Raw genomic sequence first — 115343 nt, 5'->3', positions numbered from 1 at the left:
TGCGATCGTTCGGGATGCCAAAGGCCGCAATCACGGCCTGGTCGGTTTGCATGGCGCTCTGTATGCCAGCGGCGTGGAAGATAATTCGCGCCTGGAAGTGCGCTGGGGCTCACATACCAATGAACACTGCTTTATTCAAATGCCGGATAACCATCACCAGCCGGTGAAGAAAATCGGATATACACAAATTACTGCCCAGTGCGTCGGTTCGTAAGGTGCAATCAATGAATCCGTTAAAAATAGTTAAACTCGTGGTGCTGTTTTGTTTGCCGATCTTCAGTAGTACAAGCTATGCGGTTACCTGTACAGCAAACAGCGTCTCTGTACACGTTGATCCGATTAAAATTAGCCACAGCACCGCCGCCGGAGACACCGTCTGGGTGTCCAATTCACAGACCGTTAGCGTCACCTGCAGCGACACGGACCATATGCCCCAGGGCGAAGCGGCCAGAATCTACATCGATCCCGACCATGAGTTTGCGCATTTTTTGCAGGGAACCAATATGAAACTGGTGGTGAGCATCGATGGTCGTTCTTACGATCAGAGCGCGCAGGCCGTCACCACGCAATATCAGGCAACGCTGCCCCGCACAGGTTCAAATAACCACTGTAACAACGGAAATACCCGTTCCTGCCCGGCACTTTCGCAAACTTTCTCTTTTACCTTTAATCTCAGTCTGGTTGCTACCGGAAAACTACCTGATCCTTTACCCGCGCTGGCCGGTCGTACCATCAACAAAGTTTTCGTCGTCGATGGTATCGGCGGAATTAACGCTTGCGGTACAAACTGTTCCACCAGTCGACCAGCAAAAAATTTTGGTCCCGCGTTGACTGGCCTGAATAACATCAGTTATATCAACTGCGAACCGATCGTCTCTATTGCCTCAGACAAAGGAACGGATACCGTCGAGTTTGGCAGGATCAGCATTACCGAAGCCAAAGCGGGCAAGGATAACAGCCACAGCAAACAGTTTGCCGTTATCGCTGCAGAAGCTGCCGGGAAGCATGAATGTCGCGGCATCAATTACGCGATAAGCTTTACCGGCACCACGCACAACAGCGGCACGGTTTTTACCGGTCAGGGTACGCCGGATATCGGCGTTACGCTTCAGGATGCTGCACGGCCCGGCGCCGGGGATATTATCAGCGGCAACCGCATCGATTTTACCAGCGGCGCGTTTAACAACCAGAGCGACAGTCGGCGCAAAGAGTTCATGGCGACCCTGTTCTGGCTGAAGAACCCTCCTCAACCAGGCGCATTTAGTATCCCGGTCAATGCGACAGTGACCTTTAAATAACGGGCGCAGGACGACACCGATCGTCCTGCCCTTCTCGCTCCAGACATAAAAACCGCATCCGTACGCTTAACCCGCCTAATGCTTCACTCCGGGATAGCTGTGGGTGCGTACGATGCAGGCGAGCAATGTCGTTGACCAGCGCCAGACCGATTCCTGCCCCAGGAATATTGCCGACGTTATCAAGACGATGAAACGGGAGCAGCGCCTGATGCACCATTTGTTCATCAATGCCAGGCCCGCTATCTTCGACTACCAGCACCACGGCCTCTCCTTCTCTTTGCAGCCGGGCGGTCACCATCCCCTGCGTCGGCGTGTATTTCAGTGCGTTATCCAGCAGATTCCCACACAGTTCGCCGAGCAGCACTTCATCTCCCTCAACCCACACAGCGTCCTGATCCCCTTCATAGCCCAGATCGATCCCTTTACTACGCGCTTGCGCCAGTCGGGTAAAACAGCTGGTTTGCACCACCTCATACAGATTAACCGGCGAGAAATGCCTTTCCCCTTGCTCTTTGCGCTTCACCGCAGACAACTGCAACAGCCTTTCAGTCAGTTGAATGGTGTTATCCAGCGTGGTACTCATGGCTTGCAGACTCTCGTACCACTGCTGCGGCTGCTGACTGGCGAGAGCCACCGCCGCCTGAGTTTTCAGCACTGCCAACGGCGTTTTAAGCTGATGGGAAGCATCCGCGCTGAAGCGCTCCTGGCGAGAAATCAGGCCGCGAAGTCGGTCCAGATAGCGGTTAAACGCCACAATCAGTAGACGGGTTTCCGACCACGGCAGCAGCTCCGGCAGCGGCGTCAGTAGCCCTGGCTCACGACGCACCATCAGCGATGACAGCTGGCGCATCGGGCGCAGCACCCGGCGCAGCAGCCAGCCAACCAGCACCAGAGTCAGTAGTACCAACAGCCCTTGCGAAACCCACGAGGAAAACAACAGCTGTCGTGCCAGATAACGTCGCGATTGCAGCGTTTCGGCAACATAAATCTCCGCCATGCCAACAATGCCACCTTCGTTGACAGGCTGCAGCAGACGCGCCACACGGATTGCCTCACCGCGATATTCAGTGTGATAAAACCATGCCAGCGCCGGATAAAGCCGCGTGCGCGAGGTAGCAGGCGGCATCGCCGGTAAATCGTCATAACCAGAGATAACCTTCCCCGCCGGATCAACCACTTTGTAATACAGTCGGTCGTTCATATTCAATTCAAAGCTGTCCAGCACCACCCATGGCACATTCACTTCTAACTGTTTATTGCGCACCACCAGCCGCTCGGAGACGGTCCTGGCGGATGAAAGCAGCGTGCGGTCATACGCCTGGGTCGCCGCCTGTAGCGCACTGACATAGCTGTTAAATGCTGACAGGCCCCACAGCAACATTAGCGGCAGGCCCAAAAACATCAGCAGTTGCAGGTATAACGATTGGGGTTTAACCCACTTCATCGCTACGCTCCAGCACATAGCCCAGACCACGCAACGTGGCGATGCGCACATCACTTCCCTGTAGCTTTTTGCGCAAACGATGGATATACAGCTCAATGCTTTCAGGACTGACCTCATCACTCAGGCTGAAGACCTGCTCAAACAACTGCTGGCGTGAAACCGGTCGCAACCGACGGTACATCAGCACCGTCAACAGCGCCTGTTCGCGCGGCGTGAGCGCCAACGGCTGCCCCTGCAAGAGAAAATAGCCTTCATCGTGAAACGCCAGTTCCCCCAGTTGCTGGATGCCTTGTACCTGCCCCGCGCTGCGCCGTAGCAAGGCCCGCAGCCGGGCATCCAGCTCCTCGATTTCAAACGGCTTTGCCAGATAATCATCGGCCCCGACGTTCAGTCCCTTCACCCGATCGGCCACCGCGCTGCGCGCCGTAAGCAGCAGAACGGGAAGCGTCTGTCCGCGTTTACGCAGGCGCTGAACGACTTCGAGGCCGTCCAGCCCCGGCATATTGATATCCAGCACCGCCAGCGCGTACGTTTCACTATGTAAAAGGTGATCGGCCGCCAGGCCATCAAAAACGCAGTCAACGGCAAAACCGTTTTGCACCAGCGCTTTCTCCAGCCAGTGAGCTAACTCACGGTTATCTTCCGCTAATAAGAGACGCATATCACATCCTGTAAAGTTTCTGCCGCATTGAAAGGGAATTGAAAGGTTAATGTTTTAACAATCACGCAACCGAACTGCTACACATCGGCTCACATAATCACAAAAATCTTCTTCCGTACCCGAAAATCCGGTTTTCCGGCGTGAGGATAAACAATGAAAAAACAGTTACTTCGTACCCTTACTGCAAGCATTTTACTGATGAGCACCTCTGTACTGGCCGAACAAGCGCCATCGCGCACTGAATGTATCGCCCCTGCTAAACCCGGCGGTGGTTTCGATCTCACCTGTAAGTTGATTCAGGTGAGCATGATGGAAACCGGTGCTATCGAAAAACCGATGCGCGTGACCTACATGCCTGGCGGCGTTGGTGCCGTGGCCTATAACGCGATCGTCGCTCAACGCCCGGCTGAAGCGGGAACCGTGGTGGCCTTCTCCGGCGGCTCCCTGCTGAACCTGTCACAGGGCAAGTTTGGTCGCTACGGTGTGGATGATGTCCGCTGGCTGGCAAGTGTCGGCACCGACTACGGCATGATTGCCGTACGTCAGGATGCGCCATGGAAAACGCTGAAAGATCTGCTTACGGCAATGGAGAAAGACCCTAACAGCGTGGTCATTGGCGCAGGTGCTTCTATCGGTAGCCAGGACTGGATGAAGTCGGCGCTGCTGGCGCAAAAAGCCAATGTCGATCCGCACAAGATGCGCTATGTGGCTTTTGAAGGCGGTGGCGAACCGGTTACCGCATTGATGGGAAATCACGTACAGGTGGTTTCCGGCGATCTCAGTGAGATGGTGCCCTACCTCAGCGGCGACAAAATCCGCGTGCTCGCGGTATTCTCTGATGAACGCCTACCGGGCCAGTTAGCCAACGTGCCAACCGCCAAAGAGCAGGGTTATGACCTCGTGTGGCCTATCATTCGTGGCTTCTACGTTGGGCCAAAAGTCAGCGACGCTGAGTATCAGTGGTGGGTTGATGCCTTTAACAAACTCCAGCAGACCGATGAGTTTAAAAAACAACGCGATCTGCGCGGTCTGTTTGAGTTCAACATGAGCGGCAAACAGCTCGACGACTACGTGAAAAAACAGGTTACGGATTATCGTGAGCAGGCGAAAGCCTTCGGTCTGGCGAAGTAAACGCAGAGGCAAAGATGATGAGCGATCGTATTTTTGCAGGTATCTGGCTGTTGCTCTGCATAGCCGGGCTGTTCGTGGCCTGGCAAATCAGCAGCGAATACAGCTATGAACCCGTAGGGCCGCGTCCCTTCCCGCTGGGCATTATCAGTCTGATGTTGGTATGCGCCGTGGCGCTGCTGTTGCGCCATCCGGATACCATCAGTTGGCCCCGTCGCCACGTGCTGCAAAAGCTGCTGACGATGGTAATTGTTCTGTTGATGTACGCCTGGGGTTTTGAGTGGCTCGGTTTTCCCATCGCCACTGCCATTCTCACCGTGGTGATTGGCATGCTGTTCGGCGCAACCATCCCGGCTGCGGGTATTTCCGGCGCGGTGCTCGGCATTCTGCTGTGGTATGCCTTTGACCGACTGCTTGACGTCACCTTACCACTCGGCGCCTGGCTGGGTTAACGGAGAAACGATGGATACCTGGATTTATCTTTCTCAGGGTTTCGCGGTGGCAATGACGCCGGAAAACCTGGTCATCGCCTTGATAGGCTGTTTTGTAGGCACCATTGTGGGTTTGCTGCCTGGCCTTGGGCCAATCAACGGCGTGGCGATCCTGCTGCCGCTGGCCTTTGCTTTGCATCTGCCCGCAGAATCCGCGCTGATCCTGCTGGCTACGGTCTACATTGGCTGTGAATATGGCGGGCGCATCTCCTCCATCCTGCTGAATGTTCCCGGCGATGCGGCGGCGATTATGACCGCGCTGGATGGTTACCCGATGGCGCAGCAAGGACGCGGCGGCGTGGCGCTCTCTATCTCGGCGGTCAGCTCTTTCTTTGGTTCGCTTATCGCCATCGGCGGCATCATTCTGTTTGCCCCGGCGTTAGCCCAATGGTCGCTGGCCTTCGGTCCGGCAGAATACTTTGCCTTAATGGTTTTCGCCATTGCCTGTCTCGGCAGCATGATGGCGCAAAATCCGCTGAAATCATTTCTGGCAGCGCTTATCGGTCTCGGACTTGCGACCGTCGGCGTAGACGCCAACACCGGGGTTTATCGCTTTACTTTTGACAGTGTCCATCTCTCCGACGGTGTGCAGTTTATCGTAGTGGTGATTGGGCTGTTCTCTGTCTCTGAAATACTGTTAATGCTGGAACATACCAGCAGTGGCCAGACGCTGGTGCGTAAAACGGGCCGCATGTTGTTCAACGCCAAAGAAGGCGCACAGTGCGTAGGAGCCACCCTGCGTTCATCAGTGATTGGCTTTTTCGTCGGCGTTCTGCCTGGCGCTGGCGCCACCATTGCCAGTGCCATCACCTACATGACCGAGAAAAAGCTCAGCGGCAACAGCGACAGCTTTGGCAAGGGGGATATTCGTGGCGTAGCGGCACCAGAAGCCGCCAACAACGCCTCGGCCTGCGGCTCTTTCATCCCAATGCTGACGCTCGGCGTGCCGGGCTCCGGTACCACGGCGGTTATGATGGGTGCGCTGACGCTGTACAACATCACCCCGGGGCCGGCGATGTTCACTGAACAGCCGGATATCGTCTGGGGGCTGATTGCGGCGCTGCTGATCGCTAACGTAATGCTGCTGGTGATGAACATTCCACTGATCGGTCTGTTTACCCGCATGCTGACCATTCCGCTGTGGTTTTTGGTACCCGCTATTGCGGCAGTCTCCGCGGTAGGTGTGTACGCTGTCCACAGCACTACCTTCGATTTGGTGTTGATGGTCGCCCTCGGCGTGCTGGGCTACATTTTGCGTAAAATGCACTTCCCAATGTCGCCATTGATTCTGGGCTTCGTTCTCGGGGAAATGCTGGAGCAGAACCTGCGCCGGGCGTTGTCTATCAGTAACGGGAGTATGGATATTCTGTGGGCCAGCGGCGTGGCGAAAGTGCTGCTGGTGATGGCGGTACTGGTTATCGTGGTCCCGCCAGTGCTGCGCATGATCCGTAAACGCAACAGCAAACCGCAGGTGGATATCGGTTAGTAACGCGCCTTGTCCGGCCTACGATTAATCGCCACTGTAGGCCGGATAAGCGCAGCGCCATCCGGCATTTTCATCTTAATTCCTGAACTGCACTAAGAACGTGTTCAACAAACCGTGTCAGCTTGGGCAATGGACGCAAATCCTGTCGCCACAGCAAATGAATCGGTCGCGGCTGTGGCGTAAATCCTTCCAGAATACGAACCAACTTGCCAGTAGCCAGCTCTTCTGCCAACAGCACCTCCGGTTGCAATAACAGCCCAGCCCCCGCTACCGCCGCCATACGCAGTCCATGACCATCGTTACAGCGCAGGATCGCATCGCGTTTCCATCTGACTTCCCCCGTCACGCCAGGCAGTATCCACTCGTTGCGGGCCGTCCACACGGTATGGGACAGACACAGATGATCCACCAGATCCGCGGGCGTCCGGGGGGTGCCATGGCGGGCAAGATATTCTGGCGAAGCACAAATTGCCATACGGTAGGGACACAGGTATTTCGCCACCACGTCAGTCTGATGGATATCGCCAATGCGGATCGCCAGATCAACACCTTCATTAACCAGATCAACCATCCGGTTGGTTAGATCCAGTTCAATGCGCACCTCTGGCCAGGTCTGTAAAAACGCAGCGGCCAGTGGCGAGATCACGCAAGCGCCAAAAGACGTGGGCGCGCTTATGCGCAGCGTCCCTGCTGGTGCCAGCCGCAGACGCTCTACCGAACGTTCGGCTATCGATACCTGCTCCAGCACGCGACGAGCTTCTTCAAAATAGACGCGTCCGGCATCGGTCAGACTCTGGCGACGCGTATTGCGCTCCAGCAAACGCGTGCCGAGCTGCGCTTCCAGTTGGGCGATATATTTTCCCACCATCACCGCAGACATCTCGAGCCTCGTCGCCGCAGAAGTAAAGCTCCCGCTCTCCACCACGGCGACAAACGTTTCCATGCCGCGTAACTTATCCATATTGCAAACCCCTGGTTAGTAATCATCTAACTTTTAGCCAGTTTATCCGATTTCATTTTCATTAAAGAATAGCGGCTCACACTATTGCGGAGGTGGTTATGAAAATCGTCATTATTGGTGCCAGTGGTACAGTGGGTCGCGCAGTCACTGAAACGTTAAGCCGTAAACATGAGGTGATCCGCGTAGGTCGCACGCAGGGGGATTACCAGGTCGATATCACCTCGCAGGAGAGTGTCGAGGCATTGTTCGAAAAAGTCGGTCGGGTAGATGCGATCGTTTCCGCCACCGGCAATCTGTTCTTTGGACCGCTGTCGACAATGACCGACCAGGACTTTAATCAGGGGCTTCAGGATAAACTGTTAGGCCAGATACGTCTGGCCTTAACCGGGCAGCATTTCCTCAATGATGGCGGTTCGATAACGTTAATTAGCGGCATTATCGCCCACGAGCCCATAGCACAAGGCGCAAATGCGGCAACGATCAATGCCGGTCTGGAAGGATTTGTGCGCGCCGCTGCCTGTGAGCTAAAGCGTGGTCAGCGTATTAACCTGATAAGTCCGACCGTACTGAGTGAATCCGCCGAAGCCTTTGACGGGTTCTTCCCCGGCTTTGAAAGCGTCCCCGCCGTCACGGTCGCCAACGCCTATCGCCGCAGCGTCGAAGGCATCCAGAGCGGGCGCATTTATAAAGTGGGTTACTGTTAACCGCTTTTTCTCGCCTCTTACGTCATCAGTAAGAGGCGAGGAGTCGCATATTTCAGGCACCCGTTTCGTTTCTGATCCGCGCATTGATGTATTCCACGGCCTGCGTGACGTCCATAATGCCGTTAATCGCATTCGTCACGCCTTGCCCGATAATAATCTCTGCCTGTCGCAGGTTAAAAGACTCACCTTTACTTCCCTGAGACTCCCGTATTCCCGTCATGCCTTTTTCATTCAGTAAATTAAACCACGGGTAGAGATTGAGAACATTTTGATCGTGACATATTCCAGACCAGGCGCTGTTGCCCCCCAATAGAACCAGATGGCGCGAAATTTCATCGGAATAAAGCCAATGAAAAAACTGCTCAACCTGTTTTTTCTTCTTACTGTAGCGAGACATTCCAATAGAGCCACCGCCCAATTGTGGAAGCTGCCCCGGAACGGGAGCATAGCCGATCGTGGGGGCGATGGTCGTATGCGCAACATCGTTAAACAAATTGAGATACATAATCAGCATGGCGAGATTTCCACGCTCAAACTGTTTAACCGCATCACTCCACCACTCACCAGGGAGATTCACGGCGATAGAAAGCTGGTGCAGATATTCTTCGAGTGCAGCGGCAGCAAGCGAAGCATCAAGTTGTACCGGCTCGCCCTCACGCACCAATCGTCCCCCTAACGCGTAGTAACGCAGCAAGTACTCAGTGGCGATAAGTCCTGAGCTGCCCAACGTCACCGCCGTTCCCATCGGGCGCTGTCTGTTTTCTGGCTGATGCAATTGACTAAAGAAAGCGGCAATCTCATCAAATTGTGCGAAATTCTCTGGTAGCGTTAACTCTTTGCCTGTTGATTCATAAAACATCCGTTTAATCGTCGCATCTTCAAACAGATCTCGTCGATAAAACAGAAGCTGCATACTGGCATCAAAGGGAATTGCCCATGCAGTCCCATTCACCTGGCTGAAGTGCTGCTGAATTTGCTCAGAGAAGTTATCCAGCAATAACGGGAGTTCGGGGGAGACCGACTCCAGCGGCAATAATGCTTTTTCTGCAAACCAGGGAAAACATGCCATATCGATTCGCAGTAAATCGTAATAAGGGTGCAGGTGAAGATGAGAGAGAATTTCAAAAACCTCATCATACGGATAAACCGCAAGATTAACCTTAATACCGGTCTGGCGATAAAAGTGAGGTAACAGTTTCTTCAGCGCATCGGTCGAAGGGCTGGGCAAAATTAACATATTCAGCGTCGCCTCCGTCTCATGAGGCGGAGCGTATTGCCCATTCCAGGAAAAACCGCAATTCGTCAGAATACGGTGCTTCTCTTTACTTTTGGGTTGGCGAATACATGAAGCAATAGTTGTCCCCAGGCGGGCATAATCCATCTGATAGCTGGTGATTCCATCAAAAGATGCAGGAAGATTATCACTCAGTTGTACTATCGGCGGGCAGGACTGAGAACTCCCAAACCAGGACGCTTGCGTCAACGCACGCGTCTTCTCACTGTCCTGAACAATAAACAGATCGGGTATCGCCCCCCGGAAAAAGTCAAACGCGACGGTGTTAACTTCACTGGCATGCGCAGGTATAACCGTAAGCTTTGTGTGCGGACTTAACTCCCGGCATACCTTCTGTATCGCTTGAGTAAAGCGTGCGCAGTGGGCAAATTCCAGCGGCTCGCAGAAAACACCAATATGACCCGGCAACTGCGCCAGTGCCCTTCTTGCGGTTTCTTCCCCTGCGGTCACATAGTCAAGGCTAAAATAACAAACTGCACCGGCTGGCTGGCGATACGCAAAAAGCACATTCTCCGGGGAGAGCCTGAGCATATCGTAATAGGGCTGGCTGTTGTCCAGGCAACTCACGGTGACAACAGCCTGGTAAGACTTTGCCGCCAGTGTTTGCAAAATATCCAGTTCCAGATTGGGCAAATCATTAGTCAGGTAAAGATCAACCGGTTCGCTGAGTGAAGGTTGCCAGGCCTGGTGTAATCCCCGATAAAGTTGATAGTAACGTTCCACATTGATGTCCGGCAGAATCAAGGCCACTCCCTGACTTTTGCTGGCTCTCAATGATTGCGCCTGCGCATTCAACTGATAGCCAACTTCTCGGGCCGCACGTTGAACCGCTTCAATCTTCTCAACGCTTACATTTCCTCTGCCATTGAGCACATTCGAGACAGTCCCATGCGACACACCGGCAATTCTTGCTATGTCTTTGATAGTTGGCATTTTTACATCCTTCCCCTGATGTTTTGATGCTAGCACGGCGCTCATCAGGAAACTATCTCCAGCAAGATAATTTGAACGTTACAATATTAAAAAGTGCATTTTATCAACACACTCATATAACTACCTCTCAACCCCACATAGCACGAAGAAATGAACTAAAAATTTCAAAGCCATGAAATATAAAAATAAATTATTAAATTCTTGAAGAGGATCACTTATGCAACAAAAGATCGTTGTTGCCTTGAAGCTGCAGGATAATAATTGACACGTTCCAATTACGTTTCATTACATTTTCGTTCAAAAAACAACACTCTGTTTTGATCAAGAGGGAAACATGAATATTCATTTTCTGGGAACCGCAGCATCCGAAGGGATACCCAATCCTTTTTGCCGTTGTGAGCACTGTCAGCAAGCCCGTATTCGTAAAGGCAAAGACATACGCACGCACTCCTCAGCGATCATCGACGATGAACTGTTGATCGATGTCGCGCCTGAATTCAGCCAGCAACTGCTGCGAGATGGCCTGGACGCAACAGAGATCAAATCGCTGCTGTTCACGCATACACATCCCGATCATTTCAACGTCGGCGATCTTTTTAGCCGAATGGAAGGGTACGGATTTGAGATTACTCATCCGTTGCACATTTTTGGTAATGACCGTGCGATTAACGGCGCGGCACAAGTGTTACCAGGCTACAGCGCAGAAAGATTTGCTTTTCATTGCCTGGTTCCCTTCGTAACCGTTGAAACCCGCGGATACCGAATCACTCCACTGCTGGCGAACCATGCCAAATGGGAGCTTTGTTATACCTGGTTTATCGAAAAAGATGGTCAGTCAATTTTCTATGGACATGATTCGGGCTGGTTCCCTGAACTCACCTGGCAATGGTTGAAAGGGAAAAAGATCGATTTAACGGTGCTGGAATGTACCTACGGTTTTAATGGTGATAACCGTACAAATAACCACATGAGTCTGGAAACCGTTTTCGCCGCCAGAGACAGGCTTGCAGAACTGGGCTGCCTTGAGAAAAATAGCCAACTCATCGTCTCGCATGTCTCACACAGCGGCGGTCTACTGCACGACGATCTCGTGGCGGCGTGCGACAAAGAGAACATTCTTGTCGCCTGGGATGGGCTTAACCTGAGCATCAACCAATAAGGATATGCAATATGGACCTTAATAAAACACCACGCCTGCTGGTTATGATGTTCATACAATATTTCATGCAGGGCGCCTGGAATATGACCATGGGACTGGTATTAAGTACCTATGGTATGGCGACCATTATTGGCTCATCTTATGCTTTGCTTGGTCTGGCGACCATTCTTTCGCCACTCTTTATTGGCATGGTAGCCGACCGTTTCTTTTCGTCACAAAAAGTCATGGCGATCCTGCATTTAATTAATGCTGGCGTACTGTTGTTTGTTCCACAATTTATTGAGGCGCAAAACACGGGCATGACGTTGACCATGATCTTCCTGGTCGGTCTGCTGTTTTATCCAACAACTGCGCTGGCTAACAGCATCAGTTTCAGCCACATTAACGGGGTGAAATACTTCCCCTTTATTCGTGTGTTCGGCACATTTGGCTTTATGGTCATCGGTTTTATTATTGGTGAAATGGGCTATTCTGGAAATACCATCACCTGGTATATTGCGTCAGCCTCCGGTGTCGTGCTCGGCCTTTACTGCTTTACGTTGCCAAACACCCCACCGAAAGCAAAAGGAAGCGTATTTACACTCCGCGATCTGTTATGTCTGGACGCTCTGGCACTCTTCAAGGACCGCAGTTTCTCGGTTTTGATGCTCAGTATTTTTGTCCTGATGATCCCCAAAACAGCTTATTCCGCCTATATCCCGGTCTTTTTAAAAGCGCTTGGATTCGATAACGCCGCGTCAATGATGCAGGTCGGCATCGCCTGTGAAGTCATTTTTATGTTCCTGCTCTCGTTTTTCTTACTGAAAGCCGGCTTCAAAATTACTCTCATGTTGGGCGCCGTTTGCTGGATCATCCGCACACTGTTGTTTGCTCATGCATCACTGGATGCCAACATGATGTTTGTGCTGATCGGCCTGATGTTGCAGGGATTCTGCTGGGACTTTTTCTTTACCGTGGGCGACATTTATGTTGACCGTAAAGCCGCGCCAGAGATCAAAGCACAAGCCCAAAGCTTGCGATTTATCGTCTCCAACGGCGTCGGTTTGCTGTTTGCCTCTACCGTATGCGGTCAAATCTTCAACAGCACCGTGACGGAACAAGGCCCACAGGCGTTACCGCAATGGGAAACATTCTGGCTAGTTTCAGCAGGCGTTGCCGCAGTGGTCAGCGTATTCTTCCTGATATTCTTCCGGGACGATATTTCAAAACGCAAAGCAGACCTCCCATTGAAAAAAGCAAACTCCTGATCGTTAAAGACTCTTTCATTAAGGTAATTGCATGAATAATCTGGCCGCCATCATCAATGAGCAAGGATTGTTGCCTTTAACTACGATCATCAAAATCAGCATTGCATTTATTCTGGGTGGCATTATAGGCCTGGAAAGAGAATCGAAAGGGAAACCGGTTGGCTTCAAAACTTGCGTTATTTTATCCGTAGCCAGCTGTGTGTTAACTGTCGTATCAATACAATCTGCAGAATACTATGCTGAAATTTCGATGAACATCCGTAGCGATCCTATGCGTCTGGCGGCTCAGATTATTAGTGGCGTTGGTTTTCTCGGTGCGGGAGTCATTCTGCACCGACACGACGATGCTATTTCTGGTCTCACTACTGCGGCAATTGTCTGGGCATCTGCTGGGGTGGGAATCACCTGTGGGGCCGGTTTTTATTTTCATGCTTTTTTTGCCACGGCTTTATTTTTATTGGCAATTAAATTAAGCCCGTTCATTATTTTCTTACAGACTAAAAACCAGTTCCCCGGAAAAGTAAAAGTCAGGGTTATTCTTGATGAACGCGATGCGCTCGAAAATCTGATAACCCGCATCCATCAACAGAAAAACATTATTGAAAACATAACGATCAGGGATATTAAGAAGGGTAAAATCGAGGTTAATCTCAAAATCGTAATTCGTAAGAAGATGACCTTGCCTGACTTGTACCACGATCTCACTCATGTTGAACACGTCTGCGCTATTGCTCTTGAACATTAAGATGCTTTATTTCCCTCTTTAAAATCAGGTGGTTACCACCTGATATAACCGCTCTATCCCTGTCTTCGCTTTAAATCCCTATTGTTTGCAATGTTAAATATTTGTTGCTTTTGATCACAAATAATAAACAAACAAGCTCATTATGTGCGCGTTTTTCAAAAATGTAGATATTTTTAATTTATGGCTACGAAACGAGCTGCGCCATATCTCCCTGACAATCTACTGAGAGGAACGATTTGATGAACGCACTGACTGCCGTAAAACCGAACGCTGAAGATCCAGCCCAGCACTACAGCGGTTTCACGCTGAAACCGTCAGCCCAATCCCCACGCCTGCTGGAGCTGACTTTTTCTGCTGAGACCACTGAGCAATTTCTGCAGGCCGTCGCGCAGTGGCCGGTGCAGGCTCTGGAATACAAATCCTTCTTGCGCTTCAAAGTGGGCAAGATCCTCGACGACCTGTGCGGCAATCAGTTGCAGCCTCTGCTGCTGAAAACGTTGCTCGATCGTGCCGAAGGCGCACTGCTGATCAATGCCGTTGGTGTGGATGATGTGGCGCAGGCAGAAGAGATGGTCAAGCTGGCGACGGCGGTAGCACATCTAATCGGACGCTCGAATTTTGATGCGATGAGCGGTCAATATTACGCACGTTTTGTGGTGAAAAACGTCGATAACTCAGACAGCTATCTGCGCCAGCCTCACCGAGTGATGGAATTGCACAACGACGGAACCTATCTCGAAGAAATCACCGATTACGTGCTGATGATGAAGATTGACGAGCAGAACATGACTGGCGGCAACTCGCTGCTGCTACATCTCGACGACTGGGAGCATCTGGATCAGTACTTTACCCATCCGCTGGCGCGTCGCCCCATGCGCTTTGCCGCGCCGCCAAGCAAAAACGTGAGCCAGGAAGTGTTCCATCCGGTATTTGACGTTGACCAGCAGGGCCGTCCCGTGATGCGCTACATCGACCAGTTCGTCCAGCCAAAAGACTATGAAGAAGGCATCTGGCTGAGTGACCTGTCCGACGCGCTGGAAACCAGCAAAAGTATTATTTCCGTACCGGTTTCAGTGGGTAAATTCCTGCTGATCAACAACCTGTTCTGGCTACACGGTCGCGATCGTTTCACCTCGCATCCTGACCTGCGCCGCGAACTGATGCGCCAACGTGGTTATTTCGCTTACGCGACAAACCACTACCAGACTCATCAGTAAGCGCGAAGGAAAAAAGCGGATGTATGATTTTGTGATTATTGGCGGCGGCATTATCGGCATGTCGACCGCCATGCAGCTGATTGATGTCTATCCGGACGCCAGAATCGCGCTGTTGGAAAAAGAGTCCGGCCCGGCCTGTCACCAGACGGGCCACAACAGCGGCGTCATTCATGCCGGGGTCTATTACACTCCCGGCAGCCTGAAGGCGCAGTTTTGCCTGGCCGGAAATCGCGCCACAAAAGCCTTTTGCGACCAAAACGGCATCCGCTACGACGTCTGCGGAAAAATGCTGGTTGCCACCTCCCCTCTGGAAATGGAGCGCATGCGCGCGCTATGGGATCGCACCGCCGCTAACGGTTTGGAGCGCGAATGGCTGAATGCGCAGGAGCTTCGCGAGCGTGAACCGAATATCACCGGTCTGGGCGGCATTTTTGTTCCGTCGAGCGGGATCGTCAGCTACCGTGAAGTCACCGCCGCGATGGCGAATATTTTCCAGGCCAAAGGCGGTGAGATTATTTACAACGCCGAGGTCAGCGCGCTGAAAGAGCACGCTACGGGCGTGATTGTCCATACCCGTCAGGGCCAGGAATATGAAGGCGCGACGCTGATTAGTTGTTCTGGCCTGATGGCGGACCGACTGGTGAAAATGCTCGGCGTTGAACCTGGCTTTATCATCTGCCCGTTCCGTGGCGAATATTTCCGCCTGGCGCCAGAACATAATCAGATAGTTAACCATCTGATCTACCCCATCCCCGACCCGGCAATGCCGTTTCTCGGTGTTCATCTGACCCGGATGATTGACGGCAGCGTCACGGTCGGCCCCAACGCGGTGCTGGCATTTAAACGTGAAGGCTACCGTAAGCGTGACTTCTCGCTCAGCGATACGCTGGAGATCCTCGGCTCTTCTGGTATTCGCCGCGTGCTGCAAAACAACCTGCGCTCAGGGCTTGGCGAAATGAAGAATTCTCTGTGCAAAAGCGGTTATCTGCGGCTGGTACAAAAGTACTGTCCGAGCCTGACGCTTAAGGATCTGCAACCGTGGCCTGCGGGCGTGCGGGCACAGGCGGTATCACCTGATGGCAAGCTTATCGACGATTTTCTGTTTGTCACCACGCCACGCTCAATTCACACCTGTAACGCACCTTCTCCGGCGGCAACATCGGCAATCCCTATCGGTGCACATATTGTCAGCAAAGTTCATGCGCTGCTGGAGAACCAGAGTAATCCCGGACGCACGCTGCGTGCGGCACGTAGCGTGGAGACATTACACGCCGCATTTACCCGTTAAACCGATTAAGACAGGAAGCAATCATGCAACTTAACGATCCAACCTTATTTCGCCAGCAGGCACTGATCGACGGCAACTGGCGTGACGCTAACAGCGGCGAGACCATCGCGGTGACCAATCCCGCCAACGGTCAGCAATTGGGTAGCGTACCTAAAATGGGGGCAGATGAAACCCGCGAAGCGATTAACGCCGCAAACCGCGCTCTGCCGGCCTGGCGTGCGCTGACTGCCAAAGAGCGGGCCAACATTCTGCGCCGCTGGTTCAACCTGATGATTGAGCATCAAGACGATCTCGCCCGTCTGATGACCCTGGAACAGGGAAAACCACTGGCGGAAGCCAAAGGCGAAATTACCTACGCCGCCTCCTTTATTGAGTGGTTTGCCGAAGAGGGCAAACGCATCTATGGCGATACAATCCCTGGTCATCAGGCCGATAAGCGTCTGATCGTCATCAAGCAGCCGATCGGCGTTACCGCCGCGATTACGCCGTGGAACTTTCCCTCAGCGATGATCACCCGTAAAGCCGGTCCGGCGCTGGCAGCAGGCTGTACGATGGTGCTTAAACCCGCCAGCCAGACCCCCTACTCCGCTCTGGCGCTGGCAGAACTGGCTAATCGCGCCGGGATCCCGGCTGGCGTTTTCAGCGTGGTGACAGGTTCTGCGAGCGCGGTCGGTAACGAGCTGACCGGCAACCCGCTGGTGCGCAAACTGTCATTTACCGGCTCAACCGAAATTGGCCGTCAGTTAATGCAGCAGTGCGCCAAAGACATCAAAAAGGTATCGCTGGAACTGGGCGGCAATGCGCCGTTTATCGTCTTTGACGATGCCGATCTTGATAAAGCCGTGGAAGGTGCGCTGGCCTCGAAGTTCCGTAACGCCGGGCAAACCTGCGTCTGCGCCAACCGCCTGTACGTACAGGACGGTGTGTATGAGCGTTTTGCCGAAAAACTCCAGCATGCAGTGAGCAAACTGCATCTCGGCGATGGTCTGCAACCAGAGGTCACCACCGGACCGCTGATCGACGATAAAGCGGTTGCCAAAGTGCAGGAACACATCGCCGATGCTCTGGATAAAGGCGCGCGCATTATCGCGGGCGGTAAACCTCATGCGCTCGGCGGTAACTTCTTCCAGCCCACCATTCTGGTAGATGTGCCTGACAACGCGAAGGTCGCCAAAGAAGAGACGTTCGGACCGCTGGCTCCGCTGTTTCGTTTTAAAGACGAAGCCGACGTCATCGCTCAGGCCAACGACACCGAGTTTGGTCTGGCCGCCTATTTCTACGCCCGTGATTTAAGCCGCGTCTTCCGCGTTGGCGAAGCGCTGGAGTACGGCATCGTCGGGATTAACACCGGCATTATCTCCAACGAAGTCGCCCCGTTTGGGGGAATCAAAGCCTCCGGTCTTGGCCGTGAAGGATCAAAATACGGCATCGAAGACTACTTAGAAATCAAATATATGTGCATCGGCCTTTAATAAAATAAATACTGGAGAACACCTGATGAGCACCAACAAAGAACTTATGCAACGTCGCAGCAACGCCGTTCCCCGTGGCGTAGGCCAGATCCACCCTATTTTTGCCGAGCGTGCAGAAAACTGTCGGGTCTGGGACGTTGAAGGCCGTGAATTCCTTGACTTTGCTGGCGGTATTGCAGTGTTGAACACCGGTCACCTGCACCCGCAGATCGTCTCTGCGGTAGAAGCGCAGTTGAAAAAGCTGTCCCATACCTGTTTCCAGGTACTGGCCTATGAGCCATACCTGGAGCTGTGCGAAATCATGAATAAGAAAGTGCCGGGTGATTTCGCCAAGAAAACCCTGCTGGTGACCACCGGTTCTGAAGCGGTAGAAAATGCGGTGAAAATCGCCCGCGCCGCCACCAAACGCACCGGCACAATCGCCTTCAGCGGTGCTTACCACGGCCGTACCCACTACACCTTGTCACTGACCGGGAAAGTGAACCCATACTCTGCCGGAATGGGGCTGATGCCGGGCCACGTGTATCGCGCGCTTTATCCTTGCCCGCTGCACGGCATCAGTGACGACGATGCTATCGCCAGCATTCACCGCATTTTCAAAAACGATGCCGCGCCAGAAGACGTCGCCGCCATCGTAATTGAACCCGTCCAGGGCGAAGGTGGTTTTTACGCCGCTTCCCCTGCTTTTATGCAACGTCTGCGCGCTATTTGTGACGAACACGGGATCATGCTGATTGCTGATGAAGTACAGAGCGGTGCGGGCCGCACCGGTACGCTGTTTGCCATGGAGCAGATGGGCGTTGCGCCCGATCTCACCACCTTCGCTAAATCCATCGCCGGAGGCTTCCCGCTGGCAGGCGTGACCGGACGCGCCGACGTCATGGACGCTATTCCACCAGGCGGTCTGGGCGGTACCTATGCAGGTAACCCAATTGCCTGTGCCGCTGCGCTGGCGGTACTAAACATTTTCGAGCAGGAAAATCTGCTGCAAAAAGCCAACGAGCTGGGGCAAACCCTGCGTGAAGGCCTGTTGGCTATCGCGGAAACCCACCGCGAGATTGGCGACGTACGCGGGCTGGGCGCGATGATTGCTATCGAACTGTTCGAAAACGGCGATCGCACGAAACCAGACGCCAAACTGACAGCTGAAATTGTCGCTCGTGCCCGCGATAAAGGGCTAATCCTCCTCTCCTGCGGACCGTACTACAACGTGCTGCGCATTCTTGTCCCACTGACCATTGAAGACGCGCAAATCCGCCAGGGGCTGGACATTATCGCCCAGTGTTTTTCCGAGGCAAAGCAGGGTTAAACCCGTATCAAAACGGGGAGTTTTAAGCCGGATAAGGCGGAGCCGCCATCCGGCAAACAGGGTCAATAACAATAATACGCGTGCCCCAGCGCGGGAATGCCGGGGTGCTCTCCCAAGTGAAATACTTTCGAGAGGTTTAAAGATGGGGCAAGTGTCACAATCACATGATTTAGGGGGCGGGCTGAAATCACGCCACGTCACCATGCTGTCTATTGCCGGGGTAATCGGCGCAAGTCTGTTTGTCGGTTCAAGTGTGGCGATTGCAGAAGCCGGTCCCGCAGTATTATTAGCCTATCTGTTCGCCGGATTGCTGGTGGTGATGATTATGCGCATGCTGGCCGAAATGGCCGTTGCCACCCCGGATACCGGTTCTTTTTCCACTTACGCCGATAAGGCCATCGGCCCTTGGGCGGGTTACACCATCGGCTGGTTGTACTGGTGGTTCTGGGTGTTGGTTATCCCATTGGAGGCGAATATCGCCGCCATCATTCTTCACTCCTGGGTGCCTGGTATTCCTATCTGGCTGTTTTCTCTGGTTATCACGCTGGCATTAACCGGCAGTAATTTGCTGAGCGTCAAAAATTATGGTGAGTTCGAGTTCTGGCTGGCGCTGTGCAAAGTGATTGCCATTCTGGCGTTTATAACCCTTGGCGCAGCGGCGATTAGCGGTTTCTACCCTTATGCCGATGTCAGCGGGGTTTCGCGCCTGTGGGATCAGGGCGGCTTTATGCCCAACGGTTTTGGCGCCGTGATCAGCGCAATGTTAATCACCATGTTCTCCTTTATGGGCGCAGAGATAGTTACCATCGCCGCCGCCGAATCCGATACCCCGGATAAACATATCGTTCGCGCCACCAACTCGGTTATCTGGCGTATCTCCATCTTCTATCTGTGCTCTATTTTTGTGGTGGTGGCGCTGATCCCGTGGAACATGCCGGGACTGAAAGAAGTCGGTTCTTACCGCTCGGTACTGGAGCTACTGCATATCCCGCACGCGAAACTGATCATGGATTGCGTCATTTTGCTGTCGGTGACTAGCTGTCTCAACTCCGCGCTGTATACGTCCTCGCGTATGCTCTACTCCCTGAGCCGACGTGGCGATGCCCCCGCTTTTATGGGTAAAACGAACCGCAGTAAAACGCCTTATGTGGCGGTGTTGCTGTCTACCGGTGCCGCATTCCTCACCGTCATCGTCAACTATTACGCCCCGGCCAAGGTGTTTAAATTCCTGATCGACAGTTCCGGTGCCATCGCACTGCTGGTCTATCTGGTCATTGCCGTTTCTCAACTGCGGATGCGTAAAATCCTGCTAGCGCGAGGCGGCGAAATTAAACTGAAAATGTGGCTCTATCCGTGGCTTACCTGGCTGGTCATCGCATTTATTATCTTTGTGCTGGTGGTCATGCTGTTTCGCCCGGCACAACAGCTGGAAGTTATCTCTACCGGATTGTTAGCCATAGGAATTATTTGCACCGTGCCCATTATGTCACGCTGGAAAAAACTGCTATCGTGGCAAAAAGCACCATTGCAAAATACGCATTAAACCTGTTCCCGGCGCAGGCCGGGAAATCCTTTCAGGAGTATGACCATGACCGCCATTCCCCAACCGACGGCCATTGATGGATACCGCTGGCTGAAGAACGACATCATCCGCGGTGTGTATCAGCCTGATGAAAAACTGCGTATGAGCCTGCTGACCTCACGCTATGAGCTTGGCGTGGGACCGCTACGCGAAGCGCTTTCGCAGTTAGTTGCCGAGCGGTTGGTGACGGTAGTAAATCAGAAAGGGTATCGTGTTGCCCCGATGTCAGAGCAGGAGTTGCTCGATATTTTCGATGCCCGCGCCAATATGGAAGCCATGCTGGTCGCGCTGGCCATTGAACGCGGCGACGATGCCTGGGAAGCTGAAATTCTGGCGCGCGCACATATGCTTAGTAAGCTTGAAGCCATTGATGCCAGCGAACAGATGCTCGACGAGTGGGATCAGCGCCATCAGGCGTTTCACTCGGCGATTGTCGCTGGCTGTGGTTCACAATATCTGCTGCAAATGCGCGAACGACTGTTCGATTTGGCGGCGCGCTACCGGTTTATCTGGCTGCGAAAAACGGTGCTGTCGGTGGAGATGCTGGAAGACAAACACGATCAGCACCAAACGTTAACCGAAGCAATTCTGGCACGCGATGCCGCGCGCGCCAGCGAATTAATGCGCCAGCACCTGCTGACGCCGATTCCGATTATTCAACAGGCGATGTCCGGTAAATTGCTGACGGAATAAGCCTGAATAATATTACTGCTCCGGAATACGTAACACCTGCCCAGGATAGATTTTATCCGGACTTTTCAGCATGGGTTTATTCGCTTCAAATATCTGGTTATACAGGTTGGCATTACCGTAAACCTGTTTAGCAATAGCGCTCAGGGTATCCCCTGATTTCACGGTATAAAACTGGCTTTCGCTCGCGGGCGCAGAGGTTTTAACCTGATCATCTACGCTGGCAATACCGGAGATATTACCAATCGCGATCAGAATTTTTTCTTTCGCCTCCTGACTTAATCCATCACCAGAAACAGTGGCTTTGCCTTCGTTAATTTGCACGTCCACTTTATCCGCATCAGGGATGCCAGTTTTGTTCAGGTGTTCCTGCACTTTTTTTGCCAGATCGGCTGTGTCATGGTTTCCAGTGACCGCATCCCACAGTTTTTCACCCGCATCTTTTACAAAATTGAAGAGTCCCATATCCACCTCGGTAATTAACAATTAACACCCAAAAGTGTAGCAGAGGAGAAAGGGGGCCAAAGAAAACGGCGCCAAAGCGCCGTAATTGAAAGGAATTAATTACGCGTCTGTATCCAGAAGGCATGGATCAAACCAGGGATGTAGCCCAGCAGCGTCAGAACGATATTGAGGATAAATGCCCAGCCGAGCCCCTTCCCCAGCAGCACGCCAAGCGGGGGCAGAATAATAGTAAAAACGATTCTCCAGAAACCCATACACACTCCCTACAAGCAAAAAATTAATCATTGTTTAAAAAGAGATTTTATCTCTAAGAGTAGCCATTCTACCCAACTCTGCCAGCATTCCGCGGCTGTTTTACCCTCCTTTACGCTCTTTACGCTGGCGTACGTTGGTTGTTTATTTTAGAATATGCTTAATTTAGATTATACTTAAATACATATGACTGAACTTGAACAACTCCAGGCCAGCGCTGAACAAGCTGCCGCCCTGCTAAAAGCGATGAGTAACCCGAAACGGTTGCTGATTTTGTGCATGCTCTGCGGTTCACCCGGTACCAGCGCAGGCGAGTTAGCCCGTGTTACCGGCCTTAGCCCTTCCGCCACTTCCCAGCATCTGGCGCGTATGCGTGAAGAAGGTCTGATAGAAAGCCAGCGCGATGCCCAGCGCATCCTCTACTCCATTAAAAATGCGGCCGTGAATTCGCTGATCGCCACATTAAAAACACTGTATTGCCCATAAGGAGCCATCATGACTATTGGGACGATTTCCCCGCGCGAGGCGCAGACACTGGTCGCGCAAGGTGCAAAACTGATTGATATCCGCGACGCTGACGAGTATCTGCACGAGCATATTCCTGAGGCTCATCTGGCACCGTTGCCCGCGCTTGAACAGGGATCGCTGCCTGCGAATTTACGCGCCGAGCAGGTGATTTTTCACTGCCAGTCAGGCAAACGTACACAAAATGCGGCAACAAAACTGAGCGCCATTGCTGCGCCCGCGCAGGTCTGGCTGCTGGAAGGTGGAATTGACGGCTGGAAAGCCGCAGGGTTGCCGGTGGCGAAAGACAGTTCACAACCGTTACCGCTGATGCGTCAGGTGCAGATAGCCGCGGGTAGCCTTGCCTTACTCGGTGTTATTCTGGGTTACGCCGTCAGCAGTGCTTTCTTCCTGCTGAGCGGTTTTGTCGGGGCCGGGCTGATTCTCGCTGGCGTGACCGGCTTTTGCGGCATGGCGCGTCTGCTGGACAAAATGCCCTGGAACCGACGTACTCATTAAGCGGTAATCATTGAAACAGCACTGTACCCGCCGGTTGACGTGATCTATGGTGAGTTCTGCGATAAATGATAAATAAAGGAGCGCAACAATATGTTTAAACCTGGCGATCTGGTTCAACCGCGTATGGGCGGTCCAAAACTGAAGGTTGTTGAAGTCAATGACGATCAAATTGTGGCGGTACAAGCCAGTAATGAAAACGGTGATAAATTCACGCTGAAAGCAGCTGATGTCACGCGATATACCGAAGAGGGTGATTTCGGCGTTTGCTGAAAATAAGCGGTGAGGATCTCCTCACCGCCTTCGTAATTAGATCAAAAAGTCATCAAGAGATTTACCGGTCGCCAGCGCCTGGGCAATTGGCTTCGGTGTGCGACCTTGCCCGGTCCATGTTTTCGTTTCACCATTGAGATCGATAAAACAATATTTCGCCGGGCGCGGTTGGCGTTTTTTAACTGAACGTGTCGTAGCCGGTGTTATGCTCAGCAGCTCCTCCGGGCTAATCCCGTCTGCCTGCATCTGCGCCAGCAAGGCATTAATTTTTGCCTGCTGTTCTGCGCGTTGGCGCTGTAGCTGTTCTTCTTCATCGCGCCGTTCTTTGGTCACTACCCTGAATTTTTCAAGCATATCTTCCAGTACATCAACGGAAAATTCACGAGCCATTGCACGCAGCGAGCGGATATTATTTAAGTTTTTTAACATTGAACTCATATTAACAAAACCTCTTTAACGTAAAACATAAAAACGGTATTACGCTAAATATTGTATGCAACTGATTATTATATTTCCAGTCTAATTTATTCACAGGTCATTAAACAAATAGCCAACTCTGATATTTATAGCATCCATTCTGCTATCGCGCAGACAATATATTCTATTACCCTGATTGCAGCTTTGAATATACCTGCAAGGTATCTCAGTGCGTCACTTAAGAAACAGGCCACAGCATCGCGTGGAACCAACGAGTATACATATTGCACATCAGTCAACATTCAGAAAAGGAGCGCAAAAAATTCAGAAAAACAAGCAAAAATAACTCTTTGATCTAAAAGAATTTTAATTAACACAGCAACGAAAACACCAAAACGAACAAAAAACAAACCATTGCAGAGCATTTTATCGACAAAAAGACAATAAATAAAAATTTTAAGCTAGTTGCTAGTTATTATCCAGGCAGATATCCTATTAAAACGCGAAAGCAGCAAGACAAATCACTAGCAGTTAAGGTATTCAAAACCTTTTTCCCCCTTTTTACAAGGAGCATTAACATGTTCTCTCCGCAGTCACGCTTGCGTCATGCAGTAGCAGACACGTTCGCGATGGTTGTTTATTGTTCTGTCGTGAACATGTTGATCGAAATATTCCTTTCTGGAATGAGCTTCGAACAGTCGCTGTATTCCAGATTAGTCGCTATCCCTGTCAACATACTGATCGCGTGGCCATACGGCATGTACCGTGATTTGTTCATGCGCGCGGCGCGTAAAGCCACGCAGGCAGGATGGGCAAAAAATCTGGCGGATGTGCTGGCTTATGTCACCTTCCAGTCGCCGGTGTATGTGATTATTCTGCTGACGGTTGGCGCGGACTGGCACCAGATTACGGCTGCAGTAAGTTCGAACATCGTGGTGTCAATGCTGATGGGCGCTGTCTATGGCTACTTTCTTGATTATTGCCGCCGCTTGTTTAAGGTCAGCAGCTATCATCAGGCTAAAGCCTGACACGCTTCTTTGCGACTGGCACTGCCAGTCGCGTTATTAGTTAGAATTAACGTCGCCAAACAACCCACTCAGATAACGCTCCAGCGCAATTCGCGAGCTAAAGCCGTGCGGAATACCATAATGTTCGTGTGTCTCACCGGCTAAATACAGTGGGAATTGCTGATAATGATCGCAGGTTTTAATATCCGTCGCTGGTTCTGCCAGCGAAGAGCTGCGCTCTTTTAGTGTGGGATGGATAATTAATGCGGTACGTCCCATGCGAGCTTCACGGTTAACGTACACATAATTTTCGCCACGACGATAGCCGTACGTTTTCTGCGTCACTACATCAACGGTAAAGCCCACTTTTTCAAGTACGCGCGCCACCTCATCGGGTCGTAAATACATATTATTTTCCTCGTTATCTTTTACTGCGGGCTTACCTTACCTGATTCAGCATTAGCAACGCTTTCAGAAAAGTCCATAAACGGGTGGCGATGGTGGGACGCATATCGTAAGAACCTTATATACCCTAAATAATTCGAGTTGCAGGAAGGCGGCAAGGGAGCGAATCCCCAGGAGCTTACTAAAGTAAGTGACTGGGGTGAACGAACGCAGCCAACGCACATGCAACTTGAAGTATGACGGGTATAGATTTATGTCAGCGCCATCCGCAGTTGGTACGCCGCCTGTTGCGCCATTTCCGCCGAGCTGATATTGGTAAATGACAGCAATATTCCCCCCTTTCCTTCTGACGTTATTCGCCAGCGGCTTAACGCCTGAACAGCTAACCCGGCCTGATTCGCTTTGCGCACCAGCGCAATATCATCTCCGTCCACACTCATCACCAGTTGAATCCCACCTTCCTGAGGAATGACGCTAAATCCTTGTTCGGTCAGGGCGTTTTCCATCCATTGTCGTCGTTCGGCATAATGTTGTCGCATACGTTTTAAGTGTCGCCAGAAGTGGCCGTCTCGCATAAAATCCGCCAGCGTTTGCTGCCATAGAACCGGAACGCTACAGGCCGTTAGCGCCGCTTGTTGGCGAAAGTGTTCAACCTGGGTCAGGGGCACCACCAGCCATGCCGTACGCAAAGCCGGAAACATCGATTTGCTGAACGTTCCGGCATAAATCACCCGCAGGGGCGCATCCAGACTTTTTAGCGGCGGCAACGGCTTACCGTGGTAACGAAATTCACTGTCATAATCATCTTCGATTACCCACGCCTGCGCACGAGTCGCCCACTTCAGCAACTGGTGGCGACGGTCTAAAGACAGTGCTACCCCCAGTGGGCTTTGATGTGCGGGAGTGAGCAGTACAAAACGCGCCTGCGGGTAGTCGCGGATCCCGGCGCTGACATCCAGACCATCGGCATCCACCGCTACCGGCTTCAACTCAATGCGTTCTTGAGCCACCACAGGCCGAATCAGCGGAAAGCCGGGATCTTCAACCCACATTCCCTCTCCGGGATGCGCCAGAGCGCGCAGGATTAACGTCATTGATGCCGCATAGCCTGAAGTGATAAAAATCTGCTCTGGCTGGCATTCAATGCTGCGTGAGACCCGCAGGTAATCCACAATAGCCTGACGTAACGCCCGCTCGCCACACACATCGCCCACCGCCAGATCAAAACGCGTTTGGGTGCGTAAACGCCGTCCCATCACCCGCGCCCAGACTTCGCGCGGAAAAAGATCGAGTGCGGGTAATCCCATCTGAAAAGTTTGCGGTCTGGGATTTTCTCCGGCAAAGATGGCAGGAGAAACAGGTGCCCTTTCTGGTCGCAGTTGCTCACTGACAAACGTTCCTGCCTGTCCACGCCGCGCGAGCCAGCCCTGCGCCACCAGCTCTGCATAGGCATTTTCCACCGTCGAGCGTGATACTCCCAGCTCCTGGGCCCAGGTCCGACTGGAGGGCAATCTGGTACCGGGCTTGAGTTCACCTTTCTCAATTGCGTTTTTTAACTGACGGGCGATTTGCTGATAGCGTGGCATTTATGGTCTGCTTTTTTGGCAACAATATGGCTCTCTGTAGCAGTCCATTATAGTGCTACATTGCGGGTCATCCAAACGAGGAGAAATACCATGACCATGTTACGCCAGCCCTATTATGAACTCAGCCCTGAAATCTATAACGCTCTGGTTCAGGCAAGCAAAGCGCTGGAGAATTGCGCGCTGGAACCTACGCTGACGGAACTGATTTACCTGCGGGTCTCGCAAATCAACGGCTGCGCCTTTTGTCTGGAAATGCACAGTAAAGCACTGCGCAAATCCGGAGTTGCGCAGGCCAAACTGGATGCGCTGGCAGGCTGGCGGGTGAGTCACCACTTCAGCGAGCAGGAACGTGCGGCGCTGGCGTGGGCCGAATCGGTCACTCAAATTGCCACTAGTCACGCCGAAGATGACGTTTATCTGCCGCTGCTCGACCATTTCAGCGCGAAAGAGATTAGCGACCTGACATTTGCCATTAGCCTGATGAACTGCTTTAACCGCCTGGCGGTGGGGATGCGCATGTGATTCTGCGCTTCCGGATGGCGGCATAAACGCCTTATCCGGCCTGGGAAGTGCTTTCCTGTAGGCCGGATTAGACGCGACGCGCGCCATCCGGCAACCTGCGATGGTACATATCACTTCCCCTGCCATGCCCATAACCCAGCCCATCATCAATCTAAAATTCCCATATCTTGTATGGTTGAATCTTTTTAAAACTACATCTAGTATCTTTCCTATCAGGACACACACAACCCGACGCCCTCTATCGCGCCGATCTTTTATTTTTAAATGGAAATACGAATCATGCGTATTATTATTTACACTCGCAATAACTGTGTTCAGTGCCATGCCACCAAACGGGCAATGGAAAGCCGTGGTTTTGACTTTGAGATGGTAAACGTCGATTTACAGCCCGATTTGGCTGATAACCTGCGCGATCAAGGGTTTCGCCAGTTACCGGTCGTAGTCGCGGGTGAAACCAGTTGGTCAGGGTTTCGCCCGGACATGATCAACCGTCTGCATCCGGAACACCGTGTGGTCAGCGCATGAGTCAGCTCGTCTACTTCTCCAGCAGCTCCGAAAATACGCACCGCTTTATGCAGCGTCTGGGGCTGCCTGCCATCCGCATTCCGCTTAACGAACGCGAGCCGATCCGGGTAGACGAACCTTACATATTAATCGTGCCGTCCTACGGCGGCGGCGGCACTGCTGGCGCGGTCCCAAGACAGGTGATCCGCTTTTTAAACGATACACACAACCGGGCGTTAATCCGTGGAGTGATCGCCTCCGGCAATCGTAATTTCGGTGACGCCTACGGTCGCGCGGGTGATGTCATCTCACAAAAATGCGGCGTGCCGTGGCTCTATCGCTTTGAGCTGATGGGCACCCAAAGCGATATCGACAACGTTCGAAAAGGAGTGAGCAAATTTTGGCAACGACAACCGCAGAACGTGTAATGCAGCCAACGCTGGATTATCACGCCCTGAACGCCATGCTGAATCTGTATGATAAAGCCGGGCGCATTCAGTTCGACAAAGACCATCAGGCGGTGGAGGCTTTCTTTGCCGCACACGTCCGCCCCAACTCGGTGGCGTTTGCCAGCCAGCAGGAGCGCCTGGAAACGTTGGTGGATGAAGGCTATTACGATGCCAGCGTGTTAGCCCGCTACGATCGCGCGTTCGTGCTGAAGCTATTCGCCCACGCCCACGCCAGCGGATTCCGTTTCCAGACGTTCCTCGGCGCATGGAAGTTCTACACCAGCTATACGTTGAAAACGTTCGACGGTAAGCGCTATCTCGAAGACTTTGAGGATCGGGTAACGATGGTGGCGCTCACGCTGGCGCAGGGCGATGAAGCACTCGCGACGCAACTGACCGATGAAATGCTCTCCGGGCGCTTTCAGCCCGCCACACCAACCTTTTTAAACTGCGGTAAACAGCAACGCGGTGAGCTGGTCTCCTGCTTCCTGTTGCGTATTGAAGACAACATGGAGTCTATTGGTCGGGCGGTCAACTCCGCACTTCAGCTCTCCAAACGCGGCGGCGGCGTGGCATTTTTGCTCTCCAACCTGCGCGAGGCAGGTGCGCCCATTAAACGCATTGAGAACCAGTCCTCTGGGGTGATCCCGGTAATGAAAATGCTGGAAGATGCGTTTTCTTATGCGAATCAACTCGGGGCACGTCAGGGCGCAGGCGCGGTGTATTTGCACGCACACCATCCGGATATTTAATGAGATGGTCACTCCCTCCTTCCCAGTACTATGCTGAGGACAGGCTTTCATTCGGAGAACCATCATGGAAAACATTGCGCTTATTGGTATCGATCTGGGTAAGAACTCTTTCCATATTCATTGTCAGGATCATCGTGGGAAGGCCGTTTACCGTAAAAAATTCACCCGACCAAAGCTAATCGAATTTCTGGCGACATGCCCGGCAACAACCATCGCGATGGAAGCCTGTGGCGGTTCTCACTTTATGGCACGCAAGCTGGCAGAGTTAGGGCATTTTCCAAAGCTGATATCACCGCAATTTGTCCGCCCATTCGTTAAAAGCAACAAAAATGACTTCGTTGATGCTGAAGCTATCTGTGAAGCAGCATCACGTCCATCTATGCGTTTCGTGCAGCCCAGAACCGAATCTCAGCAGGCAATGCGAGCTCTGCATCGTGTCCGTGAATCCCTGGTTCAGGATAAGGTGAAAACAACTAATCAGATGCATGCTTTTCTGCTGGAATTTGGTATCAGCGTTCCGCGAGGTGCTGCCGTTATTAGTCGACTGAGTACCCTTCTTGAGGACAGTAGTTTGCCTCTTTATCTCAGCCAGTTACTGCTGAAATTACAACAGCATTATCACTATCTTGTTGAGCAGATTAAAGATCTGGAATCTCAGTTGAAACGAAAGTTGGACGAAGATGAGGTTGGACAGCGCTTGCTGAGTATTCCCTGCGTTGGAACGCTGACTGCCAGTACTATTTCAACTGAGATTGGCGACGGGAAGCAGTACGCCAGCAGCCGTGACTTTGCGGCGGCAACAGGGCTGGTACCCCGACAGTACAGCACGGGAGGTCGGACGACATTGTTAGGGATTAGCAAGCGGGGCAACAAAAAGATCCGAACTTTGTTGGTTCAGTGTGCCAGGGTATTCATACAAAAACTGGAACACCAGTCTGGCAAGTTGGCCGACTGGGTCAGGGAGTTGTTGTGTCGGAAAAGCAACTTTGTCGTCACCTGTGCTCTGGCAAACAAGCTGGCCAGAATAGCCTGGGCACTGACGGCGCGACAGCAAACTTACGAAGCATAAAGGCAGAAATACACCAGTTTAAACAATCATTCATCTGGTTTTGCGAATACTGATATTGATGATACTAACGGCCCACCGGCCTGTTGAGGAACCTGTAAAACGGAAAGGCTCATTGAAGCCGTATATTTTCTGGAGGTTCATCAGGCGCGGAACTCATCGAGGCGCGGGAATAAAATCCCATTCAGACGCCGGATAGATTCAAGCAAGCCAACTTGTCGTCAAAATCGGTGTTGCAAAAACGGGAGTGACCATAGATACGTTTTCTCGATACTAAACGTGAAAACGCCGACGAAAAAATCCGTATCAAAACGCTCTCGCTTGGCGTGGTGATCCCCGACGTCACCTTCCGGCTAGCGAAAGAAAATGCCCGGATGGCGCTGTTCTCACCGTATGACGTGGAACGGATTTTCGGCAAACCGTTCGGTGATATCGCCGTGAGTGAGCGGTATGACGAACTGGTGGCCGACGAACGCGTGCGCAAAAAATACATTAACGCCCGCGAATTCTTCCAGCGGCTGGCCGAGATCCAGTTTGAGTCTGGTTATCCTTACATCATGTTTGAAGATACGGTGAATCGCGCCAATCCGATTGCCGGTCGGATCAATATGAGCAACCTGTGCTCGGAGATTTTGCAGGTTAACAGTGCCTCCACCTACGATGAAAATCTCAATTACGAGCAGATCGGGCACGATATCTCCTGCAATCTCGGCTCGTTGAACATTGCCCATACCATGGATTCACCCGATTTTGGTCGTACCGTGGAAACGGCGGTTCGCGGCTTAACCGCCGTTTCGGACATGAGCCACATCCGCAGCGTGCCTTCGATCGACGCCGGGAACAGCGCGTCGCACGCGATTGGTCTTGGGCAGATGAATCTGCACGGGTATCTGGCGCGGGAAGGGATCGCCTACGGCTCGCCGGAAGGGCTGGATTTCACCAATCTCTATTTCTACACCATCACATGGCATGCGCTGAATACGTCAATGAAGATCGCCCGCGAGCGGGGTCAAACCTTTGCCGGATTCAAACAGTCACGCTACGCCAGCGGCGAGTATTTTAACCAGTATCTGCAGGGCGACTGGCAGCCAAAAACCGACAAGGTCCGCACACTGTTTGCTGTCAGAGGCATTACGCTACCGACGCGCGAGATGTGGGCACAACTGCGTGAAGATGTGATGCGCTACGGCATTTATAATCAGAATTTACAGGCGGTTCCGCCCACCGGTTCTATCTCCTACATCAACCATGCCACGTCAAGCATTCATCCGATCGTGTCGAAAGTGGAGATTCGCAAAGAGGGCAAAACCGGGCGCGTTTACTACCCTGCCCCGTTTATGACCAATGAGAATCTGGCCTTGTATCAGGATGCCTACGAGATCGGTCCACAAAAAATCATTGATACTTACGCTGAAGCAACGCGGCATGTCGACCAAGGGCTTTCACTGACGCTCTTTTTCCCCGATACCGCCACCACGCGCGATATCAACAAAGCGCAGATTTACGCCTGGCGTAAGGGCATCAAATCCCTGTACTACATCCGACTACGCCAGCTGGCGCTGGAAGGCACCGAAATCGAAGGCTGCGTGTCATGCGCGCTGTAAGGAGGAGAATATGACATTATCCCGCGTGAGCGCCATCAACTGGAACAAGATTGAGGATGATAAAGATCTTGAGGTATGGAACCGTCTGACCAGTAACTTCTGGCTCCCGGAAAAGGTCCCGCTCTCCAATGACATTCCGGCCTGGCAAACGTTGAACGCAGCCGAACAGCAGCTAACAATCCGCGTTTTTACCGGGCTGACGCTGCTCGACACCATTCAGAATGTTGCCGGAGCACCAGCGTTAATGACTGATTCGTTAACGCCGCATGAAGAGGCGGTGCTGTCGAATATCAGCTTTATGGAGGCAGTGCACGCCCGTTCCTATAGCTCTATTTTCTCCACCCTTTGCCAGACCAAAGATGTGGATGCAGCTTACGCCTGGAGTGAAGAAAATACCCCACTCCAGCGCAAGGCGCAGATCGTTTTGGCACATTACGCCAGCGACGAACCGTTGAAGAAAAAAATAGCCAGCGTGTTTCTGGAATCCTTCCTGTTCTATTCTGGCTTCTGGTTACCGATGTATTTCTCCAGTCGCGGTAAACTGACCAATACCGCCGATCTCATTCGTCTGATCATTCGTGATGAAGCGGTTCATGGGTATTACATTGGTTATAAATATCAAAAAGGTCTGGAGCATATTTCCGAATCAGCACGCGAAGAGTTAAAGCATTTTGCCTTTGACCTGTTGATGGAATTGTATGATAACGAAGCGCGTTATACGGAAGAATTGTATGCAGAGACCGGCTGGGTTGATGACGTCAAAGCCTTCCTTTGTTACAACGCCAATAAGGCATTAATGAATTTGGGATATGAGGCGCTATTTCCGCCTGAAATGGCGGAGGTTAACCCGGCAATCCTTGCCGCGCTGTCGCCCAACGCTGACGAAAACCACGATTTCTTCTCGGGTTCCGGTTCATCCTATGTGATGGGAAAAGCGGTCGAAACCGAAGATGACGACTGGAATTTCTAGCACTCATTTTTACGGGAAATACCGTACATTTTTCGCGGAAATATTTTAACAGGATCACACTTTTGTCGTGCAAATATAATTGTGTGATCTACACTCAATATCAGCCGCATTATTCGCCTGCATTCCAGCAATTCAGGCGATTTTTCATTGCCATTTACAAAAAATATTAAGCCGCTCACATTCGCGCTCAGCCCTTATATCATGGGAAGTCCCGCCACCTGGCCTTTGGCAATATTCATGCCACAACCAAATTCAGGGTTGTCTCAGATTCTCAGTATGTTAGGGTAGAAAAAGGTCACTATTTCCATCAGGTAATATATCGATATAAACAAATAACAGGAATCATTCTATTGCATGGCAATTAAATTAGAAGTTAAAAATCTCTATAAGATATTTGGAGAGCATCCGCAGAGAGCCTTCAAATATATTGAAAAAGGACTTTCAAAAGAGCAGATTCTGGATAAAACGGGGCTATCGCTTGGCGTTAAGAACGCCAGTCTGGCCATTGAAGAAGGCGAGATATTTGTCATCATGGGATTATCCGGTTCGGGTAAATCCACAATGGTACGCCTTCTCAATCGCCTGATTGAACCCACCCGCGGGCAGGTACTGATTGACGGCGTAGACATCGCCCGGATATCCGATGCTGAGCTTCGCGAGGTGCGCAGAAAAAAGATTGCGATGGTGTTCCAGTCCTTTGCCCTGATGCCGCACATGACGGTGCTGGACAATACGGCATTCGGCATGGAATTAGCCGGTGTTGGTGCGGATGAACGTCGTGAAAAAGCGTTAGATGCGCTACGTCAGGTTGGTCTGGAGAATTATGCTCACGGATACCCGGATGAACTTTCCGGGGGTATGCGCCAGCGTGTAGGCCTCGCCCGCGCATTAGCCATTAACCCTGATATCTTATTAATGGATGAGGCCTTCTCAGCCCTCGATCCATTAATTCGTACTGAGATGCAGGATGAACTGGTAAAACTACAGGCGAAGCATCAGCGCACCGTGGTCTTTATATCGCATGATCTCGACGAAGCTATGCGTATTGGCGACAGAATTGCCATTATGCAAAACGGTGAAGTGGTCCAGGTCGGCACGCCGGATGAAATCCTGAATAATCCAGCCAATGATTATGTACGCACCTTCTTCCGTGGCGTTGATATTAGCCAGGTCTTCAGTGCGAAAGATATTTCACGCCGTAGCCCCGAAGGTTTAATTCGTAAAACGCCCGGGGTGGGTCCACGTTCGGCGCTGCAATTATTGCAGGACAAAGATCGCGAATATGGTTACGTGATCGAACGCGGCAATAAATTCGTTGGCGTTGTTTCAATCGACTCCTTAAAAACAGCGTTAAGTCAGGCGCAAGGTATTGAAGCGGCATTGATCGATGAGCCGTTAGCCGTAGATGCACAAACTCCTCTCAGCGAGTTGCTTTCTCATGTCGGCCAGGCCCCGTGCGCGGTGCCGGTTGTTGATGAGGAACAGCAGTATGTGGGCGTCATTTCAAAACGCATGCTGTTACAGGCTTTAGATCGTGAGGGGGTAAACAATGGCTGATCAAACTAATCCGTGGGATACCACACCAGCGGCCGACAGCGCCGCACAAACTGCCGATGCCTGGAGCACGCCATCCGGTGCGCCCACTGACGGCGGTGGCGCGGACTGGCTGACCAGCGCCCCCGCGCCGGCACCAGAGCATTTCAATATTATGGATCCGTTCCATAAAACGCTGATCCCGCTGGACAGCTGGGTCACAGAGGGGATCGACTGGGTCGTTACCCATTTCCGTCCGGTCTTCCAGGGCATTCGTGTCCCGGTGGATTACATTCTCAACGGTTTTCAACAGCTGCTGTTAGGTATGCCAGCCCCGGTGGCGATTATCCTGTTCGCGCTGATTGCCTGGCAGATTTCCGGCGTTGGGATGGGCGTTGCTACGCTGATTTCCTTGATTGCCATCGGTGCCATCGGCGCGTGGTCGCAGGCCATGATAACCCTGGCGCTGGTGTTGACCGCGTTGCTGTTCTGCGTGGTGATCGGTCTGCCGATGGGGATCTGGTTGGCGCGCAGTCCACGGGCCGCAAAAATTGTTCGCCCGCTGCTGGACGCCATGCAAACCACACCCGCGTTTGTCTATCTGGTGCCGATTGTCATGTTGTTCGGTATTGGTAACGTCCCGGGCGTAGTGGTGACGATTATCTTCGCCCTGCCGCCAATCGTACGTCTGACTATTCTGGGGATTAACCAGGTGCCAGCCGATCTGATTGAAGCCTCGCGCTCGTTTGGTGCCAGCCCACGTCAGATGCTGTTTAAAGTGCAGCTCCCGCTGGCAATGCCCACCATTATGGCCGGGGTTAACCAGACGCTGATGCTGGCGCTCTCAATGGTCGTCATCGCGTCGATGATTGCCGTGGGCGGGCTGGGTCAGATGGTTCTGCGCGGAATTGGTCGTCTGGATATGGGGCTTGCCACCGTCGGCGGAGTTGGGATTGTGATCCTCGCCATCATTCTGGATCGCCTGACGCAGGCCGTTGGTCGCGATTCGCGTAGCCGCGGCAACCGTCGCTGGTACACCACTGGTCCCGTTGGGCTTATCACTCGCCCTTTCACGAAGTAATTCACCCGTTGCCCGGTGGCGCATTGCTTACCGGGCCTACAATTCATTAACTTGCACAAAATCATTCAAGTTGCATCGCGGCGGCAAACGAATGTATCCCCAGGAGCGTACAAGTAGTACGTGACTGGGGTGCATGAGTGCAGCCAACAAAGAGGCGGCTTGAAGGATGAAGTGCAATAAGGAACAACGATGCGACAGAAAGCAATTATTGCCACAGCGTTTGCCACCCTTGTCTCCACCAGCACTTTCGCTGCCGACCTGCCGGGCAAAGGCATCACCGTACAGCCAATCCAGAGCACTATCTCTGAAGAATCCTTCCAGACGCAGTTAGTCGCCCGTGCGCTGGAGAAACTGGGTTACACCGTTAACAAAACCAGCGAAGTTGACTACAACGTCGGCTATACCTCCATTGCCTCTGGCGATGCAACTTTTACCGCCGTGAACTGGCAGCCGCTGCATGATGATATGTACGCCGCGGCGGGCGGAGACAAAAAGTTTTATCGCGAGGGGGTATTCGTTACGGGTGCCGCACAGGGTTATCTGATCGACAAAAAAACCGCTGAGCAGTACAAAATCACCAATATCGCCCAGTTAAAAGATCCGAAGATCGCCAAAATCTTTGACACCAACGGTGACGGAAAAGCCGATATGATGGGCTGTTCACCGGGCTGGGGTTGTGAAGCAGTAATCAACCACCAGAACAAAGCTTTCGATTTGGAAAAAACCGTCGAAGTCAGCCACGGTAACTATGCAGCGATGATGGCTGACACCATTACCCGCTTCAAAGAAGGTAAACCCATTCTTTACTACACCTGGACACCGTACTGGGTCAGCGACGTAATGAAGCCGGGTAAAGATGTGGTCTGGCTGCAGGTGCCGTTCTCTTCCCTGCCTGGCGAGCAGAAAGATATTGATACCAAGCTGCCAAACGGCGCCAACTACGGCTTCCCGGTGAACACGATGCATATTGTCGCCAATAAAGCCTGGGCGGAGAAAAACCCGGCTGCAGCGAAACTGTTTGCCATCATGAAGCTGCCGCTGTCAGATATCAACGCTCAGAACGCAATGATGCACGACGGGAAAGCGTCTGAAGCCGACGTGCAGGGTCACGTTGACGGCTGGATCAAAGCCCACCAGCAGCAGTTTGACGGCTGGGTGAACGAAGCGCTGGCCGCGCAGAAATAACCCACTCATAGGCCTGATGAGCGTAGCGTCATCAGGCACAATAACCATACCAATGCCGGATGGTGGCGCGATGCGCCTTATCCGGCCTATCCACCCTCCTCCAATCGCACAATCCATCACTCAACAAATCAGCAACATTTAATCACTTCCGTTATGATTGTTTTCTGCAATCCATTATTCAGTTGAAAACCATGACGAAAACAACTCAGGGACTTAGCCCTTCGCTAATCCTGTTAATGTCTATCGCCACCGGCCTCGCCGTCGCCAGTAACTATTATGCGCAGCCGCTGCTCGACACCATCGCGCGCAACTTTTCGCTCTCTGCCAGTACCGCAGGGTTTATCGTCACCGCGGCCCAGCTCGGCTACGCCGCCGGCCTGCTGTTCTTAGTGCCGCTCGGCGATATGTTTGAACGCCGGATGCTGATTGTCTCCATGACGCTGTTAGCGGCTGGTGGCATGCTGATCACCGCCAGCAGCCAGTCGCTGGGTATGCTGATCCTCGGTACTGCCCTGACCGGGCTGTTCTCGGTAGTGGCACAGATTTTGGTTCCGCTGGCGGCAACGCTTGCCACACCGGACAAGCGCGGTAAAGTTGTTGGGACGATTATGAGCGGCCTGCTGCTAGGTATTCTACTGGCGCGCACCGTGGCGGGATTACTGGCGAATCTTGGCGGCTGGCGCACCGTATTTTGGGTCGCATCAGTATTAATGGCGCTGATGGCGGTTGCACTGTGGCGCGGCCTGCCGAAGATGAAATCCGATACCCATCTCAACTATCCGCAGCTGTTAGGCTCCGTATTCAGCCTGTTTATTCACGATAAATTGCTGCGTACCCGCGCGATGCTGGGCTGCCTGACTTTTGCCAATTTCAGTATTCTGTGGACCTCGATGGCATTTTTGCTCGCCGCGCCACCGTTTAACTATTCGGAAGGAATGATTGGTCTGTTCGGTCTGGCGGGTGCCGCAGGGGCGTTAGGCGCACGTCCGGCGGGCGGTTTTGCCGATAAAGGTAAATCCCACCTGACCACAACCATGGGGCTACTGTTACTACTGCTCTCCTGGCTTGCTATTTGGTTTGGGCATGCTTCAGTCCCCATGCTGATTATCGGTATTCTGGTGTTGGACCTCACCGTTCAGGGAGTGCACATCACCAACCAGACGGTTATCTATCGCATTCATCCTGACGCGCGTAATCGCCTGACCGCCGGATACATGACCAGCTATTTTATTGGCGGAGCGGCAGGTTCGCTGATTTCAGCCTCTGCCTGGCAGCATGCCGGGTGGGCTGGCGTTTGTCTGGCAGGTACGACCGTTGCCATACTCAACCTGTTGGTCTGGTGGCGAGGTTTTCACCGTCAGGAAGCCGTAAATTAAGCGTATAACGCATGTTTACCGCTGATTGGGCTCCACAGGGTGTTAAGGAGCCCATCAGTCTGCTAAGGTTATAACTCATTGAACCAAGTTATATTAATTTCGGTAATGAAACCTATAACCCTATGGAAAGCCCTGTACCCCAGTCTGAATCCAGTTCGGCAACGTTAACGGAAGGATTCAAAGACAGCCTGCCAATAGTTATCAGCTATATTCCGGTCGCTTTTGCATTTGGTCTCAATGCCACTCGCCTTGGCTTTACGCCGGTTGAAAGCGTCTTTTTCTCCTGCATTATCTATGCGGGAGCCAGCCAGTTTGTCATTACCACCATGCTCGCCGCAGGCAGTTCGCTGTGGGTCGCCGCGCTGACCGTCATGGCCATGGATGTCCGTCATGTTTTGTACGGCCCTTCCCTGCGTAGTCGGATCGCCCAGCGACTGAGTAAACCCAAAAGCGCGCTGTGGGCTTTTGGCCTTACCGATGAAGTCTTTGCCGCTGCAACGGCGAAACTGGTACGGGATAACCGGCGCTGGAGTGAAAACTGGATGATCGGCATTGCGCTATGCTCCTGGGCCTCCTGGGTGTTTGGTACGGTGCTCGGCGCGTTTTCCGGCAGTGGTTTACTCAAAGATTACCCGGCGGTTGAAGCGGCACTGGGCTTCATGCTCCCGGCGCTGTTTATGAGCTTCCTGCTCGCGTCATTCCAACGAAAACAGGCGCTTTGCGTGACTGCGGCCCTCGCCGGGGCGCTGGCTGGCGTCATGCTGTTTTCCATCCCTGCCGCTATCCTTGCAGGTATTGTCTGTGGATGCCTGACGGCGCTCATCCAGTCATTTTGGCAAGGAGGTCCTGATGAGCTATGAAGTTCTGCTACTTGGCCTGTTGGTCGGCTGCGTAAATTACTGTTTTCGCTATTTGCCGCTCCGTCTTGGGGTCGGCAATGTTCGCCCGACGAAGCGCGGCGCGACGGGCATATTACTCGACACTATTGGCATTACATCAATTTGCGCCCTGCTGGTGGTGTCTACCGCGCCAGAAGTGATGCACGACGCTCGTCGGTTCGTGCCTACTCTGGTGGGGTTTGTCATACTGGGTGCAAGCTTCTATAAGACCCGCAGCATCATCATTCCAACGTTACTGAGTGCTCTGGGCTATGGATTAGCCTGGAAAATGCTGGTTGTCTTATAGATAAAAACAATCATTTTAAATTAATAATACATTTACTTTATTTGTCACTGTCGTTACTATATCGGCTGAAATTAATGAGGTTATACCCAAATGGATAGTTCGTTTACGCCCATTGAACAAATGCTAAAATTTCGCGCCAGCCGCTACGAAGAGTTCCCTTATCAGGAAGTGCTTCTGACTCGTCTATGCATGCACATGCAGGGCAAGCTGCTGGAAAATCGCAATAAGATGCTGAAAGCTCAAGGGATTAACGAGACGTTGTTTATGGCGTTGATTACGCTGGAGTCTCAGGAAAACCACAGTATTCAGCCTTCTGAACTGAGTTGTGCGCTTGGCTCGTCACGTACTAACGCTACCCGCATCGCGGATGAGTTAGAAAAACGTGGCTGGATCGAACGTCGCGAAAGCGATAACGATCGCCGCTGTCTGCATCTGCAATTGACCGAGAAAGGCCATGCATTTTTGCAAGAGGTGTTACCGCCTCAGCATAATTGCCTGCACCAGCTCTGGTCGTCTCTTAGCACCACCGAAAAAGATCAGCTTGAGCAAATTACCCGTAAACTTCTGACCCGTCTTGATCAGATGGAGCAGGATGGCGCGGTGTTAGAAGCGCTGCGCTAAGGCGTCGACTCGCTCAGAAATCCAGATTTATAAATGAAAAAACCGACAGGCCAGCACGCATACTGCTGGCCTGTCTGATAAACAGGTCGGCTCAGCCGATGTGAATAAAAAGAAGATCGTGGAGAAAAACATGAGCGCAAATGCGGAGACTCAAACCCCGCAGCAACCGGTCAAGAAGAATGGCAAACGTAAAAGTCTGCTTCTCCTTCTGACCTTGCTCTTTATTATCATTGCCGTGGCATATGGGATTTATTGGTTTTTAGTACTGCGTCATTACGAAGATACAGATGATGCGTACGTGGCAGGGAACCAGGTTCAAATCATGGCGCAGGTATCAGGCAGCGTGACGAAAGTCTGGGCTGATAACACTGACTTTGTAAAACAAGGCGATGTGCTGGTCACCCTCGACCAGACAGATGCCAAACAGGCATTTGAAAAAGCCAAAACTGCGCTGGCCTCTAGCGTGCGTCAGACGCACCAGTTGATGATCAACAGCAAGCAGTTACAGGCCAACATTGAAGTGCAGAAAACAGCTCTGGCGCAGGCACAAAGCGATTTTAATCGCCGAGTCCCGCTGGGCAACGCCAACCTGATTGGCCGCGAAGAGCTGCAACATGCGCGTGATGCCGTCGCCAGCGCTCAGGCTCAGCTTGATGTCGCAATCCAACAATATAATGCTAACCAGGCAATGATTCTCGGCAGCAAGCTGGAAGATCAACCCGCCGTACAACAGGCCGCCACCGAAGTGCGCGATGCCTGGCTGGCGCTGGAACGTACCAGAATTGTCAGCCCAATGACCGGTTATGTATCCCGTCGCGCCGTACAGCCTGGTGCGCAGATTAGCCCAACCACGCCGTTAATGGCGGTTGTTCCGGCCACCAACCTGTGGGTGGATGCCAACTTCAAAGAAACACAGCTCGCCCACATTCGTATTGGTCAACCCGCGACGGTTGTCAGCGATATTTATGGCGATGACGTGAAATATACCGGTAAAGTTGTCGGCCTCGATATGGGAACGGGCAGCGCCTTCTCCTTGCTGCCAGCACAAAACGCGACCGGTAACTGGATCAAAGTCGTCCAGCGTCTGCCGGTGCGTATCGAACTGGATGCGCAGCAACTGGCACAGCATCCTCTGCGGATCGGTTTGTCTACGCTGGTTACAGTCGATACCTCCAATCGTGACGGACAAATTCTGGCAAGCCAGGTCCGCACCACGCCGGTATCAGAAAGTAATGCACGTGAAATCGACCTTGCTCCGGTCAATAAGATGATCGAAGAGATCGTGCGGGCCAACGCGGGCTAATTCAAAGGTGCGTGTGATGCAACAGCAAAAACCGCTGGAAGGCGCGCAGCTCGTCATAATGACGATCGCGCTGTCCCTGGCGACATTCATGCAGGTGCTGGACTCCACCATTGCTAACGTGGCGATCCCCACTATCGCCGGGAACCTCGGCTCTTCACTGAGCCAGGGAACCTGGGTGATCACCTCATTCGGGGTGGCGAACGCTATCTCTATTCCGATCACCGGCTGGCTGGCAAAACGCTTTGGCGAAGTAAGACTCTTTATGTGGTCAACTATCGCCTTCGTCATTGCGTCATGGGCATGCGGGATGTCCACCAGCCTGAACATGCTGATTTTCTTCCGCGTAATCCAGGGTATTGTCGCCGGTCCATTAATTCCGCTGTCACAGAGCCTGTTGCTGAATAACTATCCACCCGCCAAGCGTTCCATCGCCCTCGCGCTATGGTCGATGACGGTGATTGTTGCCCCGATATGTGGCCCAATTCTTGGGGGCTATATCAGCGACAACTATCACTGGGGCTGGATATTTTTTATTAACGTGCCAATCGGAGCTGCGGTGGTATTGATGACCCTGCAAACCCTGCGCGGTCGGGAAACCAAAACCGAGCAGCGGCGCATTGACGCCATTGGTCTGGCACTGCTGGTCATCGGTATCGGCAGTTTGCAGATTATGCTCGACCGCGGCAAAGAGCTGGACTGGTTCGCCTCACAGGAGATTATCATCCTGACGGTGGTCGCCGTGGTTGCTATCAGCTTCCTGATCGTCTGGGAGCTTACCGATGAGCACCCCATTGTCGATCTCTCGCTGTTTAAATCGCGTAACTTTACCATCGGCTGCCTGTGTATTAGCCTGGCCTATATGCTCTACTTCGGTGCCATCGTCTTGCTGCCGCAGCTGTTGCAGGAGGTATACGGCTATACGGCAACCTGGGCCGGTCTGGCGTCCGCACCGGTAGGGATTATTCCGGTGATCCTGTCGCCAATTATCGGCCGCTTCGCGCACAAGCTGGATATGCGTCGGCTGGTGACGTTCAGTTTTATTATGTACGCCGTCTGTTTCTACTGGCGTGCGTGGACGTTCGAGCCGGGTATGGACTTTGGCGCATCGGCCTGGCCGCAGTTTATTCAGGGGTTCGCAGTAGCCTGCTTCTTTATGCCGCTGACGACCATTACGCTGTCCGGTTTACCGCCTGAGCGTCTGGCGGCTGCATCGAGCTTGTCTAACTTTACGCGAACGCTGGCCGGCTCTATTGGTACATCGATTACAACAACGATGTGGACTAACCGTGAGTCGCTGCACCATGCGCAATTGACGGAATCCGTTAACCCCTACAACCCAAATGCTCAGGCAATGTACGACAAGCTGCAGGATTTAGGGATGACGCACCAGCAGGCGTCAGGGTGGATAGCCCAGCAGATCACTAATCAGGGTCTGATTATTTCCGCCAACGAAATCTTCTGGATGTCGGCGGGGATCTTCCTGGTTTTGCTTGGTCTGGTGTGGTTCGCTAAACCGCCCTTCGGCGCGGGCGGCGGCGGCGGTGGAGCGCATTAACTATCTGATAAAAGGGATCTGCGGATCCCTTTTTTATTGTGGCCAGCATCAGAAATAATATTTGAATCTCAGGCGTCCACCGTAACGTGCATCTTCGCTGTTGTCGCCATTGTTCGGATCGGCCTCAACCCATGAGGCATAAGCACCGAGATAGATATTAAAGTTTTTCATATCCATCACATTGGGGAATAAATATGAGGCATGAATAGTGTGAATGTCATAATTGCCGGGATCGGTGATCCAGCAATCGTTCTCACAAACGGCATCTATATTGGTAGCATTGAAGGCTTCGATTTTGTTATGCGCATAGATATAGCCCAGTTCGAATCGATGCCACAACGCGTTCACCCCAGCGGTAAAATCGGTCTCATCGGTCGCGTCCATATAAGCAGTATTCAGGTTAATCACCGCGCCGTCTTCCGCATCGGTTTTTTGTCCGTCCCAGGTCATGGTAAAACCATACCCCGTACGATCGGACTGATCGATCCACTTCCCGTTCTCATAATAGCCGTAGGCGTTGTTAACGACGTTACTTTCCATCGCCACTGCCGTCGAGAAACGCCCGTTTTGCCAGGCGATCACCGGGCGCACGTAAGCCACGTTTTTATCATTGGTTAAGTCCATCCCGTGGTACTGCTTCTCGGTATAGAGCGTACTGCCATTTTCCATCAATGTATTCACTTCAAAATACCAGTTATCGATGGTTTTACTGATCAGGAAATTACCGCCGCTGTCGCTACGTCCACGCCCCTCTTTCATCATATAAATATAGCCATAGCCATCACTGTAAAGATCATTCGCCGTATTACCTGAATATTCAATAAACGTATCCTGATTCAGCGGGAACATATCGTACGCTTCAAAACGTCCGACCTTAATTTGCCAGTCTTTTTCCTGGCCAAAAAAGAACACTGCATCATCGAGATTCATTTTTCCGGTCAGGTCTGCCAGCGGCTGAACTGAGAATCCGGCGAAATTACCGTTGTTCAGTCGTTGGTAGCCATCAAACCCTAATAGCAGACGCCCGTTGATATCCCAACGTTCATTCGTTCCCGGCGCCCAATCTTTATTTGCCGAAGTTCTGGTTGATGTCAGACTACCAGAGCGGCTTGCCGCATCCATATTAAACTCAACGTCGCCATAGAACTTGATATCGCTAAAACCGGATAGCGTTAACTTGGGTGGATTTTCCGTAGAGGCGGAGGGTTCAGCAGACTGTACTTGCACCGTCGGCGCTGCAGCTACCTGCTGCTGCCTCAGCGAGCGAATTTGCGATTCAGCATCTGCGGCTCGCTGTTCGGCATTAATCACGCGCTGCTCCAGTTCGACAAGACGCTGTTCAATAGCGGTATTTGCTGCCCAAAGGTTATGCGAAAAGCAAGCGCCGACCACAAGCGCTAAATATTTCACCTTCATTTTTTATCCCTAAAGTTTAATGTATACCAGATAAGATTTGATAAAAACCCCATCCACCAGCGATGAAAAGAGTCTTTTTATTACCTAGATACCTGGCGTATTCCATTATGTTTTTCTATTAATTATTTATGATTTTTGATTTATGTGATCGGTGTGGGCTGGCATCGTTAATTATCCATTATTTTCTGTTTGCCAGATCACGTTTTATTATTTAACAGGTCACCCATTAATTAACTGAAATTATATTCCTGTCGTAAATATAATAGATATAGATTATATTACGAAATAAAAAACCCCGGACATAAACCGGGGTTAATTTAAATACTGGAACAGCTAATCAATAAGACTAAATATGCAGTTCCTGCAATTTCTCTTTCGGCAGCGCCAGCTCTTCATTGCTGTTCACGCGTACATCCCGCTCCAGAATATGACGCGCGATATCCTGTGCTTCGCTAAGAGAGTGCATCTGATACGTACCGCACTGGTAAACGTTCAGCTCCGGGATCTGGTTCTGATCCTGTACTTTCAGCACGTCCGCCATTGCCGCTTTCCACGCATCGGCAACACGCTGCTCGTCCGGCGTACCAATCAGGCTCATGTAGAAGCCGGTACGGCATCCCATCGGAGAGATATCAATAATCTCAACGCCATTACCGTTCAGGTGGTTACGCATAAAACCTGCAAACAGGTGCTCCAGCGTATGGATACCTTTCTCAGGCATGACTTCTTTGTTCGGAATGCAGAAACGCAGATCAAACACGGTGATTGCGTCGCCATGCGGGGTATTCATCGTTTTTGCAACCCGGACTGCGGGAGCTTCCATCCGGGTGTGATCGACAGTAAAACTATCTAACAACGGCATTTAGCCACCTCCGATAAATTTTTTAAAAATAATCTGAACTCTTTGTTCCGGGGCGAGTCTTAGTATATGAAAGACGCGCATTTGTTATCATCATCCCTGTTTTCAGAGATGAAATTTTGGCCACTCCCGAGTGGCCTTTTTCTTTTGTATCAAGCGTGCTTTTCCAGCCACACGCTAAACGGCTCAGTATCAGCCGCTTCTATCTCCTGCTGACGACGCTTCGAAGCCTCGGTTTCAGCAATAAATTCAGCTTCCTGCAATATTTCTAATGGCTCTTCACGCAGCAGATTTCGGTAAGCCTCACCCAGCGCTTTGCCCGTGCCGCCAATGCCTTCATCAATCATAGACCGTAGGATCCGGGCAGAGAAAGTCAGTTCAGGATTGTCAAAACAGACAACCAGTTCATCACAGACCTTCTGATACTCCTCTCCCCCATCGATGCTGTCCAGCGTTTGTGCCACACGTTTAAGATCGCGGAACAAATCTTTCCCAACCTTAGGCAGCGGGAACTGGGCTGTTTCACAGCCAATACCTAACGTCAGTCCAGGCTTACGCCCTTCGAGAATCACACGATTCCAGTTTTTACGCGTACACAGCAATTCATCGCTGCTCATTTCCGGGGCATCGGCCAGCGCACACCAGACCATAAACAGATCGAGGAAGCGCACCTGCTGCTCGTCCACGCCGATCGGTGAGAACGGGTTGATATCCAGCGAGCGTACTTCGATGTACTCGATACCGCCACGCAGAAGCGCATCAGATGGTGTTTCACCACGACGAGTAACGCGTTTCGGGCGGATAGGCGCATACAGCTCATTTTCAATCTGCAGAACGTTGCTGTTGATTTGCAGACGCTTACCGTCTTTCTCCAGACCGATCGCCGCGTACTCCTCGGAAGGAGTCTTAATCGCGCGCTTTAATCCTGCCACATACTCATGCAAATCGTTAAACGTAATTCCAAGATTGCTTTGCGACTTATTGGTATAGCCCAAATCACTCAGACGCAACGAGGTCGCGTACGGCAGGTAGTACATCCCGCAGTCGGTTTTTTCAAACGGCAGGGTTGTTGGTTTTCCTTGCAGGAATGAGGAACAAATGGCCGGAGAGGCGCCAAACAGATACGGGATCACCCAACCAAAACGGTAGTAGTTGCGGATCAGACGGAAGTAGCCCGCGGAGATCTTCTCTTTAGCATCTTCGCCTTCGGTTACGCCGCACTTCGCCTGCCAGAAAGCCATTGGCAGCGAGAAGTTGTAGTGTACGCCTGAGATTGTCTGCATCAACGCACCGTAACGGTTTTTAAGGCCTTCACGGTACAGCGTCTTCAGGCGACCGGTGTTCGACGTGCCGTACTGCGCCAGTTCGATATCCTGGCCTTCGGCAATATAGCAAGGCATGCTCAACGGCCACATACGCTCGTCGCCCAGGTTTCTGGCGGTATAACGATGCAGGTCGCGCATGAATGTGAGCATTTTCTCAATGTCATCGCCTGGCGGAGTGATAAATTCCAGCAGCGCTTCGGCAAAGTCAGTAGTTATCCATTTATGCGTTAGCGCTGAGCCTAACACCTCAGGATGGCCTGTCGTTGCTAATGACCCATCTGCATTAACACGCAGCGTTTCACGCTCCAGACCACGTTGAATCCCCTTTAACGCCTGAGGATGGTTTTCCAGCCAGGCCAGCGCCTGTGATACGTCCGGGATCAAATTGACCTCCCGCCTGTCAAAATCGTTTTAATTAGCATAATGGTATTGGTTACCCTGAAGGCTATCTCACAACACAATTAGTGCCACCACATAATGCCTTGCGTCGTAACCGCTGCGACAACAACATAGCGCAGCGCCTTGCCAAGGCATAAGAAAAAGAGAACTGGACCCCACGAGATGCGCATCCACCCGGCTAACAGGCACAATAAATCACCTACAACCGGCATCCAGCTTAATAATAGTGTGACAGCGCCATAGCGCTGCAGCCAGCCAGTGGCTTTTTCTTGCCAGCGCGATGTTTTACGCAAAGGAAAGAAACGCCCAAGGATAACGTTAGTTAACCCTCCAAGGCTATTACCCATTGTTGCTGTTAAGACTAAGACCCAGGGATGACTTATCCCGGAGACCAGCAAAGCAACTAAAACGACTTCAGAATTACCGGGTAATAGCGTGGCGCTGAGAAAACTGCTGGCAAACAGTGACAGGAGCGACAGTCCATCACTCACAATAACCGGACATCCACGGCGTCCATTCCCGCAGCGTGCGCCGCCTGTATTCCAAAATCGGCATCTTCAAACACAACGCAACGAGCCGGAATAACCCCCATACGTTCGGCACAAAGCAAAAACGTATCAGGAGCAGGTTTGTGGCGTTGTACGTGATCGGCTGCGACGACAGCATCAAAATAGCGACGCAGTCCAAGGTGAGCGAGCAGCGCTTCTGCAATTGCGCTTTCACTCCCCGTTCCTACCGCCATAGGCCGGCGACCATACCAGGCTTTCACGACGTCAACCAACGGCAGAGGCTGGACGCTATCCAGCAACATGCTTTTCACCTTGTCAGTTTTCTCGCGCGCTAAGGCATGGGGGTCAAGATCGGCATGATTCAATTCAATTACCGACTGGGCAATACGCCACGTTGGGGAGCCGTTGAGGGCGACCATGGCTTGTTCGTCAAAACGCAGCCCATAATGCCCCAATACCTCATGCCACGCCTTACGGTGCGTTGGCTCAGTATCCAGGATGGTGCCATCCATATCAAAAATCAAACCCGCATAACGTTCGTACATCGTCTTCTCACAAGCCGAATGACCAGACGTTATTTTATCGTAATTGATTGATTTTGTCGCTGACAGCGAATTGAGGGGTGTTCAGAGAGTATGTGGAAATAATTTAAAGGGGGAGATGGTGCATCCGGGAGGATGACTCACTAGCGTTCGCCCTACGGGCCGTTGCTGAAGCAACGTTATCCTCCCTGGTGCTCGCGATTATCTCGCAGACCATGAAACAACAGTTTTGCTGCTATCTCGGAGAAGATGGTGCATCCGGGAGGATTCGAACCTCCGACCGCTCGGTTCGTAGCCGAGTACTCTATCCAGCTGAGCTACGGATGCATCGGGAATTGCTGATGCAAAGAAGATGGTGCATCCGGGAGGATTACTCGGCTGCGCCTCGCCCTGCGGGCCGTTGCTGAAGCAACGTTATTCTCCCTGGTACTGGCGATTATCTCGCAGACCATGAAACAACAGTTTTGCTGCTATCTCGGAGAAGATGGTGCATCCGGGAGGATTCGAACCTCCGACCGCTCGGTTCGTAGCCGAGTACTCTATCCAGCTGAGCTACGGATGCATCGGGAATTGCTGTTTACTACTGATACTGCGAAGAAGATGGTGCATCCGGGAGGATTCGAACCTCCGACCGCTCGGTTCGTAGCCGAGTACTCTATCCAGCTGAGCTACGGATGCATCAGGAAAACTTACTTACTGCAGATTTGATATCGCTACTAAAGTGATATCGATTTCCGTAACAACGCTAATGCGTTATTGCAGAGAAGATGGTGCATCCGGGAGGATTCGAACCTCCGACCGCTCGGTTCGTAGCCGAGTACTCTATCCAGCTGAGCTACGGATGCAAATGGCGGTGAGGCGGGGATTCGAACCCCGGATGCAGCTTTTGACCGCATACTCCCTTAGCAGGGGAGCGCCTTCAGCCTCTCGGCCACCTCACCAACACGCCTCTTGCGAGTGCTTCGAAGAACTTGTTTCTGCTCATCGTCGCTGCGTGGCGCACATATTACTTTCTGGGACTTATAAGTCAAACAATTTTTCCAGAGCTTTTATCGTTTGCACATTTCACGCGCAATTAGTCTGCAAAAACGGCAAAAAGAGTGTTTTATCAACAGATAAATTGGCAATTTCCTGAAGCAGTGAACAAACGGAAACTTCGTCGGGAAAGGCATTACGCCCAGTAGAATCGAAAAAATGGGGAGGACGAAGAAGAAAAGAGAAGAGAAGAAGAGGACGAAGAAGAAAAGAGAAGAGAAGAAAAAGGGTGACTCAATCAGGTTGCGCCTCACCAGAAAGGTGAGACGCGAAAACCTTAGTAACTGGACTGCTGGGATTTTTCAGCCTGGATACGCTGGTAGATCTCTTCACGATGGACAGAAACTTCTTTCGGGGCGTTTACGCCAATGCGCACCTGGTTGCCCTTCACCCCTAAAACTGTCACGGTGACCTCATCGCCTATCATGAGGGTCTCACCAACTCGACGAGTCAGAATCAGCATTCTTTGCTCCTTGAAAGATTAAAAGAGTCGGGTCTCTCTGTATCCCGGCATTATCCATCATATAACGCCAAAAAGTAAGCGATGACAAACACCTAAGTGTAAGCAGTCACGGCATCACATTCTGTTAAACCTAAGTTTAGCCGATATACACAACTTCAACCTGACTTTATCATTGTCGATAGCGTTGATTCGCATGCCGTAACTTAGGGTTTCGGCATGCGCTGACGCTTATAGTTATTACAGTTTTGCGCTGACCCAGCCTTTCACACTGGCTAACGCTGCAGGCAGAGCCGCTGCATCCGTACCACCGGCTTGCGCCATGTCCGGACGACCGCCACCCTTACCGCCGACCTGCTGAGCGACCATTCCAACCAGTTCCCCTGCTTTCACGCGATCTGTCACGTCCTTAGACACACCCGCAATCAGAGAAACCTTACCTTCCACTACCGTTGCCAGAACGATAACGGTAGACCCCAGTTGATTTTTCAGATCATCAACCATGGTACGCAACATTTTCGGCTCAACGTCCGCGAGTTCACTGACCAGCAGCTTCACACCGTTGATATCAACCGCTTTGCTGGAAAGATTTGCACTCTCCTGCGCCGCAGCCTGTTCCTTCAATTGCTGCAATTCTTTTTCCAGTTGACGTGTACGCTCCAGCACGGAACGAACTTTGTCAGCGATATTCTGGCTATCGCCTTTCAGCAGCTGCGCAACATCGCTTAAGCGATCGCTCTCAGCATGCACGGTTTGTATAGCGCCTTCACCGGTTACCGCTTCGATACGACGAACGCCTGCCGCAGTACCTGACTCGGACACTATGCGGAACAGACCGATATCACCCGTACGGCTGGCGTGAGTACCGCCACACAGTTCGGTAGAGAAATCACCCATGCTCAGAACGCGCACATGGTCGTCATATTTCTCGCCAAACAGCGCCATTGCGCCTTTGGCTTTTGCCGCTTCGAGATCCATGATGTTCGTTTCAATCGGCAAGTTGCGACGGATTTGCGCATTCACCAGATCTTCAACAGCACGGATTTCAGCAGGCTTCATCGCTTCGGTATGAGAGAAGTCGAAGCGCAGCAGTTTATCGTTAACCAGCGAGCCTTTCTGTGCCACATGTGTGCCCAGAACCTGGCGCAGCGCCGCGTGCATCAGATGCGTTGCGGAGTGGTTCAGGCGAATACGCGCACGACGTGCTTCATCCACATCAGCCTGTACTGCATCACCAATTTTCAGAGAACCCGCAGACAGCTTGCCAATGTGACCAATGGCCTGGCCATATTTCTGTGTGTCGCTAACGGCAAACGCAAAACCTGCGCCTTTCAGTTCACCCTTATCGCCAACCTGACCACCAGACTCCGCATAGAACGGCGTCTGATCCAGTACGACAACAGCGTCCTGACCTGCGTTAATTGCGTCTACCGCTTTACCATCAACAAACAGCGCGGTGACTTTGCCGTTCAGTTCCAGGTGCTCGTAGCCTTTAAATTCAGAGGCGCCATCAACACGAATCATTGCATTGTAGTCTGCGCCAAAACCGCTGGCTTCACGTGCGCGACGGCGCTGTTCTTCCATTGCAGCTTCAAAGCCAGCTTCATCAACCTTGATGTTACGCTCGCGGCAAACGTCTGCCGTCAGGTCAACCGGGAAACCGTAAGTGTCATACAGACGGAATGCGGTTTCGCCGTCCAGCGTATCGCCAGACAGTTTTGCCAGTTCTTCATCCAGCAGCGCCAGACCACGCTCCAGAGTACGTGCAAACTGCTCTTCTTCGGTTTTCAGAACCTGCTCAACCATAGCCTGCTGACGCTTCAGTTCTTCACCTGCAGAGCCCATGACGTCCACCAACGGACCAACCAGCTTGTAGAAGAAGGTATCCTTCGCGCCCAGCATGTTGCCATGACGTACCGCGCGACGAATGATACGGCGCAACACATAGCCACGGTTTTCATTCGACGGCACAACGCCATCAGCAATCAGGAACGCACAGGAACGGATATGGTCGGCGATAACGCGCAGCGACTTGTTGCTCAGATCGGTCGCGCCGGTGACTTTCGCCACGGACTCAATCAGTGAACGGAACAGGTCGATTTCATAGTTGGAGTTAACGTGTTGCAGCACGGCCGCAATACGCTCCAGACCCATACCGGTATCCACGGACGGTTTCGGCAGCGGTTCCATGGTGCCGTCAGCCTGACGGTTGAACTGCATGAAGACGATGTTCCAAATCTCAATGTAGCGATCGCCATCTTCTTCTGCGCTTCCCGGAGGCCCACCCCAGATATGGTCGCCGTGGTCGTAGAAAATTTCGGTGCATGGACCGCAAGGACCGGTATCACCCATCTGCCAGAAGTTGTCGGAAGCATAAGCCGCACCTTTGTTATCACCGATGCGGATGATACGTTCGCGCGGAATACCGACTTCTTTTTCCCAGATTTCATAGGCTTCATCGTCAGTTTCATAGACGGTGACCCACAGACGCTCTTTTGGCAGGGCAAACCAGTTTTCACCGGTCAGTAGTTCCCATGCATATTGAATAGCATCGTGTTTGAAGTAATCGCCGAAGCTGAAGTTGCCCAGCATTTCGAAGAAAGTGTGGTGACGTGCAGTGTAACCGACGTTTTCCAGGTCATTGTGCTTACCACCCGCACGTACACAACGCTGCGAGGTGGTTGCGCGGGAATAATTACGCTTGTCGAGGCCAAGGAAAACATCCTTGAACTGGTTCATCCCGGCGTTGGTAAACAACAAAGTAGGGTCATTGTTCGGTACCAGGGAGCTGCTGGCAACTACCTGGTGTCCTTTACTATGGAAAAAATCGAGAAACGCCTGACGGATCTCAGCGGTGCTCTTGCTCATAATTATCCTGAAGAAATCAAGCTAACGAAATGTCATTACCAGCATCGGCAAGCAAACTGCGCCTCTGGCAATCGAAAAGTGGGAATAAGATAAGTTTTCTTTACTGGGAAGTAAAATCCCGTATGCGGTCAATCGTCAAAATTTCGCCATATTGCCTGAATATCTTCCATCAGATAGCCGCGATAGAGCAAAAAACGCTGGACCTTTACCTTATCTGAAAAATCGACAGGTAAAGGTTCACCGTACTTCCGAATGGCCTGCTCACGCGCAAGCACTGCCCAGTCAATTTCGCACTCACGCATGGCCCGCTCGATAGCTTCACGCGTGATCCCTTTTTGGTTTAATTCCTGGCGCACCCGGGCAGGTCCATAACCTTTGCGGCTACGGCTGGCGATAAACTGTTGCACGAAGCGATCATCATCCAGATAACGACTTTCAATACACCAGGCGATGACCTTGTCGTAATCCTCCGGCGTGGCATCAATTTCTTCTGGTCCATTTTTCCCCATCACCGGAGCGGCCAGCTTGCGCCGCAGTTCCTGCTCGCTGTGATCGCGCATCGCCAGAATACGTACGGCGCGGTCAAGCAGTCGGGAATAAGCGGAACGGCGGGAAGTTGCTTCTGTCATAGTAAGCCTTCAGAAATGAAAAAGGGCTGCATGATATGCAGCCCTTTACTATATGCGATTCAAAACAGATTATCAGAAATCTTCGTTCGTTTCTTTTACGTCTTCGCCGCTGTCATCAACGGAGAAATCAGGCGTTGAATCTTGGTTATTGAGCAGTAGCTCACGTAATTTCTTCTCAATTTCTTTCGCAGTTGCCGGGTTTTCTTTCAGCCAGTTGGTCGCATTCGCTTTACCCTGACCGATTTTCTCACCGTTGTAGCTGTACCATGCACCAGCTTTTTCAATCAGCTTCTCTTTCACGCCCAGGTCAACCAGTTCGCCGTAGAAGTTGATGCCTTCACCGTAAAGGATCTGGAATTCAGCCTGTTTGAACGGCGCTGCAATTTTATTTTTCACAACCTTAACGCGGGTTTCGCTGCCAACCACGTTGTCACCTTCTTTCACCGCACCAATACGACGGATATCCAGACGAACAGACGCATAGAATTTCAGGGCGTTACCACCGGTGGTGGTTTCCGGGTTACCGAACATAACGCCAATCTTCATACGGATCTGGTTGATGAAAATCAGCAGCGTGTTGGACTGCTTCAGGTTACCGGCCAGCTTACGCATCGCCTGGCTCATCATACGCGCCGCAAGGCCCATGTGAGAGTCGCCAATCTCGCCTTCGATTTCTGCCTTCGGCGTCAATGCGGCAACGGAGTCGACAACGATAACGTCAACCGCACCGGAGCGCGCCAGCGCATCACAGATTTCCAGCGCTTGCTCACCGGTATCCGGCTGAGAACACAGCAGGTTATCGATATCAACGCCAAGCTTACGGGCATAGACCGGGTCCAGTGCGTGTTCTGCATCGATAAATGCACAGGTTTTACCTTCACGCTGCGCAGCGGCAATAACCTGCAGGGTCAGCGTTGTTTTACCGGAGGATTCAGGCCCGTAGATTTCGACGATACGGCCCATTGGCAAACCGCCCGCGCCCAATGCGATATCCAGAGAAAGCGAACCGGTGGAGATAGTTTCCACATCCATGGAACGGTCTTCACCCAGGCGCATGATGGAGCCTTTACCGAATTGCTTTTCGATCTGACCCAGCGCTGCCGCCAACGCTTTCTGTTTGTTTTCGTCGATAGCCATTAATTACTCCTGTCATGCCGCTTTCGGGTTAAACCGCGAAACGTGATAGATAATGTTCTGTTGAGGCAATTATACTGTATGCTCATACAGTATCAAGTATTTTGTAGAAATTGTTGCCACAGGGTTTGTAACGCGTAGGCGGTCGCCTGTCGACGGACCGCATCGCGATCGCCGCTAAAGCATTCCCGGCGGGTAATCCCCTCGCCGCTCGCGCTGGCAAAGGCAAACCATACCGTTCCCACGGGTTTTTCTTCGCTACCGCCATCCGGCCCCGCAATACCGCTTATCGAAACAGCGAAATGCGCGCGGGCGGCTTTTAACGCGCCTATCGCCATCTCCACCACCACAGGCTCACTCACCGCGCCATGCTGGGCCAGCGTCTCTTCGCGCACGCCAATCATCTGCGCTTTGGCTTCATTGCTGTAGGTCACAAACCCACGTTCAAACCAGGCGGAGCTTCCGGCAATATCCGTAATCGCTTTGGCTACCCAGCCGCCGGTGCAGGATTCCGCCGTCGTCATGGTTGCCCCGCGCGCTTTCAGCGCCAGGCCAACCTGCTCGCTTAACTGCATCAGTTCACTGTCGGTCATTTCAGCCTCTGTCAGTTAAAAAATATGCCGGACAAGATAGCACTTTCATGACCAATGTGGGGATGGGGAGAACGTTTTACGAGGGGGATTCCAAAAATTGCTCCGTTGCACAAATAAGACCTGCCGGATGGCGATGCCAGGACATCTTATCCGGCCTACCAGAGATATCTTCCGGTAGGCCGGTGGAGCGATTACTGTACGCGCGCCAGCGCCACCGCCTGACCTAACTGCCACACTGCCATCGCGTAATGCGTGCTGTGGTTATAGCGGGTAATCGTGTAGAAGTTCGGCAGTCCGTACCAGTACTGATAACCCGTGCCAATATCCAGGCGCAGCAGGCTGGCCTGCTGATGATTCCCCAACGACTGCTGCGGCGTCAGACCCGCGGCAGCAAGCTGAGAAATGCTGTACTGGGTTTTAAAGCCGTTCGCAAGCCCAGGTGCCTGACCATTTGCCGGAACCGCGACCGTATCGCCTTTCACCCAGCCGTGGCCCTTGAAGTAGTTCGCCACACTACCGATGGCATCAACCGGATCCCACAGGTTAATGTGTCCATCGCCATTGAAATCAACGGCATATTGTTTATAGGAAGACGGCATAAACTGGCCGTATCCCATTGCCCCCGCGAAAGAACCTTTCAAATCGAGCGGATCGTCGCTTTCATCTCGCGCCATCAGCAGGAAGGTTTCCAGTTCACCAGAGAAGTATTCCGCACGACGAGGATAGTTAAACGACAACGTCGCCAGCGCATCCAGAATCCGCGTTTTACCCATCACGCGGCCCCAGCGAGTCTCTACACCAATAATACCGACAATAATTTCCGGCGGAACTCCGTAGACCTGCCACGCACGGTTCAGCGCATCTTCATATTGATTCCAGAAAGCCACGCCGTTTTGCACGTTATCAGGTGTGATGAACTGTTTGCGATAGCGCAGCCATGCGCCGTTAGGTCCGGCTGGCGGTTGAGTCGTCGGTGCCTGGCGGTCCATCAAACGCAATACCGAGTCCAGACGCTTGGCCTGCGACAGGATCTCCTGCAGCTGCTGGCGGTCAAAGCCGTGCTTGTTCACCATTTTCTCGATGAACTGCTGCGCGTTCGGATTATTGGCAAAATCGCCGCCCGTTTGCATAACGTTGTGCTGTGGCTCAAGCAGGAAGCCGCCGGATGGCGCACCCGTAGTCGTTTGAGTCTCTGAAGGTTTAGGTTTGCTGCTACAGGCAGCGAGCAGTACGAAAAGGGGGAGTAACGCTACATAACGACGCTTGAACATGAGACATCCATTAAACAAATTCAGCCTGGGAGAAGTATGGTAAAGCATCCTCCGCCATACAAGGAAGCGGTAGTCGCTCTCCTTCACAGAATTTACATCCCCTTTCATCTCTGACCATCACATTTGCGAGCCCTCACGCAAAAACTTTCAAATTAAAATATTTATCTTTTATTTTGAGATCAAAATAACACTTTTATATCTTTCAATCTGATTAAAATCAGCCACCGTTTGGCAAGATAACTAAAAATCCCTACAGGAGAGAATAATGATCGACACCATCACACTCGGTGCTGAGTGGTTTATCGGGCTGTTCCAGAAAGGCGGAGAAGTGTTTACCGGCATGGTGACCGGTATTCTGCCCCTGCTGATCAGTCTGCTGGTCATCATGAATGCGCTGATTAACTTTATCGGTCAGCAGCGCATTGAACGTTTTGCCCAGCGTTGCGCCGGAAACCCGCTGTCCCGCTATTTGCTACTGCCGTGCATCGGCACATTTGTATTTTGTAACCCAATGACGCTGAGTCTGGGTCGCTTTATGCCAGAAAAATACAAGCCCAGTTACTACGCCGCCGCGTCTTACAGTTGCCATTCCATGAACGGCTTATTCCCGCACATCAACCCCGGCGAACTGTTTGTCTATCTGGGGATCGCCAGCGGACTGACCACGCTGGGGCTTCCGCTTGGCCCACTGGCGGTGAGCTATTTACTGGTCGGTCTGGTGACCAACTTCTTCCGTGGCTGGGTGACCGATTTCACCACCACTATCTTCGAGAAAAAAATGGGTATTCAACTTGAGCAGAAGGTACATCTGGCGGGAGCAACATCATGACACGTATTCGTATTGAAAAAGGCACCGGCGGCTGGGGTGGCCCGCTTGAACTGGATGCCGTTCCGGGCAAGAAAATTGTCTATATCACCGCAGGAACTCGCCCCGCGATCGTCGACAGGATAGCAAGCCTGACCGGCTGGCAGGCCGTTGATGGCTTCAAAGAGGGCGAGCCGCCGGAGAGCGAAATTGGTGTGGCGATCATCGACTGCGGCGGCACGCTGCGCTGTGGGATCTACCCTAAACGCCGTATACCGACGGTGAATATTCACGCTACGGGTAAATCCGGCCCACTGGCTCAGTACATTGTCGAAGATATCTATGTCTCTGGCGTAAAAGAGGAAAATATTACTGTTGTCGGCGAAGCGTCCGCCACGCCAACGCCCGCAAGCAGCAGCATGGGACGCGATTACGACACCAGCAAGAAAATTACCGAGCAAAGTGATGGTCTGTTGGCAAAAGTGGGGATGGGCATGGGTTCAGCCGTTGCGGTTCTGTTCCAGGCCGGGCGCGACACCATCGATACCGTCCTGAAAACTATTTTGCCATTTATGGCGTTCGTCTCAGCACTGATCGGCATCATTATGGCTTCGGGTCTGGGGGACTGGATTGCCCATGGACTTGCACCACTGGCCAGCCATCCGCTGGGATTGGTCACTCTGGCACTTATCTGCTCTTTCCCACTGCTGTCGCCTTTCCTCGGCCCCGGTGCGGTTATCGCCCAGGTTATCGGCGTGCTAATCGGTGTACAGATTGGTTTGGGGAATATTCCCCCACATCTGGCGCTACCAGCCCTGTTCGCCATTAACGCCCAGGCCGCATGTGACTTTATTCCTGTCGGGTTGTCGCTGGCCGAAGCGCGTCAGGACACGGTCCGCGTCGGCGTGCCATCTGTTCTGGTGAGCCGCTTTCTGACCGGCGCGCCAACCGTTCTCATCGCCTGGTTTGTTTCCGGCTTTATTTACCAATAAGAGGCACTCAAAAATGACCGTGATTTATCAAACCACCATCACCCGTATCGGCCAGAGCGCCCCGGATGCATTGTGCGACCAGATGCTGATTACCTTTCGTGAAGGCGCGCCCGCGGATATCGAGGAGTTTTGCTTCATCCATTGCCACGGCGAGCTGAACGGTTCGTTGCAAGCTGGGATCCAGTTTGAACTAGGCCAGCATCACTACCCGGTCACCGCCGTTGGCAGCGTGGCGGAACAAAACTTACGTGAACTCGGGCATATCACTCTGCGCTTTGACGGACTGAGTGAAGCGGAATTCCCCGGTACCGTACACGTTGCAGGTCCCGTACCGGACGGTATTGCGCCGGGCTGTATTTTGAAGTTTGTTGCTTAAGATTGAAGGAGATAAAGATGAATCAGGTTGCCGTTGTCATTGGTGGAGGCCAGACCCTTGGGGCATTCCTTTGCCGTGGGCTTGCGACAGAAGGATACCGCGTCGCGGTGGTGGATATTCAAAGCGATAAAGCCGCCAACGTGGCGCAGGAAATTAACGCCGAGTTTGGCGAAGGTACAGCCTACGGTTTTGGCGCAGATGCCACCAGCGAACAGAGCGTGCTGGCGCTGTCGCGCGGAGTGGATGAAATATTCGGTCGTGTTGATCTGCTGGTTTACAGCGCGGGTATCGCTAAAGCCGCGTTTATCAGCGACTTTCAGCTTGGGGATTTCGACCGCTCGCTGCAGGTCAATCTGGTTGGCTACTTTCTCTGTGCACGTGAATTCTCACGCCTGATGATCCGCGATGGCGTGCAGGGACGCATTATCCAGATCAACTCCAAATCAGGGAAAGTGGGCAGCAAACACAATTCAGGCTACAGTGCGGCAAAATTTGGCGGCGTGGGCTTAACCCAGTCACTGGCGCTGGATCTGGCGGAATACGGCATTACCGTGCATTCACTGATGCTCGGCAATCTGTTGAAATCACCGATGTTCCAGTCGTTATTACCACAATATGCAACCAAACTTGGCCTTAAGCCAGATGAAGTTGAGCAGTACTACATTGATAAGGTTCCGCTTAAGCGCGGCTGCGATTATCAGGACGTGCTAAACATGCTGCTGTTTTACGCCAGTCCGAAAGCCTCTTACTGTACCGGGCAGTCCATCAACGTCACCGGCGGTCAGGTGATGTTTTAATGTTGAATTGCCGGATGGCGTCTGCGCTTATCCGGCAAAATCAAAGGAGTACATAATGGTTTCCGCACTGATTACCGTCGCCGCTATCGCCTGGTGCCTGCAACTGGCGCTTGGTGGCTGGCAAATATCCCGCTTTAACCGGGCGTTTGATAGGCTTTGCCAACAGGGTCGGGTTGGTGTTGGTCGCTCCGGTGGGCGTTTTAAGCCGCGCGTGGTAGTGGCCATCGCGCTGAATGAGCAGCAGCGGGTGACCGACACGTTATTTATGAAAGGTCTTACAGTATTCGCCAGACCCGGCAAAATTGCCACGATAACCGGCAAACATATCGATGATTTACAGCCTGATGTGATCTTTCCCCATGATCCGTTAGCGCAGAATGCACTATCATTGGCGCTTAAACTGAAACATGGGTAATTTCGTTGTGAATGCTAATAGCTTGCGAAATTATCATTTTGCAACCTATACCCCAAATAATTCGAGTTGCAGGAAGACCAACGCACATGCAGCTTGAAGTATGACGGGTAAATACATAAGTCAGGGTAATCACGCCTATGAAACCTCGTCAGCGTCAGGCTGCCATATTGGAGCACCTGCAAAAGCAGGGAAAATGCTCGGTTGAAGAACTGGCCCACTACTTTGACACGACTGGCACGACCATTCGCAAAGACCTGGTCATTCTGGAGAACGCCGGAACCGTCATTCGTACCTATGGCGGCGTGGTATTAAATAAAGACGAATCCGATCCGCCAATCGATCACAAAACGCTAATTAATACGCATAAAAAAGAGCAGATTGCCGAAGCTGCCGTCCGTTTTATACACGATGGCGACTCTATTATTCTGGATGCAGGCAGCACCGTACTGCAGATGGTGCCGATGCTCACGCGCTTTAGCAATATCACCGTCATGACCAACAGTCTGCACATTGTTAACGCTCTTTCGGAACTGGACAACGAGCAAACCATCCTGATGCCGGGCGGGACCTTTCGCAAAAAATCTGCGTCATTTCACGGTCAGCTGGCAGAAAACGCCTTTGAGCAGTTCAGCTTTGATAAACTCTTCATGGGCACCGACGGCATTGACCTCAATGCCGGCGTGACCACTTTTAATGAGGTGTTTAGCGTCAGTAAAGCGATGTGTAATGCCGCTCGCGAAGTGATTCTGATGGCTGACTCGTCAAAATTTGGGCGCAAAAGTCCTAATGTTGTATGCAGTCTGGAAAGCGTCGACAAGCTGATTACCGATGCAGGTATCGACCCTGCATTTCGTCAGGCGCTGGAAGCAAAAGGGATTGAAGTGATCATAACCGGAGAAACCAATGAGTGATGCACTACTGAACGCGGGCCGTCAGACGTTAATGCTGGAACTACAGGAAGCCAGCCGTTTGCCTGAGCGACTGGGCGATGATTTTGTCCGCGCCGCCAATACTATCATCCACTGTGAAGGCAAAGTCATTGTCTCCGGTATTGGTAAATCAGGTCATATTGGCAAAAAAATTGCGGCGACCCTCGCCAGTACCGGCACGCCTGCCTTTTTTGTGCATCCGGCGGAAGCGCTGCACGGTGACTTAGGGATGATCGAAAGCCGTGATGTCATGCTGTTTATCTCCTACTCCGGCGGTGCGAAAGAGCTGGATCTCATCATTCCGCGCCTGGAAGACAAATCCGTCGCCCTGCTGGCAATGACCGGAAAACCGACCTCACCGTTGGGCCTGGCCGCCAAAGCCGTGCTGGATATTTCCGTTGAACGCGAAGCCTGTCCGATGCGCCTGGCACCGACGTCCAGTACCGTAAATACGTTGATGATGGGCGATGCGCTGGCAATCGCCGTAATGCAGGCGCGCGGCTTTAACGAGGAAGATTTTGCCCGCTCGCATCCGGCAGGTGCGCTGGGCGCTCGTCTGTTAAATAAAGTGCATCATCTGATGCGCCGTGACGATGCCATCCCGCAGGTGACGCTTACCACCAGCGTCATGGACGCGATGCTGGAGCTCAGCCGCACGGGTCTTGGCCTGGTCGCGGTCTGCGACGACCAGTCACTGGTGAAAGGGGTCTTTACCGACGGCGACCTGCGCCGCTGGCTGGTTGGCGGCGGAGCGCTCACCACTCAGGTTAGCGAAGCAATGACCCAGAATGGCATTACACTGCAGGCGCAGAGCCGCGCGATTGACGCCAAAGAGATCCTGATGAAGCGCAAAATCACTGCCGCACCGGTGGTCGATGAAAACGGTAAACTCACCGGTGCTATCAACCTGCAGGATTTCTATCAGGCCGGTATTATCTAATCCTTCAACCCCAGACGCTTCGCCAGCCGGTGCAGGTTGGCGACGTCTGTTTCCAGCGCCCGCGCACTTGCCGCCCAACTATGGTTATTTTGTGCCAGCGCCCGGCGGATCATCTCCCGCTGGAACGACTCTGTTGCTTCACGCAGGTTGTGATGCAGTGGAATCTCCGCAACAACTTCCGCCGCCGGTGTTACTGGCGCTTCATCCTGCAGGGCAAAATGCTTTGCCTCCAGCACCACTTCATCCCCTGCCCTGGTCGCCCTTGCCAGAACGACCGCCCGGTGAATGGCATGTTCCAGTTCACGCACATTCCCGGGCCAGGCGTAGCTCAACAGATGACTACGCGCACCGGGGCTTAACACCACGCGGGACAGTCCCAGCCGCAGCCGACATTGCTCGCAAAAATAGCCTGCCAGCAGCACCACGTCTTCGCCGCGTTCACGAAGAGGCGGTACCGAAAGGGGAAAGACGCTCAGCCGGTGGAACAAATCCGCACGGAAATTCCCGGCCAACACCTCTTCGCGTAAATCACGGTTCGTCGCCGCCAGCACTCGCACATCCACGCGCAAGCTGCGATCGTCACCCACGCGCTGAATATCACCGTACTGCAATACGCGCAGCAGCTTAGCCTGTAGCGCCAGCGAGAGTTCGCCTATCTCGTCGAGAAATAGCGTCCCATTGTCGGCCATTTCAAACTTACCGCTACGATTGCTGATAGCCCCGGTAAACGCGCCTTTTACGTGACCAAACAGTTCGCTTTCGGCAACGCTTTCCGGCAACGCCGCGCAGTTCAGATACACCAGTGGATTCACCGCGCGCGGTGAACCTTCATGGATAGCTTTAGCCACCAGCTCCTTCCCGGTCCCTGTTTCGCCGCTAATCAGCACGTTGAGATCGGACCCCGCCACAATCTCAATCTCTTTTTTCAACTGCATCATATTGGGCGACAGGCCAATCATCTGGGTTTCCGTCACCTGCTCGAAAGCCGTCGACGAACCTGGCAGCATATTCTGGCTTTCCAGCTGTTCAATCAGCAACGCATTGCTCAATGCGCCAGCCGCCAGCGCGGCAATCAGCCTAAGCTCCTCATCGCTGAAAACATCGAACTGATCGGGCTCCATGCCATCCAGGGTTAACGCACCAATCAAATTTTGACCGGCGAACAATGGCAGTCCAATACAGGCATGCACCTTCAGACTCTCCTGCCCCGGAATCAGACCATCATACGGGTCTGGCAAATCGCTGTCGGCAGGGAAACGAACCACGTCCCCGGCGCGGGCAATCGCCTCCAGACGCGGATGCCCTTCCAGAGTAAAGCGTCTGCCGAGAACATCCTGCGCCAGCCCATCGATCGCCAGCGGAATAAACTGTCGCGACTCGTAGCGCAGCAGTGCCGACGCGTCGCACTCCAGCACCTGACGCAAGGTGGTTATCAGTCGTTGAAAACGGTCCTGATGCCCAATACCGCTTTGTAATTCAATGGCGATGCCCGCCAGCACGTCTACGGAAAAGCTCATGGCTACCTCATTGTCATTTTGACAATTCATATTGTCATATTGACAATAAAACATATAGTCATTTTGACTACCACCTTATAGGTGGTAAAACAACTAATCCTTTAAAATCAAATAAATAAAAATTTGGCACGCAACCTGCAATTAGCAAAACATCTTTTTTGAAAAACGCTGAATTAATTGAGGTTGTTATGTCTATTCTGGTTAAAAATAACATTCATTGGGTTGGCCAACGTGACTGGGAAGTGCGTGATTTCCACGGAACTGAATACAAAACGCTGCGCGGCAGCAGCTACAACAGCTATCTCATCCGTGAAGAAAAAAATGTCCTGATCGATACAGTAGACCACAAGTTTAGTCGTGAATTCGTGCAGAATCTGCGCAGTGAAATTGACCTCGCGGATATCGACTACATCATCATTAACCACGCTGAAGAAGACCATGCCGGGGCGCTGACCGAGCTGATGTCCTGCATCCCGGACACGCCGATTTACTGCACCGCCAACGCCATTGACTCTATCAACGGGCACCACCATCACCCGGAATGGAACTTTAACGTAGTGAAAACCGGTGATTCGCTGGACATTGGTAACGGCAAGCAGCTGATCTTCGTTGAAACGCCGATGCTGCACTGGCCGGACAGTATGATGACCTACATGACCGGCGATGCGGTGCTGTTCAGTAACGACGCCTTCGGTCAGCACTACTGCGACGAACGTCTGTTTAACGACGAAGTTGACCAGACTGAACTGTTCGAACAGTGCCAGCGTTACTACGCCAACATCCTGACGCCATTCAGCCGTCTGGTTACACCGAAAATTACTGAGATCCTCGGCTTCAACCTGCCGGTCGATATGATTGCCACTTCCCATGGCGTGGTATGGCGCGACAACCCGACACAAATCGTTGAGCTGTACCTGAAATGGGCGGCAGATTATCAGGAAGACCGCATCACCATTTTCTACGACACTATGTCCAACAACACCCGCATGATGGCGGACGCGATTGCCCAGGGCATCAACGAAGTTGACCCGAATGTAGCGGTGAAAATCTTTAACGTCGCCCGCAGCGACAAAAACGAAGTTTTGACCAACGTCTTCCGCTCTAAAGGCGTGCTGGTCGGGACTTCCACAATGAACAACGTGATGATGCCGAAAATCGCCGGTCTGGTGGAAGAGATGACCGGCCTGCGTTTTCGTAACAAGCGTGCCAGCGCCTTTGGTTCACACGGCTGGAGCGGCGGTGCAGTAGACCGTTTGTCCACGCGTTTGCAGGATGCAGGTTTCGAGATGTCACTGAGCCTGAAAGCGAAATGGCGTCCGGACCAGGATGCACTGGAACTGTGCCGCCAGCACGGCCGTGAAATCGCGCGTCAGTGGGCGCTGGCTCCATTGCCGGAAACAACCGTGAAAGCCGTAGCCCAGGAAGAAGCCTGTGCATGTGCCGCTGCGGCTGCCGCCGATCTTGGTCCAAGCATGCAGTGCAGCGTGTGCCAGTGGATTTACGATCCGGCGAAAGGCGAACCGTTGCAGGACGTTGCACCGGGTACGCCATGGAGCGAAGTTCCGGACAACTTCCTGTGCCCGGAATGCTCACTAGGTAAAGACGTCTTCGACGTACTGGCAACGGAGGCAAAATGAGTCACGGCATTGTCATCATTGGTTCGGGCTTCGCCGCCCGCCAGTTAGTCAAAAATATCCGTAAGCAGGATGCGAATGTTCCGCTGACCTTGATTGCCGCGGACAGCATGGATGAGTACAACAAGCCCGATCTCAGCCACGTTATCAGTCAGTCACAGCGTGCAGACGACCTCACCCGCCAGTCGGCGGGGGAGTTTGCCGAACAGTTTAATTTGCGCCTGTTCCCACATACCTGGGTAACCGACATCGATGCCGATGCCCACGTAGTGAAAAGTCAGGACAAGCAGTGGCAGTACGACAAGCTGGTGCTGGCGACGGGCGCTTCAGCCTTTGTACCGCCGGTTACCGGACGTGAGTTAATGCTCACGTTGAACAGCCAACAAGAGTATCGCGCTTGTGAAACGCAGCTGCGTGACGCCCAGCGGGTGCTGATTGTCGGCGGCGGCTTGATTGGTAGTGAACTGGCGATGGATTTTTGTCGTGCCGGTAAAGCGGTAACGCTTATCGACAACGCCGCCAGCATTCTGGCTTCGCTGATGCCGCCGGAAGTCAGCAGTCGCTTACAGCATCGTCTGACCGATATGGGCGTACACCTGCTGCTGAAATCACAGCTTCAGAGCCTGGAGAAAACCAGCACCGGTATTCGCGCCACGCTCGATCGTAGCCGCAACGTAGAAGTCGATGCGGTGATTGCCGCCACCGGACTGCGACCGGAAACCGCACTGGCGCGTCGCGCCGGATTGAACATCAATCGTGGCGTCTGCGTCGACAGCTACCTGCAAACCAGCCACCCGGACATTTATGCTCTCGGCGACTGTGCGGAGATTAACGGTCAGGTGCTCCCGTTCCTGCAGCCGATTCAGCTGAGCGCCATGTATCTGGCGAAAAACCTGCTCGGCGGCAATGCGCCATTGAAACTGCCAGCCATGCTGGTAAAAGTCAAAACGCCAGAACTGCCTTTACATTTGGCCGGGGAAACCCAGCGCCGCGATCTGAACTGGCACATCGCCGCCGAAGCACAGGGGATGGTCGCCAGAGGGATGAACGACGAAGGCCAGCTGTGTGCATTTGTCGTCAGTGAAGGCCGCATGAAAGAGGCCTTTGCGCTGCTGAAAACGTTGCCCGTGTAAGTCTGTGATGCCGGATAGCGCCGCTTCGCGTCTTATCCGGCCTACGACTTTGCCCGGCAACGCTGCTACTGATTTATTAACCTCACGCACATGGATGTGCGTTGCCACTTGTCGGTATGCCCCGACATGTTTTTCTTGCCCCGCCAGTCCCGGGGCTTTTTTTATTTTTGCGTCAACACCCGCGCCGCGGCAATCACGCCCTGCCCCAATGACAACCCGCCGTCGCCCGCCGGTAAACGCTGCGGGAACAGTAAGGTAAAATCACGCAGATAAAACGCCAGACGGGCCGACAATAAGCGGTTATGCATCACGCCACCGCTGAATACTAACGTTTTAATTCCGCGCGCTTCGGCCTGCTCACGCATCAGCGTGGCAAAACCACACGCCAGCGCGTCGTGAAACGCCCACGCTCTTTCTGCAGGGGCGGTCTGCCAGGTCAGCCATTGCTGCCAAAAAATTGCTAAGTCCAGTTGATTGCCATTAAGCGGCACCGTAACAGGGTGATCAACACCTGCACACTGCGATGCCAGCGCCTCCAGCGCACAGGCCGCCTCACCTTCATAACTCAACGATTCCGGCGCACAATGCAACGCGGCGGCAACCGCATCAAACAGTCGTCCGCACGACGATGCCAGCGGGGCATTGATTCCCCGCTCGATGGCGCGCGCCAGTACGTTCCAGTTTTGATGCTGTAGCCCCGATGTTTCTGGGTAACGCTGCCAGTCAGGAACAAAACGCAGGCACTGCGCGAGCAGATTGCGCCATGGCTGTTTTGCCGCTAAATCGCCGCCCGCCAGCGCTACCGCCGGTAAGCCGCCAAGGTGTTCGCATTCACGATAGTTGACCCGCAGACATTCGCCGCCCCACAACGCGCCATTTTCCCCCATGCCGATGCCGTCCAGCGTCAGAGCAATCACATCGCCGCCATCGAGCGGCCAGCCGTGCTCGGCAAGACATGCAGCGGCATGAGCATGGTGATGCAATACCGTTTCGGTTGGCAGATTCATTTCGCTGGCCCACTGGCTGGAAACATAGCCAGGGTGGGCATCATGTACGATACGCTGTGGCGTAAAATCATAAATATTCTGGATCAGGCGTAGCGCATCACGCCACTGCTGCTGAATGCCGTCATCGCTGAGATCGCCTAAATGCTGGCTGATAACCGCCTGTTCGCCACGCACCAAGCAGAAGGTATTTTTCAGATCCGCGCCTAAGCACAGCATCGGCGGCACGTCGCGAAATCCTGGCGGCAGCGCGACCGCATCCGGCACGTAACCCCGGGAACGACGCAGCATTTCCCCACTGTCACGCACCACGGAGTCATCCATCCGCTGCACAATTTCGCGGTTATGCAGCAGGAAACCATCAGCAATCGCACTTAAATCTTCCAGCGCCTGGGCGTTGGTAATGGCCGGAGGCCTGCCGCTGAGGTTGCCGGAGGTCATCACCAGTGGACAATTCATCTCTTGTAAGAGCAAATGCTGCAATGGATTCGCGGGCAGCATGACGCCCACTTCCGTTAACCCTGGCGCAATGCCCTCGCTCAATGCAGCGACATAGCGTTTCTGCACCAGCACGATCGGTGCGGCGGGGGTTGTGAGTAAACGACGCGCGGGTTCAGGCAGTCCGTCATCACCTGGCAGCATTACCGCCAGCGGTTTCGCCGGACGGTGTTTACGCAGCCTGAGCAGCGCGACGGCGTCATCATTGCGCGCATCGCACACCAGATGAAACCCACCAATGCCTTTAACCGCCACAATACCGCCTGCTTTCAGTCGCGATACCGCCGCCTGCAGCGCCTCTTCTTTCTCCGCCCGCTCATCCGTGCTGAACCACTCAAGATGAGGGCCGCACGCCGGACAGGCAACGGGCTGGGCATGGAAGCGACGATCATACGGGTCACGATACTCTTTGTCACATTGCGCACAGAGTGGGAACGACGCCATCACGGTGAACGGGCGGTCATAGGGCATGGCGCGGATAATCGTAAAGCGTGGACCACAGTGGGTGCAGTTGATAAAGGGGTATCGGTAGCGACGTTCGCCGGGGGTATTCATTTCAACAAGGCATTCGGGACAAGTCGCGGCATCCGGAACGATTTGCGTATTCATCGTACCGCCAGCACTTTGACGAATCGAGAAATCGGCAGGCTGCTGCGTCCAGGCGATTGCTTCGCTCTCAACGCTGTCAATGCGCGCCAGCGGTGGGCAGTGTTGATGTAACTGCGCAATAAATTCCGCCGGATCTTCCTGTAAACGCACAACCACACCATCACCGTCGTTACACACATCGCCATGCAGTTGTAACCGCTGCGCCAGTTGCCAGACGTAGGGGCGAAATCCGACGCCCTGTACTTTGCCGCGAATACGCAACTGTACGCCGGAGAGGGTGTTTATTGTCATTAGATTATTCCCGCAGTCATCAATCCCGGTTAGCCTGATGGCGCGATGCTTATCAGGCCTACGGGGATGCGAACAGTAGGCCGGATAAGCATCGCGCCATCCGGCATAAGTACTACCGTATTTTACGCGGATTTTCAGATATCAGAACAGCAAAGATGCGGTGGAATCCAGCGCCGCGCGACGGCGTTTTTCCGCACTAAGTTGCTCAAGCTTATTGCGATCGACATAAATCAGCGCGTGAGTCGGGCACACTTCCATACAGGCAGGACCGGCCTCGCGATGGTGGCACAGGTCGCACTTATTGGCTTCAGCTTTTTCTGCACGGACGTTCAGACCCGCGCCGCTGTTACGCACAACCGGACGCACGACTACTTCCATTGCGCCGTAAGGACAAGCCACAACGCAAGTTTTACAGCCAATGCAGCGTTCCTGCATTACGTGAACAAAACCTTTATCACGGCTGATCGCACCGTTCGGGCAGACGTTAGCGCACGGCGCGTCTTCACACTGGCGGCACAGCGTCGCCGTGGAGACATTAACGCCTTTGATGACGTGAATGCGGGGTAAAAAAGTTTCAGGGGTCAGCGATGCGCAGTCCTGGTTATCCTGATGGGATACCACGCAGGCCACTTCACAGGTACGGCAACCAATGCATTTATTGGCGTCTGCAATGATGAAACGGTTCATCAATTTCTCCAGCAATGACAGAATATCTGCCGAAGCATTCACAAATCGTGCCAGAATTTAATTTGCTGTTATTAAAGGGATTTTATTTTGAAGAACGCAAGAAGAGTGTGTCATCGTCACTAGTGACGATGACAAATGACAGCCGTCAGCGCGAAGCGGGCGGCGCAACTGAGTCGCGCTGGATGAGTTCACCGGTGAAAGTCTTTGGCGGCGTAAACGCCCCGTCACCCAACATAAAGATCAGGCGCCCAATCGTTTCCTGAATCATTTCTGTTACCGGAATTTTAACGCTGGAAAGCGCCGGAATAGTGTATGCCGCGAGGGCGATATCATCAAAGCCAATCACCGACACCTGTGCAGGAACGCTCACGCCATGCTCGTGCAACTGCTTCATCGCGCCGATCGCCATATCGTCATTACTGGCCACCAGCGCGGTAAAATTGACCTTGCGCGAAAGCAAAGTATCCACACCCGCTGCGCCGCAGGCTGGCGTCCATTTCCCTTTAACAATCAGATCATTATTTAGCGCGATACCATGATGTGCCAGCGCGTCTTTATAACCTGAAAGTCGCTCCACGCCGGTTGGAGAATCCATCGAGCCGGTAATAAAACCAATCTCTTTATGCCCGGCGGCAATGAGCTGAGTAACGGCGTTAAAGCTGGTCTGCTTTTGATCACACCATACGCTGTGGCTACTGTTTTTCCGCAGGCGTCGATTAAGCACCATAATTGGCTGGCTGTGGGCATCGATGATATCGTCAATCTCATCCACGCTGAGAAAACGCGGATAAATCATAATCGCGTCACAGCGCAGGTCGAGCAGGTACTGGATCGCCTGACGCTCTTCCTCAGCGCTGTGCTTACCGTCAGCCAGCAACAACTGGCGTCCTTTATCTTCCGCCATCCGCGCGGTATGAAACAGCAGCTCGCTGAAATAGACGCCGTGATAAAGGGTATTTGTTACCACCAGGCCCAGCGTCTGCGTGGTTTTCGCCGCCAGACTGCGCGCCAGCAAGTTTGGGCGGTAACCACTCTCTTCAATGGCCTGAAACACGCGGTCTTTGGTCTCCTGGCTGACATAGCCGTTTCCGGAAAGCACCCGGGAAACTGTCGCCTTCGACACCCCGGCACGCTTCGCCACCTCCAGCATCGTGGTCATATTACTCATCCCTATTCTCTCAATGTGACGCAGTGTACTGCACCGTTTCGCCGCTGTCCTTGCTGCTAAATCGCAGACGCTGACATCTGGTGATCGGAGTCACAATTACAAAAAATGATCAAAATTAAATCTTGCTCACTACTAATATTTTAAACATTATTTTGTGGAACCGGTTTCCTATCTGCGTTTCATAACCCAGAAAAGCGACCCAACGTAAACGGATAAAACATAACGTACCCTACTGATAAAACAGGATTAAATCCGATGTCCAAGAATTATGCAGCGCTGGCGCGCTCCGTTGTGACGGCTCTGGGAGGCGTCGACAACATCACAGCAGTGACCCACTGTATGACCCGTTTGCGTTTCGTTATCAAAGATGACTCGCAGGTCGACAGCGCGACGCTGAAGACGCTTTCTGGCGTACTTGGCGTGGTGCGTAGCGATAACCAGTGCCAGGTGATCATCGGCAACACCGTTTCGCAGGCGTATCGCGAATTGGTCAGCCTGTTACCTGCCAATATGCAGCCTGCTGAGCCGCAAACCAAACCCCGACTGACGCTGAAGCGGATTGGCGCGGGGATCCTCGACGCGCTGATCGGCACCATGTCGCCGTTGATCCCGGCAATTATCGGCGGATCAATGCTCAAGCTGCTGGCAATGATCCTCGAAATGACCGGCGTGCTGGAGAAAGGATCGTCCACGCTCACCATTCTGACCGTTATCGGTGACGGCGCATTTTTCTTCCTGCCGCTGATGGTCGCCGCGTCGGCCGCTATCAAATTCAAAACCAACATGTCGTTGGCAATCGCCATCGCGGGCGTACTGGTGCATCCCAGCTTCATCGATCTGATGGCGAAGGCTGCGCAGGGTGAGCACGTTGAGTTTGCCCTAATCCCGGTGACGGCAGTGAAATACACCTACACGGTGATCCCGGCGCTGGTGATGACCTGGTGCCTGTCATACATCGAACGTTGGGTCGATCGCATCACTCCGGCGGTAACCAAAAACTTCCTTAAACCAATGCTAATCGTGCTGATAGCCGCGCCACTTGCCATCGTCATCATTGGCCCGATCGGCATCTGGATCGGTAGCGCAATTTCAGCGCTGGTCTATACCATCCACGGCTATCTCGGCTGGCTGTCGGTGGCCATTATGGGCGCACTGTGGCCGCTGCTGGTAATGACCGGTATGCACCGTGTCTTTACGCCAACCATTATTCAGACCATTGCCGAAACCGGAAAAGAAGGCATGGTGATGCCGTCAGAAATCGGCGCCAACTTGTCGTTAGGTGGTTCATCGCTGGCAGTGGCATGGAAAACCAAGAACCCGGAACTGCGTCAGACGGCGTTAGCGGCAGCCGCCTCCGCCATCATGGCGGGGATTTCCGAACCTGCGCTGTATGGCGTAGCGATCCGCCTGAAACGACCACTGATTGCGAGTCTTATCAGCGGTTTTATCTGCGGTGCCGTTGCCGGAATGGCCGGACTTGCAAGCCACTCCATGGCAGCTCCTGGCCTGTTCACCAGCGTCCAGTTTTTCGATCCGGTCAATCCGATGACCATCGTTTGGGTATTTGGCGTGATGGCGCTGGCGGTAGTGCTTTCCTTTGTATTAACGCTGATTCTCGGCTTTGAAGATATCCCTGTCGAAGATGCAGCCGCGCAGGCCAGAAAAAACCAGGCCGCACAACCGGGCAATATCAATGGAGCCAGCATTTGACTGGTATGAACTGAGGTTAATTATGTCTGTTTTTCCGCAAGGATTTTTATGGGGCGGCGCACTGGCCGCCAACCAGTCTGAAGGGGCATACCGGGAAGGCGGCAAAGGACTGACTACCGTCGATATGATCCCCCACGGCACACATCGGATGCCCGTCAAGCTGGGTCAGGAAAAGCGCTTTGCGCTGCGGGATAACGAATTTTATCCTAGCCATCAGGCGATCGACTTTTATCATCGCTATAAAGAAGATATCGCGCTGATGGCAGAAATGGGTTTTACGGTATTTCGTACTTCCATTGCCTGGAGCCGTCTCTACCCTAACGGCGATGAGCTGACGCCGAATAAAGAGGGCATCGCGTTTTACCAGAGCGTGTTTGCCGAGTGTAAAAAATACGGTATTGAGCCATTAGTCACGCTATGTCACTTCGATGTGCCAATGCATCTGGTCACCGAGTACGGCTCCTGGCGTAACCGCAAAATGGTTGAGTTCTTTACCCGCTACGCCCGTACCTGCTTCGAAGCCTTTGATGGCCTGGTGAAATACTGGCTGACGTTCAACGAAATCAACATTATGCTGCACAGCCCCTTTTCAGGCGCCGGGCTGGTATTTGAAGAAGGTGAAAATCAGGATCAGGTGAAATATCAGTCCGCTCACCACGAACTGATAGCCAGTGCCCTGGCGACTAAAATAGCCCATGAAATTAATCCGCAAAACCAGGTCGGTTGTATGCTGGCTGGCGGTAATTTTTATCCTTATTCCTGTAAACCAGAAGATGTGTGGACCGCGCTGGAAAAAGACCGCGAAAACCTGTTCTTTATTGATGTGCAGGCGCGCGGGGCCTACCCGGCTTATTCTGCCCGCGTGTTTCGCGAAAAAGGCGTGGTCATAGAAAAATCCCCAGAAGATGACGACATCCTGAAAAACACCGTCGATTTCGTCTCGTTCAGCTATTACGCATCGCGCTGCGCCTCGGCGGAAATGAACACCGGCAATACCAGCGCCGCCAACGTGGTGAAGTCGCTGCGTAATCCGTATATTGCGGCCAGCGAATGGGGCTGGGGCATCGATCCGCTTGGTCTGCGCATCACCATGAATATGATGTATGACCGCTACCAGAAACCGCTATTTCTGGTGGAGAACGGGCTAGGAGCGAAGGATGAAATCGATGCCAATGGTGAGATCAATGACGACTATCGCATTAGCTATTTACGCGAACATATTCGCGCCATGGCAGACGCGATTGAAGATGGCGTGCCCCTGATGGGTTACACCACCTGGGGCTGTATCGATCTGGTTTCTGCCTCAACCGGTGAGATGAGCAAACGCTACGGTTTTGTGTATGTGGACCGCGATGACGCGGGCAACGGCACGCTGGAGCGCACCCGTAAGAAATCATTCTGGTGGTACAAAAAAGTAATCGCCAGCAACGGCGCCGATCTGGCATAACAGATCTGCCGGAGGGGGTTACAGTCTTCCGGCAGAATTACATATTTTCATTTCATTTATTACATTCCAGATGTGGAATCGTCCTTCCAGTTTCAGGTTTGCCCTCATCCTTTTTTACTGGCATTTTATTCAGTAGTTTTTAATCCTGGCCGTTCACCACAAGGAAGCGTGCATGTTTGATAAAAAGAGTAAATCAGCAGAGGTAATCACCAAACCGGTACGTCGCTTGAAAGTCAGCTATGTCAGAAAACGCCATGAAGATCCAAAAACGGGTTACACGCGACGAATCAGTCGGCACGCCTCGCTCACGCTGAACGGCGACTGGCTGGAACAAGCTGGATTTCCGACCGGTACAGCAGTGAATGTATCAGTGATGCAGGGGAAATTAATTATTGAGCAGGCAATTGAATGACGAGGATACACTGGGAAAACAGGCCGGATGTCGTTCACATCCGGCACTGATACGGTTTACTCTTCTGGCGCTTCCAGCTCGGAGAATCCACCGTGTCCTTCCCAACCGGCTAATCGCTGATAGACGGTATCAACAGCATCTTTGATCGGCTGTGTCATCGGGTAGTAAAAACCGACGATGTCCGGTTGAATGCCGAGGAAAATCACCTCACCAACGTCATCTTTCAGCTGATCGACCAGGTAATTCAGCGGCATGTTATGGGTGGTCATCATGAACATCTCGGCAATGTCATCGGGATCGATAATGCGGATTTCACCAGGGTTTAGCCCCATATCGGTAGCATCAACAATCAATAAACGTTGCGGACGCAGTTCACGGATGGCGACAATATCGTTCTCTGGCGCACTGCCGCCGTCGATGACAACCCAGTTGCCTTGAGGATTTGCAGCACACATTTCAGCCAGCAGCGGGCCCGCGCCGTCATCGCCCATCATGCTGTTACCCACACATAATAAAACGTCAGTCACGGTGTCTCCTCACCATCAGATAGATGGCGCTTTCCTGGTGTATGTCGTGCAGCATGCTAAGCATCAGTTTGCTCCACTCCTGCTGCTGCGGGGTCTGTATGGCACGCGCATCATCGAACGCGCGTGCCAGCATTTGCACATGGTTGAAATCGATAACGATCTCGCCGTATTTCGGCACACCTTCCATTTTCCGGCGAGCTTCGCTTCCCTCAGCAAGGGTAGCAATCCATGCCAGATATTCGTCCCATGGACAAGTTAACGCCGCTTCCAGGCAATCGATGATCCCAAGGTGGTGACCAATCGCCAGGCTGTAATAGACAACCTGCTGCGCCTCAGCGGGCGTCGCATCGTTCTCATCAATAAACTTACGGCTCAGTTGACTGAACACCACCGTTTCACTCATCGGATACGCGCCTCTTCGACAACATGGTTAAGATGCGTGACGATCTCGGTCAGACGCGGATCGTTTTCCGCCTCCAGCCAGCGCGCCACCTGATGCTCGCCCTGCCCTAACTGCGTCATATAGTCATCAGCAATCTGGCGACCGTAGCGGTATCCCGCCAGACGGCGAGCCTCGCGATCCACCTTCACTCGCAGCGGCTGAACCATATCCGGATGCAGAATTTCGGCGGGCTGTTCGTCCAGTTCACCCGGCGCACGCGCGTGAATTTTTTGTTCCAGCAGACCCAGCGCCATGGCAAAACCATACAGCGTGGCTGCAGGCGTTGGCGGGCAGCCAGGGATATAGACATCCACCGGTACGATTTTGTCCGTGCCGCCCCATACGCAGTATAAGTCGTGGAAAATACCGCCGCTGTTACCGCAAGCACCGTAAGAGATACAAATTTTCGGGTCTGGCGCAGACTGCCAGGCGCGTAGCGCCGGAGAGCGCATGGCACGGGTTACCGCGCCGGTAAACAGCAGGATATCCGCATGACGCGGGGACGGTACCACTTTGATGCCAAAACGTTCGGCGTCAAACAGCGGAGAAAGCGTGGCGAAGATTTCGATTTCGCAACCGTTGCAGCCGCCGCAGTCCACACGGTAAACGTACGCTGAACGCTTGATGCTTTTTAGCAGCGACGCTTTCATGCTGGCAATGGATTCATCCACCGTCATCGGTACCGGAATACCGTTGGCGTCACGTGGGCCTAATAAATTGCTCATCAGCTGGCCTCTTTCATATGGCGAGTCAGTTCAATACGATCAGACGGCACCAGGCATTTCTGGCGCTTACAGTCCGGGCAGGTCTCAAAGCTTTCACGGTGGTTTTCCGCGCGGCTATCACCGTTGTGCTTAAGCAGCGCAATGGCGTAATCAATCTCTTTTTGTACCGCAAACGGACGGTTACATACGCGGCAATTACACAGCGCAAAGCGGGACTGCTGCAGGAAATCCTCTTTCTTCCACACCGCCAGCTCATACTCCTGCGACAGCTTGATCGCCGCCGTCGGGCAAACTTCTTCGCAACGGGCGCAGAAGATGCAGCGACCGAGGTTGAACTGCCACGCCAGCTCATTGGTGGCCAGATCGGTTTCGACCGTCAGCGCGTTCGACGGGCACGCATTTACACAGGCCGCGCAGCCAATACACTGCTGCGGATTATGTTCCGGTTTGCCACGGAAGTTTTTATCGACCGCGATCGGCTCCAGCGGATACGACGACGTCGGTGCCCCGGTTTTGATGACTTTTTTGATAAAGGTAAACATGGCGATTCCTTATTTCAGCGGCGAGTTTTTACGCTCGATGCTGTAGCGCTCAAGTTCTTTGTACGGCACGACTTTGCTCTTCTTCTTACGTACATCGACCACGGTCATACGGTCAGTACAGGAGTAGCAAGGATCGAGGCTACCGATAATCAGCGGCGCATCGGAAACGGTATTACCACGCAGCATGTAGCGCAGCGTCGGCCAGTTGGCGTAGGTCGCCGCACGGCAGCGCCAGCGATACAGTTTCTGGTTGTCGCCGGTCATGCTCCAGTGAATGTCATCTCCGCGCGGCGCTTCAGCAAAGCCCAGTGCGAAACGGTGAGGAATGTAGGTAAAGCCTTCCACCATCAGCGGGCCGCCCGGCAGGTTATCCAGACCAAAGTCGATCATATTCAGTGCGGTGTAGACTTCATTAATACGAACTTTCAGACGAGAAATAACATCGCAGCCTTGCTCGCTATGAACTTCCATCGGCAGCAGACCATAGCCGACAAACGGGTGATCGGCGCGGGTGTCACGCGCGTGGCCGCTGGCGCGAACCATCGGGCCGACGTTACTGAAGTCACGGGCAATTTCCGGATCCAGACGACCAATACCAACGGTACGCTGTTCCATATTCGGCGTACTGAGCAGCATATCGACCAGTTCCTGCACGTCACGACGCATCTGCTGCGCCAGTTGACGGGTCTGGATCATATCTTCTTTCAGCAGATCACGACGGATACCGCCGATCAGGTTCAGACCGTAAGTTTTACGTGCCCCGGTGAGGATCTCCGCCATCTTCATCGACGTTTCACGCACGCGGAAGAACTGCATAAAGCCGGAGTCAAAACCGGTGAAGTGACAGGCCAGGCCGAGGTTCAGCAGGTGCGAGTGCAGACGCTCAACTTCCAGTAGAATGGCACGGATCATCTGCGCACGTTCCGGCACCACGATACCCATCGCATTCTCAACGGAGGTGGTATAGGCGGTGCTATGCGCAAAGCCGCAGATGCCACACACGCGATCTGACAGGAACGTCACTTCGTTGTAACCCATACGGGTTTCCGCCAGTTTCTCCATGCCGCGGTGGACATAGAACAGACGGTAGTCGGCATCGATAATGTTCTCGCCGTCCACGAACAGGCGGAAGTGACCGGGTTCATCGGAGGTGACGTGCAACGGGCCAATCGGCACCACGTTATTTTTCTTGTCGCCCAGTTCATTGATGAACTCGTAGGTTTCAGCATCGGTAGTCGGCGCCGGGCGCTGACGATAATCCATGCTGTCTTTACGCAGCGGATAGAGTTCGTCCGGCCAGTCATCGGGCAGTACCAGACGACGCTCATCCGGCAAGCCAACCGGGATCAAACCGTACATATCGCGCACTTCGCGCTCGCCCCAGACCGCAGCCGGAACGCGCGGCGTGACGGACGGGAACTCCAGCTTATTGGCATCGACTTCAACGCGGACGGTTATCCAGCATTTGGTGCCCTGCTCCATCGACATCACGTAATAAACAGCGTAATGGCCGCACAGCTGGCGTTCGTCGTTACCAAACAACACGGACAACCAGCCGCCCTGTTTGTAGTACAGGAACTCCACCACTTCCGGCAGGTAGTTCACCTTGACGGTGATCGTCAGCTGATCTTTGGTCTGCCAAGCTTCATCCAGTACCACGCCCGGAAAGGCCTGATGCAGCGCAGCGAGATATTGTTGACCTAATTTTTCTTCAGACATGCTCAAACTCTCTTAAATCACGCCACCAGCAAGGAGACGAACGCTAAAAACGCAAACCCAAAACCGGCCCAGGTCACGCGTGAAGTGGCGCAAAAACGCAGACGCGCCATGCTGTTTTCGAACAGGGCGATGACCAGCACGCCGAGGACCAGCTTGACGACGGCAATCACCAGCGCCAGCAGCAGCCCACCCGCGGTGAAGGTTTCCATCTGTCCCCACGGCAGGAACACACCAACGAACATTTGCAGAACGACCAGTTGCTTGAGGCTAATGCCCCATTTCAGCACGGCAAAACCGCTGCCGCTGTATTCAGTCAATGGGCCTTCCTGCAGCTCTTGCTCTGCTTCTGCCAGATCGAATGGCAGTTTGCCCATTTCGATAAAGGTGGCGAAAGCACAGGCACACAGTGCCAGAATCAGCGGGATGCTGTGCGCAGCAGGCCAGTGGTAAATGGTATCGGCGATATTGCTGATATGGGTTGAACCCGCAACCTGTGCCGCTACCCACAGCCCCAGCAACAGGATAGGTTCAACCAGCACGCCGAGCATCGCTTCACGGCTGGCACCAATGGCGGTAAACGGGCTACCGGTATCCAGTCCCGCGATAGAGAAGAAGAAACGGGCAATGGCGAACAGGTAAATTAAGGTGATCAGATCGCCCAGTTGTGGCAGCGGTGAGCCAACGGTAACTACCGGTAGCGCAGTGGCGATAGTCAGCATCACGCCCACCATCACAAACGGCGTCAGGCGGAAGACCCAGCTGGAATCCGCAGGCGCAATGCTCTGACGGCCCAGCAGTTTGATAATGTCGCGGTATTCCTGCAAAACGCCAGGACCACGGCGATTGTGCAAACGCGCACGCGCCACGCGGGTAACGCCGGACAGCAGCGGCGCAACGGCAAACAGCACCAGCGCCTGAATTAACGGATATAAAACACTCATTTTCAGGCTCCTCGTGAAACCACAATCACCACCAGCACCGCCAGCTCAATCAGCGCCAGGCGACGGAACAGCACCGGCGCAGCCGCATTCTGCCAGCCCGGAACCAGTGATACCGGATTCAACCACTTACGCAGTTTGAGTACCGGGGCAAAGGCTTCTTTCACCGGCATGGCAAAACCGTGCGCGGTAATGACCATTGACTGCTCGTGATCGTAACCACACACCCATGCCGCACCGCGTGAACGCGACGGCAGACGGTTGCCTTTGAAAATTGCCATGATGATGAACGGCAGCAGCGGACATGCGATCAGCAGCAGCGTGATCATCGGCTGAGAAACGGTGGTGTTCGCAGTTTCCAGCGGCAGCGGAACGGCAGAGGAGATCATCGGCAGCAGCCACGGCGCAGCCACGCCGCCAATCACACAGCAGATAGCCAGCGCAACGACGCTCACGCTCATCAGGATTGGTGCGCAGCAGGCATTCTCAGCTTCCTTCGTACGCGGTGCGCCAAGGAACGTTACGCCATAGACTTTCGCCATACACATCACCGCCAGCGCGCCGGTAATTGCCAGCCCAACCGCCAGCAACGGCCCTAACAGACGACCGACAAACGCCCCGCTGTTACCCAGCTTGAAGAAGGATTGATAGATAACCCACTCACCGGCAAAACCGTTCAGCGGCGGCAGCGCGGCCATTGCCATCAGGCCAACCAACATCGCCAGAGAGATAACCGGCATGCGTTTGCCGATACCGCCCAGTTTTTCGATATCACGATGACCGGTACGGAACCAGATGCTGCCTGCGCCCAGGAACAGAACGCTTTTGAACAGGCTGTGGTTTACCAGGTGGTACAGACCGCCGGTCAAACCCAGCGCAATCAGCGCCGGTTGATTCAGGGAAATCCCGGTCACGCCAGCGCCTAGCCCCAGCAGAATAATGCCGATGTTTTCCAGCGTGTGGTACGCCAGCAGGCGCTGGATATTGTGTTCCATCAGCGCATACAGACCGCCAACAAATGCGGTGATCATGCCCAACACCAGAAGCGTAACACCCCACCATAGCGGCGCATTACCGCCCAGCAGCGACAGGGAGAGAATACCCAGTAGACCGACCTTCATGACGACGGTAGAGAACAGTGCCGCAGCCGGTGCGCTGGCATTGGCGTGTGCCTGTGGCACCCAACCATGCAGAGGAATAATCCCGGCCAGCAGGCCAAAACCTGCCACGCCCAGCAGCCAGATGTCAGACCCGAGCGGCAGCTCCTGGGTGCGCAGGTCTAGCAGACGCAGCTCCAGAGTGCCGTAACGTTGCCACACAAGGTAGCAGGCAACCGCCAGCAGCAGCGTACCAATACGCCCCAGCGCAAACCACAGTTTGCCTTCTTTACTGCAGCCGGTGAGGAACACGGCACACAGCGCCATGATTTCCGCCATCACCACCAGCGTACCGAGGTTGCTGGCAACCACCGCACATACCGCCGCGGCCATCAGCAGATTCACCAGCAGGCCGTTAGCTTTCACCTGCGGATGACGATGCCAGTCAATGTTGTACAGGCTGACAAACAGGCCGCACAGTCCCAGCGTAATCAGCCAGATAGCATTCAGCGGAGTAATTTGCAGACTGTGCCCAATAAACGGCATCACGCCGCTCACCGCCAGCGCATTAGTCAGAACGGTAAAACCAGCGGCTGCCGTACACAAGCTGCCGACCGCACCGCCAACTCCAGCAATCCAGCCGCTCAGCGATTTATGAAATGAAAACAGAAATGCCAGAACCGCAGCCGCTGTAAACCAGGCCACGCCGCTGTTAATCAGTGAAATTGCGCTCATTTTGCATCCCCACTCTGAGCCTGCTGAAACAAGGTGAGATCGCCGAAATCGGTATTGAAAGTCAGCTCACGCTTACGTTTGCTGGCGCGGGCGATATCCATGTTGCTCACCAGGTGCAGGGCTTTGGTCGGACACATGCGCACGCAGGCCGGACCTTGCTCATCAAAACTGCACAGATCGCATTTCACCGCGATGGCACGAACGCCTGGAACCCAGTCCAGCAGCGAACTCACGCGAGCAGGCGCTGGCGGAGCCGGAGGCGCTTTTGGCGTATTGGCGTTTGCCGGGATATGCAGCGGACGGCTACCAGAAAACTCTATCGCGCCAAACGGACAAGCGATCCCGCACAGTTTGCAGCTTACGCACAGGCTTTCATTCAGCTGTACGGCGCCATCAACGCGGTTAATGGCATTAACCGGACACACGGTGGCGCAAGGCGCATCTTCACACTGGTGGCAAAGCTGAGGCGCGGATTCTTTTTCATTTAACATCACTTTCAGGCGCGGCATTGACTGCAGGCCATGCTGGCGATGTGTCTCTGAGCAGGCAGCTTCACAGGTGTGGCAGCCAATACAAAGAGTGGAGTCAGCAATTACAAAACGATTCACCAGGCATTCCTCAGGTGATAGTCATTTTTGACGAAAACATGTCTGCAAAATGTCATTTCGACATTTTTCGACATGCCCATTCCCTAAAACATCGTGACGCAGTATGTAAACCGCATCATGACAAAGTGGACAGCACCTGAGGCTTAAGCCGGGCTATGTCCCTCAACCAGTTGGCTTAAATTCACCGGCATATTGTTCTCAACCGCGGTGTACAGGCTGTCGTAGACGGTGGCGATTTTCTCGAGATAGTGCTCCAGCACCTGTTCGCGATCGCGGTTACTGAAACGCTCATCGACTTGACCGTCGATGGTCAACTGTGCCTGTGCAATCAGTTGCTTATCATCACCATCTTTTGTTTCGACGTAGTACTCGATGGTGTGGCTATTGAAGCCATCCGCCAGCGTGACGTAGATAGTGAAGTGTTCAAAAAGGACAAAGCAGAGATCTTTGTCCGGCGCACAGCTCATTGCATGATGCAAACGCGCTTTCGACAGGGTGATCCCCTGAACCAGCGAGTTACAGTAAATACGCCACTGGTCCTGTAGGCGACGATGCCGTTCAGCGATGTAATCGGCTTTTTCGCTTATTTCCCAAATAGTCATGTCAGGTTACCCGTTTAGCAGAGATGAACAGCCTTAAGCACATTTCATGCCAAAATTAAATTTCTTAATTTTCATATAGATAAAAAATTAAAGGCGGGTGACGACATGTCATTTCGTCATTGTCGTCATTGTCACGAATGAAAAAAAATCAACCTGGCATGCTTATTGCTTTTGATACGGCAACTTCACAGGAGGCGGTATGCACGAAATAACCCTCTGCCAACGGGCACTGGAATTGATTGAACAACAGGCCACGCAACACGGTGCTCAGCGAGTAACTGGGGTCTGGCTCAAAATTGGCGCATTTTCTTGCGTAGAAACCAGCGCTCTCTCCTTTTGTTTTGATCTGGTATGCCGCGGGACCCTTGCAGAAGGTTGTAAACTCCACCTCGAAGAACAAGAAGCCGAATGTTGGTGCGAATCTTGTCAACAATACGTCACGTTACTGACGCAACGCGTGCGCCGATGTCCGCAATGCAACAGCGATATGCTGAGAATTGTGGCCGATGACGGCTTACAGATTCGACGTATTGAAATAGATCAGACTCCAGCGCCGGATGGCGACGCTTAAGCGTCTTATCCAGCCTACAGAAAGAGCTCGTTTGTAGGCCGGATAAGGCAACGCAGTCATCCGGCAACAGATGTATCGCAAGTAAAAAGATCAGGAGTGAGCGATGTGTACGACATGTGGTTGCGCTGAAGGCAACCTATATATAGAGGGTGATGAGCATAATCCCCACTCGGCGTTTCGCAGCGCGCCATTTGCCCCAGCGGCTCGTCCAGCGCTGAATATTACCGGTGTGAAGACCTCAAATTTCACACCGAGCCAGACCGAAGAAGGCGATTTGCACTACGGTCACGGTGAGGCAGGAACCCACGCACCAGGTATGAGCCAACGCCGTATGCTGGAAGTGGAAATTGACGTACTGGACAAAAACAACCGCCTGGCCGAACGCAACCGTGCCCGCTTTGCGGCCCGTCAGCATCTGGTACTGAACCTTGTTTCAAGCCCGGGCTCCGGTAAAACCACGCTGCTGACCGAAACGCTGATGAAGCTGAAAGATAGCGTGCCGTGCGCCGTTATTGAAGGTGACCAGCAGACGGTGAACGATGCTGCCCGTATTCGCGCCACAGGCACGCCCGCCATTCAGGTCAACACCGGTAAAGGTTGCCACCTTGACGCACAAATGATTGCTGACGCCGCGCCGCGTTTGCCGCTTGACGATAACGGCATTCTGTTCATTGAAAACGTCGGCAACCTGGTCTGCCCGGCCAGCTTCGACCTCGGCGAGCGCCATAAAGTGGCCGTGCTTTCCGTCACCGAAGGTGAAGACAAACCGCTGAAATATCCACATATGTTTGCCGCCGCATCGCTGATGCTGCTCAACAAAGTGGATCTGCTACCGTACCTCAATTTTGACGTTGAAAAATGCATCGCCAGCGCCCGGGAAGTGAACCCGGGAATTGAGATTATCCTGATTTCCGCCACCAGTGGTGAAGGGATGGATCAATGGCTCTCCTGGCTGGAGACGCAGCGATGTGCATAGGTGTTCCGGGTCAAATCCGCACCATTGATGGCAACCAGGCCAAAGTCGACGTTTGCGGTATTCAGCGCGACGTCGACCTGACGCTGGTCGGTAGCTGTGATGAACATGGCCAACCGCGCCTCGGCCAGTGGGTACTGGTCCACGTCGGTTTTGCCATGAGCATCATTAATGAAGCTGAAGCGCGCGATACGCTCGACGCGCTGCAAAACATGTTTGACGTTGAGCCGGATGTCGGCGCGTTGCTGTACGGCGAGGAAAAATAAATGCGTTTTGTTGACGAATACCGCGCACCAGAGCAGGTGATGCAACTGATAGAGCACCTGTCTGAACGTGCCGCCCACCTCCCCTACACGGCTGAACGCCCACTGCGCATCATGGAAGTTTGTGGTGGTCATACCCACGCTATCTTCAAATTCGGCCTCGACCAGTTGCTACCGGAAAACGTGGAGTTTATTCATGGTCCGGGTTGCCCGGTTTGCGTTCTGCCGATGGGTAGAATCGACAGCTGTGTAGAAATCGCCAGCCATCCAGAAGTGATTTTCTGCACCTTTGGTGATGCGATGCGCGTCCCGGGTAAGCAAGGCTCCCTGCTGCAAGCCAAGGCGCGCGGTGCAGATATCCGTATCGTCTATTCACCGATGGATGCGCTGAAGCTGGCACAGGAAAACCCAACGCGTAAGGTGGTGTTCTTTGGTCTGGGTTTTGAAACCACAATGCCAACGACCGCTATCACTCTGCAACAGGCAAAGCAGCGTGACGTGCAGAACTTTTACTTTTTCTGCCAGCACATCACGCTTATCCCTACGCTGCGCAGCCTGCTGGAACAGCCGGACAACGGTATTGACGCCTTTTTAGCACCAGGCCACGTCAGCATGGTGATTGGCACAGATGCCTATAATTTCATTGCTTCAGACTTCCATCGTCCGTTAGTGGTCGCCGGTTTTGAACCGCTCGATCTCCTGCAAGGCGTGGTGATGTTAATTGAGCAGAAAATTGCCGCGCACAGCCAGGTAGAAAACCAGTACCGTCGCGTGGTACCGGACGCCGGTAACGCGTTAGCGCAACAGGCCATCGCCGAGGTGTTCTGCGTCAATGGCGACAGCGAATGGCGCGGTCTGGGCGTTATCGAATCCTCTGGCGTTCACCTGACGCCTGACTATCAGCGCTTTGATGCCGAAGCCCATTTCCAGCCAGCGCCGCAGCAGGTGTATGACGATCCGCGCGCGCGTTGTGGGGAGGTGCTGACGGGCAGATGTAAACCACATCAGTGCCCATTATTTGGCAAAACATGTAACCCGGAGACAGCGTTTGGCGCCCTGATGGTCTCCTCAGAAGGCGCATGTGCCGCCTGGTATCAGTATCGTCAGCAGGAGTGTGAAGCATGAGCAGCGTACAACTCGCCCACGGTAGCGGCGGTCAGGCTATGCAGCAGTTGATCAACAGTCTGTTTATGGAGGCATTCGCGAATCCGTGGCTGGCGGAACAAGAAGATCAGGCACGTCTGGAACTAGCGCAACTGGTCGCTGAAGGCGATCGTCTGGCGTTTTCAACCGACAGCTATGTTATCGATCCGTTGTTCTTCCCGGGCGGTAATATCGGCAAGCTGGCTATCTGTGGTACGGCTAACGACGTGGCGGTCAGCGGCGCGATCCCGCGCTATCTCTCCTGCGGTTTTATCCTCGAAGAAGGTTTACCAATGGAGACGCTGAAAACCGTCGTTAACAGCATGGCGGCAACCGCGCGCGAAGCGGGTATCGCCATCGTCACCGGCGACACCAAGGTTGTACAGCGCGGCGCGGCGGACAAACTTTTTATCAACACCGCCGGAATGGGCGCGATCCCCGCCAACATTCACTGGGGCGCACAGACCCTGAGCGTGGGCGATGTGCTGCTGGTCAGCGGTACGCTTGGCGATCACGGCGCAACCATCCTTAACCTGCGCGAACAGTTGGGTCTTGATGGCGAACTGGTCAGCGACTGCGCGGTATTGACGCCGCTTATCCAGACGCTGCGTGATATTCCTGGCGTGAAGGCGCTGCGTGACGCCACCCGTGGCGGCGTGAATGCGGTAACGCATGAATTTGCCGCATCATGCGGGTTTGGTATTGAGCTGTCTGAAGCAGCCTTGCCCGTGAAGCCCGCGGTGCGTGGAGTTTGCGAACTGCTGGGACTGGATGCGCTCAACTTTGCTAACGAAGGTAAGCTGGTGATTGCCGTTGAACGTCAGGCCGCTGAAACGGCACTTGCCGCGCTGCGCTCGCATCCGTTAGGACGCGATGCCGCAATGATTGGCGAAGTGGTAGAACGCAAAGGTGTGCGTCTGGCCGGACTTTACGGCGTGAAACGAACCCTCGATTTACCACACGCCGAACCTTTACCTCGTATATGCTAACTGCCCATTAGCAGCAACGTGTAGGCCGGATAAGCGAAATCGCTATCCGGCAATAATTTACGACTTATACCTATAATTCATTTACCGTTTTCGCACCGTTCTGCGGTGCTTTTCCTGGAAAAGCAATATGTCGTATACACCGATGAGTGACCTCGGACAGCAAGGCCTGTTCGATATTACTCGTACATTATTACAGCAGCCCGATCTCCCGTCTCTTAGCGAGGCGCTTTCGCAGCTGGTCAAGCGTTCAGCTCTGGCCGACTGTGCGGCTATTGTCTTATGGCAGGCACAAACGCAGCGTGCGCGTTATTTTGCGACGCGTGAAAATGGTAAACCCATCGATTATGAAGACGAAACGGTACTGGCTCATGGCCCGGTACGCCGTATTTTGTCTCGCCCCGATGCGCTGCACTGCAACTATCACGAGTTTACGGAAACCTGGCCACAGCTGGCCTCTGGCGGACTGTATTCTGAATTTGGCCACTACTGCCTGCTGCCGCTGGCGGCAGATGGGCGCATCTTTGGCGGTTGCGAGTTCATCCGTAACGAGGATCGTCCGTGGAGTGAAAAAGAGTACAACCGACTTCAGACCTTTACCCAGATAGTCGGCGTCGTTGCTGAACAAATTCAAAGTAGGGTCAGCAACAACGTCGATTACGATCTGCTGTGTCGTGAGCGTGACAACTTTCGCATCCTGGTCGCCATCACCAATGCGGTACTCTCCCGCCTGGACATTGACGAACTGGTCAGCGAAGTCGCCAAAGAGATCCATCACTACTTCGACATTGATGCCATCAGCATCGTGTTACGCAGCGATCGCAAAAACAAGCTCAGCATTTATTCCACCCACTATCTGGATGAACATCATCCGGCTCACGAACAGAGCGAAGTGGACGAAGCGGGCACGCTCTCTGAACGCGTTTTCAAAAGCAAAGAGATGCTGCTGATTAATCTGAGCGAACGCGATACGCTCGCCCCTTACGAACGGATGCTGTTCGAAACCTGGGGCAACCAGCTACAAACCCTGTGTCTGTTACCACTGATGTCCGGCAATACTATGCTCGGCGTACTCAAGCTGGCACAGTGCGAAGAGAAAGTTTTCACTACCGCCAACCTCAAGCTATTGCGCCAAATTGCCGAGCGAGTGGCAATTGCCGTGGATAACGCGCTTGCCTATCAGGAGATTCACCGCCTGAAAGAACGTCTGGTAGATGAAAACCTGGCGCTGACTGAACAACTCAACAATGTAGAGAGTGAGTTCGGTGAAATCATTGGCCGCAGCGAAGCGATGTACAGCGTACTCAAGCAGGTCGAAATGGTGGCGCAAAGCGACAGCACCGTCCTGATTCTGGGTGAGACCGGAACGGGTAAAGAGCTGATCGCACGGGCCATTCACAACCTGAGCGGACGTAACGCCCGTCGGATGGTGAAGATGAACTGTGCGGCAATGCCTGCCGGATTACTGGAAAGCGATCTGTTTGGTCATGAGCGTGGCGCGTTTACCGGCGCCAGCACGCAGCGGATTGGTCGTTTCGAGCTGGCAGATAAAAGTTCGCTGTTCCTCGATGAAGTTGGCGATATGCCGCTGGAGCTTCAGCCTAAGCTACTGCGCGTTCTGCAAGAGCAGGAGTTTGAACGTCTGGGCAGTAATAAGCTGATCCAGACCGACGTGCGCTTGATCGCCGCTACCAACCGCGATCTGAAGAAGATGGTCGCCGATCGCGAATTTCGTAACGATCTCTACTATCGACTGAACGTCTTCCCGATCCATGTCAAAGCAAGTTTAAAATGTCACCTCTTTGTGCAAGATAGAAAGGGCACTTTCAGCCTATGTAATCATATTAATGTGACTGCTGCGTTATCCCACTCAACCAATTAATAAAGCAAAAGTTAAATATGAAAGACTGGAATAAAAATATAACGAAAACATCTTAATATGGAAATATCTGTGTCAACGGGATCTTTAGTTATTGAATATCTGGTTCTAAATAGGTTCTACATTCAACGGGAAGGGAAACCAAATATCTATATGTTTTTTATAAATACCATTACGTGGCAAACAACAATCTGCATATTTTTTTAAAGAATCTCCACATGGACAAATATTTTCTGGCGATAATACTCCATCATGTTCTTTCGCCTTAAATCTCCAGGTCGTAATATTGAAAATTTGATGTGGGGATTGTATGTATTTGACAACACTAATTAAAGTTGAATAGTTATAATGATCACCATCATTGGAGAAAAAAACACTACATTTGTTAACGGGATTACTAACTATGTCATAAGTAATTAATTCAAAATCGATCACTTCATCAAAGCAAAGAACTCCATTATAAAGTTTATTTTTAACATGACCACAATCATTAATAAAACTACGGGTTGTATTACATACTGAACATTTCACTTCTTTTATTATTTCACGAGAACTACCGAAGATTTTATATGGGAATAACGCCTGCCAATTACATACCATTCTCGCTAAGAAGTTAACACCATAGAAATTAACCTCAGGCAGAAACTCATTATTTTCTTTAATATGTATTAAATCTATTTCTATCCTTTCAAGTTCTACCCATGCTTCATAAAAATCACCTCTTGTAAGTAAATTAATGACTTGAATATATTTTAAATGGGCTAGTAAAATTGTTTTGTATAAAAACAATCTGTTTGATTCATTATTCAAGCTCAAGGATTGAGCTTTTTTTAACTCAGCATTAAGATAATCAAGAATAGCACTATCTTCTTGAGTAATACACATCCAACGCTTTAACTTTTCGTGAATATTCATAATATCTATATAGATTTTTATTTGATTTTGTTAATTACTTTTAAAACATCGTCTACTTTTCCAGAAACAGTGTATTTCACATGTTTTCCTGATTTATTTTTTTTAATTATAGAGACTTTAACGTCTATATCTCTAGTTCCAAAGTTATCAATTTTTTTCTGAATATAATTTGAAACAAGATTTACTAAAAAAGGTATCATTACTGATGTGGCAAAGAAAGTGCCTAACGCTAACGTTATACTGTTTAATTGCAGGTACGAAACACCATTAGAATCTCCGTACACTTTAACATTAGAATGTGATTGCTTGGTGAACTGGAAAAAATCCAGTGCATTACCTCCAGTAATTTTTGAACTATCAAAAACGATCGCAATCTCATCATCTTGAGGTTCATATGAAGAAATGATTTTTACCTCTTCATCTTCATCACTCATTTCACTCAAAGTAATGGGGTTCATTCTCAACTCCTTGTTTTATATTTTTACATTCAAATTTTACTATACGACTGGTTAATTGCTCCTGTCCAACACACACCAGAGTTCATATGCTTAGCATACAAGGGACCAATGCCAGTAGCGACAGGCTAGTGTGTCAAAAAACCACATGAAGATCAATCTCCTGCGGAAAATTTGGCCGCAATTAGTTTCATTGTCCTTTCCATGCCTTGATAAACTGTCGCATCTGTAATGTTTAACCTTGCGAGTTCCTTAAGTATTCTAGCTTTGTTTCTGATCACTATTTTTTCTACTTTAAACTCTTGCATAGCATCATCAGGGTTTGAAACTAAATCGGGATAAACAGCATTATTCCCAAATAATAAGAATGCACCTGACTGTGATGACATCCTTTCATTATTATTTCTTCCTTTAACGAAAATTAACCTTTCCAAATCTGATGGTATAATTACATCTTTAAAATAAGGTTTTTCATCTTTAATGTAATGTATGAGTTTTTGACAAGCTTCAGTTTTATTGAAAGCCTCCTTGTCCATTTTACAATCCAGCTGATCTTTCAGTGTTTGACTTAGCATTGATATATTTGATATGCAACTTACTGTATCAGAGTCAAAGAATTTTATACGATCCCTTTTTGTTTTGAAAATAATAACATGTCCATCAACCTCATTTGTATTTTCATTATTACTAATGTCGCAACAAGCGAAATACAGAGCGATTAGTGGATTTGATGTTATATCCAACAAACGAGTTGGTAGTCCGTAGTGTTGCATCCTTACTAACTTGTCTAGCATTGTTTTATCATCAACAAACTCAGTTGGCCTTGCTGTTAGGGCTTCACGGACTAAATTTGATTCACTGTGCAAATGCTTGAAGTTACCTTTTTTGTTTTTCCTGAAAACTGATGGAGCCAACTCGTAAGATACATCAGAATGTCCACGATAAAATATTTCTGCATCTTCTTCATGATCTTGTTCTAAAACACGCGCCATGAAACTTTGAACATTATCTATTATTGGGTAGTTATCAACTTCATCAGGAAGTGCTTCAGTAGGAGGAAGTGGTGTACTTCTTGTCGTTATATTTAGAAGTGCTAATGTTTGATTTAAATCACGTGCTTTTATTCCCCAGTGAGTCCGTTTCAGCCCATATGCACCTAATTCTAAAGCTGTTTGATATAACTCTTTGTTTATCACTACGACATCATCTTGTGAGTGAGTGATTCTGAAATCAAACTCAACATTTTTGTTAACTGTTCGTAGATTTGAAATTACACCAAGTCGCAAAGTAATGTATTCAACATTGTCTCGGGAATAAAGTTCTGACATAAAAAGCGTAGGTAATTTCTCAATATAAGATAATGCTTTATCATTCAAAGGCGTTAACTTCAACCGGATGTCATCAGAGGTGCCTTCTAACATACGTGATATAGGAAAATCACAACTCCCACTAACCCGTTCATACATGGGCCAATGTTCAAAATAGTCAGGTTCTCCGCCCATAATTAGATTAAACATTAAAACTAAATCCTTATATTTTACTTAATGAATTATTTACAATCCAATCAATTGCGCCAGAGGTGCGAATCCAAGGCTTTATATTATGATTCACATAATAAATGGCTTCATCCATTCCACCTAACGTGATATATCCACTGTTAGACTTGATCTGTAATCTGCACTTCGATAACAAGCCGGGGATGTGTCTATTAGAATCAATCGCAGCTTTAGCGATATCATCGGCATCCGGGGATGACTGTCGGTAGGCGAGTAGGGCGCGTGTATACTGAAAAAACGAACGCATATCCCCAGGATAATCGTCCAGTAGCAAGGCCAGATCATCCACCATTTCAAGCTCAAGGTAATAGTTCGCTAATAAATGACGAATCCCCTGGTTATCGTTCGGGTTGAGCTTCAGCATTTCGCGGCTATGAGCCATAGCCGGATAAAAATTACCAGACTCCCATAAGGCCTCAGCCAAAGCTGCTTTTGCTCTCATATATGGACGTGTTTCGACAAATCCCCAGAAACGTCCTGCGAACTCCTGAAAATCCTCGCCAAGTGCAATGCTGGCTGCGTACAAAGCAGTCTCCAGCTTCCCGATTTTTGACTCAGGAGGTTCTTGAGATATCTCGCAGTAGAATGAGTATGCGTCAGCACAGAGCGGGGATTTCTTGATAGCTTTTCTGATGAGTTTCAGCACAACTTCCAGGTCATCATTTTCCCAGGCATCGAACATGAACTCCTGAGCCGCAACCAGATCTAGATGTAATTGCTCAGAGCTGACAGCAGTTTTATACAAATCAACGCGCTTTGTAGTCGGGAATTTAATCATCTCAAGTATCCTTTTGGGGACTCACTGTTCCGGTACTTTGCAGCACTGATGGTCGATTCTATCGCTTTGAACTTGCCACAAACAAGCTCGGGTCTGCCAGAACGGGATTGATAGCCCGGAGCTGTTCCTGGATGCGCACCTGAGCCTTACGGCTGGGCGATTTTTTGCTTCGTTCCCGTTTGCCTTCGCTTTCCCGCTCATCCTGTTTTACCTGAGCCAGTCGGAGTACAGTCCCGAGACGTTTGTTATCAACAATCTGCCCCTGGTCGACACAGGCCAGCTTATCAAATGCCTGGCACTTAAGGCTCCGGTGCCCATAGAGGAAGGCGAGGGTGCCATCGGGATAATCCAGTACTTTAATTTTTTCACCGGCAAGACGGCTATTTTCTTCTGTGGTGTCCATGAGATAAAGGATCTTATCGTACTGGAAGGTCAGTGATTTCGACACGGTACGAACATCATGCCAGGCAAAGATGTCTCTTAATTCATCGGGGCTTTCCTGCACCGGACGATGCAAATCTTTGGGGAACTTAGCCGGTCGTGAAAACCGGCTGTTAAAGTCAGCGATGAAAGTGGCAAGCCAGGCATTTGCGGCCTCAATGCCGGTTATACCTTCCAGACGCATTTCTTTGATCAGCCGATCCTGAAGTGTCTGATTCGCACGTTCCACGCGGCCTTTAGCTTCAGAGCTGTTGGCACAAATAAGCTCGATTGCCAGGTCATAAAGCACACGTCCGAACTGGGTAACGGTGGTATTGCGTTTCTCCGGACCACTGACGCGAAATATTGCGTGTTTGTCACTGTACAGCGATACCGGCTTCCCATGCTGCTCGATGTATTCCCGGGTTGCCAGCATGTAGTCAAAGGCTGTTTCTGACTCGCTGAACCGCAAATGCATCAGACGCCCGGTGGCATCATCGATAAAGACCAGCAGGCAGCATTTTGGCGCACGGCCTTCAAACCAGTCATGGTGGGAGCCGTCGATCTGGATAAGTTCACCCAGACAATCACGCCGATGTCGGGGTTGATAAACCCGTGACTTACGGCGAGCATGCGGGACCCAGAGTCCGTCAGACGTCATCCAGTTGCGGACGGTCTCGATTGAAAGCCGGATATTATGGCGCTCTCTGAGTTTTTCTGCGGCCAGTGTGGGCCCAAAGTCACTGTAGTTTTCACGTATCAGCGTGAGTACTCGTAGTTTGAGAGATTCGGTCAACCGGCGGTTGCTGGGCTGGCCGCGTTTGCGGCTGACAAGTCCTTCAGCACCAGAAACTCGGTAACGATTGATAAGTCGTTGCGCCTGACGTTCTGAAATGCCAAGCTGTGATGCTGCATCACGACGGCGTAGACGCTTTTCACAAACTGCCTGTATCACCGGTAGGCGGTGGATCTCTTTATCTGACATGGTCACCAACATGCGTTGAGTCCCTTAGAATTGCATTCAGTTTAGCTTACTCTAAGGTGACGTTTCTATCTGGATAAAAAGTGACATTACTAAATGGTTCTAACAATCCATCTGCCGCCACTGCGCGAGCGCCCGGAAGATATCCCGCTGCTGGTGAAAGCTTTCACCTTTAAAATTGCTCGCCGGATGGGGCGCAATATCGACAGCATTCCCGCCGAGGCGCTGCGTACGCTGAGCAGCATGGAGTGGCCGGGCAACGTGCGCGAACTGGAAAATGTGGTGGAGCGCGCGGTTCTGCTTACCCGAGGCAACGTGCTGCAGCTGTCCCTTCCGGATATTGCCCCTTTGATGCCGTCTACGCCTCCGGTAGCAACCGAAGTCGCACAGGACGGCGAAGATGAATACCAGTTGATTATGCGCGTATTGAAAGAAACCAACGGTGTGGTTGCCGGTCCCAAAGGCGCGGCACAACGGCTGGGGCTGAAACGTACAACGTTACTCTCACGCATGAAGCGATTGGGTATTGATAAGGATGCACTGGTTTAGCCAGTGTGGCTATACTGGGTGATATCTCAACGAAAGGAGGCAGTATGGCGGTATCAGCACGTAATCAATTAACCGGTACAGTGAGCGCAGTCGCTACAGGCGCAGTGAATGATGAAGTTGAACTGACGCTGGCTGGCGGCGCAAAACTGGTCGCGATTGTGACCCATAGTAGTCAGCAGGCACTGGGTCTGGCGAAAGGAAAAGAAGCCATTGCGCTGATCAAAGCGCCGTGGGTGACGCTGGCGACTGAAGACTGTGGCCTGAAATTCTCTGCCCGTAACCAATTTGCCGGTAGCGTTTCACAGGTAACCGAAGGCGCCGTTAACGCCACCGTACACATCAAAACTGATGCCGGTTTTGACATTGTCGCGGTCGTGACGAACGAAAGTCAGCAAGAGATGAAACTGAGTCAGGGAAGCCGGGTCATCGCGCTGATCAAAGCCTCGGCCATTCTGATTGCCACCAAAGCGTAATCGCCATTCATCACCGCATGGCCAGATTACCCGATGGCGCTACGCTTATCGGATTTACACAACGGTTCCGTTTACCTTGTAGGCCGGATAAGGCATCGCCACCATCCGGCCACAAAGACGCTATTTTTTCCGCTGGTATTTCTCTGGCAATTCCGGGACAGGGCGTTTGTCATCAATCAGATGACGCACGGTCAGAATCGGATGACGCCAGAGCATTCTTGGCCCAGCCCAACGCATAATTTGCTTCATCTCTTCGCGTTTGGCAGATTGATAGCAGTGCACCGGACACTGCTTACAGGCCGGTTTTTCCTCACCAAAGACGCACTTATCGAGGCGCTTTTGCGCATAGGCAAACAACGCATCGTAATGCCCCGGCTCGTCTGAAGCCTGCGGACACTGGCGCTCGTAGAGTGAGATCATTCTCTGGATCGTCATTTTTTCACGTGCAATACGTTTGCCGGACATGATGCCTCCATAATTAAGTTGCATAAATAATACACCTTAACTAAGCACAGGACTATTGCTGGAGGTCATCCATTCCTTAGCATCCTACGCAAATAAGAATTATTTTCATTTATTTATGCCATGTGCTATATAACATAGCAAAGGCTATATTCGATGATAAATTAACCATTTTGTTGTGAGGGATACTATGCCGCATCTGCCCCATCTGAAATCGTTTCTCCTTGCCAGCGTAATCACGGCGCTGACGCTGTCTCCTGCCTGGGCGAAAGAAAAATTTAAGGTAGTAACCACCTTTACGGTGATTGCCGATATGGCAAGCAATGTAGCAGGTGATGCGGCGGACGTTAGTTCTATCACCAAACCGGGGGCTGAAATTCACGAATATCAACCAACCCCAGGTGATATTAAACGAGCGCAAGGCGCACAGCTTATTCTCTCCAACGGTCTTAACCTCGAGCTATGGTTTGCCCGCTTCTACCAAAATTTGTCCGGCGTACCAGAAGTGATGGTCTCAAACGGCGTCCAGCCAATGGGCATCAGCGAAGGACCGTACAACGGTAAACCAAACCCGCATGCCTGGATGTCAGCGGAGAACGCACTTATCTACGTGGATAACATTCGCGATGCGCTGATGAAATACGATCCGGACAATGCCGCGACCTACCAGAAAAATGCACAGAATTATAAAGCGAAAATCCAGCAGACCCTGGCGCCACTGCATACAGAACTGGCAAAGCTCCCTGCTGATAAACGCTGGCTGGTCACCAGTGAAGGCGCATTCTCTTACCTGGCACGTGATAACGGCCTGAAAGAGCTGTATCTGTGGCCGATCAATGCCGATCAGCAAGGTACGCCGAAGCAGGTACGCAAAGTAATCGATGCGATCAGAGAGCATCATATCCCAACGGTATTTAGCGAAAGCACCGTGTCCGACAAACCAGCGCGTCAGGTTGCCCGTGAGTCTGGTGCGTATTACGGCGGCGTGCTGTATGTCGATTCGCTCAGCGCTGCCGATGGTCCGGTACCGACCTATCTGGATTTACTGCGCGTCACCACGCAAACCATTGTTAACGGCATCAACAAGGGTCTGGAGAGCCAACCATGAGTCACTCTGCGATTACCGTAAATCAGGTTACGGTGACGTATCGCAACGGTCATACCGCATTGCGGGACGCCACTTTTCAGGTTCCGGGCGGCTCAATTGCCGCTCTGGTCGGCGTCAACGGGTCGGGAAAATCAACGCTTTTTAAAGCGCTGATGGGTTTTGTCCGCCTGGCGCAAGGGGAAATCTCAATTCTGCAACAGCCGGTAAACAAGGCGCTCAAACAGAATCTGATCGCCTATGTCCCTCAGTCAGAAGAGGTGGACTGGTCGTTTCCGGTACTGGTGGAAGATGTGGTGATGATGGGACGCTTTGGCCATATGGGCTGGCTGCGTCGACCAAAACAGATCGACCACGCCTGCGTGGATGCGGCGCTGGCGCGGGTTGATATGCTGGACTATCGCCATCGTCAGATAGGTGAACTGTCCGGTGGGCAGAAAAAGCGAGTTTTTCTGGCAAGGGCCATCGCACAGGACGGACAGGTTATTTTACTGGATGAACCCTTCACCGGCGTGGATGTAAAAACCGAGGCCCGGATCATCGACCTGCTGCGTGAACTGCGTGATGAAGGTCGAACCATGCTGGTCTCTACCCATAATCTGGGATCCGTCACCGAGTTTTGTGATTACACGGTGATGATTAAGGGCACGGTGCTGGCAAGTGGACCAACCGATACCACCTTTACCCCCGAGAATCTCGAGCTGGCATTCAGCGGCGTACTGCGTCACGTTGCGCTGAGCGGCGGCGAACAACACGTGATTACCGACGATGAACGCCCGTTTATTTCGCGACGTGCGGCAAGCGAGGGGGAATAATCATGAACTGGCTGACAGAGCCGTTTAGTTACCAGTATATGCTCAACGCCATGTGGGTCTCGGCGATGGTCGGCGGCCTGTGCGCGTTTCTCTCCTGCTATTTGATGCTCAAAGGCTGGTCGCTGATCGGCGATGCGCTGTCGCACTCTATTGTTCCGGGCGTGGCAGGCGCTTATATGTTAGGGCTTCCCTTCGCGCTTGGCGCATTCCTTTCCGGCGGCCTGGCGGCGGGCAGTATGCTGTTTCTTAATCAGCGTTCGCGCCTGAAGGAAGATGCGATTATCGGACTGATTTTTTCGTCTTTTTTCGGTATCGGGCTATTTATGGTGTCGCTCAATCCGATGTCAGTGAACATTCAGACCATTATTCTCGGCAACGTGCTGGCGATTGCACCAGAAGATATTCTGCAACTGGCCATCATCGGGGTTATCTCGCTGACTATCCTGTTTTTGAAGTGGAAAGATCTGATGGTGGTCTTTTTTGATGAAAACCACGCGCGCTCTATCGGTTTGAATCCGGGCCGGTTGAAGCTGTTGTTTTTTACGCTGCTCTCCGTTTCAACGGTAGCCGCCCTGCAAACCGTCGGTGCATTTCTGGTGATTTGCCTGGTGGTTACGCCCGGAGCGACGGCCTGGCTGCTGACCGATCGTTTTCCACGCCTGCTCACCATCGCCGTAGCTATCGGCAGCCTGACCAGCTTTTTCGGCGCCTGGCTGAGCTACTGGCTGGACGGCGCAACCGGCGGAATTATCGTCGTTCTGCAAACATTGCTGTTCCTGCTGGCATTTGTCTTCGCACCAAAACACGGTCTGCTGGCGAATCGCCGACGCGCCCGGCTGGTGAACAAGGAGTCAGTATGATCTTAACAACGCTATTAGAACCCTTTCAGTTTAGCTTTATGGTCAATGCGCTGGTTATCTCCACCATTGTCGCCGCGCCTTGCGCGCTGCTATCGGTATTTTTAGTACTCAAAGGCTGGGCGCTGATGGGCGATGCCATGAGCCACGCGGTTTTCCCGGGAATTGTACTGGCGTGGATTGCGGGTATCCCGCTGGCAATTGGCGCATTTGTCGCTGGATTGTTCTGCGCGATAGCAACCGGATACCTCGACGATAACAGCCGCATTAAGCGCGACACCATCATGGGCATTGTTTTCTCCGGGATGTTCGGTGCGGGACTGGTGCTGTATGTTTCCATTCAGTCGGAAGTGCATCTGGATCATATTCTGTTCGGCGATATGCTCGGTATATCACTGACCGATATCATACAAACAACGGCGATCGCTTTGGGGATCGCGCTTATTATTGGGCTTAAGTGGAAAGATCTGCTACTGCATGCGTTCGATCCGCATCAGGCAAAGGCCAGTGGGCTTAACACCCCCTTACTGCACTACGGCCTGTTGTGCATGATCGCCCTGACGATTGTCGCCACGCTAAAATCTGTCGGGATTATTTTGTCGATTTCTTTACTGATTGCGCCTGGCGCCATTGCGATTTTAATGACGCGGAAATTTTCCCACGCCTTGTGGCTGGCGGTGGTGATGTCGGTCATTACCTCATTTATGGGGGTGTATCTGTCATTTTTCATCGACAGCGCACCGGCTCCCACCATCGTCGTATTATTTTCCCTGCTGTTTGTGATTACTTTTATTTATGCAACCCTGCGCGATCGGCGTTTAGAGAATCAACTTCAGGTGCATGATGTATAAATAATGCTTCATAATATGTCAGCTAATGATGTTTATGCCTCTAGAGCCTCGTTTCCACATCCTGACGGGTATTATCGTTATTCCATAAGATAAAAAAGAGCAACCACGAAATGAAAGAGTAATTTGATACAAACTTCACCGGCCACACCACAATGGTAAATTAGGGTGTGGCATTGATACTTGAAGTTCATCTGTTAAAGATAAAGAAATCGACTCATTAACCAGTTTTTAATTAACTATCTAATTTTATGATCATTATTTCTCCACTCACTGAAGAAATATAATCTGCAGGTTTATAGATAAATCCATACAACATCGGCAAAGCTCATATCACACCCCAGAAAATAATTAATAATTTTTTATTAAGCCATACTAGTGCGGGTTATGGCTCCAAAATCCTTCGCCGCACCAAACACCCCATAACTGAACCGTATATACACTCTAAGCATTCACGTACGCTCTTTGAGCTGCCTGGGCAGACATTAATCTCAAAGGTTAAATTACATCAACATCATTATTTAGCCTGCACTTCGGGAAATGATATCAGGCATAAAAGCAATACTGAGAGGTACTCGTCCCATATCATTAAAAGATGAAATTTAACGCTTCACAAGCAAATAAACAAAGAATAAAAAACTATAATCTCCAATTTTTTCGAATTATATGGCTAGAAAAATAAAAATACTGTTTCATGTCCGTCATCCAATCCGACCTGTAACCAGGCTCATTAATCAGGAAAGTTAATATGACGTTAAGAAAGACATACATGAAACTTGCTCTGGCTATTTTGTTCGAAATATTTGCAACAACTATGCTGGTCCTTTCTGAAGGATTTACTCGCATCCTTCCTTCTATTTTATCCATAATAGGGTATGGGCTTTGCTATTATATCCTAACTTATGTATTTCGCAGAATGCACCTTGGCGTTGCTTATGCGATCTGGTCTGGTGTGGGTATCGTCGCAGTAAATATAATTGGCGTGTTAAATTTCGGCTATTCAATAAGTGGCGGCCACTTACTGGGCATGTGGTTAATCGTCGCCGGAGTTATTGTTATTAATTTTTCCGCAAAATATAAAACGATGGAAAACACATGATTCAAATAATACTCATGAGTACAACATGGTTATTTATTGCCATTCTTACTGAAGTTTTTGGTACTGCCATGCTACCCAAAACCCGACATTTTCGGAGACTCGCCCCAACCATATTTTGTGCGTTAAGTTACGTAGTTTGTTTTTATGCCCTGGGGCAAGCAATGAAATTAATGACACCAGGTATCGCTTACGCAATCTGGTGTGGTATGGGCACAGTATTAATTACTGTGATAAGTAGTATTTATTACGACATGCATACCAGCATATTTGAAAAAGCAGGTATTGCACTGATCCTGAGTGGCACGCTGCTGATGGGATTTGCATAAAAGGAGTTATTAAATGGAAAAGCAACTTACCGATCGTATTGACGCCCTGAAAGCCCAATATTTCAGCGCAAAGCCGTTTATCTCTGTTTCAAGGGCACAGGCGGTTACAGAGGTCTATAAAAACAACCCCGGGCTGGATCTGATTATGTTACGGGCACTTGCCTTTCGGCGCGCCTGCGAACGGGCACCTTTATGGATTGCCGAGAATGAGCTTATTATCAGCCACCCGGCAGGCGGTCCGCGCGGTGGAGAAGTATCACCTGAGCTCAGCTGGCGCTGGGTAGCTGAAGAACTGGATACCGTAAAAGAGCGTAAACAGGATCCCTATCAGATAAGTGACAGCGCAAAGCGTATTCTCAGAGAAGAAATCTTCCCTTTTTGGCGCGGTCGCTCGCTGGATGAAATCGCGGAAACTCAACTCCGTCATGCAGGCCTCTGGGAATGGTGCAATGAATACGGCGTCTGCGACGTAACCATTAAAACCCAGAATGGCGGAGGTGATACCTGTCCGGGTTACGACACGTTATTACTGACAGAAGGTATGGGCGGTTTGCGTGACAGGGCTATTCACGCAATTGAACAGCTAAGTTTAACCTGCGCAGAAGATATGGAACGCCACCAATTTTATCTGGCAACGAAAGAGACCTGCGATGCGGTGATCCATTACGCCCATCGTTACAGCGACTACGCCGCACAACTGGCTGATGAACAAACCGATCCTCAACGCAGAGTAGAATTGAACCGTCTCGCTGACATTTGTCGCCGTGTACCTGAACACGCGCCGCGTAATTTTTATGAGGCGCTTCAGTCCCTGTGGATTGTACAGTCTCTGTTTTGTCTTGAAGAAAACCAGACCGGTATTTCACTGGGACGCGTCGATCAGTATCTCTGGCCATTACTGGAGCGTGACCTGGCAGAAGGGACATTGACTCATGCCCACGCAGAAGAATTACTGTGTTGCTGGATGATTAAAATGGCAGAGAGTTTGTGGATCTGTAGTGAGTCTACAGCAAAATATTTCGCTGGATATCAACCATTTATCAATATGGTTGTTGGCGGGCAAAAACGTGAGGGCGGCGATGCCACTAATCAGCTAACAATGATGATTATGGCCTGCTCACGGAAATTGAAAATTTATCAACCCAGCCTGGCTGTAAGGATACATAACCAGTCGCCGTGGCACTATCTGCGGGAAATTGTGGAAGTTATCCGCGGGGGAACGGGTTTTCCGGCCTGCCATTTCGATGACGCGCATATCAAAATGATGCTGCGCAAGGGATTTGATTATGAAGATGCACGTGATTATTGCCTGATGGGCTGTGTTGAGCCTCAAAAGTCCGGAAAAATGTATCAATGGACATCTGTAGGCTATACCACGTTTACTCGGCCACTGGAACTGGCGTTTAGTAATGGTTATGGGCCACAGGGTGAGCGTATCGGTCCTCAGACCGGCGAACTGACAGAGATGACCAGTTACAACGATTTTGAAGCGGCAGTAAAACAGCAACTGGCGGCTATTACGGCTAAAGCGGCCCAAGCCACACTCATCATTCAGAAGTTGCACAGACAGTATGCCCCAAAACCGCTTATTTCCTGCCTGATTGAGGGATGCCTGGAAAAAGGTCGCGATGTTACCGCGGGCGGAGCGTGGTTAAACAACGGCCCCGGGCTTATCTGGACAGGTCTGGCTGATTTAGCGAACGGGTTGATGGCCATTAAAAAAGTGGTGTATGAGCAAGAGCAGGTCACTTTGTCTGAGCTGGATGAAGTGTTGAAAGCCAATTTTGTTGGGCATGAAGCGCTTCGCCAGCGCTGCCTGCGAGCACCGAAATACGGCAATGATATTGCAGAAGTTGACGAACTGGCGCGTTCCCTTATTCATTACACTGAGCAAGAGCATCGCCGCTATCACATGCTTTATGGCCGCTTCACGCATGGCACGCTATCTATTTCAAATAATACGCCGTTCGGACTGGCAACCGGTGCGTTACCTGGCGGCAGACTGGCTCATAAACCTCTGGCCGACGGAATAAGCCCATCGCAGCAAACCGATATCAATGGCCCGACGGCAGTGATTAACTCGGTGAGCAGGATAAACGTTGAAGAGATGGAAATCGGCATGGTGCATAACCTCAAACTAATGCACGGTATGTTGGAAAGCGATGAAGGCATTAATCAACTGATTAACCTGCTTCGCACCGCCAGTATGCTTGGTAATGGGCAAATGCAGTTTAGCTACGTCGATAATGAAGAGCTGAAGCGCGCGCAGGCACGTCCGGAGGAGTATCCGAATTTGATGATTCGTGTGGCCGGATATAGCGCATTTTTTGTTGAACTCAGCCGTGAGGTGCAGGATGAAATCATTAGCCGTACCGTTCAACATGAATGCTGAGCCGCTAACAGGCCGCGTCTTTAATATTCAGCGCTTCTCGTTACATGATGGCCCGGGTATTCGCAGCGTCGTATTCCTTAAAGGATGTCAGATGAGCTGTATTTGGTGCGCGAATCCCGAAGGATTGCGTCAGGATAATGACGTACTGTGGCGTGCCAGTAGTTGCCAGCACTGCGGGGCCTGCGTTGATGCCTGCCAGAAAGGTATTCATCAGTGGAGTAATAAGAATCACGTTATTGATCCCAGTATGTCGTGTGATGGCTGCCGTCTTTGTGAAGAAGCTTGCCCGTCCCAGGCGCTTAAGATTGTCGGACGTCAGATGTCAGTTGATGAGGTACATCAAGAGGTCGTAAAAGATGTAGCTTATTATCAGTTATCAGGAGGAGGCGTTACGCTCAGCGGCGGTGAAGTGATGCTTCAACCGGATTTTGCAGTCCAGGTACTACAAAACTTACGCCGGGAGGGTATCCATACCGCGGTGGAAACGGCAGGGTTCGCCCCCTGGTCAGCGGTTGAGAAAGTCAGTACTGTGGCTGATCTGGTGCTCTATGATCTCAAGCTGGCGGATGACACACTTCATCAACGATTTACCGGGGTCAGTAATATCCGTATTTTACGCAATCTTGAAAAATTACTGACGTTGAATACTCCAGTACGCCTGAGGATCCCAGTAATTCCCGGCGTTAACGATTCATCACATGAAATAAATAATATGCTCCTGCTTATCAGCAATCTTACTGCCGGAAAGACATCTTTTCAGGGTATTGATTTATTGCCTTACCATGCTTACGGCGTACAAAAATACTCACTGCTGGGACGCGATTACCCGGCCAGTACTATTATCAGGAAGGGTACAGAAAGTAATGGCGCAACATTCCTTCAGATTGCAAAAGACAGAGGAATCTCCGCTACGCTTTCAACCAGCCTGGTGGGTTAAAAGAACTGTGCCGCAATTGCACAACTTTGGCTTAACAACATTACTCATTTTTTCAGCAAACTGTCTGTTATCTGTAGTGATTTTGCTTATAAGCTAATAACTGAGAATATTACTACTTCGGGCTAAATTCATTAGCAACTGTTAAATTCGTTAATAATTACCAGTTATATTGATGAGAATTTTCATAAATGTAACCAATGTACGGGAGGCAATTTAGCGCATAATCACCCGGATATCTGTGTTATAATTTTCTGTAATAACGCAGGTATCTGGTAATTGCCAATATGATTTTTTTAATTGCGGAGAAAATAAAGTTTAATCCAGAGGATGGATCGCTAACCCATTGCGCCACAAAGGAAACGGTAAAACTCACCCTAACGGCCAGCCGCTTGCTGGAAACCCTATTAAGGGCGTCAGAAGGGATACTATCACGTGAGAAATTATTAACTATGGTCTGGGACGATTATGGTTTACAGGCGTCCAATAGCAGCCTTAATCAGTATATCAGTATCTTACGTCGCGCATTATCTGCATTCGGCTGTGAAGAACTGATAATTACTGTACCGAAGATGGGGTTCAGGCTAAATCCTGACATCACACTTCAGTTAACCCAGACAGTGCCGCTCAGTATACCTGAACAGGTCACTTCTCAACGTACCGGGAAACTGTTTTCTTTAAAAAATGCGTACCTCACGATGATTATCGTTCTGACATTATTCATTTGCGGTGCGATCGTTTTTTTTAATACCGTCTCATCGGTCAGTACCAGTCACTACCCGTTGTATAAAGACAGTCTGGCGACCGGGTGCGAGGTGGTGTATATGAAAAATCTGAGTGAGCGAGATCGGGAGAAAGCCAGGAAGAATATTGCTGCCATTCTTAAGGACAATGCCGCCACCTGCGGCCCTGAACAAAAGGTGATATTTGACAGCAATGACTCCTTTACCGCGCAAAGCGCCGGGCGCACCCTTTTTTCGCTTTGCACAGCAGGAAAAAATAATCAAATTATCGCGTGTGACAACGTCTACTACCACAACTGGAAGCAATCATGAAAATTAAATGGATAGTGTGCATGGGTCTTGTCCTGATTGCTGTCTGCCTGGGTGTTTCATTTAACTATGCCCATGGAATCAGTAACTTCAAATGTACGAATCAGTCACGCTATCGTATAACAAGAAATTCAGTGGTATATGATTTCTATGTTAAGCAAACCATTCAATTATATGAAGATAATACGGGTTTTATTTCATTTAATGGTAAGGTTGTGGGAGGCGATGTAACACAAAGCGTGAGCCGTAAAATTCTTCTGCGGGATGGTCATCAGATAGATAACCATACTCTCCAGTACCAGAATGACGGCGTTCGCAGATTACCGGCAGATCATGTTGAGGATGATATTTTTCAAATCTTACTGGCAGAAGTCAGCGGTGATGACGCAACCCTGATTTTTGAGCGAGAAAGAATTGATAACCACGCCTGGCTTATCGGTAATCCGGATGCCTGGGTTCTCACTTGTGTTGAATATTAAAACAATAAAAGCGTGACTGCAGAGTTAAATAATTAAACCTGTAATGACATTAAATCACTTCCTTTGTTTTAATATTAAATCACAGCAGTATTAAACAACATCCTGAATTTACCATACCATGTACCAGTGGCTACCCCTCATTACGGTTGCGGATACGGTATTAATTAAAAATCACATATTAAAGAATCTGTTAAGTATTAGTGAGATTGGAATTCACAATTTATCAGAGATCCGGTTTCATCTAAATATAACATTGTTATATACACAGTGATATTGAAGGCGGCGAATGAAATTTTACCAATAAGAATTTGAATTAACTTGTCCACTCCTCCGGAGTAAGGACCGTGTTGTATCTGTTTCTTCTTGTACGACAAGAATGCATGTAACTAGCGGAAAAACTAAAGGAAGTTATATACCAACCAAACTGAGTCTGCATTGTGTCAGCCTCTGGCTGGCATTCTGCTTTCATTCGCTCACATATATAACCCTACAAAATTAATTACATCATTATCGCTGAGGATATAAAATTGGCTCGTTATTTACCCCTGATTATCTTTGCCGTTTTTTTAATTACAGCGTGCGAGCAGAAAGAAATAGATTTACCCATTCAGCCTCGCACAATTAAAGTTGTGGAGGTGGGAAAGTCTGAAAAGGCCCGTCAACGTATTCTCCCCGCAAGAATTGAGTACAGTGATTCCACCGCACTATCTTTTGAACGCTCGGGCCGTATTGAATGGCTTGATATCCGCCAGGGAACTCCAGTGGCGAAAGGACAAGTGATCGCCCGGCTCTCTAGCGATGAAGCCCGGCAACGGGTAAAAGAACGGCAGACCACCGCCGACCTCGCACAGCGACAGTTTGAACGCTTCCAGGCATTGTCTGCGCGCCATGCCGTCTCACGTGATGAGATGGATGTACAACGTGCCAAAAGAGATGCTGCAAACGCGGCGCTACAGATCGCTCGTGAAGAACTGAACCAAATGATACTCACCGCCCCGTTCTCCGGTATCGCTGTCAGTGTAAATGCTCGAAGCCATCAGGTTGCGACAGCCGGACAAACTATCGCCACTCTGGCTCGCACCGACATGCTCGATGTGGCATTCAGCGTACCGGAAAACCTGTTTACCGCAATGGACATTCGCAATGTGACCTATCGACCACTGGTGCAAATCACTGCACTGCCTGGCCGCCAGTTTCAGGCTGATTACAAAGAGCACTCGGCTAGCAGCAACAATAACACGCTCACCTGGAAGATGATTTTAACCATGCCACGACCGTCTGACTTCCCTGCTGTTGCTGGGGTCAGTGGTACGGTCACCATCGATCTGTCAAAACTGCCAGTCAGTACCTTGCGTGAAAAGCTGGTCGTGCCAGTTGAAGCTGTGTTTAACCCGGACAACAGCCCACTCAATCACCCCCACGTCTGGGTGGTAAAGGGCAGCGGCGAGCAGCTTACGCTGGAAGAACGCAGTGTAACCACTGGTGAACTCACCGAGGGCGGTATCGTAATAACCCACGGTCTAACAAACGGTGAACGGGTGGTCGCTGCCGGGGTGAATGAAATACATGCTCAGCAGCAGGTCCGTATCTGGACACGTGAAGGGGGACTGTAATGGATATCTCCCGACAGTTTATTAATAATCCCGTCCGTGTCTGGCTGCTCATTCTGTTACTAGGTATCGGCGGTATTTTTGCACTACTTAACATCGGTCGTCTTGAAGATCCAGAGTTTGCTATTAAAAGCGCCGTGGTTGTTACCCTCTATCCAGGGGCATCCGCCGAGCAAGTAGAAGAAGAAGTAACACTGCCACTGGAAAAAGCCCTGCAGCAACTGCCCTATCTGGATAACATCAGTTCGATTTCATCCAACGGGATGTCGCAAATCACAGTGAACATCGCTTCGCACTACCACTCGGATAAATTACCCCAAATCTGGGACGAATTACGTCGTCGGGTAGGTGATGCAGGACGCGTATTTCCGCCTGGTGTCATGCAGACTTTCGTAAACGATGATTTTGGCGATGTTTTTGGATTTTTCTTCTCAATTTCCGGTGACAATTTCAGCAATAAAGAGCTTGCACAATATGCCGAACAGCTGCGACGTGAGCTGGTACTGGTGCCTGGCGTAGGCAAGGTCATGACCGGAGGAATCATAACGTCACAGATCAATGTAGAGGTGTCACTGATAAAAATGGCTGCGCGCGGCATCACGCCGGCTCAGCTATCCGCTGCGCTGAGTCGACTGAATGTTGTGTCAAACGCTGGGGTGATAAAATCTGGTACAGAATCAATCCGTATACATTCCACTGGCGAATTCGAAAATCTTGATGAACTGGGCCATCTACTTGTTAGCCCAGCGGGTGACAGCGCCAGCACACGCCTGAAAGATATAGCCACACTCACGCGCGGTCTCGCTGATTCGCCCTCCAGCATTTATCACGCCAACGGTCAACCCGCCGTGATGATGGGGGTATCATTTATACCCGGCGTGAATGTGATTGACGTGGGACAAGCGCTGAAATCTAAGTTACTACAGATGTCTGAGGAAAAACCCGCCGGTATACAGATCGGTGTATTTTACGACCAGTCTGCTGAAGTGGCATCTTCAGTAAATGGCTTTCTTACTAATTTTCTAATGGCGCTAACGATAGTCATCGGAATATTGGTGATATTCATGGGGCTGAGCAGCGGCATTATTATAGCCCTGTCATTAGCGCTCAATGTGCTGGGCACGTTGTTTATTATGTATCTGTGGGGACTTGAGCTTCAGCGCATCTCCCTGGGGGCGCTGATAATCGCGCTGAGTATGCTGGTAGATAATGCGATAGTGGTTGTGGAGGGATTACTCATTTCGCGTCAGCAGGGCGTGTCAGGGGTAAAAGCGCTAAACTTAATTATTCGGCGATCCGCACTTCCGCTGTTGGGAGCCACAATTATTGCTATCCTGGCATTTGCTCCTATTGGCCTGTCACAGGACTCAACGGGCGAATACTGTAAATCGCTGTTTCAGGTATTGTTAATTTCACTGATGCTGAGCTGGTTCACGGCCCTAACCATTACGCCAGCACTGGTTAAATGGTGGCTATTTAAAACCGAATCCCCTCTTAAGCAGCCATCAGAATTCGCTCCCTATAGTGGCAGTTTTTACCGACTCTATCAGCGTATCCTGAATACACTGTTGGCACACAAAACAGCCACACTTTCAGTCATGGCAGTACTGCTGGCGTTGGCAATCTGGGGCTTTGGCTCGGTACGACAAAATTTCTTTCCTTCAGCCAGTACACCGATTTTTTTTGTGGATCTGTGGCTACCTTATGGTTCGGACATCACCTCCACGGAAAAGATGGCTAGTGATATTGAAAAAATAATTGACGGTCGCCCGGGCGTGGTTTCCACGGTGTCAACGATAGGTCATGGCAGCATGCGGTTTATCCTGACTTACAACGGTCAGCGCCAGTACAGCAATTACGCACAAATCATGGTAAGAATGGACAATGAGCGCAATATTGGGGTACTGACGAGCCAGTTGGATACCGTTATCGCGCAGGATTACCCGCAGGTCAATGCCAGTACCAATCGCGTGATGTTTGGCCCTGCGGGCAGTAGCAGTATTGAGGTACGCATCAGAGGGACAGCGCCCGATATCATGCGCCAGATTGCCAGCAAAGTAAGTACTATTCTGGCCGACAATCGCGATACCAGTAGTGTAAGTAACGACTGGCAAAACCGCAGTAAAGTCATTCGCCCACAATATAATCCAGTGCTCGGTCAAGAGTTAGGTGTGGATAAAAAAGAAGTAGATGACGCGTTGGAAATGAATTTTTCCGGCAGTCGCATCGGGCTATATCGCGAAGGCACGGATATGATGCCGATAGTGGTGCGTCCGCCCGAAAACGAGCGGCATGACATTAATCATCTTAATAATGTCCAGGTCTGGAGCCAAAATCAGCAACGCTACATTCCGCTCAGTAACGTGGTCGATGGGTTCATATTACAGTGGGAAAATCCACTGATTCTGCGTCGCGATCGCAGCAGGGTTATGACCATCATGACCAACCCTGACCCACTGAGCAATGCCACTTCCGCCGATATTCTGGCACGCGTTCGCCCACAGATTGAACAGATTCCGTTGCCGCACGGTTACAACATTACGTGGGGAGGAGATGCGGAAAGTTCAAGCGAGGCACAGCAAGGCCTGTTCTCTACCCTGCCGTTAGGTTATCTGGTGATGTTCACCATTACCGTGTTGATGTTTAGTTCGCTGAAAAATGCTTTCGCCATCTGGCTTACCGTGCCGCTGGCATTAATTGGCGTCACAACAGGGTTTTTACTTATCGACATTCCGTTTGGCTTTATGGCCCTGATAGGTTTGCTGAGTCTGAGTGGAATGTTGATCCGTAACGGGATTGTCCTGGTTGAGGAGATTGAGCATCAGAAACAGGTGAAGCCGCAACATGAAGCGCTTATATCCGCCGCCACTTCACGTTTACGTCCTGTTCTGCTCACAACCTTCACCACTGTACTGGGTTTCGCGCCGCTGCTGAGGGATGTCTTTTTTCAGGGCATGGCCGTGGTTGTTATGTTTGGTCTGGGTTTTGCGACAATCCTTACCTTAATGGTTCTGCCGGTCCTCTATGACTGCCTGCACCGTCCGGAGACACCATGAAACATCACGGGGTAAATGTTAAAAATCGACAGGCTGCTTGTCGTTTACAGGAGAACAGACGTCAATGCATCAGAGCGGGTTAAAATCATTAACGCCCCTTATTCAGGGGCTACTTTTGCTGACATGTTTGACCATACTATTGGCTGGATTGCACATGGCAGCACCACTGGTTAATCAGGTCCTCCTGGCGCTGTTTCTCGCCGTGATGCTTGATCCACTGATCGAACGCCTGGAGAAACACGGACTCCCTCGACTCCTTACTTCGCTATCAGTGATTGTGGCTCTGCTGTTACTGATCGTTATTATCATCAGCTCGCTCAGCGCCTCAGCACCGGGGTTAATTCAGCTCAGTCGCCTGGCATCGGTTCAGATCGCCACCCAGCTTCATGCTCTGACATTTTTTCTGAGCGAGGCGGGTATTTTCCTTTCCACCAATCTGGTGCTTAGTTTCATCGATACCAGTGCCATACTTCGTCTGATAACCAGCCAGCTGTCGCTGATTCCGGGCATGTTGTCCTGGTGGCTGATGGTATTTCTTATGCTGCTATTTATGTTGTACGAACTGCCAGTGTTAAAAACCACTCTGCGCACCACTCAACATCGTTCGGGTGTGATCCGTGCGCTGCTGGAAGGCATACAAAGCGTGATCGTTTATGCACGCGTAAAAACGCTGACGGGACTGCTCGGTGGCCTGGTTGTCTGGGCCGCCGCCTGGCTACTGGGTTTAAAGTTTGCTTTTCTCTGGGGCATGCTGATGTTTATTTTCAATTATGTCCCGGTGGTCGGCTCCTTACTTGCCGCGATTCCGCCGGTCCTTCAGACGATGATCTTTTTCGATATACAGGCCGGCCTGTTGGTCGCTGGATTTTTCGTGGTGCTAAACCTTTCCCTGAGTTCAGTGATGGAACCACTTATGCTCGGCAAACGGTTGAATTTACCACTGACGGTTCAACTACTGGCATTCCTGATCTGGCAGGCACTACTTGGCATAACTGGAGCTATACTGGCCATTCCACTCACCTTTTTACTGAAAAAAGTGTGGCAAGCATTACGTGAACTGGAGTGACGTATATATGCAGACGAGAGAAGTTGTGGAAAGTTACCAATTTTAAACTGAATAAGTTTACCAGTCGGGGACTCGCGTAACGTTAGAAAAAAGACTTCATCCTGGTGGCACCAGATGAGAGACGTAAACCACGATTTTCGCCTACGTCAGCTTCATCTTTGCCACCAGGCTTCATCATTTTTACCGCTTTAAACGAAAGTGGCTTTCCCTCTTGTTTTCCTGCCATAAAGACTCCGTTATCATGCACCTCATACCGTCATGAAATCCTACTGTTAACTGTAGGATTTCATGATATTCGATGAGACAACGTGAAACCTAATGATAACCATAAAATTCACTAACTCATTAAAAATTAAGAAATATGGACATCACACTCCAATGAGTACAATAGAAAACCTAGACTCTCACACGCCGATGATGCAGCAGTATCTCAAGCTGAAGGCTCAGCATCCGGAAATACTGCTTTTTTACCGCATGGGCGACTTTTACGAACTGTTTTATGACGATGCGAAACGCGCATCTCAGCTACTTGATATCTCCCTGACGAAACGCGGTGCATCTGCTGGCGAGCCAATCCCGATGGCGGGCATTCCTCACCATGCGGTCGAGAACTACCTCGCCAAGCTGGTTAATCAGGGTGAATCTGTCGCTATTTGTGAGCAGATTGGCGATCCGGCAACCAGTAAAGGTCCGGTTGAGCGCAAAGTGGTACGCATTGTCACGCCTGGCACTATCAGTGATGAAGCGCTGTTGCAAGAACGCCAGGACAACCTGCTGGCTGCCATCTGGCAAGACAGTAAAGGCTACGGCTACGCTACGCTGGATATCAGCTCAGGGCGTTTTCGCGTCAGTGAACCCGCCGATCGCGAAACCATGGCCGCAGAGCTGCAGCGCACCAACCCTGCTGAATTGCTGTATGCCGAGGATTTCGCTGAAACGTCACTGATTGAAGGGCGCCGCGGCCTGCGTCGTCGTCCGCTGTGGGAATTTGAAATTGATACCGCCCGCCAGCAGTTGAACCTGCAGTTTGGCACGCGAGATCTGATTGGCTTTGGCGTAGAAAATGCCCCGCGCGGATTATGCGCCGCCGGCTGTCTGCTGCAATACGTAAAAGATACCCAGCGCACCTCACTGCCGCATATTCGTTCCATCACCATGGAACGTCAACAGGACAGCATCATTATGGATGCCGCCACGCGCCGCAATCTGGAGATCACGCAGAACCTGGCGGGCGGCGTTGAAAACACGCTGGCGTCAGTCCTCGACTGCACCGTGACGCCGATGGGCAGCCGTATGCTCAAGCGCTGGCTGCATATGCCGATCCGTGACACCAAAGTCCTCATCGAGCGCCAACAAACCATCGGCGCGCTGCAGGATGCCACCAGCGAATTGCAACCCGTGCTGCGTCAGGTCGGCGATCTGGAACGTATCCTGGCGCGTTTGGCCCTGCGTACTGCGCGTCCGCGCGATCTGGCCCGTATGCGTCATGCCTTCCAGCAATTACCGGAACTGCGCGCGCAACTGGAAAGTGTAGACAGTGCCCCCGTGCAGATGCTGCGCGAGAAAATGGGTGAGTTTGCAGAGCTGCGTGAACTGCTGGAACGCGCCGTTGTGGAAGCTCCGCCAGTGCTGGTTCGCGACGGTGGCGTCATCGCCCCGGGCTATAACGAAGAACTGGACGAGTGGCGAGCGCTGGCTGATGGCGCAACTGACTATCTGGACAGACTGGAAATCCGTGAGCGCGAGCGCACCGGTCTGGATACGCTGAAGGTTGGGTTTAACGCCGTTCATGGCTACTACATTCAGATCAGTCGCGGGCAGAGCCATCTGGCGCCGATTAACTATGTGCGTCGCCAGACGCTAAAAAACGCCGAACGCTACATTATTCCGGAACTGAAAGAGTATGAAGACAAAGTTCTGACGTCAAAAGGTAAAGCACTGGCGCTGGAAAAACAGCTGTACGATGAGCTGTTCGACATGCTGTTGCCGCATCTGGCTGATTTGCAACAGAGCGCCAGCGCGCTGGCAGAGCTGGACGTACTGGTCAACCTTGCAGAACGCGCTTATACCCTGAATTACACCTGCCCGAACTTCACCGATAAACCCGGCATTCGTATTACTGAGGGACGTCATCCGGTGGTTGAACAGGTGCTAACCGAGCCGTTTATCGCCAACCCGCTTAACCTCTCGCCTCAGCGACGGATGCTGATCATCACCGGTCCGAATATGGGGGGTAAAAGTACCTATATGCGCCAGACCGCGTTGATTGCGCTGTTGGCCTACATCGGCAGCTACGTTCCGGCGCAGAAAGTGGAAATAGGCCCGATCGATCGGATCTTTACCCGCGTGGGCGCGGCGGATGATCTGGCATCCGGTCGTTCTACCTTTATGGTAGAAATGACCGAAACCGCCAACATTCTGCATAACGCCACCGAGAACAGCCTGGTACTGATGGATGAGATTGGACGCGGCACCTCCACCTACGACGGCCTGTCGCTGGCATGGGCGTGCGCGGAAAACCTGGCCAATAAAATCAAAGCATTAACGTTGTTTGCCACCCACTACTTCGAACTGACTCAGTTACCGGAAAAAATGGAGGGCGTCGCGAATGTGCATCTGGATGCGTTAGAGCACGGCGATACCATCGCCTTCATGCACAGCGTACAGGATGGCGCGGCGAGCAAGAGCTATGGTCTGGCAGTAGCAGCCCTGGCTGGCGTGCCGAAAGAGGTTATTAAACGCGCGCGGCAAAAACTGCGCGAACTGGAAAGCATTGCGCCAAACGTTGCTGCGACCCAGGTCGATGGAACACAGATGTCGCTGCTTTCAGTGCCTGAAGAAACCTCGCCCGCCGTTGAAGCGCTGGAAAACCTCGACCCGGATTCACTAACGCCTCGCCAGGCGCTGGAGTGGATCTACCGGTTGAAAAGTCTGGTGTAACGTTGTAATGCCCGATGGCGCTTTGCTTATCGGGCCTACGGCAATGCGAGAATGGGTGCAAGAGGACGAAACCAGACCATCAGGACGCGGGGTTTCCCCCGCGTTGTTGCTACTTCTTCGGTTCGTAAGCGAGAACAGCTTTAAACTCCATACCACGTTCTTTAATGCTTAACTCGCACAACGAATCTCGCACCATTAACGTGAATCCCAGTGCCGTGAAACACAGCACTACAATTGCCACCAGGGCATATTTTGTCAGCATGTCTTGCCTCCCTGCAAAGAAGAGACTAACATCCAAATTGTTCAGGTTTGTACGCTAGCCTCAGGTTGATAGAACTATCTCCTGAGGCTTTTGTCTTTCCGGGACCTTACAAATGCTCAAAGCCCAGATAGCCTCAAGCACCCGCAGCTATTCTATTCCCGATGCCGCTGTAACAAATCAATTTATCAATACGTTACGAGTCTGCTCGCAAAAAAGCCCCGGAATCCCGGGCCTTCAGTATTAGCGCTTATCTTCTGCCAGCAGCGGTGGAATACTCGGCACCATCGGTGCGTCATCCATATCTTTTTGCGTCATCCGAAACGCTTGCGGGTAGTGCTCGCGGCTGGTACGACGTAGCGGTTCGGTATTACGCCAGGTGTACAGACAATGCTGGCACTGATATACCGTCCAGACACCTTTTACCGGCGAGTTTGCCATCACTTCAATATGTTCATCGGCACAACGTGGACAAATCATCTGCTACTCCTTATTTACGGTTGGCCAGCATGGCGGTCAGTTTTTCTGCCCAGGCTTTCGTTTCCGGTAAATCACATACCGGCTGGCTGTAGTGCCCGCGGTTATCCGGCGCGACCGGCGTGGTGGCATCAATAATTAACTTGTCGGTAATCCCCGCCGGACTGGAACCCGGATCAAGCTCCAGCACCGACATATTCGACAGTTGCACCAGATCGCCCGCCGGATTGACCTTCGAAGACAGCGCCCACATCACCTGTGGCAGGTTGAACGGGTCAACATCCTCATCAACCATAATCACCATTTTCACGTACCCCAGGCCATGCGGCGTCGTCATTGCGCGCAGCCCCACCGCGCGGGCAAAGCCGCCGTAGCGTTTTTTGGTGGAGATAATCGCCAGCAAACCGTGGGTGTACATGGCATTCACCGCCTGCACTTCCGGGAACTCGGTTTTCAGCTGTTGATACAGTGGTACGCAGGTTGCCGGCCCCATCAGGTAGTCAATCTCCGTCCACGGCATCCCCAGATATAGCGATTCAAAAATCGGTTTGGTGCGATAAGAGACTTTATCGATACGTACAACCGTCATATTACGTCCACCGGAATAGTGCCCGGTAAACTCGCCAAACGGCCCTTCGATTTCACGCTTACGGCTTTCAATGACCCCTTCGAGGATCACTTCCGAACCCCAAGGTACGTCAAAGCCGGTAAGCGGTGCGGTAGCGATCGGGTACGGGCTTTCACGCAGCGCCCCCGCCATTTCGTATTCCGACTGATCGTACTTCAGCGGCGTGGCCCCCATCAGGGTGATGATAGGATCGTTACCCAGCGTGATGGCAATCGGCAGATCTTCACCGCGCTCTTCAGCTTTATGCAGATGCAGCGCGATATCATGCATCGGCACCGGCTGCAGGCCAAGCTTGCGTTTACCCTTCACTTCCATACGATAAATGCCGACGTTCTGTTTGCCGAAGTTGTCCGGATCCAACGGATCGCGCGACACCACGCAGGCTTTATCAAGATAGAAACCGCCGTCACCATCGTTCAGACGAAACAGCGGCAGTATATCAAACAGGTTGATCTCCTCACCATCAACACAGTTTTCAGCCCACGTCGGGTTGGCACGACGCTCCGGTGTAACCGGAAATTTATCCCAACGGCGAATAAACTCATCAATTTGTTTTTTCACCGGCGTATTGGGCGGCAGGCCTAATGAAATGGCATGATTCTGCCATGAGCCGATGGTATTCATCACCACGCGGGCGTCGGTAAAACCACGAATATTGTCAAACCACAGCGCTGGCGCACCATCACCAATACGTCCGGTCGCGTTAGCCGCCGCAGCCAGATCCGGCTCAGCGTTGACTTCTTCACTGATTTTCAGCAATTGTCCCTGGTCGTCCAGCGCTTGTAAAAAGCTGCGCAAATCATCAAATGCCATTATTCATTCTCCTGTGAAAAATTTTGCGCCTGCCGTAAACCCTGCCAGCGACGGGCGTTTGGATGCTCCAGACCAAACTGATCGAGCACACGCGCAACGATATGCTGAGTGATGTCATCGACCGTTTGCGGGTGGTTGTAAAACGCGGGCATCGGCGGGACCATCGCCACGCCCATGCGGGAAAGTGCGAGCATGTTTTCCAGATGAATAGTGCTGAGCGGCATTTCACGCGGAACCAGAACCAGCTTGCGCCCTTCTTTCAGCACCACATCAGCAGCGCGCCCCACCAGTCCTTCCGCGTAGCCTGCTCGAATACCGGCCAGCGTTTTCATACTGCAGGGGATAATGATCATGCCGTCAGTACGAAACGATCCTGAGGATATGGTCGCCGACTGGTCCGCCGGGTTGTGGCAATAATCGGCCAACGCCGACACATCACGGACGCTGTACGGCGTCTCCAGTTCAATGGTGGTTTTGGCCCACTTTGACAGCACCAGATGGGTTTCTACCCCCGGCATTTCCCGCAGCGCCAGCAATAGCGACATACCAAGCGGTGCGCCGGTCGCCCCGGTCATTCCTACAATCAGTCTCATTTCGCCCTCAATTTTGTTCGTGTACGAACGTTTTGATTAAAATACTCCCTCGATGCATTCCGGACAAGAGCACCTCGCACAGATTGCTAAAGCAGCAATGGTTAAACTATGACGCGTTACCCGTTAAGATAGAGACTGACAGATATTCCGGAGCTCTCATGCCGTTAAGAAACACAGCCTTTCACCTTTTACGTCAGCTTTTTCAGCAACATACGGCTCGCTGGCAACATGAATTACCGGATCTGACCAAACCGCAGTATGCGGTGATGCGCGCCATTGCCGAGCATCCCGGCATTGAGCAGGTCGCCCTGACCGAAGCCGCAGTCTGTACCAAGGCAACGCTTGCGGAAATGCTGAGCCGGATGGAAAAACGGGAGTTGGTCAGACGTGAACACGACCCGGCGGATAAGCGTCGGCGATTTGTTTATTTGACCGCGCAAGGAGAAGCATTACTGACCAGCGCAACCCCGTTAGGCGATAGCGTGGATGATGAGTTTCTGGGGCGATTATCTGATGAAGAACGTGAGCAGTTCACACGTCTGGTGCGTAAGATGATGAACTAATCTGCCGGATGGCGACATAAATGTCTTATCCGGCCTACAAAGTCCTGCTCCCCGTAGGCCTGATAAACGCAGTGCCATCAGGCAACAAACATAGAAAAAGGCCAGTCTCAATGAGACTGGCCTTTCTTGATAGAACTTGTGCTTACTCGCGGAACAGCGCTTCGATATTCAGTCCCTGAGTCTGCAGGATTTCACGCAGACGACGCAGACCTTCAACCTGAATCTGGCGAACACGTTCACGGGTGAGGCCAATTTCGCGGCCTACATCTTCCAGTGTCGCAGCTTCATACCCCAGCAGACCAAAGCGACGTGCCAGTACCTCACGCTGTTTGGCGTTCAGTTCGAACAGCCATTTGACGATGCTCTGTTTCATATCATCGTCTTGCGTGGTGTCTTCCGGGCCGTTTTCCTTTTCATCGGCCAGAATATCCAGCAACGCTTTTTCGG

At 51.8% G+C, this 115343-nt stretch carries 112 protein-coding genes, 5 tRNA genes and 4 pseudogenes (2 of these 121 only partly in view); 71 read left to right on the top strand and 50 right to left on the bottom strand.

Annotated elements, in window-relative coordinates:
- Both SK33_RS05570 and SK33_RS05565 read left to right on the top strand, forming a co-directional pair.
- Positions 1-214, top strand: the final stretch of a protein-coding gene (locus tag SK33_RS05570) for a fimbria/pilus outer membrane usher protein (RefSeq protein ID WP_048218469.1). Its footprint begins 2345 nt before the window's first position; only the last 214 of its 2559 coding nucleotides appear in the window; its start codon lies off the left edge, out of view; its stop codon occupies positions 212-214.
- A gap of 10 nt (positions 215-224) precedes the next feature.
- Positions 225-1298, top strand: a complete 1074-nt coding sequence (locus SK33_RS05565) for a fimbrial protein (protein ID WP_048218470.1) — start codon at positions 225-227, stop codon at positions 1296-1298.
- Here the strand turns inward: SK33_RS05565 and SK33_RS05560 are convergent.
- Together SK33_RS05560 and tctD are read right to left on the bottom strand one after the other, a co-directional pair.
- Positions 1291-2742 carry a sensor histidine kinase gene (locus tag SK33_RS05560; RefSeq protein WP_032949875.1) on the bottom strand — a complete coding sequence of 484 codons (1452 nt, stop codon included), beginning with the start codon at positions 2740-2742 and terminating at the stop codon, positions 1291-1293. The genes SK33_RS05565 and SK33_RS05560 overlap by 8 nt on opposite strands.
- A complete protein-coding gene (tctD, locus tag SK33_RS05555; RefSeq protein WP_003826032.1) occupies positions 2729-3403 on the bottom strand; it encodes a transcriptional regulator TctD in 675 nt (224 codons plus the stop codon). The genes SK33_RS05560 and tctD overlap by 14 nt, the downstream gene beginning before the upstream one ends.
- A gap of 153 nt (positions 3404-3556) precedes the next feature.
- Between tctD and SK33_RS05550 the strand changes: the two genes are divergently transcribed.
- The 3 genes from SK33_RS05550 to SK33_RS05540 are packed head-to-tail and all read left to right on the top strand — an operon-like array spanning position 3557 to position 6508.
- Positions 3557-4534, top strand: a complete 978-nt coding sequence (locus SK33_RS05550; RefSeq protein ID WP_003839716.1) for a Bug family tripartite tricarboxylate transporter substrate binding protein — start codon at positions 3557-3559, stop codon at positions 4532-4534.
- A gap of 14 nt (positions 4535-4548) precedes the next feature.
- Positions 4549-4983 carry a tripartite tricarboxylate transporter TctB family protein gene (locus SK33_RS05545; protein ID WP_008321484.1) on the top strand — a complete coding sequence of 145 codons (435 nt, stop codon included), beginning with the start codon at positions 4549-4551 and terminating at the stop codon, positions 4981-4983.
- 10 nt (positions 4984-4993) lie between these two features.
- Positions 4994-6508, top strand: a complete 1515-nt coding sequence (locus tag SK33_RS05540) for a tripartite tricarboxylate transporter permease (RefSeq protein WP_003826025.1) — start codon at positions 4994-4996, stop codon at positions 6506-6508.
- A 70-nt stretch (positions 6509-6578) separates the two neighbouring features.
- On the opposite strand, the gene SK33_RS05535 is transcribed toward SK33_RS05540, so the two are convergent.
- Entirely contained in the window at positions 6579-7469 is an 891-nt protein-coding gene (locus SK33_RS05535) for a LysR family transcriptional regulator (protein ID WP_003037204.1), read from the bottom strand.
- Positions 7470-7567: 98 nt separating this feature from the next.
- Between SK33_RS05535 and SK33_RS05530 the strand changes: the two genes are divergently transcribed.
- Positions 7568-8173, top strand: coding sequence for a short chain dehydrogenase (locus SK33_RS05530; RefSeq protein WP_048218472.1), 606 nt, complete (start codon positions 7568-7570; stop codon positions 8171-8173).
- Between the two features lie 52 nt (positions 8174-8225).
- On the opposite strand, the gene SK33_RS05525 is transcribed toward SK33_RS05530, so the two are convergent.
- The gene (locus SK33_RS05525) at positions 8226-10400 is read right to left on the bottom strand and encodes an extracellular solute-binding protein (RefSeq protein WP_048218473.1); all 2175 of its coding nucleotides are present in this window, start codon (positions 10398-10400) and stop codon (positions 8226-8228) included.
- A 334-nt stretch (positions 10401-10734) separates the two neighbouring features.
- On the opposite strand from SK33_RS05525, the gene SK33_RS05520 reads away from it, so the two are divergent.
- The 9 genes from SK33_RS05520 to csiR all read left to right on the top strand — a co-directional run bounded on the left by SK33_RS05520 (position 10735) and on the right by csiR (position 21112).
- On the top strand, positions 10735-11559 hold the full coding sequence (locus tag SK33_RS05520) for an MBL fold metallo-hydrolase (protein WP_003037212.1): 825 nt from the start codon (positions 10735-10737) through the stop codon (positions 11557-11559).
- An 11-nt stretch (positions 11560-11570) separates the two neighbouring features.
- On the top strand, positions 11571-12806 hold the full coding sequence (locus SK33_RS05515) for an MFS transporter (protein WP_003037215.1): 1236 nt from the start codon (positions 11571-11573) through the stop codon (positions 12804-12806).
- Between the two features lie 31 nt (positions 12807-12837).
- The gene (locus tag SK33_RS05510; protein WP_003037218.1) at positions 12838-13551 is read left to right on the top strand and encodes an MgtC/SapB family protein; all 714 of its coding nucleotides are present in this window, start codon (positions 12838-12840) and stop codon (positions 13549-13551) included.
- 239 nt (positions 13552-13790) lie between these two features.
- A complete protein-coding gene (glaH, locus tag SK33_RS05505; protein WP_048218474.1) occupies positions 13791-14768 on the top strand; it encodes a glutarate dioxygenase GlaH in 978 nt (325 codons plus the stop codon).
- 19 nt (positions 14769-14787) lie between these two features.
- A complete protein-coding gene (gene lhgO / locus SK33_RS05500; protein ID WP_003839703.1) occupies positions 14788-16056 on the top strand; it encodes an L-2-hydroxyglutarate oxidase in 1269 nt (422 codons plus the stop codon).
- A 23-nt stretch (positions 16057-16079) separates the two neighbouring features.
- Complete coding sequence (gene gabD / locus SK33_RS05495) at positions 16080-17528, top strand: NADP-dependent succinate-semialdehyde dehydrogenase (RefSeq protein ID WP_003037227.1); 1449 nt, start codon at positions 16080-16082, stop codon at positions 17526-17528.
- A 25-nt stretch (positions 17529-17553) separates the two neighbouring features.
- The gene (gene gabT / locus SK33_RS05490; RefSeq protein WP_048218477.1) at positions 17554-18837 is read left to right on the top strand and encodes a 4-aminobutyrate--2-oxoglutarate transaminase; all 1284 of its coding nucleotides are present in this window, start codon (positions 17554-17556) and stop codon (positions 18835-18837) included.
- A gap of 142 nt (positions 18838-18979) precedes the next feature.
- Entirely contained in the window at positions 18980-20380 is a 1401-nt protein-coding gene (gene gabP / locus SK33_RS05485; protein ID WP_003839698.1) for a GABA permease, read from the top strand.
- Positions 20381-20425: 45 nt separating this feature from the next.
- Complete coding sequence (csiR, locus tag SK33_RS05480) at positions 20426-21112, top strand: DNA-binding transcriptional regulator CsiR (RefSeq protein WP_003037236.1); 687 nt, start codon at positions 20426-20428, stop codon at positions 21110-21112.
- 12 nt (positions 21113-21124) lie between these two features.
- Here the strand turns inward: csiR and lysM are convergent, their stop codons facing one another.
- Together lysM and SK33_RS05470 are read right to left on the bottom strand one after the other, a co-directional pair.
- Entirely contained in the window at positions 21125-21574 is a 450-nt protein-coding gene (lysM, locus tag SK33_RS05475) for a peptidoglycan-binding protein LysM (protein ID WP_003037241.1), read from the bottom strand.
- A gap of 95 nt (positions 21575-21669) precedes the next feature.
- Positions 21670-21828, bottom strand: a complete 159-nt coding sequence (locus SK33_RS05470) for a YqaE/Pmp3 family membrane protein (RefSeq protein ID WP_032949882.1) — start codon at positions 21826-21828, stop codon at positions 21670-21672.
- Positions 21829-22012: 184 nt separating this feature from the next.
- On the opposite strand from SK33_RS05470, the gene SK33_RS05465 reads away from it, so the two are divergent.
- The 3 genes from SK33_RS05465 to SK33_RS05455 all read left to right on the top strand — a co-directional run bounded on the left by SK33_RS05465 (position 22013) and on the right by SK33_RS05455 (position 23119).
- Positions 22013-22312, top strand: a complete 300-nt coding sequence (locus tag SK33_RS05465) for an ArsR/SmtB family transcription factor (protein WP_003037247.1) — start codon at positions 22013-22015, stop codon at positions 22310-22312.
- A gap of 9 nt (positions 22313-22321) precedes the next feature.
- Positions 22322-22849 carry a rhodanese family protein gene (locus SK33_RS05460; RefSeq protein WP_046670391.1) on the top strand — a complete coding sequence of 176 codons (528 nt, stop codon included), beginning with the start codon at positions 22322-22324 and terminating at the stop codon, positions 22847-22849.
- A gap of 90 nt (positions 22850-22939) precedes the next feature.
- On the top strand, positions 22940-23119 hold the full coding sequence (locus tag SK33_RS05455) for a hypothetical protein (protein ID WP_003037253.1): 180 nt from the start codon (positions 22940-22942) through the stop codon (positions 23117-23119).
- A gap of 36 nt (positions 23120-23155) precedes the next feature.
- On the opposite strand, the gene stpA is transcribed toward SK33_RS05455, so the two are convergent.
- Positions 23156-23557, bottom strand: coding sequence for a DNA-binding protein StpA (gene stpA / locus SK33_RS05450; RefSeq protein WP_048218478.1), 402 nt, complete (start codon positions 23555-23557; stop codon positions 23156-23158).
- 557 nt (positions 23558-24114) lie between these two features.
- Here stpA and alaE point away from each other — a divergent pair.
- A complete protein-coding gene (gene alaE, locus SK33_RS05445; RefSeq protein ID WP_003037259.1) occupies positions 24115-24564 on the top strand; it encodes an L-alanine exporter AlaE in 450 nt (149 codons plus the stop codon).
- Positions 24565-24600: 36 nt separating this feature from the next.
- Here the strand turns inward: alaE and SK33_RS05440 are convergent, their stop codons facing one another.
- A complete protein-coding gene (locus SK33_RS05440; RefSeq protein ID WP_003037262.1) occupies positions 24601-24951 on the bottom strand; it encodes a DUF2002 family protein in 351 nt (116 codons plus the stop codon).
- Positions 24952-25199: 248 nt separating this feature from the next.
- Positions 25200-26534, bottom strand: coding sequence for a MocR-like pyridoxine biosynthesis transcription factor PdxR (gene pdxR / locus SK33_RS05435; RefSeq protein WP_048218480.1), 1335 nt, complete (start codon positions 26532-26534; stop codon positions 25200-25202).
- A 90-nt stretch (positions 26535-26624) separates the two neighbouring features.
- On the opposite strand from pdxR, the gene SK33_RS05430 reads away from it, so the two are divergent.
- The 16 genes and pseudogenes from SK33_RS05430 to emrB all read left to right on the top strand — a co-directional run bounded on the left by SK33_RS05430 (position 26625) and on the right by emrB (position 42240).
- A complete protein-coding gene (locus SK33_RS05430) occupies positions 26625-27056 on the top strand; it encodes a carboxymuconolactone decarboxylase family protein (RefSeq protein WP_003037267.1) in 432 nt (143 codons plus the stop codon).
- Positions 27057-27335: 279 nt separating this feature from the next.
- Positions 27336-27581, top strand: a complete 246-nt coding sequence (nrdH, locus tag SK33_RS05425; protein ID WP_003846033.1) for a glutaredoxin-like protein NrdH — start codon at positions 27336-27338, stop codon at positions 27579-27581.
- Positions 27578-27988: a class Ib ribonucleoside-diphosphate reductase assembly flavoprotein NrdI gene (gene nrdI / locus SK33_RS05420; protein ID WP_048218482.1), complete on the top strand. Its 411-nt coding sequence runs from the start codon at positions 27578-27580 to the stop codon at positions 27986-27988. The genes nrdH and nrdI overlap by 4 nt, the downstream gene beginning before the upstream one ends.
- A pseudogene (locus SK33_RS05415) lies at positions 27961-28758 on the top strand (ribonucleotide reductase N-terminal alpha domain-containing protein); the annotation flags it as partial. The gene nrdI and the pseudogene SK33_RS05415, both read left to right, overlap by 28 nt.
- 67 nt (positions 28759-28825) lie before the next feature.
- Entirely contained in the window at positions 28826-29830 is a 1005-nt protein-coding gene (locus SK33_RS05410; protein ID WP_000427614.1) for an IS110-like element IS5075 family transposase, read from the top strand.
- A 254-nt stretch (positions 29831-30084) separates the two neighbouring features.
- A pseudogene (gene nrdE / locus SK33_RS05405) lies at positions 30085-31431 on the top strand (class 1b ribonucleoside-diphosphate reductase subunit alpha); the annotation flags it as partial.
- Positions 31432-31441: 10 nt separating this feature from the next.
- The gene (gene nrdF, locus SK33_RS05400) at positions 31442-32401 is read left to right on the top strand and encodes a class 1b ribonucleoside-diphosphate reductase subunit beta (RefSeq protein ID WP_016150870.1); all 960 of its coding nucleotides are present in this window, start codon (positions 31442-31444) and stop codon (positions 32399-32401) included.
- 354 nt (positions 32402-32755) lie between these two features.
- A complete protein-coding gene (gene proV / locus SK33_RS05395; protein WP_003037282.1) occupies positions 32756-33958 on the top strand; it encodes a glycine betaine/L-proline ABC transporter ATP-binding protein ProV in 1203 nt (400 codons plus the stop codon).
- Positions 33951-35015 (top strand): glycine betaine/L-proline ABC transporter permease ProW, encoded by a 1065-nt coding sequence (gene proW, locus SK33_RS05390; protein WP_003037285.1) that lies wholly within the window; start codon positions 33951-33953, stop codon positions 35013-35015. The genes proV and proW overlap by 8 nt, the downstream gene beginning before the upstream one ends.
- Positions 35016-35204: 189 nt before the next feature.
- The gene (proX, locus tag SK33_RS05385) at positions 35205-36200 is read left to right on the top strand and encodes a glycine betaine/L-proline ABC transporter substrate-binding protein ProX (RefSeq protein ID WP_048218483.1); all 996 of its coding nucleotides are present in this window, start codon (positions 35205-35207) and stop codon (positions 36198-36200) included.
- A gap of 191 nt (positions 36201-36391) precedes the next feature.
- On the top strand, positions 36392-37576 hold the full coding sequence (locus tag SK33_RS05380; protein ID WP_003839673.1) for an MFS transporter: 1185 nt from the start codon (positions 36392-36394) through the stop codon (positions 37574-37576).
- Between the two features lie 122 nt (positions 37577-37698).
- Positions 37699-38436 (top strand): AzlC family ABC transporter permease, encoded by a 738-nt coding sequence (locus SK33_RS05375; protein ID WP_003839672.1) that lies wholly within the window; start codon positions 37699-37701, stop codon positions 38434-38436.
- The gene (gene ygaH, locus SK33_RS05370) at positions 38426-38761 is read left to right on the top strand and encodes an L-valine transporter subunit YgaH (RefSeq protein ID WP_003037297.1); all 336 of its coding nucleotides are present in this window, start codon (positions 38426-38428) and stop codon (positions 38759-38761) included. Before SK33_RS05375 ends, ygaH begins: the two co-directional genes overlap by 11 nt.
- Positions 38762-38851: 90 nt before the next feature.
- A complete protein-coding gene (emrR, locus tag SK33_RS05365; protein ID WP_003037300.1) occupies positions 38852-39382 on the top strand; it encodes a multidrug efflux transporter EmrAB transcriptional repressor EmrR in 531 nt (176 codons plus the stop codon).
- Positions 39383-39512: 130 nt separating this feature from the next.
- The gene (gene emrA, locus SK33_RS05360; RefSeq protein ID WP_003037303.1) at positions 39513-40685 is read left to right on the top strand and encodes a multidrug efflux MFS transporter periplasmic adaptor subunit EmrA; all 1173 of its coding nucleotides are present in this window, start codon (positions 39513-39515) and stop codon (positions 40683-40685) included.
- 16 nt (positions 40686-40701) lie between these two features.
- On the top strand, positions 40702-42240 hold the full coding sequence (emrB, locus tag SK33_RS05355; protein WP_003037306.1) for a multidrug efflux MFS transporter permease subunit EmrB: 1539 nt from the start codon (positions 40702-40704) through the stop codon (positions 42238-42240).
- Positions 42241-42288: 48 nt separating this feature from the next.
- On the opposite strand, the gene SK33_RS05350 is transcribed toward emrB, so the two are convergent.
- The 16 genes from SK33_RS05350 to mltB all read right to left on the bottom strand — a co-directional run bounded on the left by SK33_RS05350 (position 42289) and on the right by mltB (position 55280).
- Positions 42289-43656 carry a carbohydrate porin gene (locus SK33_RS05350; protein WP_048218484.1) on the bottom strand — a complete coding sequence of 456 codons (1368 nt, stop codon included), beginning with the start codon at positions 43654-43656 and terminating at the stop codon, positions 42289-42291.
- Positions 43657-44002: 346 nt separating this feature from the next.
- Positions 44003-44518 (bottom strand): S-ribosylhomocysteine lyase, encoded by a 516-nt coding sequence (gene luxS / locus SK33_RS05345; RefSeq protein ID WP_003037312.1) that lies wholly within the window; start codon positions 44516-44518, stop codon positions 44003-44005.
- Between the two features lie 149 nt (positions 44519-44667).
- Positions 44668-46224 carry a glutamate--cysteine ligase gene (gene gshA / locus SK33_RS05340; RefSeq protein ID WP_003037314.1) on the bottom strand — a complete coding sequence of 519 codons (1557 nt, stop codon included), beginning with the start codon at positions 46222-46224 and terminating at the stop codon, positions 44668-44670.
- Between the two features lie 77 nt (positions 46225-46301).
- Positions 46302-46730: a YqaA family protein gene (locus tag SK33_RS05335; RefSeq protein WP_003037317.1), complete on the bottom strand. Its 429-nt coding sequence runs from the start codon at positions 46728-46730 to the stop codon at positions 46302-46304.
- A complete protein-coding gene (gene yqaB / locus SK33_RS05330) occupies positions 46727-47293 on the bottom strand; it encodes a fructose-1-phosphate/6-phosphogluconate phosphatase (RefSeq protein WP_003037319.1) in 567 nt (188 codons plus the stop codon). The genes SK33_RS05335 and yqaB overlap by 4 nt, the downstream gene beginning before the upstream one ends.
- A gap of 247 nt (positions 47294-47540) precedes the next feature.
- Positions 47541-47617 (bottom strand) — tRNA-Arg (locus SK33_RS05325).
- Positions 47618-47775: 158 nt separating this feature from the next.
- Positions 47776-47852: transfer RNA gene (locus SK33_RS05320), tRNA-Arg, on the bottom strand.
- 39 nt (positions 47853-47891) lie between these two features.
- Positions 47892-47968: transfer RNA gene (locus SK33_RS05315), tRNA-Arg, on the bottom strand.
- 90 nt (positions 47969-48058) lie between these two features.
- Positions 48059-48135, bottom strand: a tRNA-Arg gene (locus tag SK33_RS05310).
- 3 nt (positions 48136-48138) lie between these two features.
- Positions 48139-48231: transfer RNA gene (locus SK33_RS05305), tRNA-Ser, on the bottom strand.
- Between the two features lie 371 nt (positions 48232-48602).
- A complete protein-coding gene (csrA, locus tag SK33_RS05300) occupies positions 48603-48788 on the bottom strand; it encodes a carbon storage regulator CsrA (RefSeq protein ID WP_000906486.1) in 186 nt (61 codons plus the stop codon).
- 237 nt (positions 48789-49025) lie between these two features.
- A complete protein-coding gene (gene alaS / locus SK33_RS05295) occupies positions 49026-51653 on the bottom strand; it encodes an alanine--tRNA ligase (RefSeq protein WP_003037323.1) in 2628 nt (875 codons plus the stop codon).
- Between the two features lie 128 nt (positions 51654-51781).
- Entirely contained in the window at positions 51782-52282 is a 501-nt protein-coding gene (gene recX, locus SK33_RS05290; RefSeq protein ID WP_003037326.1) for a recombination regulator RecX, read from the bottom strand.
- A gap of 72 nt (positions 52283-52354) precedes the next feature.
- Positions 52355-53419 carry a recombinase RecA gene (gene recA / locus SK33_RS05285; protein WP_003037330.1) on the bottom strand — a complete coding sequence of 355 codons (1065 nt, stop codon included), beginning with the start codon at positions 53417-53419 and terminating at the stop codon, positions 52355-52357.
- Positions 53420-53511: 92 nt separating this feature from the next.
- Positions 53512-54009: a nicotinamide-nucleotide amidase gene (gene pncC, locus SK33_RS05280; protein ID WP_048218485.1), complete on the bottom strand. Its 498-nt coding sequence runs from the start codon at positions 54007-54009 to the stop codon at positions 53512-53514.
- A gap of 191 nt (positions 54010-54200) precedes the next feature.
- A complete protein-coding gene (gene mltB / locus SK33_RS05275) occupies positions 54201-55280 on the bottom strand; it encodes a lytic murein transglycosylase B (protein ID WP_003037336.1) in 1080 nt (359 codons plus the stop codon).
- A 265-nt stretch (positions 55281-55545) separates the two neighbouring features.
- Here mltB and srlA point away from each other — a divergent pair, with 265 nt between their 5' ends.
- The 7 genes from srlA to gutQ all read left to right on the top strand — a co-directional run bounded on the left by srlA (position 55546) and on the right by gutQ (position 60534).
- On the top strand, positions 55546-56109 hold the full coding sequence (srlA, locus tag SK33_RS05270) for a PTS glucitol/sorbitol transporter subunit IIC (protein ID WP_003037339.1): 564 nt from the start codon (positions 55546-55548) through the stop codon (positions 56107-56109).
- The gene (gene srlE, locus SK33_RS05265) at positions 56106-57077 is read left to right on the top strand and encodes a PTS glucitol/sorbitol transporter subunit IIB (RefSeq protein WP_003840246.1); all 972 of its coding nucleotides are present in this window, start codon (positions 56106-56108) and stop codon (positions 57075-57077) included. The genes srlA and srlE overlap by 4 nt, the downstream gene beginning before the upstream one ends.
- Positions 57078-57090: 13 nt before the next feature.
- Positions 57091-57453, top strand: coding sequence for a PTS glucitol/sorbitol transporter subunit IIA (srlB, locus tag SK33_RS05260; RefSeq protein WP_003846051.1), 363 nt, complete (start codon positions 57091-57093; stop codon positions 57451-57453).
- Positions 57454-57470: 17 nt separating this feature from the next.
- Entirely contained in the window at positions 57471-58250 is a 780-nt protein-coding gene (gene srlD, locus SK33_RS05255) for a sorbitol-6-phosphate dehydrogenase (protein ID WP_003037345.1), read from the top strand.
- Positions 58251-58305: 55 nt separating this feature from the next.
- Positions 58306-58665: a transcriptional regulator GutM gene (gutM, locus tag SK33_RS05250; protein WP_032949895.1), complete on the top strand. Its 360-nt coding sequence runs from the start codon at positions 58306-58308 to the stop codon at positions 58663-58665.
- 137 nt (positions 58666-58802) lie between these two features.
- The gene (gene srlR / locus SK33_RS05245) at positions 58803-59576 is read left to right on the top strand and encodes a glucitol operon DNA-binding transcriptional repressor SrlR (protein ID WP_003037350.1); all 774 of its coding nucleotides are present in this window, start codon (positions 58803-58805) and stop codon (positions 59574-59576) included.
- Positions 59569-60534: an arabinose-5-phosphate isomerase GutQ gene (gene gutQ / locus SK33_RS05240; RefSeq protein ID WP_003037353.1), complete on the top strand. Its 966-nt coding sequence runs from the start codon at positions 59569-59571 to the stop codon at positions 60532-60534. The genes srlR and gutQ overlap by 8 nt, the downstream gene beginning before the upstream one ends.
- Here gutQ and norR read toward each other — a convergent pair.
- On the bottom strand, positions 60531-62051 hold the full coding sequence (gene norR, locus SK33_RS05235) for a nitric oxide reductase transcriptional regulator NorR (RefSeq protein ID WP_003037356.1): 1521 nt from the start codon (positions 62049-62051) through the stop codon (positions 60531-60533). The two genes, gutQ and norR, sit on opposite strands and share 4 nt — an antisense overlap.
- A gap of 188 nt (positions 62052-62239) precedes the next feature.
- Between norR and norV the strand changes: the two genes are divergently transcribed.
- Together norV and norW are read left to right on the top strand one after the other, a co-directional pair.
- On the top strand, positions 62240-63688 hold the full coding sequence (gene norV / locus SK33_RS05230; protein ID WP_003037359.1) for an anaerobic nitric oxide reductase flavorubredoxin: 1449 nt from the start codon (positions 62240-62242) through the stop codon (positions 63686-63688).
- Positions 63685-64818, top strand: coding sequence for an NADH:flavorubredoxin reductase NorW (gene norW / locus SK33_RS05225; RefSeq protein WP_048218487.1), 1134 nt, complete (start codon positions 63685-63687; stop codon positions 64816-64818). The genes norV and norW overlap by 4 nt, the downstream gene beginning before the upstream one ends.
- 161 nt (positions 64819-64979) lie before the next feature.
- Here the strand turns inward: norW and hypF are convergent, their stop codons facing one another.
- The 3 genes from hypF to SK33_RS05210 all read right to left on the bottom strand — a co-directional run bounded on the left by hypF (position 64980) and on the right by SK33_RS05210 (position 69066).
- Positions 64980-67220 (bottom strand): carbamoyltransferase HypF, encoded by a 2241-nt coding sequence (gene hypF, locus SK33_RS05220; protein ID WP_048218489.1) that lies wholly within the window; start codon positions 67218-67220, stop codon positions 64980-64982.
- A 141-nt stretch (positions 67221-67361) separates the two neighbouring features.
- Positions 67362-67907 carry an electron transport protein HydN gene (gene hydN / locus SK33_RS05215; RefSeq protein ID WP_003037366.1) on the bottom strand — a complete coding sequence of 182 codons (546 nt, stop codon included), beginning with the start codon at positions 67905-67907 and terminating at the stop codon, positions 67362-67364.
- Between the two features lie 145 nt (positions 67908-68052).
- The gene (locus SK33_RS05210; RefSeq protein WP_016150882.1) at positions 68053-69066 is read right to left on the bottom strand and encodes a LacI family DNA-binding transcriptional regulator; all 1014 of its coding nucleotides are present in this window, start codon (positions 69064-69066) and stop codon (positions 68053-68055) included.
- A gap of 264 nt (positions 69067-69330) precedes the next feature.
- Between SK33_RS05210 and ascF the strand changes: the two genes are divergently transcribed.
- The 3 genes from ascF to SK33_RS05195 all read left to right on the top strand — a co-directional run bounded on the left by ascF (position 69331) and on the right by SK33_RS05195 (position 72644).
- Complete coding sequence (gene ascF, locus SK33_RS05205) at positions 69331-70785, top strand: PTS cellobiose/arbutin/salicin transporter subunit IIBC (protein ID WP_048218490.1); 1455 nt, start codon at positions 69331-69333, stop codon at positions 70783-70785.
- Between the two features lie 22 nt (positions 70786-70807).
- Positions 70808-72232, top strand: a complete 1425-nt coding sequence (locus SK33_RS05200; protein ID WP_048218916.1) for a 6-phospho-beta-glucosidase — start codon at positions 70808-70810, stop codon at positions 72230-72232.
- A 172-nt stretch (positions 72233-72404) separates the two neighbouring features.
- The gene (locus SK33_RS05195) at positions 72405-72644 is read left to right on the top strand and encodes a SymE family type I addiction module toxin (protein ID WP_048218491.1); all 240 of its coding nucleotides are present in this window, start codon (positions 72405-72407) and stop codon (positions 72642-72644) included.
- A gap of 56 nt (positions 72645-72700) precedes the next feature.
- On the opposite strand, the gene hycI is transcribed toward SK33_RS05195, so the two are convergent.
- The 9 genes from hycI to hycA form a co-directional block, all read right to left on the bottom strand.
- Positions 72701-73171, bottom strand: coding sequence for a hydrogenase maturation peptidase HycI (gene hycI / locus SK33_RS05190; protein WP_003037382.1), 471 nt, complete (start codon positions 73169-73171; stop codon positions 72701-72703).
- Positions 73164-73574: a formate hydrogenlyase maturation HycH family protein gene (locus SK33_RS05185; protein WP_044713365.1), complete on the bottom strand. Its 411-nt coding sequence runs from the start codon at positions 73572-73574 to the stop codon at positions 73164-73166. The genes hycI and SK33_RS05185 overlap by 8 nt, the downstream gene beginning before the upstream one ends.
- The gene (hycG, locus tag SK33_RS05180) at positions 73571-74338 is read right to left on the bottom strand and encodes a formate hydrogenlyase subunit HycG (RefSeq protein ID WP_003037388.1); all 768 of its coding nucleotides are present in this window, start codon (positions 74336-74338) and stop codon (positions 73571-73573) included. The genes SK33_RS05185 and hycG overlap by 4 nt, the downstream gene beginning before the upstream one ends.
- Positions 74338-74880: a formate hydrogenlyase subunit HycF gene (gene hycF / locus SK33_RS05175; RefSeq protein ID WP_003037391.1), complete on the bottom strand. Its 543-nt coding sequence runs from the start codon at positions 74878-74880 to the stop codon at positions 74338-74340. The genes hycG and hycF overlap by 1 nt, the downstream gene beginning before the upstream one ends.
- Positions 74881-74889: 9 nt before the next feature.
- On the bottom strand, positions 74890-76599 hold the full coding sequence (hycE, locus tag SK33_RS05170; protein WP_003037393.1) for a formate hydrogenlyase subunit HycE: 1710 nt from the start codon (positions 76597-76599) through the stop codon (positions 74890-74892).
- 17 nt (positions 76600-76616) lie between these two features.
- The gene (locus SK33_RS05165; RefSeq protein WP_003037395.1) at positions 76617-77540 is read right to left on the bottom strand and encodes a respiratory chain complex I subunit 1 family protein; all 924 of its coding nucleotides are present in this window, start codon (positions 77538-77540) and stop codon (positions 76617-76619) included.
- A gap of 2 nt (positions 77541-77542) precedes the next feature.
- Positions 77543-79369: a formate hydrogenlyase subunit 3 gene (gene hycC / locus SK33_RS05160; RefSeq protein ID WP_032938321.1), complete on the bottom strand. Its 1827-nt coding sequence runs from the start codon at positions 79367-79369 to the stop codon at positions 77543-77545.
- Complete coding sequence (hycB, locus tag SK33_RS05155) at positions 79366-79977, bottom strand: formate hydrogenlyase subunit HycB (protein WP_003825909.1); 612 nt, start codon at positions 79975-79977, stop codon at positions 79366-79368. The genes hycC and hycB overlap by 4 nt, the downstream gene beginning before the upstream one ends.
- Positions 79978-80120: 143 nt before the next feature.
- Positions 80121-80579, bottom strand: a complete 459-nt coding sequence (gene hycA, locus SK33_RS05150; protein ID WP_003840271.1) for a formate hydrogenlyase regulator HycA — start codon at positions 80577-80579, stop codon at positions 80121-80123.
- A 199-nt stretch (positions 80580-80778) separates the two neighbouring features.
- Here hycA and hypA point away from each other — a divergent pair, with 199 nt between their 5' ends.
- From hypA to flhA, 6 genes and pseudogenes are all read left to right on the top strand, one after another.
- Positions 80779-81150 (top strand): hydrogenase maturation nickel metallochaperone HypA, encoded by a 372-nt coding sequence (hypA, locus tag SK33_RS05145; protein ID WP_003037406.1) that lies wholly within the window; start codon positions 80779-80781, stop codon positions 81148-81150.
- 103 nt (positions 81151-81253) lie between these two features.
- Complete coding sequence (gene hypB / locus SK33_RS05140; protein ID WP_003037409.1) at positions 81254-82126, top strand: hydrogenase nickel incorporation protein HypB; 873 nt, start codon at positions 81254-81256, stop codon at positions 82124-82126.
- Positions 82117-82389, top strand: coding sequence for a hydrogenase 3 maturation protein HypC (gene hypC / locus SK33_RS05135; protein ID WP_003037411.1), 273 nt, complete (start codon positions 82117-82119; stop codon positions 82387-82389). The genes hypB and hypC overlap by 10 nt, the downstream gene beginning before the upstream one ends.
- Entirely contained in the window at positions 82390-83511 is a 1122-nt protein-coding gene (gene hypD, locus SK33_RS05130; RefSeq protein ID WP_003037413.1) for a hydrogenase formation protein HypD, read from the top strand. It begins immediately after the preceding gene.
- On the top strand, positions 83508-84518 hold the full coding sequence (gene hypE, locus SK33_RS05125) for a hydrogenase maturation carbamoyl dehydratase HypE (protein WP_048218492.1): 1011 nt from the start codon (positions 83508-83510) through the stop codon (positions 84516-84518). The genes hypD and hypE overlap by 4 nt, the downstream gene beginning before the upstream one ends.
- A 127-nt stretch (positions 84519-84645) precedes the next feature.
- A pseudogene (flhA, locus tag SK33_RS05120) lies at positions 84646-86292 on the top strand (formate hydrogenlyase transcriptional activator FlhA); the annotation flags it as partial.
- A 210-nt stretch (positions 86293-86502) separates the two neighbouring features.
- Here the strand turns inward: flhA and SK33_RS05115 are convergent.
- The 5 genes from SK33_RS05115 to SK33_RS05095 all read right to left on the bottom strand — a co-directional run bounded on the left by SK33_RS05115 (position 86503) and on the right by SK33_RS05095 (position 91503).
- The gene (locus SK33_RS05115) at positions 86503-87309 is read right to left on the bottom strand and encodes a hypothetical protein (RefSeq protein ID WP_016239971.1); all 807 of its coding nucleotides are present in this window, start codon (positions 87307-87309) and stop codon (positions 86503-86505) included.
- A 17-nt stretch (positions 87310-87326) separates the two neighbouring features.
- Entirely contained in the window at positions 87327-87767 is a 441-nt protein-coding gene (locus tag SK33_RS05110) for a hypothetical protein (protein ID WP_016239970.1), read from the bottom strand.
- Between the two features lie 152 nt (positions 87768-87919).
- On the bottom strand, positions 87920-89281 hold the full coding sequence (locus tag SK33_RS05105) for an FRG domain-containing protein (protein ID WP_000482601.1): 1362 nt from the start codon (positions 89279-89281) through the stop codon (positions 87920-87922).
- A 13-nt stretch (positions 89282-89294) separates the two neighbouring features.
- Positions 89295-90098 (bottom strand): hypothetical protein, encoded by an 804-nt coding sequence (locus SK33_RS05100; RefSeq protein WP_000589340.1) that lies wholly within the window; start codon positions 90096-90098, stop codon positions 89295-89297.
- Between the two features lie 58 nt (positions 90099-90156).
- Entirely contained in the window at positions 90157-91503 is a 1347-nt protein-coding gene (locus tag SK33_RS05095) for an ISNCY-like element ISLad2 family transposase (RefSeq protein WP_076611902.1), read from the bottom strand.
- Between the two features lie 96 nt (positions 91504-91599).
- Here SK33_RS05095 and SK33_RS05090 point away from each other — a divergent pair.
- Both SK33_RS05090 and SK33_RS05085 read left to right on the top strand, forming a co-directional pair.
- Positions 91600-92049 (top strand): annotated as a pseudogene (locus SK33_RS05090) (helix-turn-helix domain-containing protein); the annotation flags it as partial.
- Between the two features lie 44 nt (positions 92050-92093).
- On the top strand, positions 92094-92522 hold the full coding sequence (locus SK33_RS05085; RefSeq protein WP_003037421.1) for a TOBE domain-containing protein: 429 nt from the start codon (positions 92094-92096) through the stop codon (positions 92520-92522).
- 120 nt (positions 92523-92642) lie between these two features.
- Here SK33_RS05085 and SK33_RS05080 read toward each other — a convergent pair whose 3' ends face one another.
- Entirely contained in the window at positions 92643-92987 is a 345-nt protein-coding gene (locus SK33_RS05080; RefSeq protein ID WP_003037424.1) for a nitrous oxide-stimulated promoter family protein, read from the bottom strand.
- Positions 92988-93174: 187 nt separating this feature from the next.
- Between SK33_RS05080 and SK33_RS05075 the strand changes: the two genes are divergently transcribed.
- The 14 genes from SK33_RS05075 to SK33_RS05015 all read left to right on the top strand — a co-directional run bounded on the left by SK33_RS05075 (position 93175) and on the right by SK33_RS05015 (position 108623).
- On the top strand, positions 93175-94092 hold the full coding sequence (locus SK33_RS05075) for a metal ABC transporter substrate-binding protein (protein ID WP_048218494.1): 918 nt from the start codon (positions 93175-93177) through the stop codon (positions 94090-94092).
- Positions 94089-94904 carry an iron/manganese ABC transporter ATP-binding protein SitB gene (gene sitB / locus SK33_RS05070; RefSeq protein WP_003840297.1) on the top strand — a complete coding sequence of 272 codons (816 nt, stop codon included), beginning with the start codon at positions 94089-94091 and terminating at the stop codon, positions 94902-94904. The genes SK33_RS05075 and sitB overlap by 4 nt, the downstream gene beginning before the upstream one ends.
- A 2-nt stretch (positions 94905-94906) precedes the next feature.
- A complete protein-coding gene (gene sitC / locus SK33_RS05065; protein ID WP_048218495.1) occupies positions 94907-95764 on the top strand; it encodes an iron/manganese ABC transporter permease subunit SitC in 858 nt (285 codons plus the stop codon).
- Positions 95761-96612, top strand: coding sequence for an iron/manganese ABC transporter permease subunit SitD (sitD, locus tag SK33_RS05060; RefSeq protein WP_048218496.1), 852 nt, complete (start codon positions 95761-95763; stop codon positions 96610-96612). The genes sitC and sitD overlap by 4 nt, the downstream gene beginning before the upstream one ends.
- 766 nt (positions 96613-97378) lie before the next feature.
- Positions 97379-97708, top strand: a complete 330-nt coding sequence (locus SK33_RS05055; protein WP_225623509.1) for a DMT family transporter — start codon at positions 97379-97381, stop codon at positions 97706-97708.
- Positions 97705-98034 carry a DMT family transporter gene (locus tag SK33_RS05050; protein WP_008322725.1) on the top strand — a complete coding sequence of 110 codons (330 nt, stop codon included), beginning with the start codon at positions 97705-97707 and terminating at the stop codon, positions 98032-98034. Before SK33_RS05055 ends, SK33_RS05050 begins: the two co-directional genes overlap by 4 nt.
- Positions 98035-98047: 13 nt before the next feature.
- Positions 98048-100426, top strand: a complete 2379-nt coding sequence (gene cutC, locus SK33_RS05045) for a choline trimethylamine-lyase (RefSeq protein ID WP_003840305.1) — start codon at positions 98048-98050, stop codon at positions 100424-100426.
- Positions 100389-101363: a glycyl-radical enzyme activating protein gene (locus SK33_RS05040; RefSeq protein ID WP_003037447.1), complete on the top strand. Its 975-nt coding sequence runs from the start codon at positions 100389-100391 to the stop codon at positions 101361-101363. Before cutC ends, SK33_RS05040 begins: the two co-directional genes overlap by 38 nt.
- Before the next feature lie 284 nt (positions 101364-101647).
- Positions 101648-102415: a winged helix-turn-helix domain-containing protein gene (locus SK33_RS05035; RefSeq protein ID WP_003840308.1), complete on the top strand. Its 768-nt coding sequence runs from the start codon at positions 101648-101650 to the stop codon at positions 102413-102415.
- Positions 102412-102891 carry a hypothetical protein gene (locus SK33_RS05030; RefSeq protein WP_016150897.1) on the top strand — a complete coding sequence of 160 codons (480 nt, stop codon included), beginning with the start codon at positions 102412-102414 and terminating at the stop codon, positions 102889-102891. The genes SK33_RS05035 and SK33_RS05030 overlap by 4 nt, the downstream gene beginning before the upstream one ends.
- Positions 102892-103418: 527 nt before the next feature.
- Positions 103419-104504 (top strand): efflux RND transporter periplasmic adaptor subunit, encoded by a 1086-nt coding sequence (locus tag SK33_RS05025; RefSeq protein ID WP_003034211.1) that lies wholly within the window; start codon positions 103419-103421, stop codon positions 104502-104504.
- A complete protein-coding gene (locus tag SK33_RS05020) occupies positions 104504-107557 on the top strand; it encodes an efflux RND transporter permease subunit (protein WP_048218498.1) in 3054 nt (1017 codons plus the stop codon). Before SK33_RS05025 ends, SK33_RS05020 begins: the two co-directional genes overlap by 1 nt.
- Before the next feature lie 15 nt (positions 107558-107572).
- The gene (locus SK33_RS26375) at positions 107573-107731 is read left to right on the top strand and encodes a hypothetical protein (protein WP_228051124.1); all 159 of its coding nucleotides are present in this window, start codon (positions 107573-107575) and stop codon (positions 107729-107731) included.
- The gene (locus SK33_RS05015; protein ID WP_241165049.1) at positions 107712-108623 is read left to right on the top strand and encodes an AI-2E family transporter; all 912 of its coding nucleotides are present in this window, start codon (positions 107712-107714) and stop codon (positions 108621-108623) included. The genes SK33_RS26375 and SK33_RS05015 overlap by 20 nt, the downstream gene beginning before the upstream one ends.
- 82 nt (positions 108624-108705) lie before the next feature.
- Here the strand turns inward: SK33_RS05015 and SK33_RS05010 are convergent, their stop codons facing one another.
- A complete protein-coding gene (locus tag SK33_RS05010; protein ID WP_003034206.1) occupies positions 108706-108849 on the bottom strand; it encodes a hypothetical protein in 144 nt (47 codons plus the stop codon).
- Between the two features lie 152 nt (positions 108850-109001).
- Between SK33_RS05010 and mutS the strand changes: the two genes are divergently transcribed.
- Positions 109002-111563 (top strand): DNA mismatch repair protein MutS, encoded by a 2562-nt coding sequence (gene mutS / locus SK33_RS05005; protein ID WP_048218499.1) that lies wholly within the window; start codon positions 109002-109004, stop codon positions 111561-111563.
- A 109-nt stretch (positions 111564-111672) separates the two neighbouring features.
- Here the strand turns inward: mutS and SK33_RS05000 are convergent, their stop codons facing one another.
- The 4 genes from SK33_RS05000 to SK33_RS04985 form a co-directional block, all read right to left on the bottom strand.
- Entirely contained in the window at positions 111673-111825 is a 153-nt protein-coding gene (locus SK33_RS05000; RefSeq protein WP_003034202.1) for a Hok/Gef family protein, read from the bottom strand.
- 240 nt (positions 111826-112065) lie between these two features.
- Positions 112066-112302, bottom strand: a complete 237-nt coding sequence (locus SK33_RS04995) for a non-oxidative hydroxyarylic acid decarboxylases subunit D (protein ID WP_005130838.1) — start codon at positions 112300-112302, stop codon at positions 112066-112068.
- Between the two features lie 10 nt (positions 112303-112312).
- Complete coding sequence (locus SK33_RS04990; protein ID WP_048218500.1) at positions 112313-113740, bottom strand: non-oxidative hydroxyarylic acid decarboxylases subunit C; 1428 nt, start codon at positions 113738-113740, stop codon at positions 112313-112315.
- Positions 113740-114333, bottom strand: a complete 594-nt coding sequence (locus SK33_RS04985; protein WP_048218501.1) for a non-oxidative hydroxyarylic acid decarboxylases subunit B — start codon at positions 114331-114333, stop codon at positions 113740-113742. Before SK33_RS04985 ends, SK33_RS04990 begins: the two co-directional genes overlap by 1 nt.
- Positions 114334-114491: 158 nt before the next feature.
- Between SK33_RS04985 and SK33_RS04980 the strand changes: the two genes are divergently transcribed.
- Positions 114492-114896, top strand: a complete 405-nt coding sequence (locus SK33_RS04980) for a MarR family winged helix-turn-helix transcriptional regulator (RefSeq protein ID WP_003840322.1) — start codon at positions 114492-114494, stop codon at positions 114894-114896.
- A gap of 142 nt (positions 114897-115038) precedes the next feature.
- Here the strand turns inward: SK33_RS04980 and rpoS are convergent, their stop codons facing one another.
- Positions 115039-115343, bottom strand: the 3' end of a protein-coding gene (gene rpoS / locus SK33_RS04975; RefSeq protein WP_000081498.1) for an RNA polymerase sigma factor RpoS. The gene runs 688 nt beyond the window's last position; the window shows 305 of its 993 coding nt (coding positions 689-993); its start codon lies off the right edge, out of view; the stop codon is at positions 115039-115041.

The organism is Citrobacter sp. MGH103 (assembly GCF_001034475.2).
Lineage (GTDB): Bacteria > Pseudomonadota > Gammaproteobacteria > Enterobacterales > Enterobacteriaceae > Citrobacter > Citrobacter freundii.
This window is presented reverse-complemented; position numbering and strand designations above follow the sequence as displayed.

What these genes read in the sequence shown, in the direction of transcription:
- SK33_RS05565 (WP_048218470.1), top strand. Translation starts at nt 225, where the DNA reads ATGAATCCGTTAAAAATAGTTAAACTCGTGGTGCTGTTTTGTTTGCCG.
- SK33_RS05560 (WP_032949875.1), bottom strand. Translation starts at nt 2,742, where the DNA reads ATGAAGTGGGTTAAACCCCAATCGTTATACCTGCAACTGCTGATGTTT.
- tctD (WP_003826032.1), bottom strand. Translation starts at nt 3,403, where the DNA reads ATGCGTCTCTTATTAGCGGAAGATAACCGTGAGTTAGCTCACTGGCTG.
- SK33_RS05550 (WP_003839716.1), top strand. Translation starts at nt 3,557, where the DNA reads ATGAAAAAACAGTTACTTCGTACCCTTACTGCAAGCATTTTACTGATG.
- SK33_RS05545 (WP_008321484.1), top strand. Translation starts at nt 4,549, where the DNA reads ATGATGAGCGATCGTATTTTTGCAGGTATCTGGCTGTTGCTCTGCATA.
- SK33_RS05540 (WP_003826025.1), top strand. Translation starts at nt 4,994, where the DNA reads ATGGATACCTGGATTTATCTTTCTCAGGGTTTCGCGGTGGCAATGACG.
- SK33_RS05535 (WP_003037204.1), bottom strand. Translation starts at nt 7,469, where the DNA reads ATGGATAAGTTACGCGGCATGGAAACGTTTGTCGCCGTGGTGGAGAGC.
- SK33_RS05530 (WP_048218472.1), top strand. Translation starts at nt 7,568, where the DNA reads ATGAAAATCGTCATTATTGGTGCCAGTGGTACAGTGGGTCGCGCAGTC.
- SK33_RS05525 (WP_048218473.1), bottom strand. Translation starts at nt 10,400, where the DNA reads ATGCCAACTATCAAAGACATAGCAAGAATTGCCGGTGTGTCGCATGGG.
- SK33_RS05520 (WP_003037212.1), top strand. Translation starts at nt 10,735, where the DNA reads ATGAATATTCATTTTCTGGGAACCGCAGCATCCGAAGGGATACCCAAT.
- SK33_RS05515 (WP_003037215.1), top strand. Translation starts at nt 11,571, where the DNA reads ATGGACCTTAATAAAACACCACGCCTGCTGGTTATGATGTTCATACAA.
- SK33_RS05510 (WP_003037218.1), top strand. Translation starts at nt 12,838, where the DNA reads ATGAATAATCTGGCCGCCATCATCAATGAGCAAGGATTGTTGCCTTTA.
- glaH (WP_048218474.1), top strand. Translation starts at nt 13,791, where the DNA reads ATGAACGCACTGACTGCCGTAAAACCGAACGCTGAAGATCCAGCCCAG.
- lhgO (WP_003839703.1), top strand. Translation starts at nt 14,788, where the DNA reads ATGTATGATTTTGTGATTATTGGCGGCGGCATTATCGGCATGTCGACC.
- gabD (WP_003037227.1), top strand. Translation starts at nt 16,080, where the DNA reads ATGCAACTTAACGATCCAACCTTATTTCGCCAGCAGGCACTGATCGAC.
- gabT (WP_048218477.1), top strand. Translation starts at nt 17,554, where the DNA reads ATGAGCACCAACAAAGAACTTATGCAACGTCGCAGCAACGCCGTTCCC.
- gabP (WP_003839698.1), top strand. Translation starts at nt 18,980, where the DNA reads ATGGGGCAAGTGTCACAATCACATGATTTAGGGGGCGGGCTGAAATCA.
- csiR (WP_003037236.1), top strand. Translation starts at nt 20,426, where the DNA reads ATGACCGCCATTCCCCAACCGACGGCCATTGATGGATACCGCTGGCTG.
- lysM (WP_003037241.1), bottom strand. Translation starts at nt 21,574, where the DNA reads ATGGGACTCTTCAATTTTGTAAAAGATGCGGGTGAAAAACTGTGGGAT.
- SK33_RS05470 (WP_032949882.1), bottom strand. Translation starts at nt 21,828, where the DNA reads ATGGGTTTCTGGAGAATCGTTTTTACTATTATTCTGCCCCCGCTTGGC.
- SK33_RS05465 (WP_003037247.1), top strand. Translation starts at nt 22,013, where the DNA reads ATGACTGAACTTGAACAACTCCAGGCCAGCGCTGAACAAGCTGCCGCC.
- SK33_RS05460 (WP_046670391.1), top strand. Translation starts at nt 22,322, where the DNA reads ATGACTATTGGGACGATTTCCCCGCGCGAGGCGCAGACACTGGTCGCG.
- SK33_RS05455 (WP_003037253.1), top strand. Translation starts at nt 22,940, where the DNA reads ATGTTTAAACCTGGCGATCTGGTTCAACCGCGTATGGGCGGTCCAAAA.
- stpA (WP_048218478.1), bottom strand. Translation starts at nt 23,557, where the DNA reads ATGAGTTCAATGTTAAAAAACTTAAATAATATCCGCTCGCTGCGTGCA.
- alaE (WP_003037259.1), top strand. Translation starts at nt 24,115, where the DNA reads ATGTTCTCTCCGCAGTCACGCTTGCGTCATGCAGTAGCAGACACGTTC.
- SK33_RS05440 (WP_003037262.1), bottom strand. Translation starts at nt 24,951, where the DNA reads ATGTATTTACGACCCGATGAGGTGGCGCGCGTACTTGAAAAAGTGGGC.
- pdxR (WP_048218480.1), bottom strand. Translation starts at nt 26,534, where the DNA reads ATGCCACGCTATCAGCAAATCGCCCGTCAGTTAAAAAACGCAATTGAG.
- SK33_RS05430 (WP_003037267.1), top strand. Translation starts at nt 26,625, where the DNA reads ATGACCATGTTACGCCAGCCCTATTATGAACTCAGCCCTGAAATCTAT.
- nrdH (WP_003846033.1), top strand. Translation starts at nt 27,336, where the DNA reads ATGCGTATTATTATTTACACTCGCAATAACTGTGTTCAGTGCCATGCC.
- nrdI (WP_048218482.1), top strand. Translation starts at nt 27,578, where the DNA reads ATGAGTCAGCTCGTCTACTTCTCCAGCAGCTCCGAAAATACGCACCGC.
- SK33_RS05410 (WP_000427614.1), top strand. Translation starts at nt 28,826, where the DNA reads ATGGAAAACATTGCGCTTATTGGTATCGATCTGGGTAAGAACTCTTTC.
- nrdF (WP_016150870.1), top strand. Translation starts at nt 31,442, where the DNA reads ATGACATTATCCCGCGTGAGCGCCATCAACTGGAACAAGATTGAGGAT.
- proV (WP_003037282.1), top strand. Translation starts at nt 32,756, where the DNA reads ATGGCAATTAAATTAGAAGTTAAAAATCTCTATAAGATATTTGGAGAG.
- proW (WP_003037285.1), top strand. Translation starts at nt 33,951, where the DNA reads ATGGCTGATCAAACTAATCCGTGGGATACCACACCAGCGGCCGACAGC.
- proX (WP_048218483.1), top strand. Translation starts at nt 35,205, where the DNA reads ATGCGACAGAAAGCAATTATTGCCACAGCGTTTGCCACCCTTGTCTCC.
- SK33_RS05380 (WP_003839673.1), top strand. Translation starts at nt 36,392, where the DNA reads ATGACGAAAACAACTCAGGGACTTAGCCCTTCGCTAATCCTGTTAATG.
- SK33_RS05375 (WP_003839672.1), top strand. Translation starts at nt 37,699, where the DNA reads ATGGAAAGCCCTGTACCCCAGTCTGAATCCAGTTCGGCAACGTTAACG.
- ygaH (WP_003037297.1), top strand. Translation starts at nt 38,426, where the DNA reads ATGAGCTATGAAGTTCTGCTACTTGGCCTGTTGGTCGGCTGCGTAAAT.
- emrR (WP_003037300.1), top strand. Translation starts at nt 38,852, where the DNA reads ATGGATAGTTCGTTTACGCCCATTGAACAAATGCTAAAATTTCGCGCC.
- emrA (WP_003037303.1), top strand. Translation starts at nt 39,513, where the DNA reads ATGAGCGCAAATGCGGAGACTCAAACCCCGCAGCAACCGGTCAAGAAG.
- emrB (WP_003037306.1), top strand. Translation starts at nt 40,702, where the DNA reads ATGCAACAGCAAAAACCGCTGGAAGGCGCGCAGCTCGTCATAATGACG.
- SK33_RS05350 (WP_048218484.1), bottom strand. Translation starts at nt 43,656, where the DNA reads ATGAAGGTGAAATATTTAGCGCTTGTGGTCGGCGCTTGCTTTTCGCAT.
- luxS (WP_003037312.1), bottom strand. Translation starts at nt 44,518, where the DNA reads ATGCCGTTGTTAGATAGTTTTACTGTCGATCACACCCGGATGGAAGCT.
- yqaB (WP_003037319.1), bottom strand. Translation starts at nt 47,293, where the DNA reads ATGTACGAACGTTATGCGGGTTTGATTTTTGATATGGATGGCACCATC.
- csrA (WP_000906486.1), bottom strand. Translation starts at nt 48,788, where the DNA reads ATGCTGATTCTGACTCGTCGAGTTGGTGAGACCCTCATGATAGGCGAT.
- alaS (WP_003037323.1), bottom strand. Translation starts at nt 51,653, where the DNA reads ATGAGCAAGAGCACCGCTGAGATCCGTCAGGCGTTTCTCGATTTTTTC.
- recX (WP_003037326.1), bottom strand. Translation starts at nt 52,282, where the DNA reads ATGACAGAAGCAACTTCCCGCCGTTCCGCTTATTCCCGACTGCTTGAC.
- recA (WP_003037330.1), bottom strand. Translation starts at nt 53,419, where the DNA reads ATGGCTATCGACGAAAACAAACAGAAAGCGTTGGCGGCAGCGCTGGGT.
- pncC (WP_048218485.1), bottom strand. Translation starts at nt 54,009, where the DNA reads ATGACCGACAGTGAACTGATGCAGTTAAGCGAGCAGGTTGGCCTGGCG.
- mltB (WP_003037336.1), bottom strand. Translation starts at nt 55,280, where the DNA reads ATGTTCAAGCGTCGTTATGTAGCGTTACTCCCCCTTTTCGTACTGCTC.
- srlA (WP_003037339.1), top strand. Translation starts at nt 55,546, where the DNA reads ATGATCGACACCATCACACTCGGTGCTGAGTGGTTTATCGGGCTGTTC.
- srlE (WP_003840246.1), top strand. Translation starts at nt 56,106, where the DNA reads ATGACACGTATTCGTATTGAAAAAGGCACCGGCGGCTGGGGTGGCCCG.
- srlB (WP_003846051.1), top strand. Translation starts at nt 57,091, where the DNA reads ATGACCGTGATTTATCAAACCACCATCACCCGTATCGGCCAGAGCGCC.
- srlD (WP_003037345.1), top strand. Translation starts at nt 57,471, where the DNA reads ATGAATCAGGTTGCCGTTGTCATTGGTGGAGGCCAGACCCTTGGGGCA.
- gutM (WP_032949895.1), top strand. Translation starts at nt 58,306, where the DNA reads ATGGTTTCCGCACTGATTACCGTCGCCGCTATCGCCTGGTGCCTGCAA.
- srlR (WP_003037350.1), top strand. Translation starts at nt 58,803, where the DNA reads ATGAAACCTCGTCAGCGTCAGGCTGCCATATTGGAGCACCTGCAAAAG.
- gutQ (WP_003037353.1), top strand. Translation starts at nt 59,569, where the DNA reads ATGAGTGATGCACTACTGAACGCGGGCCGTCAGACGTTAATGCTGGAA.
- norR (WP_003037356.1), bottom strand. Translation starts at nt 62,051, where the DNA reads ATGAGCTTTTCCGTAGACGTGCTGGCGGGCATCGCCATTGAATTACAA.
- norV (WP_003037359.1), top strand. Translation starts at nt 62,240, where the DNA reads ATGTCTATTCTGGTTAAAAATAACATTCATTGGGTTGGCCAACGTGAC.
- norW (WP_048218487.1), top strand. Translation starts at nt 63,685, where the DNA reads ATGAGTCACGGCATTGTCATCATTGGTTCGGGCTTCGCCGCCCGCCAG.
- hypF (WP_048218489.1), bottom strand. Translation starts at nt 67,220, where the DNA reads ATGACAATAAACACCCTCTCCGGCGTACAGTTGCGTATTCGCGGCAAA.
- hydN (WP_003037366.1), bottom strand. Translation starts at nt 67,907, where the DNA reads ATGAACCGTTTCATCATTGCAGACGCCAATAAATGCATTGGTTGCCGT.
- SK33_RS05210 (WP_016150882.1), bottom strand. Translation starts at nt 69,066, where the DNA reads ATGACCACGATGCTGGAGGTGGCGAAGCGTGCCGGGGTGTCGAAGGCG.
- ascF (WP_048218490.1), top strand. Translation starts at nt 69,331, where the DNA reads ATGTCCAAGAATTATGCAGCGCTGGCGCGCTCCGTTGTGACGGCTCTG.
- SK33_RS05200 (WP_048218916.1), top strand. Translation starts at nt 70,808, where the DNA reads ATGTCTGTTTTTCCGCAAGGATTTTTATGGGGCGGCGCACTGGCCGCC.
- SK33_RS05195 (WP_048218491.1), top strand. Translation starts at nt 72,405, where the DNA reads ATGTTTGATAAAAAGAGTAAATCAGCAGAGGTAATCACCAAACCGGTA.
- SK33_RS05185 (WP_044713365.1), bottom strand. Translation starts at nt 73,574, where the DNA reads ATGAGTGAAACGGTGGTGTTCAGTCAACTGAGCCGTAAGTTTATTGAT.
- hycG (WP_003037388.1), bottom strand. Translation starts at nt 74,338, where the DNA reads ATGAGCAATTTATTAGGCCCACGTGACGCCAACGGTATTCCGGTACCG.
- hycF (WP_003037391.1), bottom strand. Translation starts at nt 74,880, where the DNA reads ATGTTTACCTTTATCAAAAAAGTCATCAAAACCGGGGCACCGACGTCG.
- hycE (WP_003037393.1), bottom strand. Translation starts at nt 76,599, where the DNA reads ATGTCTGAAGAAAAATTAGGTCAACAATATCTCGCTGCGCTGCATCAG.
- SK33_RS05165 (WP_003037395.1), bottom strand. Translation starts at nt 77,540, where the DNA reads ATGAGTGTTTTATATCCGTTAATTCAGGCGCTGGTGCTGTTTGCCGTT.
- hycC (WP_032938321.1), bottom strand. Translation starts at nt 79,369, where the DNA reads ATGAGCGCAATTTCACTGATTAACAGCGGCGTGGCCTGGTTTACAGCG.
- hycA (WP_003840271.1), bottom strand. Translation starts at nt 80,579, where the DNA reads ATGACTATTTGGGAAATAAGCGAAAAAGCCGATTACATCGCTGAACGG.
- hypA (WP_003037406.1), top strand. Translation starts at nt 80,779, where the DNA reads ATGCACGAAATAACCCTCTGCCAACGGGCACTGGAATTGATTGAACAA.
- hypB (WP_003037409.1), top strand. Translation starts at nt 81,254, where the DNA reads ATGTGTACGACATGTGGTTGCGCTGAAGGCAACCTATATATAGAGGGT.
- hypC (WP_003037411.1), top strand. Translation starts at nt 82,117, where the DNA reads ATGTGCATAGGTGTTCCGGGTCAAATCCGCACCATTGATGGCAACCAG.
- hypD (WP_003037413.1), top strand. Translation starts at nt 82,390, where the DNA reads ATGCGTTTTGTTGACGAATACCGCGCACCAGAGCAGGTGATGCAACTG.
- hypE (WP_048218492.1), top strand. Translation starts at nt 83,508, where the DNA reads ATGAGCAGCGTACAACTCGCCCACGGTAGCGGCGGTCAGGCTATGCAG.
- SK33_RS05115 (WP_016239971.1), bottom strand. Translation starts at nt 87,309, where the DNA reads ATGAATATTCACGAAAAGTTAAAGCGTTGGATGTGTATTACTCAAGAA.
- SK33_RS05110 (WP_016239970.1), bottom strand. Translation starts at nt 87,767, where the DNA reads ATGAACCCCATTACTTTGAGTGAAATGAGTGATGAAGATGAAGAGGTA.
- SK33_RS05105 (WP_000482601.1), bottom strand. Translation starts at nt 89,281, where the DNA reads ATGTTTAATCTAATTATGGGCGGAGAACCTGACTATTTTGAACATTGG.
- SK33_RS05100 (WP_000589340.1), bottom strand. Translation starts at nt 90,098, where the DNA reads ATGATTAAATTCCCGACTACAAAGCGCGTTGATTTGTATAAAACTGCT.
- SK33_RS05095 (WP_076611902.1), bottom strand. Translation starts at nt 91,503, where the DNA reads ATGTCAGATAAAGAGATCCACCGCCTACCGGTGATACAGGCAGTTTGT.
- SK33_RS05085 (WP_003037421.1), top strand. Translation starts at nt 92,094, where the DNA reads ATGGCGGTATCAGCACGTAATCAATTAACCGGTACAGTGAGCGCAGTC.
- SK33_RS05080 (WP_003037424.1), bottom strand. Translation starts at nt 92,987, where the DNA reads ATGTCCGGCAAACGTATTGCACGTGAAAAAATGACGATCCAGAGAATG.
- SK33_RS05075 (WP_048218494.1), top strand. Translation starts at nt 93,175, where the DNA reads ATGCCGCATCTGCCCCATCTGAAATCGTTTCTCCTTGCCAGCGTAATC.
- sitB (WP_003840297.1), top strand. Translation starts at nt 94,089, where the DNA reads ATGAGTCACTCTGCGATTACCGTAAATCAGGTTACGGTGACGTATCGC.
- sitC (WP_048218495.1), top strand. Translation starts at nt 94,907, where the DNA reads ATGAACTGGCTGACAGAGCCGTTTAGTTACCAGTATATGCTCAACGCC.
- sitD (WP_048218496.1), top strand. Translation starts at nt 95,761, where the DNA reads ATGATCTTAACAACGCTATTAGAACCCTTTCAGTTTAGCTTTATGGTC.
- SK33_RS05055 (WP_225623509.1), top strand. Translation starts at nt 97,379, where the DNA reads ATGAAACTTGCTCTGGCTATTTTGTTCGAAATATTTGCAACAACTATG.
- SK33_RS05050 (WP_008322725.1), top strand. Translation starts at nt 97,705, where the DNA reads ATGATTCAAATAATACTCATGAGTACAACATGGTTATTTATTGCCATT.
- cutC (WP_003840305.1), top strand. Translation starts at nt 98,048, where the DNA reads ATGGAAAAGCAACTTACCGATCGTATTGACGCCCTGAAAGCCCAATAT.
- SK33_RS05040 (WP_003037447.1), top strand. Translation starts at nt 100,389, where the DNA reads ATGAAATCATTAGCCGTACCGTTCAACATGAATGCTGAGCCGCTAACA.
- SK33_RS05035 (WP_003840308.1), top strand. Translation starts at nt 101,648, where the DNA reads ATGATTTTTTTAATTGCGGAGAAAATAAAGTTTAATCCAGAGGATGGA.
- SK33_RS05030 (WP_016150897.1), top strand. Translation starts at nt 102,412, where the DNA reads ATGAAAATTAAATGGATAGTGTGCATGGGTCTTGTCCTGATTGCTGTC.
- SK33_RS05020 (WP_048218498.1), top strand. Translation starts at nt 104,504, where the DNA reads ATGGATATCTCCCGACAGTTTATTAATAATCCCGTCCGTGTCTGGCTG.
- SK33_RS26375 (WP_228051124.1), top strand. Translation starts at nt 107,573, where the DNA reads ATGTTAAAAATCGACAGGCTGCTTGTCGTTTACAGGAGAACAGACGTC.
- SK33_RS05015 (WP_241165049.1), top strand. Translation starts at nt 107,712, where the DNA reads ATGGCAGCACCACTGGTTAATCAGGTCCTCCTGGCGCTGTTTCTCGCC.
- SK33_RS05010 (WP_003034206.1), bottom strand. Translation starts at nt 108,849, where the DNA reads ATGGCAGGAAAACAAGAGGGAAAGCCACTTTCGTTTAAAGCGGTAAAA.
- mutS (WP_048218499.1), top strand. Translation starts at nt 109,002, where the DNA reads ATGAGTACAATAGAAAACCTAGACTCTCACACGCCGATGATGCAGCAG.
- SK33_RS05000 (WP_003034202.1), bottom strand. Translation starts at nt 111,825, where the DNA reads ATGCTGACAAAATATGCCCTGGTGGCAATTGTAGTGCTGTGTTTCACG.
- SK33_RS04995 (WP_005130838.1), bottom strand. Translation starts at nt 112,302, where the DNA reads ATGATTTGTCCACGTTGTGCCGATGAACATATTGAAGTGATGGCAAAC.
- SK33_RS04990 (WP_048218500.1), bottom strand. Translation starts at nt 113,740, where the DNA reads ATGGCATTTGATGATTTGCGCAGCTTTTTACAAGCGCTGGACGACCAG.
- SK33_RS04985 (WP_048218501.1), bottom strand. Translation starts at nt 114,333, where the DNA reads ATGAGACTGATTGTAGGAATGACCGGGGCGACCGGCGCACCGCTTGGT.
- SK33_RS04980 (WP_003840322.1), top strand. Translation starts at nt 114,492, where the DNA reads ATGCCGTTAAGAAACACAGCCTTTCACCTTTTACGTCAGCTTTTTCAG.